At 44.7% G+C, this 115,343-nt stretch carries 106 protein-coding genes, 1 tRNA gene, 1 other RNA gene and 6 pseudogenes (1 of these 114 cut by a window edge); 99 read left to right on the plus strand and 15 right to left on the minus strand.

Annotated features, from left to right (window positions below):
* The first annotated feature begins 139 nt into the window (after positions 1-139).
* On the plus strand, positions 140-1,552 hold the full coding sequence (locus tag FND36_03820) for a relaxase (GenBank protein QDW73239.1): 1,413 nt from the start codon (positions 140-142) through the stop codon (positions 1,550-1,552).
* 250 nt (positions 1,553-1,802) lie between these two features.
* Complete coding sequence (locus FND36_03825) at positions 1,803-2,099, plus strand: hypothetical protein (protein ID QDW73240.1); 297 nt, start codon at positions 1,803-1,805, stop codon at positions 2,097-2,099.
* A gap of 80 nt (positions 2,100-2,179) precedes the next feature.
* Here the strand turns inward: FND36_03825 and FND36_03830 are convergent, their stop codons facing one another.
* The gene (locus tag FND36_03830) at positions 2,180-2,533 is read right to left on the minus strand and encodes a helix-turn-helix transcriptional regulator (protein QDW73241.1); all 354 of its coding nucleotides are present in this window, start codon (positions 2,531-2,533) and stop codon (positions 2,180-2,182) included.
* Positions 2,534-2,698: 165 nt separating this feature from the next.
* Here FND36_03830 and FND36_03835 point away from each other — a divergent pair, with 165 nt between their 5' ends.
* The 8 genes and pseudogenes from FND36_03835 to FND36_03870 all read left to right on the plus strand — a co-directional run bounded on the left by FND36_03835 (position 2,699) and on the right by FND36_03870 (position 8,072).
* Positions 2,699-2,896: a helix-turn-helix domain-containing protein gene (locus tag FND36_03835; GenBank protein ID QDW73242.1), complete on the plus strand. Its 198-nt coding sequence runs from the start codon at positions 2,699-2,701 to the stop codon at positions 2,894-2,896.
* A pseudogene (locus FND36_03840) lies at positions 2,886-2,999 on the plus strand (helix-turn-helix transcriptional regulator). Before FND36_03835 ends, FND36_03840 begins: the two are co-directional and overlap by 11 nt.
* Before the next feature lie 177 nt (positions 3,000-3,176).
* Complete coding sequence (locus tag FND36_03845; GenBank protein ID QDW73243.1) at positions 3,177-4,100, plus strand: YafY family transcriptional regulator; 924 nt, start codon at positions 3,177-3,179, stop codon at positions 4,098-4,100.
* A 63-nt stretch (positions 4,101-4,163) separates the two neighbouring features.
* The gene (locus FND36_03850) at positions 4,164-4,913 is read left to right on the plus strand and encodes a GNAT family N-acetyltransferase (GenBank protein ID QDW73244.1); all 750 of its coding nucleotides are present in this window, start codon (positions 4,164-4,166) and stop codon (positions 4,911-4,913) included.
* An 11-nt stretch (positions 4,914-4,924) separates the two neighbouring features.
* On the plus strand, positions 4,925-5,806 hold the full coding sequence (locus FND36_03855; GenBank protein QDW73245.1) for a radical SAM protein: 882 nt from the start codon (positions 4,925-4,927) through the stop codon (positions 5,804-5,806).
* Positions 5,807-5,857: 51 nt separating this feature from the next.
* Positions 5,858-6,277 carry a sigma-70 family RNA polymerase sigma factor gene (locus FND36_03860; protein QDW73246.1) on the plus strand — a complete coding sequence of 140 codons (420 nt, stop codon included), beginning with the start codon at positions 5,858-5,860 and terminating at the stop codon, positions 6,275-6,277.
* Positions 6,278-6,313: 36 nt separating this feature from the next.
* On the plus strand, positions 6,314-6,517 hold the full coding sequence (locus FND36_03865; GenBank protein ID QDW75530.1) for a helix-turn-helix domain-containing protein: 204 nt from the start codon (positions 6,314-6,316) through the stop codon (positions 6,515-6,517).
* Positions 6,518-6,860: 343 nt separating this feature from the next.
* A complete protein-coding gene (locus FND36_03870) occupies positions 6,861-8,072 on the plus strand; it encodes a helix-turn-helix domain-containing protein (protein QDW73247.1) in 1,212 nt (403 codons plus the stop codon).
* A gap of 482 nt (positions 8,073-8,554) precedes the next feature.
* On the opposite strand, the pseudogene FND36_03875 reads toward FND36_03870, so the two are convergent.
* A pseudogene (locus FND36_03875) lies at positions 8,555-8,744 on the minus strand (hypothetical protein).
* Between the two features lie 417 nt (positions 8,745-9,161).
* On the opposite strand from FND36_03875, the gene FND36_03880 reads away from it, so the two are divergent.
* The 6 genes and pseudogenes from FND36_03880 to FND36_03905 all read left to right on the plus strand — a co-directional run bounded on the left by FND36_03880 (position 9,162) and on the right by FND36_03905 (position 14,617).
* On the plus strand, positions 9,162-10,775 hold the full coding sequence (locus FND36_03880; GenBank protein ID QDW73248.1) for a DUF4368 domain-containing protein: 1,614 nt from the start codon (positions 9,162-9,164) through the stop codon (positions 10,773-10,775).
* A gap of 27 nt (positions 10,776-10,802) precedes the next feature.
* Positions 10,803-11,312, plus strand: a pseudogene (locus FND36_03885) (XRE family transcriptional regulator).
* A 180-nt stretch (positions 11,313-11,492) separates the two neighbouring features.
* A complete protein-coding gene (locus FND36_03890) occupies positions 11,493-12,410 on the plus strand; it encodes an ATP-binding cassette domain-containing protein (GenBank protein QDW73249.1) in 918 nt (305 codons plus the stop codon).
* Positions 12,403-13,152 (plus strand): ABC transporter permease, encoded by a 750-nt coding sequence (locus FND36_03895; GenBank protein QDW73250.1) that lies wholly within the window; start codon positions 12,403-12,405, stop codon positions 13,150-13,152. The genes FND36_03890 and FND36_03895 overlap by 8 nt, the downstream gene beginning before the upstream one ends.
* Positions 13,152-13,979 carry an undecaprenyl-diphosphate phosphatase gene (locus FND36_03900; protein ID QDW73251.1) on the plus strand — a complete coding sequence of 276 codons (828 nt, stop codon included), beginning with the start codon at positions 13,152-13,154 and terminating at the stop codon, positions 13,977-13,979. Before FND36_03895 ends, FND36_03900 begins: the two co-directional genes overlap by 1 nt.
* A gap of 167 nt (positions 13,980-14,146) precedes the next feature.
* On the plus strand, positions 14,147-14,617 hold the full coding sequence (locus FND36_03905) for an RNA polymerase subunit sigma-70 (GenBank protein QDW73252.1): 471 nt from the start codon (positions 14,147-14,149) through the stop codon (positions 14,615-14,617).
* Here FND36_03905 and FND36_03910 read toward each other — a convergent pair.
* Complete coding sequence (locus tag FND36_03910; GenBank protein QDW73253.1) at positions 14,504-14,791, minus strand: hypothetical protein; 288 nt, start codon at positions 14,789-14,791, stop codon at positions 14,504-14,506. The genes FND36_03905 and FND36_03910 overlap by 114 nt on opposite strands.
* Positions 14,792-15,093: 302 nt before the next feature.
* Here FND36_03910 and FND36_03915 point away from each other — a divergent pair, with 302 nt between their 5' ends.
* The 32 genes and pseudogenes from FND36_03915 to FND36_04070 all read left to right on the plus strand — a co-directional run bounded on the left by FND36_03915 (position 15,094) and on the right by FND36_04070 (position 47,055).
* Positions 15,094-15,324, plus strand: coding sequence for a DNA-binding protein (locus FND36_03915; protein QDW73254.1), 231 nt, complete (start codon positions 15,094-15,096; stop codon positions 15,322-15,324).
* Between the two features lie 75 nt (positions 15,325-15,399).
* The gene (locus tag FND36_03920) at positions 15,400-16,620 is read left to right on the plus strand and encodes a tyrosine-type recombinase/integrase (GenBank protein QDW73255.1); all 1,221 of its coding nucleotides are present in this window, start codon (positions 15,400-15,402) and stop codon (positions 16,618-16,620) included.
* A 145-nt stretch (positions 16,621-16,765) separates the two neighbouring features.
* Positions 16,766-17,977 carry a site-specific integrase gene (locus FND36_03925; GenBank protein QDW73256.1) on the plus strand — a complete coding sequence of 404 codons (1,212 nt, stop codon included), beginning with the start codon at positions 16,766-16,768 and terminating at the stop codon, positions 17,975-17,977.
* A gap of 549 nt (positions 17,978-18,526) precedes the next feature.
* Positions 18,527-19,324, plus strand: a complete 798-nt coding sequence (locus tag FND36_03930) for a hypothetical protein (protein ID QDW73257.1) — start codon at positions 18,527-18,529, stop codon at positions 19,322-19,324.
* 75 nt (positions 19,325-19,399) lie between these two features.
* Positions 19,400-20,104 carry a lantibiotic protection ABC transporter ATP-binding protein gene (locus FND36_03935; protein ID QDW73258.1) on the plus strand — a complete coding sequence of 235 codons (705 nt, stop codon included), beginning with the start codon at positions 19,400-19,402 and terminating at the stop codon, positions 20,102-20,104.
* Positions 20,101-20,868 (plus strand): lantibiotic immunity ABC transporter MutE/EpiE family permease subunit, encoded by a 768-nt coding sequence (locus tag FND36_03940; protein ID QDW73259.1) that lies wholly within the window; start codon positions 20,101-20,103, stop codon positions 20,866-20,868. The genes FND36_03935 and FND36_03940 overlap by 4 nt, the downstream gene beginning before the upstream one ends.
* Entirely contained in the window at positions 20,865-21,659 is a 795-nt protein-coding gene (locus FND36_03945) for a lantibiotic immunity ABC transporter MutG family permease subunit (protein ID QDW73260.1), read from the plus strand. Before FND36_03940 ends, FND36_03945 begins: the two co-directional genes overlap by 4 nt.
* Positions 21,652-22,311: a response regulator transcription factor gene (locus FND36_03950; protein ID QDW73261.1), complete on the plus strand. Its 660-nt coding sequence runs from the start codon at positions 21,652-21,654 to the stop codon at positions 22,309-22,311. The genes FND36_03945 and FND36_03950 overlap by 8 nt, the downstream gene beginning before the upstream one ends.
* Positions 22,302-23,705, plus strand: a complete 1,404-nt coding sequence (locus FND36_03955) for a HAMP domain-containing histidine kinase (protein ID QDW73262.1) — start codon at positions 22,302-22,304, stop codon at positions 23,703-23,705. Before FND36_03950 ends, FND36_03955 begins: the two co-directional genes overlap by 10 nt.
* A gap of 104 nt (positions 23,706-23,809) precedes the next feature.
* Complete coding sequence (locus FND36_03960) at positions 23,810-25,063, plus strand: WYL domain-containing protein (GenBank protein QDW75531.1); 1,254 nt, start codon at positions 23,810-23,812, stop codon at positions 25,061-25,063.
* On the plus strand, positions 25,050-25,961 hold the full coding sequence (locus tag FND36_03965; protein ID QDW73263.1) for a WYL domain-containing protein: 912 nt from the start codon (positions 25,050-25,052) through the stop codon (positions 25,959-25,961). The genes FND36_03960 and FND36_03965 overlap by 14 nt, the downstream gene beginning before the upstream one ends.
* Before the next feature lie 72 nt (positions 25,962-26,033).
* Complete coding sequence (locus tag FND36_03970) at positions 26,034-27,299, plus strand: RtcB family protein (protein ID QDW73264.1); 1,266 nt, start codon at positions 26,034-26,036, stop codon at positions 27,297-27,299.
* On the plus strand, positions 27,277-28,029 hold the full coding sequence (locus tag FND36_03975; protein ID QDW73265.1) for a nucleotidyltransferase domain-containing protein: 753 nt from the start codon (positions 27,277-27,279) through the stop codon (positions 28,027-28,029). Before FND36_03970 ends, FND36_03975 begins: the two co-directional genes overlap by 23 nt.
* Positions 28,030-28,151: 122 nt before the next feature.
* The gene (locus FND36_03980) at positions 28,152-29,666 is read left to right on the plus strand and encodes an SAM-dependent DNA methyltransferase (protein ID QDW73266.1); all 1,515 of its coding nucleotides are present in this window, start codon (positions 28,152-28,154) and stop codon (positions 29,664-29,666) included.
* 22 nt (positions 29,667-29,688) lie between these two features.
* Positions 29,689-30,219 (plus strand): annotated as a pseudogene (locus FND36_03985) (restriction endonuclease subunit S).
* A 589-nt stretch (positions 30,220-30,808) separates the two neighbouring features.
* On the plus strand, positions 30,809-31,270 hold the full coding sequence (locus FND36_03990) for a DUF3990 domain-containing protein (GenBank protein ID QDW73267.1): 462 nt from the start codon (positions 30,809-30,811) through the stop codon (positions 31,268-31,270).
* A 2-nt stretch (positions 31,271-31,272) separates the two neighbouring features.
* Positions 31,273-31,734: a hypothetical protein gene (locus FND36_03995; protein QDW73268.1), complete on the plus strand. Its 462-nt coding sequence runs from the start codon at positions 31,273-31,275 to the stop codon at positions 31,732-31,734.
* A 62-nt stretch (positions 31,735-31,796) separates the two neighbouring features.
* Complete coding sequence (locus FND36_04000; protein ID QDW73269.1) at positions 31,797-32,765, plus strand: tyrosine-type recombinase/integrase; 969 nt, start codon at positions 31,797-31,799, stop codon at positions 32,763-32,765.
* Positions 32,766-32,803: 38 nt separating this feature from the next.
* A complete protein-coding gene (locus tag FND36_04005; protein ID QDW73270.1) occupies positions 32,804-33,889 on the plus strand; it encodes a restriction endonuclease subunit S in 1,086 nt (361 codons plus the stop codon).
* Positions 33,890-33,912: 23 nt separating this feature from the next.
* Entirely contained in the window at positions 33,913-37,206 is a 3,294-nt protein-coding gene (locus tag FND36_04010) for a DUF4145 domain-containing protein (protein QDW73271.1), read from the plus strand.
* A gap of 31 nt (positions 37,207-37,237) precedes the next feature.
* A complete protein-coding gene (locus tag FND36_04015) occupies positions 37,238-38,254 on the plus strand; it encodes a hypothetical protein (protein ID QDW73272.1) in 1,017 nt (338 codons plus the stop codon).
* Between the two features lie 16 nt (positions 38,255-38,270).
* Positions 38,271-39,164, plus strand: a complete 894-nt coding sequence (locus tag FND36_04020; protein QDW73273.1) for a DUF91 domain-containing protein — start codon at positions 38,271-38,273, stop codon at positions 39,162-39,164.
* A gap of 92 nt (positions 39,165-39,256) precedes the next feature.
* The gene (locus FND36_04025) at positions 39,257-40,282 is read left to right on the plus strand and encodes a J domain-containing protein (GenBank protein QDW73274.1); all 1,026 of its coding nucleotides are present in this window, start codon (positions 39,257-39,259) and stop codon (positions 40,280-40,282) included.
* Positions 40,283-40,483: 201 nt separating this feature from the next.
* A complete protein-coding gene (locus tag FND36_04030) occupies positions 40,484-40,936 on the plus strand; it encodes a LytTR family transcriptional regulator (protein QDW73275.1) in 453 nt (150 codons plus the stop codon).
* A 5-nt stretch (positions 40,937-40,941) separates the two neighbouring features.
* Positions 40,942-41,661, plus strand: a complete 720-nt coding sequence (locus FND36_04035; protein QDW73276.1) for a hypothetical protein — start codon at positions 40,942-40,944, stop codon at positions 41,659-41,661.
* Positions 41,662-41,700: 39 nt separating this feature from the next.
* Positions 41,701-42,489: an HAD family phosphatase gene (locus tag FND36_04040; GenBank protein QDW73277.1), complete on the plus strand. Its 789-nt coding sequence runs from the start codon at positions 41,701-41,703 to the stop codon at positions 42,487-42,489.
* 20 nt (positions 42,490-42,509) lie between these two features.
* Entirely contained in the window at positions 42,510-43,127 is a 618-nt protein-coding gene (locus FND36_04045; GenBank protein QDW73278.1) for a hypothetical protein, read from the plus strand.
* Positions 43,128-43,254: 127 nt separating this feature from the next.
* The gene (locus FND36_04050) at positions 43,255-43,401 is read left to right on the plus strand and encodes a helix-turn-helix transcriptional regulator (protein QDW73279.1); all 147 of its coding nucleotides are present in this window, start codon (positions 43,255-43,257) and stop codon (positions 43,399-43,401) included.
* A 185-nt stretch (positions 43,402-43,586) separates the two neighbouring features.
* Complete coding sequence (locus FND36_04055; protein QDW73280.1) at positions 43,587-44,381, plus strand: MBL fold metallo-hydrolase; 795 nt, start codon at positions 43,587-43,589, stop codon at positions 44,379-44,381.
* A 622-nt stretch (positions 44,382-45,003) separates the two neighbouring features.
* A complete protein-coding gene (locus FND36_04060) occupies positions 45,004-45,246 on the plus strand; it encodes a DUF3781 domain-containing protein (protein QDW73281.1) in 243 nt (80 codons plus the stop codon).
* Positions 45,243-45,713, plus strand: a complete 471-nt coding sequence (locus FND36_04065) for an AraC family transcriptional regulator (protein QDW73282.1) — start codon at positions 45,243-45,245, stop codon at positions 45,711-45,713. Before FND36_04060 ends, FND36_04065 begins: the two co-directional genes overlap by 4 nt.
* A gap of 127 nt (positions 45,714-45,840) precedes the next feature.
* Positions 45,841-47,055 (plus strand): XRE family transcriptional regulator, encoded by a 1,215-nt coding sequence (locus FND36_04070; protein ID QDW73283.1) that lies wholly within the window; start codon positions 45,841-45,843, stop codon positions 47,053-47,055.
* Between the two features lie 815 nt (positions 47,056-47,870).
* On the opposite strand, the pseudogene FND36_04075 reads toward FND36_04070, so the two are convergent.
* Positions 47,871-48,047 (minus strand): annotated as a pseudogene (locus tag FND36_04075) (conjugal transfer protein).
* On the opposite strand from FND36_04075, the gene FND36_04080 reads away from it, so the two are divergent.
* The 3 genes from FND36_04080 to FND36_04090 all read left to right on the plus strand — a co-directional run bounded on the left by FND36_04080 (position 48,042) and on the right by FND36_04090 (position 50,358).
* The gene (locus tag FND36_04080) at positions 48,042-48,251 is read left to right on the plus strand and encodes a tRNA wybutosine-synthesizing protein 3-like protein (protein QDW73284.1); all 210 of its coding nucleotides are present in this window, start codon (positions 48,042-48,044) and stop codon (positions 48,249-48,251) included. The pseudogene FND36_04075 and the gene FND36_04080 sit on opposite strands and share 6 nt — an antisense overlap.
* 111 nt (positions 48,252-48,362) lie before the next feature.
* Positions 48,363-49,976, plus strand: coding sequence for a DUF4368 domain-containing protein (locus tag FND36_04085; protein QDW73285.1), 1,614 nt, complete (start codon positions 48,363-48,365; stop codon positions 49,974-49,976).
* Positions 49,977-50,019: 43 nt separating this feature from the next.
* On the plus strand, positions 50,020-50,358 hold the full coding sequence (locus FND36_04090; protein ID QDW73286.1) for a hypothetical protein: 339 nt from the start codon (positions 50,020-50,022) through the stop codon (positions 50,356-50,358).
* Positions 50,359-50,433: 75 nt separating this feature from the next.
* On the opposite strand, the gene FND36_04095 is transcribed toward FND36_04090, so the two are convergent.
* Positions 50,434-50,754, minus strand: a complete 321-nt coding sequence (locus FND36_04095) for a multidrug efflux SMR transporter (GenBank protein QDW73287.1) — start codon at positions 50,752-50,754, stop codon at positions 50,434-50,436.
* A gap of 283 nt (positions 50,755-51,037) precedes the next feature.
* Between FND36_04095 and murI the strand changes: the two genes are divergently transcribed.
* From murI to FND36_04170, 15 genes and pseudogenes are all read left to right on the plus strand, one after another.
* Positions 51,038-51,832 carry a glutamate racemase gene (gene murI / locus FND36_04100; GenBank protein QDW73288.1) on the plus strand — a complete coding sequence of 265 codons (795 nt, stop codon included), beginning with the start codon at positions 51,038-51,040 and terminating at the stop codon, positions 51,830-51,832.
* Positions 51,833-51,951: 119 nt separating this feature from the next.
* The gene (locus FND36_04105; GenBank protein ID QDW75532.1) at positions 51,952-52,755 is read left to right on the plus strand and encodes a MerR family transcriptional regulator; all 804 of its coding nucleotides are present in this window, start codon (positions 51,952-51,954) and stop codon (positions 52,753-52,755) included.
* A gap of 117 nt (positions 52,756-52,872) precedes the next feature.
* Positions 52,873-53,535 (plus strand): response regulator transcription factor, encoded by a 663-nt coding sequence (locus FND36_04110; protein QDW73289.1) that lies wholly within the window; start codon positions 52,873-52,875, stop codon positions 53,533-53,535.
* The gene (locus tag FND36_04115) at positions 53,523-54,458 is read left to right on the plus strand and encodes a HAMP domain-containing histidine kinase (GenBank protein ID QDW73290.1); all 936 of its coding nucleotides are present in this window, start codon (positions 53,523-53,525) and stop codon (positions 54,456-54,458) included. The genes FND36_04110 and FND36_04115 overlap by 13 nt, the downstream gene beginning before the upstream one ends.
* Positions 54,459-54,552: 94 nt before the next feature.
* Positions 54,553-55,248 (plus strand): ABC transporter ATP-binding protein, encoded by a 696-nt coding sequence (locus tag FND36_04120; protein ID QDW73291.1) that lies wholly within the window; start codon positions 54,553-54,555, stop codon positions 55,246-55,248.
* Positions 55,235-57,736, plus strand: coding sequence for an ABC transporter permease (locus tag FND36_04125; protein ID QDW73292.1), 2,502 nt, complete (start codon positions 55,235-55,237; stop codon positions 57,734-57,736). The genes FND36_04120 and FND36_04125 overlap by 14 nt, the downstream gene beginning before the upstream one ends.
* Before the next feature lie 75 nt (positions 57,737-57,811).
* On the plus strand, positions 57,812-58,366 hold the full coding sequence (locus FND36_04130; protein ID QDW73293.1) for an alpha/beta hydrolase: 555 nt from the start codon (positions 57,812-57,814) through the stop codon (positions 58,364-58,366).
* Between the two features lie 224 nt (positions 58,367-58,590).
* A pseudogene (locus tag FND36_04135) lies at positions 58,591-59,532 on the plus strand (Rpn family recombination-promoting nuclease/putative transposase).
* Positions 59,533-59,544: 12 nt separating this feature from the next.
* On the plus strand, positions 59,545-61,158 hold the full coding sequence (locus FND36_04140) for a D-aminoacylase (protein QDW73294.1): 1,614 nt from the start codon (positions 59,545-59,547) through the stop codon (positions 61,156-61,158).
* Complete coding sequence (locus tag FND36_04145; GenBank protein QDW73295.1) at positions 61,152-62,135, plus strand: bile acid:sodium symporter family protein; 984 nt, start codon at positions 61,152-61,154, stop codon at positions 62,133-62,135. Before FND36_04140 ends, FND36_04145 begins: the two co-directional genes overlap by 7 nt.
* Positions 62,132-62,899, plus strand: a complete 768-nt coding sequence (gene yaaA, locus FND36_04150; GenBank protein ID QDW73296.1) for a peroxide stress protein YaaA — start codon at positions 62,132-62,134, stop codon at positions 62,897-62,899. The genes FND36_04145 and yaaA overlap by 4 nt, the downstream gene beginning before the upstream one ends.
* Positions 62,883-63,743, plus strand: a complete 861-nt coding sequence (locus FND36_04155) for an HAD family phosphatase (GenBank protein ID QDW73297.1) — start codon at positions 62,883-62,885, stop codon at positions 63,741-63,743. The genes yaaA and FND36_04155 overlap by 17 nt, the downstream gene beginning before the upstream one ends.
* A gap of 8 nt (positions 63,744-63,751) precedes the next feature.
* A complete protein-coding gene (locus FND36_04160) occupies positions 63,752-65,296 on the plus strand; it encodes a PucR family transcriptional regulator (protein ID QDW73298.1) in 1,545 nt (514 codons plus the stop codon).
* A 157-nt stretch (positions 65,297-65,453) separates the two neighbouring features.
* A complete protein-coding gene (locus FND36_04165; GenBank protein QDW73299.1) occupies positions 65,454-66,554 on the plus strand; it encodes a DUF917 domain-containing protein in 1,101 nt (366 codons plus the stop codon).
* Positions 66,547-68,103, plus strand: coding sequence for a hydantoinase/oxoprolinase family protein (locus FND36_04170; protein QDW73300.1), 1,557 nt, complete (start codon positions 66,547-66,549; stop codon positions 68,101-68,103). The genes FND36_04165 and FND36_04170 overlap by 8 nt, the downstream gene beginning before the upstream one ends.
* Before the next feature lie 66 nt (positions 68,104-68,169).
* Here the strand turns inward: FND36_04170 and FND36_04175 are convergent, their stop codons facing one another.
* Positions 68,170-68,694 (minus strand): hypothetical protein, encoded by a 525-nt coding sequence (locus tag FND36_04175; GenBank protein ID QDW73301.1) that lies wholly within the window; start codon positions 68,692-68,694, stop codon positions 68,170-68,172.
* A gap of 196 nt (positions 68,695-68,890) precedes the next feature.
* Here FND36_04175 and FND36_04180 point away from each other — a divergent pair, with 196 nt between their 5' ends.
* Positions 68,891-70,498, plus strand: coding sequence for an IS1182 family transposase (locus tag FND36_04180; protein ID QDW73302.1), 1,608 nt, complete (start codon positions 68,891-68,893; stop codon positions 70,496-70,498).
* 150 nt (positions 70,499-70,648) lie between these two features.
* On the opposite strand, the gene FND36_04185 is transcribed toward FND36_04180, so the two are convergent.
* Both FND36_04185 and FND36_04190 read right to left on the minus strand, forming a co-directional pair.
* Complete coding sequence (locus tag FND36_04185) at positions 70,649-70,876, minus strand: helix-turn-helix transcriptional regulator (GenBank protein ID QDW73303.1); 228 nt, start codon at positions 70,874-70,876, stop codon at positions 70,649-70,651.
* Between the two features lie 254 nt (positions 70,877-71,130).
* Positions 71,131-71,203, minus strand: a tRNA-Ala gene (locus FND36_04190).
* A 165-nt stretch (positions 71,204-71,368) separates the two neighbouring features.
* Here FND36_04190 and FND36_04195 point away from each other — a divergent pair.
* The 8 genes from FND36_04195 to FND36_04230 all read left to right on the plus strand — a co-directional run bounded on the left by FND36_04195 (position 71,369) and on the right by FND36_04230 (position 80,965).
* Positions 71,369-72,049 carry a TIGR00266 family protein gene (locus tag FND36_04195; protein ID QDW73304.1) on the plus strand — a complete coding sequence of 227 codons (681 nt, stop codon included), beginning with the start codon at positions 71,369-71,371 and terminating at the stop codon, positions 72,047-72,049.
* Between the two features lie 305 nt (positions 72,050-72,354).
* Positions 72,355-73,359, plus strand: a complete 1,005-nt coding sequence (locus tag FND36_04200) for an ABC transporter ATP-binding protein (GenBank protein ID QDW73305.1) — start codon at positions 72,355-72,357, stop codon at positions 73,357-73,359.
* Positions 73,343-74,209, plus strand: coding sequence for an ABC transporter (locus FND36_04205; GenBank protein QDW73306.1), 867 nt, complete (start codon positions 73,343-73,345; stop codon positions 74,207-74,209). The genes FND36_04200 and FND36_04205 overlap by 17 nt, the downstream gene beginning before the upstream one ends.
* An 11-nt stretch (positions 74,210-74,220) precedes the next feature.
* Positions 74,221-75,696, plus strand: coding sequence for a hypothetical protein (locus FND36_04210; GenBank protein ID QDW73307.1), 1,476 nt, complete (start codon positions 74,221-74,223; stop codon positions 75,694-75,696).
* Positions 75,697-75,706: 10 nt separating this feature from the next.
* Positions 75,707-76,624: a DUF4340 domain-containing protein gene (locus FND36_04215; GenBank protein ID QDW73308.1), complete on the plus strand. Its 918-nt coding sequence runs from the start codon at positions 75,707-75,709 to the stop codon at positions 76,622-76,624.
* Between the two features lie 86 nt (positions 76,625-76,710).
* Positions 76,711-78,273 carry a ClC family H(+)/Cl(-) exchange transporter gene (locus FND36_04220; protein ID QDW73309.1) on the plus strand — a complete coding sequence of 521 codons (1,563 nt, stop codon included), beginning with the start codon at positions 76,711-76,713 and terminating at the stop codon, positions 78,271-78,273.
* 90 nt (positions 78,274-78,363) lie between these two features.
* Positions 78,364-79,413 carry a hypothetical protein gene (locus tag FND36_04225; GenBank protein ID QDW73310.1) on the plus strand — a complete coding sequence of 350 codons (1,050 nt, stop codon included), beginning with the start codon at positions 78,364-78,366 and terminating at the stop codon, positions 79,411-79,413.
* A 139-nt stretch (positions 79,414-79,552) separates the two neighbouring features.
* Positions 79,553-80,965 carry an amidophosphoribosyltransferase gene (locus FND36_04230; protein ID QDW73311.1) on the plus strand — a complete coding sequence of 471 codons (1,413 nt, stop codon included), beginning with the start codon at positions 79,553-79,555 and terminating at the stop codon, positions 80,963-80,965.
* A gap of 60 nt (positions 80,966-81,025) precedes the next feature.
* Here FND36_04230 and FND36_04235 read toward each other — a convergent pair whose 3' ends face one another.
* Positions 81,026-81,526 (minus strand): GNAT family N-acetyltransferase, encoded by a 501-nt coding sequence (locus FND36_04235; protein ID QDW73312.1) that lies wholly within the window; start codon positions 81,524-81,526, stop codon positions 81,026-81,028.
* 126 nt (positions 81,527-81,652) lie between these two features.
* On the opposite strand from FND36_04235, the gene FND36_04240 reads away from it, so the two are divergent.
* The 3 genes from FND36_04240 (at position 81,653) to htpG (ending at position 87,877) form a co-directional block, all read left to right on the plus strand.
* Positions 81,653-82,357 (plus strand): ABC transporter ATP-binding protein, encoded by a 705-nt coding sequence (locus tag FND36_04240; protein QDW73313.1) that lies wholly within the window; start codon positions 81,653-81,655, stop codon positions 82,355-82,357.
* A gap of 9 nt (positions 82,358-82,366) precedes the next feature.
* Entirely contained in the window at positions 82,367-85,687 is a 3,321-nt protein-coding gene (locus FND36_04245; protein QDW73314.1) for an FtsX-like permease family protein, read from the plus strand.
* Between the two features lie 135 nt (positions 85,688-85,822).
* Positions 85,823-87,877 carry a molecular chaperone HtpG gene (gene htpG, locus FND36_04250; protein QDW73315.1) on the plus strand — a complete coding sequence of 685 codons (2,055 nt, stop codon included), beginning with the start codon at positions 85,823-85,825 and terminating at the stop codon, positions 87,875-87,877.
* A gap of 56 nt (positions 87,878-87,933) precedes the next feature.
* Here htpG and FND36_04255 read toward each other — a convergent pair whose 3' ends face one another.
* Positions 87,934-88,401, minus strand: coding sequence for a hypothetical protein (locus FND36_04255; protein QDW73316.1), 468 nt, complete (start codon positions 88,399-88,401; stop codon positions 87,934-87,936).
* A gap of 136 nt (positions 88,402-88,537) precedes the next feature.
* Here FND36_04255 and FND36_04260 point away from each other — a divergent pair, with 136 nt between their 5' ends.
* The 7 genes from FND36_04260 to FND36_04290 all read left to right on the plus strand — a co-directional run bounded on the left by FND36_04260 (position 88,538) and on the right by FND36_04290 (position 94,984).
* Positions 88,538-89,353, plus strand: coding sequence for a hypothetical protein (locus FND36_04260; GenBank protein ID QDW73317.1), 816 nt, complete (start codon positions 88,538-88,540; stop codon positions 89,351-89,353).
* Complete coding sequence (locus FND36_04265; protein QDW73318.1) at positions 89,353-89,838, plus strand: DUF4358 domain-containing protein; 486 nt, start codon at positions 89,353-89,355, stop codon at positions 89,836-89,838. Before FND36_04260 ends, FND36_04265 begins: the two co-directional genes overlap by 1 nt.
* A 16-nt stretch (positions 89,839-89,854) precedes the next feature.
* Entirely contained in the window at positions 89,855-90,223 is a 369-nt protein-coding gene (locus FND36_04270; GenBank protein QDW73319.1) for a hypothetical protein, read from the plus strand.
* Positions 90,224-90,439: 216 nt separating this feature from the next.
* Positions 90,440-90,679, plus strand: coding sequence for a toxin-antitoxin system protein (locus FND36_04275; GenBank protein QDW73320.1), 240 nt, complete (start codon positions 90,440-90,442; stop codon positions 90,677-90,679).
* A 316-nt stretch (positions 90,680-90,995) separates the two neighbouring features.
* Positions 90,996-91,763: an ABC transporter ATP-binding protein gene (locus FND36_04280; GenBank protein ID QDW73321.1), complete on the plus strand. Its 768-nt coding sequence runs from the start codon at positions 90,996-90,998 to the stop codon at positions 91,761-91,763.
* 1 nt (position 91,764) lies between these two features.
* A complete protein-coding gene (locus tag FND36_04285) occupies positions 91,765-94,092 on the plus strand; it encodes an ABC transporter permease (GenBank protein QDW73322.1) in 2,328 nt (775 codons plus the stop codon).
* Positions 94,073-94,984 (plus strand): helix-turn-helix transcriptional regulator, encoded by a 912-nt coding sequence (locus FND36_04290; GenBank protein QDW73323.1) that lies wholly within the window; start codon positions 94,073-94,075, stop codon positions 94,982-94,984. Before FND36_04285 ends, FND36_04290 begins: the two co-directional genes overlap by 20 nt.
* Positions 94,985-95,068: 84 nt before the next feature.
* Here FND36_04290 and FND36_04295 read toward each other — a convergent pair whose 3' ends face one another.
* Positions 95,069-96,679 (minus strand): MobA/MobL family protein, encoded by a 1,611-nt coding sequence (locus tag FND36_04295; GenBank protein QDW73324.1) that lies wholly within the window; start codon positions 96,677-96,679, stop codon positions 95,069-95,071.
* 446 nt (positions 96,680-97,125) lie between these two features.
* Positions 97,126-97,359 carry a helix-turn-helix domain-containing protein gene (locus FND36_04300; GenBank protein ID QDW73325.1) on the minus strand — a complete coding sequence of 78 codons (234 nt, stop codon included), beginning with the start codon at positions 97,357-97,359 and terminating at the stop codon, positions 97,126-97,128.
* Between the two features lie 175 nt (positions 97,360-97,534).
* Here FND36_04300 and FND36_04305 point away from each other — a divergent pair, with 175 nt between their 5' ends.
* The 10 genes from FND36_04305 to FND36_04350 all read left to right on the plus strand — a co-directional run bounded on the left by FND36_04305 (position 97,535) and on the right by FND36_04350 (position 108,677).
* Complete coding sequence (locus FND36_04305; protein QDW73326.1) at positions 97,535-98,152, plus strand: helix-turn-helix transcriptional regulator; 618 nt, start codon at positions 97,535-97,537, stop codon at positions 98,150-98,152.
* 83 nt (positions 98,153-98,235) lie between these two features.
* Positions 98,236-99,534: a site-specific integrase gene (locus tag FND36_04310; protein ID QDW73327.1), complete on the plus strand. Its 1,299-nt coding sequence runs from the start codon at positions 98,236-98,238 to the stop codon at positions 99,532-99,534.
* Positions 99,535-99,663: 129 nt separating this feature from the next.
* Positions 99,664-100,767, plus strand: coding sequence for an MBOAT family protein (locus FND36_04315; protein QDW73328.1), 1,104 nt, complete (start codon positions 99,664-99,666; stop codon positions 100,765-100,767).
* Between the two features lie 15 nt (positions 100,768-100,782).
* Positions 100,783-102,015 (plus strand): hypothetical protein, encoded by a 1,233-nt coding sequence (locus tag FND36_04320; protein ID QDW73329.1) that lies wholly within the window; start codon positions 100,783-100,785, stop codon positions 102,013-102,015.
* A 3-nt stretch (positions 102,016-102,018) separates the two neighbouring features.
* Positions 102,019-102,765, plus strand: a complete 747-nt coding sequence (locus FND36_04325) for a pseudouridine synthase (GenBank protein ID QDW73330.1) — start codon at positions 102,019-102,021, stop codon at positions 102,763-102,765.
* Complete coding sequence (ligA, locus tag FND36_04330; GenBank protein ID QDW73331.1) at positions 102,713-104,668, plus strand: NAD-dependent DNA ligase LigA; 1,956 nt, start codon at positions 102,713-102,715, stop codon at positions 104,666-104,668. The genes FND36_04325 and ligA overlap by 53 nt, the downstream gene beginning before the upstream one ends.
* 32 nt (positions 104,669-104,700) lie before the next feature.
* Positions 104,701-106,134 (plus strand): ATP-dependent Clp protease ATP-binding subunit ClpX, encoded by a 1,434-nt coding sequence (gene clpX / locus FND36_04335; protein ID QDW73332.1) that lies wholly within the window; start codon positions 104,701-104,703, stop codon positions 106,132-106,134.
* Positions 106,135-106,190: 56 nt separating this feature from the next.
* Complete coding sequence (locus FND36_04340; GenBank protein QDW73333.1) at positions 106,191-107,894, plus strand: S8 family peptidase; 1,704 nt, start codon at positions 106,191-106,193, stop codon at positions 107,892-107,894.
* A gap of 37 nt (positions 107,895-107,931) precedes the next feature.
* The gene (locus FND36_04345; GenBank protein ID QDW73334.1) at positions 107,932-108,222 is read left to right on the plus strand and encodes a hypothetical protein; all 291 of its coding nucleotides are present in this window, start codon (positions 107,932-107,934) and stop codon (positions 108,220-108,222) included.
* Complete coding sequence (locus FND36_04350; GenBank protein QDW73335.1) at positions 108,222-108,677, plus strand: signal peptidase II; 456 nt, start codon at positions 108,222-108,224, stop codon at positions 108,675-108,677. The genes FND36_04345 and FND36_04350 overlap by 1 nt, the downstream gene beginning before the upstream one ends.
* A 134-nt stretch (positions 108,678-108,811) precedes the next feature.
* Here FND36_04350 and FND36_04355 read toward each other — a convergent pair whose 3' ends face one another.
* Positions 108,812-109,417 carry a helix-turn-helix domain-containing protein gene (locus tag FND36_04355; protein QDW73336.1) on the minus strand — a complete coding sequence of 202 codons (606 nt, stop codon included), beginning with the start codon at positions 109,415-109,417 and terminating at the stop codon, positions 108,812-108,814.
* 327 nt (positions 109,418-109,744) lie between these two features.
* Positions 109,745-110,971: an argininosuccinate synthase gene (locus tag FND36_04360; GenBank protein QDW73337.1), complete on the minus strand. Its 1,227-nt coding sequence runs from the start codon at positions 110,969-110,971 to the stop codon at positions 109,745-109,747.
* 275 nt (positions 110,972-111,246) lie between these two features.
* Here FND36_04360 and FND36_04365 point away from each other — a divergent pair, with 275 nt between their 5' ends.
* The 3 genes from FND36_04365 to ssrA all read left to right on the plus strand — a co-directional run bounded on the left by FND36_04365 (position 111,247) and on the right by ssrA (position 113,342).
* Complete coding sequence (locus FND36_04365) at positions 111,247-111,582, plus strand: PadR family transcriptional regulator (protein QDW73338.1); 336 nt, start codon at positions 111,247-111,249, stop codon at positions 111,580-111,582.
* Positions 111,575-112,918: an FtsW/RodA/SpoVE family cell cycle protein gene (locus tag FND36_04370; GenBank protein QDW73339.1), complete on the plus strand. Its 1,344-nt coding sequence runs from the start codon at positions 111,575-111,577 to the stop codon at positions 112,916-112,918. The genes FND36_04365 and FND36_04370 overlap by 8 nt, the downstream gene beginning before the upstream one ends.
* A 71-nt stretch (positions 112,919-112,989) precedes the next feature.
* Positions 112,990-113,342: a transfer-messenger RNA gene (ssrA, locus tag FND36_04375) on the plus strand.
* A gap of 515 nt (positions 113,343-113,857) precedes the next feature.
* Here the strand turns inward: ssrA and FND36_04380 are convergent.
* Positions 113,858-114,700 (minus strand): DUF4352 domain-containing protein, encoded by an 843-nt coding sequence (locus tag FND36_04380; protein ID QDW73340.1) that lies wholly within the window; start codon positions 114,698-114,700, stop codon positions 113,858-113,860.
* 488 nt (positions 114,701-115,188) lie between these two features.
* On the opposite strand from FND36_04380, the gene FND36_04385 reads away from it, so the two are divergent.
* Positions 115,189-115,343: the 5' portion of a response regulator transcription factor gene (locus tag FND36_04385; GenBank protein QDW73341.1), read on the plus strand. The gene runs 529 nt beyond the window's last position; 155 of the gene's 684 nt are visible here — the first part of the coding sequence; it begins with the start codon at positions 115,189-115,191; its stop codon lies off the right edge, out of view.

Raw genomic sequence — 115,343 nt, forward strand, 5'->3', positions numbered from 1 at the left:
GGTATATAATTCTGAAATGGTTCTCTGTGATTCTGGAAAATGCCAGACAGTGTCTGGCGAATTAAGCTGCGATTCGGCATCACCTTTGATCAGTCAAATCAATTCAACAGACGGTGTCTGTTAAAAAGGAGGGGAAATCATGGCAACCACCCGCATCATACCACTGCACACTGGCAAGGGCCGCACGGTCGGCAAGGCGATCAGCGACATCATCGACTATGTAAAAAATCCAGACAAGACCGACCACGGCAGGCTCATCACCAGCTACCAGTGCGACAGCCGCGTGGCCGACGCCCAGTTCCTGCTGGACAAGCAGACCTATATGGCCCGCACCGGCCGTGTGCGCGGCAAGGATGACGTGATCGCCTACCACCTGCGGCAGTCCTTTGTGCCGGGCGAGATCACGCCGGAAGAAGCCAACCGGCTGGGCGTGGAGCTGGCCCGGCGTTTTACCAAAGGCAAGCACGCTTTCATCGTCTGTACCCACATCGACAAGGCTCACGTCCACAACCATATTATATGGAACTCCACTACGCTGGAGTGCGACCGCAAGTTCCGCAACTTTTGGGGCAGCACCCGTGCCGTCCACCGTCTGAGCGACACCATCTGCATCGAGAACGGCTACTCCATCGTAGAGGCTCCCAAACGGCGCGGCCAGAGCTACAACAAGTGGCTGGGTGATGCGGCGAAACCCTCCCACAAGGAGCAGCTGCGCCAGGCCATCGACCGGGCACTGGCAAGGAAACCGGCCAGCCTGGAGGAACTGCTGCGCCTGCTGGAACAGGACGGCTTCACCGTTCACCGGCGCGGCAAAACCATCTCCATCAGCGCGGAGGGCTGGGGCAACAACGTCCGCTTCGACAGGCTGGGTGACGGCTACACGCTGGACGATCTGCTGGCGGTCCTCTCCGGCCAGAAAGAGCATACGCCCCGCAAGAAAACCGCTGTGCAGGCCGCCCCGCCCAAGGTCAATCTGCTGGTGGACATCCAGTCAAAACTCAAGGCCGGGAAAGGTGCCGGGTATGCCTGCTGGGCCAAGGTGTTCAACCTCAAACAGATGGCCCAGACTCTCAACTACCTGTCCGAACACGGGCTGTTGGACTACGCCGATCTGGCAACTAAAACAGCAGAGGCAACAATTCGCTACAATGCGCTATCCAGCGAGATCAAGGCTGCCGAGAAGCGCATGGCTGAGATCGCCGTGCTGCGCACCCACATCGTCAACTACGCCAAGACCCGCGAGACCTATGTGGCCTACCGCAAGGCTGGGTATTCCCGGAAATTTTACGCGGAGCATGAGGATGAGATTCGGCTGCACCAGGCGGCCAAGGAAGCCTTCAACGAGCTGAACGTAAAGAAGCTGCCCACCATCAAGGAGCTTCAGACCGAGTACGCCCAGCTGTTGGTAGACAAGAAAAAGGCTTATGGCGAATACCGGCAGGCCCGCGCCGCTATGCGGGAGCTGCTGACGGTCAAGAACAATGTGGATCGGGTCCTGGCAATGGAGCAGACCGAACCGCAACAGAAAGAAAAAGACCACGGCCAGCGGTGAGCTGGTCGCGGTCAAAAGCGTTCGTAAGAACGCGCAGCCACAGATTGAAAATCTGTGTTCAAAGGGGGCTTGGGGGACTTCCCTCAACAAGCGCGTGGGGCTATCTGGATAGCCACAGGCATTGCTTGCCACTTTTGTTCGCAAACAATATCCGTATCCTTTACACGATGATTTACTTTTATTATCATAGTCGTAATAAGTATATAAACTACTTACATATAAGCACCTAAAATATGAAAGGGCTGATAAAATGATGACCTTTGAAAAGGTTTTAGAAGTATTCAACGATTACCTAAATAAAGATAGTGTTTTGGAGGTGGTGAACACTAAGCGAGGATACACCGTTATGATTTGGGATGAAAAAGATGAGCAATGGTTTGGTGTGGAACATTGCAAAGCCCCCGAGCTTTTACGGGATGCCTTACTTGATGGCTATCGTGATTTTTTAGAGCAACAACTTACTCATAACCGCAGGAGTTTAACCGAAACAGAAATCTTAGATATTCAAAACCGATGTGAACAGCTTTATGATTTGTGTGGAGAATAAAAAAATAACCTAAAAAGTGCGATAGCCTGTGTAGGTGTCGCACTTTTTTCAGTTGGCTTGGCTTACGAAAACAGCGTTAATTATTCCGCAGTTTCTCTTGCCTTTTTCAAGCCTTGAGCCGTAGCTTCCATCACGATAAGCTCCTTTTCTTCCATATCATTCAACAGTACATCAACTTGTTTGCGGCGATTGTTGTCGCCATCTTCATTGCATGGAAAAAAGAACTGGTCTACAGAGATGTCAAGCAAGGTAGTAATGAGATAAAATTTGTTAAGCCTTGGGTGCTGCCCCCTGTTCTCTATATACATAATAGAGCGTGGCGTAAGGTCTACCAGTTGGGCAAGATATTCCTGTGTCCACCCTTTTGCTTCCCGAGCTTTTTTTATCGCTATACCTAACGGCTTAAAATCAAGTTTTCTTTCATCTTGGTACATTTTAATATCATCCTATATCATTGTACATTTCGGGTGATGATATTTGAACGAAGTATGATTTTATGTTTAGTAGTGTATAATTTCGTATTAGTGGAGAGAAACTTGCTATTATTCGTCATTCCGTATATAATAATTATATACTCTTTGCGAAAGGAAGTTGATATTATGAATTACATTTCTGTGAAAGCCGCTTCTGAAAAATGGGGCATATCGGAAAGACGGATACAAAAATTATGTGAGGAAAATCGCATTGACGGAACTGAAAAATTTGGTCGTGCATGGATGATACCAAAAGATGCAGAAAAACCCGTTGATGGACGTATGAAAACAAGGAACAAACAGGAGGAGAATCATGGAATTTAATGAAAAGCTACAACAGCTTAGGACTGGAAAGAACTTAACGCAGGAACAACTTGCGGAGCAATTATATGTATCAAGAACAGCCATTTCAAAATGGGAAAGCGGAGTTTCCCAAACAAAAGGATATTAGAAACAATCCATGAAATACCTGCTTGCTAAACTATTGATATTCAAATTAGGAAAAAACAAACCTATGAATAGAGGCTTATTGGATTTAGAAATACAATAAGCCTCTAAAATTACCGTAAATCTTGACATATAAATGTCATGTTTATATGATAACATGAGAAACAAGGGAGTGAGTGCCTATATGAAAGAGAGTAGATTATTTAGAATTATTTATCATTTAATGGAAAACGGAAAATCTACCGCTCCAGAGTTGGCAGAAAAATTAGAAGTATCAGTAAGAACAATTTATAGGGATATTGATATTATTAGTAGTGCGGGTGTGCCTATATATGTGACAACGGGAAGAAACGGTGGCATACAGATAGCAGATAGTTTTGTTTTAGATAGGTTGCTTTTATCTGATAAAGAAAAAGAAGATATAATAACGGCATTAAAAAGTGTATCTATTGTGGATAATCATAACAGTGATACATTGTCAAAACTATCAGCGATTTTTAATACAAAAAGTGAAAACTGGCTTGAGGTTGATTTTTCACGCTGGGGGAATAAATCGCAAGATAATGCTATGTTTCAAAAGGTAAAGGAAGCAATCATATCACGCAAAATGCTTTGTATTGTTTATGTGAATACTCGTGGAGAAGTGATTGAAAGAGTTATCTGTCCACTCAAAATGGTGTATAAAGCGAAAAGCTGGTATATAAAAGCCTTTTGTATGAATAAGTCCGATTTCCGTATCTTTAAATTGACACGTATTATACAAGCAAGGAATATGGAAAAAATTTTTAATCCTATGGATTTTCCACAGGAAGAAAAAAAGGAAATGAAAGCAAATTGTGAAAATGTTATACTGCGTTTTCCTCAAGAAATGGCTTATCGGATTTATGATGAATTTGAAGTTGATGAAATCAATCAAGACGATAATGGTGATTTTATAATTTCCGCTACAATGCCTATAGATGAATGGCTGATTGGTTATCTGCTTTCTTTTGGTTCAAAGGTTTGTATCATAGAACCAAAGTATTTAAAAAAAATTGTCTACAATGAAGCAAAAAAAATATGCGAACAAAATAAACCATGACATATGTTGTCAAGGTTATTGTGATATAATACAGATGAAAAAGTATTAAGGGGTGAACTATTTATGAATGAAACATTTATGAACTTAACGCTGGATAATCTGGACACAGAACATATATGTTGTGCAATTTCGGATAAAAAACATCAAGTTGGAGTATCAGTAAAAAAACAATGGCTTAAGGAACGAATTGAAGAAGGTCATGTTTTCCGTAAACTTGATAAAAAAGGAAAAGTATTTATTGAATATGCTCCGATAGAAACAGCATGGGTTCCTGTTTCTGGAGAAAACTATCTGTATATTTACTGCCTTTGGGTATCTGGCTCTTTTAAGGGAAAAGGATATGCAAAATCTTTACTTGAATATTGTATTCATGACGCAAAGGAAACTGGGAAATCAGGTGTATGCGTTCTCAGCTCAAAAAAGAAAAAGCCTTTTTTATCTGATAAGAAGTTTTTTCTGAAATATGGTTTTGAAGTGGCAGATACGGCTGGGAATGATTATGAGTTATTATCATTGTCTTTTGATGGGAATAAGCCTTGTTTTTCTGAAAACGCAAAAAAAATGACAATAGACCAAAAGGAGCTGACAATCTATTATGGATTACAGTGTCCATATATTCCTAAGTGCATTGAACAAGTACAGGAATACTGTAATAAAAATAATATACCATTAAATCTAATTGCTGTAGATACTTTAGAAAAAGCTAAAAATGTTCCTTGCATTTTCAATAATTGGGCGGTATTTTATAATGGTGATTTTGTGACTAATCATCTTTTGAATGAAACTTTTTTGAAAAAGAAATTTCAATTATAAAGGTATAGTTTATGCACTTAAAAAAGGTGAAAGGGATTTTATCTTCATCAAATGGAATGAACCTATATCGAGGTTGTACTCACGGCTGTATATATTGTGACTCAAGAAGCAAATGTTACCACATGGAACATGCTTTTGAAGATGTTGAAGTCAAAGAAAATGCTATTGTCCTTTTAGAAAATGCTTTAAAAAGGAAACGATTAAAATGTATGCTGAGTACGGGTTCTATGACAGACCCTTATATCCTTCTTGAAGATGAATTTAGTAGTGTCAGAAAAGCATTAGCGTTAGCATATAAGTACGGTTTTGGTTTTACTCTGATAACAAAATCTAATCGTGTATTAAAGGATTTAGATTTATTAAAGGCTATCAATGGCAAAACAAAATGTATAGTACAAATGACATTAACGACTTATGATGAGGATTTATGCAAAAAAATTGAACCAAATGTCAGCACAACAAAAGAAAGAGTTGAAGCTCTAAAAAAACTACATGATGCTGGTATTCCCACAGTTGTCTGGCTTTGCCCTATTCTTCCTTTTATCAATGATACGGAAGAAAATATTAAAGGGATTTTAAATTATTGTATTGAAGCAAAAGTTTATGGTGTTATCTGCTTTGGAATGGGACTAACGCTTCGTGAGGGAAATAGAGAATATTTTTATAGTCAGTTAGACAGATTATTTCCGTATTTGAAAGATAAATATGTACAAACTTATGGTATGCAGTATCAGATAAACAGTCCAAATAATGAACCATTGATGAAACTTTTTCATCAATTATGTGAAGATAACGGGATAGTACATGATAACAAAATTATCTTTGAATATTTAAGTAAATTTGAAGAAAAAAATAAAAATATTCAGTTGAGCTTATTTGATGAATTTCTTTAACAAATCCATTCGATAAAAATAGTAAATTATTTTCAGAGAGTTGGTAATACTATGACGTCATCCTCTTTCAAAAAGGTGGTTAGATTACAATTCAATGCTTTGATGATGAGAACAATAAAAGGTACATTGAAACAGAAACGGAAACAGCTAGCCAGATATTCAAAACATGAAATTTTGTTTTCTGAAATAAGCACATCACCATTGTATGAGCAAGGTACACTTGATACCTATTCTTGCAATATGACGGTATTTCGTGTACAGCATTTTATTTTCCGTGTTACTGATGAAAAAATCAGTACAGCCTTAAGTGGATTATCAGAAAGGCAGAGAGCGTTTATTCTTCTCTACTATTTCAGAGATATGAGCGATAGAGAAATATCCGAGTTGTATCATATATCCCGTTCTGCGGTAGGATATACACGAAATTGTGGTTTGAGAAAACTGGAAAAACTTATGAAAGAAAGGAGCTGAGCAACGTCAAAAGATTATGGTTATCCGTCTTTTGAACTGATTTGCAGAGCGTCCAATGGTGATAAAACGGCAATTCAAGAAATTCTAGATTTTTATGACGGTTATATATCAAAGCTCTGTCTGCGTCCGTTTTATCACGATAGTGGAAAGGTCAGCATGAGGGTAGACGAAGAATGGAAAGGAGATATTCACACCGCCATGCTAAAGGCAATCTTGAAGTTTGAAATCAAGATAAAATAGTTTTATAAAAGGCTACACCGCCGGAGTGATCCAGACGTGGTGGCGGTCGTAAGACATCAAGCCATGCCAGCTTTGCTGGCAAACGGCTGGTTCACTCTGACGGTGAGGCGAGCGTTAGCGAGCCATAAAGCCCCCGTTATCTAACAAGGGGGGCACAAGTAACTGGAAACTATATTCCGCAAGGCGTAAAAATCCTTTGTTTATGCGCTGTAACAGCATTTCCAAAGTGTGATTTAAAATGCGCCTGCTTTACCATATAAATGGAATACTGCATATCTGAGGACAGTTGATTTCATATTGACTGTCCTTTTTTCATGCAACGAAACGAAAGGACGAGTGATTTATGAATAATGATTTTATACAGGAACTGAAAGAAAAGCGTGAACGCTATGGCGTATCACAGTCAAGGCTGGCGGTTGCCTGCAGTATCAGCCGTGAATACTATAACCGCATTGAAAACGGCAAGACACAGCTCACAGAAGCCTTAAAAGAGGAACTAAAGAAACAGATAGAACGCTTCAATCCAGAAGAACCGCTGTTCCTGCTCATTGATTATTTCAGAGTGCGTTTCCCTACTACGGACGCATTGACAGTAATACAGAGTGTTATGCACCTTAAAGAGAAATATTTTCTCCATGAGGACTATGGGAAATACGGCTATGAGGAAAGTTATCTCTTGGGTGATATTCAGGTCATGGTTTCCCACAATGAAGTGTTGGGTGTTCTTATGGAAATGAAAGGAAAAGGCTGTCGTCAAATGGAAAGCTATCTGCTGGCGCAGGAGCGAAGCTGGTATGATTTTATGCTGGACTGTCTGACTGCCGGCGGTGTGGTGAAGCGTCTTGACCTTGCGGTCAATGACCGTGTGGGTATCTTAAATATACCAAAACTGATTGAAAAATGGGAACGTGGCGAAGCTGTTTCCCGTTTCCGTGGGGAGAAAGGCTACAAAGGCACACAGAAAAATGGTGATGATATTCCAGAGAGCACAGGAAATACCCTCTATATCGGGTCTACAAAAAGCGAACTGTATTTCTGTCTATATGAAAAAGACCATGAACAGTACCACAAGAACGGTACAGACATGGAAACGACAGAAATCAAGAACCGTTTCGAGATACGTCTGAAGAATGAACGAGCCTATCATGCCGTTGCGGATATGCTGACCTATTATGATGTGGAGCGCACCGCCTTTTCTATCATCAATCATTATGTCCGCTTTGTTGACCGTGAGAACGGCAAGCCTAAGAGCAAGTGGAAATTAAATGCTGACTGGGCGTGGTTCATTGGGGAGCATAGGGAAAAAATAAGGCTGACTACACAGCCAGAGCCGTTCACTCTGCAAAAGGCGTTGAATTGGCTACACAGACAAGTCGCTCCGACACTGAAAATGGTGGAAGAACTGGACAAACAGAATAATACCACCATACTCCGTGATATGCTGGATAATACGGTACTAAAGGAAAAACATAAACATTTGTTACTACTGGAAAAATCAAAGCCAGAGGACAGGATAGATACCGCCGTTTCATCAGAAAATGACGGTATTTTTTGATTTCACGCAACAAAACCGCTTCTTCCGTACAGATATGAGGTGAAAGAAGAAAATTAACGATTATGAGGTTAGCAGACGGATAGTTGCTGTACCGATAGGAAGTGAAAAGAAGAAAATTCATTAGAAATTGCCAGAAATATATCTCTCATTTGTATTGATGATAGAGAGAGGAAAATGTTTGAAAGTTGGCAGTAACCGCAGTCGCTGGGTAGCTGTTAAGTGAAGAAAGATTTTTTCGCTTTTACTTGGCAGAACACCACTTCTGCCCCTGTATGGTACGAAAAGAAAAAACTTCTGAAATCTGGAAGCAAAAGACACTTTCCATTCCCTATATGGAGCGGAAAGAGGAAATCCGGTCGAGGATTGCCTGTATCTTATCTGTCATTCGTACTAATAGCGGAAAAAGAAAAGATTGTTTTCAATTTTGGGTATCAATCTTCCCTCTGCATAGCGAGTGTTAAGCGTAAAGAGGTTTTCTTCTTTCAACTGTTCTTTGACAAGTGAATACAGCAGTCAGATACGTTAGACAGCCAGCGAGCCGTAACGGGCTGGTACGCCATGACCTTTTTCCGGCAAAGCGAGCGATACCATGCCAGCGTCCATAAAAGAGAGTTTGTCACTTCTCTTAGCCATGACCTGTGTTGTCTGATAATGATACTCCCGTACAGCCACAGCCTGAACGCTAGAAACGTCGCACGCAATGGGTACGGCTACATGAGAACCATGCAGAGGTGCAAGTCCTGTGGGCGTTGACAATCGCCGTCTGACTGCTTCAACAGTCCAAAACGAAAAGAGGTGATGTGTTATTGATAAAATGACAGAAAAAGAAGATACGGGAAATGCGACAGTCAAGAAGCGTCTGGCTTATGGAAAGACACGAATTATCATAAAAGAACATTTTTCAGAGCAAGGGAAAACGATTGACGAACTGTGGACAGATGTTCTTCTGGAAAAAGCAAAGCAGACAACAGCGTGAGAAAAAGGGGCAGAGATGAAAAATATATTGAATGAGGAAAAATGCCCGTGTTATACTTTATCTGCAAGCAGGTATTGTAAACATGGGTTGGTTATAGAGGAGGATAACTGACAATGAAACAACAGATTTACAATACTGCACTTTATCTTAGGCTGAGCCGTGATGATGAATTACAGGGGGAAAGCTCCAGTATCACGACACAGAGAAGTATGCTCCGCTCCTATGCCAGAGAACACCATTTGAACGTTATTGACGAGTACATAGATGACGGGTGGTCGGGAACAAACTTTGACAGACCGGATTTTCAGCGCATGATTGCAGATATTGAAGCCGGAAAAATCAACTGTGTAGTTACAAAAGACCTCTCCCGTCTTGGCAGAAATTACATTATGACGGGGCAGTACACGGAACTGTACTTCCCCAGCCATAATGTCCGCTACATAGCGGTTGACGACGGCGTGGACAGTGAAAAAGGCGAGAGCGAAATTGCACCGTTTAAGAACATCATCAATGAGTGGGTGGCACGAGATACCAGCCGTAAAGTAAAATCTGCCTTTAAGACAAAATTTGCAGAGGGCGCACACTATGGGGCATATGCTCCGATTGGCTACAAGAAGCACCCGGAAATCAAAGGGAAGATTATCCCAGATGATGAAACAAGGTGGATTGTGGAGAAGATATTTTCACTTGCCTATCAGGGCAACGGCGGGGCGAAAATCACAAAGACGCTGATTGAAGAAAAAGTACCCACTCCCTCTTGGATAAACTACCAGAGATACGGAACATTCGCACATATCTTCGCAAATGCGCCGGAGAGCAAGCGTTACACATGGACAATAGCACAGGTCAAGACGATACTGAAAAACGAAGTCTACATAGGAAACAGCGTGCATAACAAACAGTCTACTATCTCTTTCAAGAACAAGAAGAAAGTCCGCAAGCCGGAAAGTGAATGGTTCAGAGTGGAGAATACCCATGAAGCGATCATTGACAAGGACGTGTTCTACCGTGTGCAGGAGCTTATCAAGTCCAGACGCCGACAGAGAAAGAACAAGGAAACACAGATATTCGCCGGACTTGTCAAATGCGCTGACTGTGGCTGGTCTATGAGGTTTGGGACGAATACCGCCAACAAAACGCCTTACAGCTATTACGCTTGCAGTTTTTACGGGCAGTTTGGCAAAGGTTACTGTTCTATGCACTATATCCGCTATGACGTGCTGTATCAAGCGGTACTGGAAAGACTTCAATTCTGGGCGAGAGCCGTACAGCAGGACGAGGAAATGGTCTTGAAGAAGATACAGAAAGCTGGAAACGCACAGAGATTGCAGACAAAGAAAAAAGCAGAAACGGCACTGAAAAAGGCAGAGAGCCGACAAAAAGAAGTTGACCGCTTATTCCTTAAAATGTACGAGGACAGAGCCAGCGGAAAGATAACAGAGCGTAATTTCGTCATGTTATCCAGTAAATATCAGCAGGAACAGATAGAGCTGGAAGAACAGACAGCAAGCCTAAGTGAAGAAATACGAAAAATGGAACAAGAAATGATAGGCGCAGAGAAATGGGTGGAACTCATCAAAGAAAATGCAGTACCTAAGGAACTGACCGCTACACTGCTCAATACCATGATTGAGAAAATCCTAATCCATGCGCCGGAAATAGATGATAATGGCGAAAAGACACAAGAAATCGAGATATATTATCGCTTTATCGGAAAAATTGATTAAAAATCGGATTGATATTTTTAACTAAGGGAAACCGGCAAGGGTTACCCTAACATTGAGTCGCTCAAGTGTATTTCTAAATTCTTTTCTGTGACCATAGATGAACTGCTATCGGGCGAAGAACTGATTACACTTGCCGAAACTGAAAATCGTTCCAACTTGAAAAAAATTTACAGTTTCATTTATGGAATATTAGATATGATGGCGGTTACTTTTATACTTTTGCCGTTGTATGGTAACCTTGTTGACGGATATACTTATTCTGTCAATCTACTTTCATTTACAGACACTACCCCAATATATCTTGCAATCTATTGGATTGTTTTTATTGTTTTGATTGCACTTGGGATAGCGAAACTGATGTGTGTTTGTTTTGAAAAGGAATCATGGAGCAACATAATCACAAAATGCTCTCTCGTGCTGAGTACGCTTTTTATCTGCTTCTTCGCTGCGGCAAGACAACCCTATGTAACCGCCCTTATGTTTCTGCTATTTGTTGCTAAAATATTTGTCTGGATAAAGCAAACCCAAACAAAGTAAAATGCCATAAACCCTTTAAAATAGGCTCTGACACGATAAGTGTCGGAGCTTTTTTCGTGCTGACATCTATTGTGTCGGCATTGTGACGGTAGATTTCTTGGCTTCTATGCAATACTCGTGGATAATAAGATTGTGGTCAGCGAAAACAAGAACAGCAACCCACGGAAAGGAGAATCAAATATGGATTATATCATTGAAACAGAAAATCTTACGAAGCGATACGGAACAGCCACCGTTGTCGATAAGGTAAATCTTCATGTGCCAAAGGGCAAAATTTATGGTTTGCTCGGCAGAAACGGAGCAGGCAAAACCACAGCAATGAAAATGATGTTGCAGCTTGCTTTCCCAACGGAGGGAACGGTACGCTTGTTTGGCACAAACTATAAGGAAAATATCCATACCCTTTATAGCAAAGTAGGCTCTATTATCGAAACACCGGGATTTTACAGTAATTTAACAGGGTATGAGAATTTGCAAATTCTCGCTAAACTGCGAGGGGGAGTATCTAAAAGTGGAGTAGAAAAAGCTCTTGAAGTTGTGGGGCTGCATAAGGAGAAAAGAAAAGTCTTTTCCGATTATTCCCTCGGAATGAAGCAACGGCTTGGTATTGCCGCCGCCATTATGCACGAGCCGGAGCTTTTAATACTTGACGAACCGATTAACGGACTTGACCCCATTGGAATAGTTGAAATACGCTCATTTTTATCTGAACTTAGTCACAATCATGGCATTACCATTTTTATCTCAAGCCATGTTTTAAGCGAGATTGAACAGATAGCAGATATTATCGGCGTTATGCACGAGGGGCATTTAGTAGAGGAAGTGAATATATCCGAGCTTCACAAAAGGAATCGAAAATACATTCAATTTGATTTATCTGACAGTGAGATAGCCGGAAAGATTTTAGAAAACCACTACCACATGACGGATTTTACAGTGCAGGACGGTACGGTGAGAATTTATGACTTTAGCCAAAGTGTTGGAGAAATCAATCGAGAATTTGCACGAAATGGACTGCTCGTGACAAGGATAAATGATAGTGAGGAAAACTTAGAGGACTACTTTTCTAAACTGATTGGAGGTGGCGGTATTGCTTAATCTTATTTCTTGTGAATTATTAAAACTAAAGCGTTCAAAAATGGTGCTAATTAGTGTGGCAGGGGTATTATCTACCCCACTTTTGATGTTAATAGAAGCCTTGCAAACACATTTTGATAAGCCGGAGATTATCTTTACCTTGTCTGACATATACAGCGACAGTGTACTGTATATCATGCTGCTGGTAAACATTATGATATATGTGGCAATTGCAGCTTACTTGTTTAGCAGAGAGTACACAGAAAGCACCCTCAAAACCATATTGCCCATACCCATTTCAAGGACAAAACTATTAATTGGAAAATTTTGCACCCTGCTTCTTTGGATTGTTATGCTAACCCTTGTAACATGGGCAGGTATATTTATCGTTTGTGGGCTATATGACGCTGTCTTTACATTGGAGGGATATAGCTTACTAGTGGCAATAGTATGGCTCCCCAAGTTTTTGTTTGGCAGTATCCTGATGTTTTTAACAGTTTCTCCTTTTGTGTTTGTTGCTATGAAAACAAAAGGATTTGTCGCCCCGATGATTGGCTCTGCCGTGATTGTCATGGGAAGTGCCGCACTTTCAAATCAAGAATGGGGAGCGTTGTATCCGTGGACAGCCACCTATTTCTTGGTGCAGGGTAAACTTCAGAGTACCGGCTATCCTACACTGCTGTCTGTATCTATTATTATTCTTGTATCAGCAGTTGGTTTTCTTATGACCTTTCATCATTTTAAAAAGGAGGATTTGAAATAATGGTACTTGATTTTATAGAAATTTTAAAAGTTATTTTTCTTGGAATTGTTGAGGGTATTACTGAGTGGCTACCTATCAGCAGCACAGGACATATGATTCTTGTGGACGAATTTATCACACTTAATATGAGCGAAGCATTTAAAGAAATGTTTTTTGTTGTTATTCAACTTGGAGCTATACTCGCAGTGGTTGTAATGTTTTGGAACAAGATGTTTCCCTTTCAATTTAAGAACAAAGCACAGTCAATTGTTAAAAAGGATACTTTCTCGTTGTGGTTCAAGGTTGCGGTAGCTTGTGTACCGTCAGCTATTATGGGGATTCTATTTGATGATTATTTGGATGCTTACCTCCAAACCCCCATTGTGATTTCAATCATGTTAATCTTTTATGGTTTGTTATTCATTCTCATAGAAAATTGGAATAAAAAGCGTACTCCTACTACTATGGCACTTTCTGACATCAGCTATAAAACAGCAATCTTGATAGGGGCATTTCAAGTGTTATCACTTATACCCGGCACATCACGGTCGGGAGCAACGATTATAGGTGCTTTACTCATAGGAGTTTCACGAGTGGCAGCAGCAGAGTTTACTTTTTTCCTCGCAGTACCTACTATGCTTGGAGCAAGTGCTTTTAAGCTGTTAAAATTCGGGTTTGAATTTACAAGTGCAGAACTGCTCGCTCTTGTTCTCGGTATGGCTGTGGCATTTGCGGTATCTGTCTTAGTAATTAAATTCCTAATGAACTTTATCAAAAAACATGATTTTAAGGTGTTTGGTTGGTATCGAATTGTGCTTGGTATACTTGTTGTACTTATAAAATCTTAATAATGCGTTTTCTTTGTGCGCGAATAAAAATGCCAGTTGGTCCTTAAGATCAGCTGGCATTTTTGTTTCTGGGGATGGAAAACAACCCAGAGATTCTCGTTGTCGATCTCCTCCTGATTTTAGTTTGCATGGTGAATTTTGCAAATTGAATCTACAGGAGGTTAATAATGGGATTTAATTATGGATATGAGAAAAAGAAGTTTGATAGTAGATGGAAGCGTTTAGAAGTTGAGTATTGTGATGCAGGGATGAGCGAAGAACAGATTGCTGCCATGAAAGAATATGACTGGGCATGGTTTTGCAGTCAAAGGGTTTTTCAAAACCATACGCAACCAATACCTTGTGAACAATATGATGAAGTATGTGGTCAATCACAGCTGTTCCGAAAGTTTGCATCGTTATCTTATCAATGGGATGTTGATAAGATTGATCAAACGCGATATGGATGGTTGGCTTCGGTGGAAAACGAACAACTACTGTTGAGATTGAAGAAGCTGTCGAAGAAAGATTTGGAGCTATTGACATTACTTTTTGTGGATGGTTATCGTCAAATTGATGTAGCACGTCTTTGGCATTGTTCCAGAAGTGCTGTTGCACAAAGATTTAAAAAAATAAAAAAATTTTTGAATAACACTTAACAAATGAAGCGTATCAGTGCCTACCCATTGAGGGAAGAACATTCTCCCAATGTGGAGCTTGACAATTTCATAGACGGCATTTCCGGTACATAACCTATGTACGAGCGAATCAGGCACGCCGCGAAGATGGACAGCCCCAGGAGGTGATGAATAGGACTGTTCCGAGCGATCCACGTCAGCCTGATACCCGAAAGTGGCATTTCAGGGCGCGATGACTGCATAGGGGTTAAAGATACTTCCTCACGGCCTCCTAAAGACTTGGGGGGAACTCTGCGGCGCACGAGTAAAACGACGCTGTGGAGTTATGACAGCCGCGCCAGCGGAGACCGGAATGTCCCCATCGCCAGGGGTGCGTGGCAAATGTGGCGAGTAAATTTTTCAAAGTCAGATACCATGCGCTGGCAGCTTCGGTTGCCAGCGCATTCATGTGATTTTGAAAGCAACAACCACATCTTTGACAGAAAGGGGGACCACCTATGGAAAAATTGATTTCGCGGAAAGAGGCTGCCAAATTACTGGGGATTAGCATTGCCACTTTGGATGCAGCTCGAAACAGTGGGCTAATTTCCTATGTTCAGTATGTGCAAAATGGTTGCGTGTACTTTACAGATGCTGGCCTTCAGGAGTATATCGCAAAATGCACCCATCGTGCAAAGCCAGTGGAAAAAAGCGCTACATACCGCAAGCTGCGAAGTGTCCGAGCTTGAGCTGTTCCGTATCCTTGCTGGAACCTAATATGTCTGATAAAACAAAGGTACAGCGCTGGACATTATTCTTAGGAGGTGACGGAATTGGCAAAAAGAAAAAGGGCAATTCCTCAATATGGTACGGTCGTGCTTAACGGCATTGAATATTATAGAACCAGAGTCGAAGATTCGGATGGAAACAGAGTGGCGCTTTATGCAAAGACGCCCGAAAAGCTTTATGACAAGGAACTGGAGGCGTTAGAGCAGATTGACAGTACTACGTTTCGTCGAAGATCGCCTACGGTTGCTGAGTACTGTGAGAAGTGGCTGCTGATGCAGTCCGTCCATGTTCGGGCCACCACCTTGACAGATTATACCTCTAAGGTGCGGCGGCACATTATTGGAGGGCTGGGAGACAAGAGAATGGCTGATGTATCCCTGGATGACATCCAACTTGCCCTCGTACCTGTTTCCAAGAAGTCGGCTTCGGTTTATAAGTCTGTGGTGATTCTCTGCAAGTCCATTTTCCGGGCGGCCAAGGAGAGCCATGTGATTGACGAGGACCCGACCATATACCTGGATGCAAAGGGAGGAGTTCCCCAGGAAGAAAGACAGGCATTGACGGATGAACAGGTTGAGCGGCTTTTGGACACGATCCGGGATTTGCCGCCCTATGTATTTGTGATGATCGGTTTATATGCCGGTCTGCGCCGGGAAGAAATCCTGGCGCTGCAATGGGATTCTGTGTATCTGGATGCAGAGGCTCCGTACTTAACGGTACGGCGGGCATGGCACACAGAACATAACAGGCCGGTCATTCTTACCGAGCTAAAGACCAAAGCGGCACAAAGAAACATTCCTCTCCCGGTCTGTCTGGTTGAATGTCTGAAAGATGCAAAGAAAAAATCCACTTCGGATTATGTGATTGCCAATCGGGACGGTGATCCGCTATCCTATACACAGTTTAAGCGGCTGTGGCAGTATATTGTGACGCGGACTGCAAAGCCGAGAATGGCCAGAAAACTTGTGGACGGAAAGTATGTAAAATATATGCTTTACCCGAAACTTGGAGAAAAAGCCAGGAATAACGGCCATGTGGTATATAGCCTGGATTTTGAAGTGACACCGCATCAGCTGCGGCACACCTACATCACCAATCTGATTCATTCTTCGGTGGACCCCAAAACGGTACAATATTTGGCGGGCCATGAAAGCAGCAAAATCACGATGGACATTTACGCAAAGGTCAAATACAACAGGCCGGATGATCTTGTCAAAGCAATGGGCTGTGCCTTTGACTTATGGGACGCTGTGTAAGTTCCGAACAATTCAGAAAATGAAGTAAGAGCGAGACAAGGATGTCTCGCTCTTAGTTTTTCCTTGGCCGTATCTTTGATTCAATTTGAAATCTCTGATAAAAAGGAGGTGTAGATACATCACCACGCGAGAAAGGAAATTAATTATGGCAAAGAAGAAAAAAAACATACCTCAATATGGAACCGTCACACGAAAGGGTGTCCTGTATTACAGAACCCGGATTCTGGACGCAGACGGCAAGCAGGTGAGCTTGTATGGGACTACCTGCGAGGAACTGTACGATAAAGAGCAGGAGGCGAGACGCCAGGTAGCGGAGATCATCTTCCACCGGGAGCATCCTACTGTGGCCGAGTATTGTGAGAAGTGGCTGTTGATGCAATCCGCAAAAGTGTCGCCGGCTACACTGAAGGGCTACGCCTCCAATATGAAGAACTACATTATCAAGCCTTTGGGAGATATGTATATGGAGGAAGTAACAGCGGATGATATTCGTCTGGCGCTGATCCCATTGTCCAATAAGTCCGAGAGCCTGCACAATACGGTGAATATGCTCCTCAAGTGCATTTTTTACTCGGCAGAGCGGAGCCAGTTGCTGGAATACAATCCGTGTGAGGGGATTTCGGCAAAAGGAGGGAAACCGACCCAAAAGAAAGATTCGCTGACAGACCAGCAGGTGGAAGTGCTGCTGGAAACCGTCAAAGGACTTCCGCCGTATCTGTTTACCATGATCGGCTTATATGCCGGTCTGCGCCGAGAAGAAGCTCTCGCCTTGCAATGGGATTGTGTGTTCCTCGATGCACCCACTCCATATATCTCTGTGCGGCGCGCATGGCGATCAGAGCATAACAGACCGGTTATCTCTACAACGCTTAAGACGAAAGCAGCAAGAAGGGATATTCCCATTCCCAAATGCCTTGTGAATTGTCTGCGGGAAGCCAAGGCTGCCTCCAAATCGGAATATGTGATTGCCGATAGTGAGGGACAGCCCTTGTCATATTCGCAGTTCAAACGTGTCTGGCAGTACATCGTTGTTCGGTCTACCAAGGAGCGTACCTATTATAAGTATGTGAACGGACAGAGCATCAAGTACACTGTTCAGCCGAGTCTGGGAGGACATCAGAAAAACAATCCCAACATTGTGTATAGCCTGGACTTCGATGTGACACCGCACCTGCTGCGGCATACCTACATCACCAATCTTCTGTATGCAGGTGTTGACCCCAAGACGGTCCAGTACCTTGCCGGACATGAGAACAGCAAGACAACTATGGACATCTATGCAAGAGTAAAGTATAATAAACCAGAACAGCTATTCGATGTAGTAAATTCTGCATTTCATCAAGCTGTCCCCTCGTAAAAGTGGCCTGTTTTTTGGTTAAGGAATAGGACAACCGAGGGGCCGAGGCTCAAAAAAGCCCGGAATATCAAGGAAAATCATCGCTCAGACGATTGAAATACGGTCTCAAAGCAGCTCGTAGAGCTCCACAGTTCTCCAAACGTTAATCAGACGAAATTTTTATGGGGATGTTGTGCGGACTGGTTCATTCCAGCCGGGCAGCAGCCCCTTTCTTATACCAATCTTTACCAATCTCATTTTCAGACGATCTTTCTGATAGGTTCCATATTTGAAAACATAGATTTTAACCGTAGAAATTGAAGGTTCATTACGGTTATAGCAAGAAAATCTGCGGTCCAGCCGTGGAAATCAGAAAATGAATACGGTTCCAGTATTCGATAAGCAAGTCTAAACCGTATAAACTATCAAAATCATACGGTCTGAATATTCAATAAGCAAATCTAAACCGTACAGATCACTGAAATCATACGGTTCTACATTCATAAATTTATTCCCAACCGTACATGCAATAATATGAAAGTATGATTATAAAAGAGAAAGGGAAATCATATGGAAGGACTTAAAAAACTGTTGTTAAAGGAACAAAACAGGCTGGAAGAGATCCTCAAAAAGACCAAAGCGCAGCTAAAAGCTGCTCCACAAGGGAGTTTGCGTCTGTCCAGCAGCAAGAACTGGGTGCAGTATTATCATTGTATTCCTGGCGGGAAGAAAAACGGCGTTTATATTCCCAAAAGAAATGAGGAATTGGCCTATCAGCTTGCTCAGAAGGGTTATGACGAAAAAGTGCAAAAATTGGTCGAGAAAAGATTATCGCAGATTAAAAAGATCACGAAAGATTATACAGATGAAGAAATCGAAAGAATCTTTTTGGATGAGCATAAGGAAAGAAAAAAGCTGATCCGGCCGGTGGAGCCTACGTGGGAAAAGCAGTTGGAGAGATGGGCGTTAAGAGAGTATAAGAAAAAGGAATTTCAGGAAGGAACTCCTGTTATTTTGACGGAACGGGGTGAGCGTGTGCGATCAAAATCAGAAAAGATTTTGGCAGATTATTTCCATCGGAACGGAATCCCATACAAATATGAGTGTCCATTATTGTTGAAAGGCTTTGGTATTGTTCATCCAGATTTTACTTTCTTTTCCAGGAAGACAAGGCAGGAAATCTACTGGGAGCATGACGGCAGGATGGATGACCCAGTATATGCCAGGAATGCGGTCAGGAAGATTCATGCATATGAAGAAAACGATATCTATCCCGGAGAGCGTTTGATCCTGACATTTGAGACGGAAAAGATTGTTTTAGATACGAAGCTGATAGAGAAGTTGATCCGCAGATATCTGTCTGAGTGAAAATTACATATCCTTATAAATTCCTTAGAATCATCCTTTATGCTGATCTTGTAAAGCAGATAAGGAGGACTTTATATGGAACAAGATATTGTAGTGATCAAAAACTTATCGAAGGAATTTAAGGGGCAGAAAGTGTTAAGGGAAGTCTCTATGAAAATTCCGGAACATTGTGTATATGGGCTTCTGGGGCCAAATGGAGCAGGAAAATCCACCTTGCTTAAAAGCATCACAGGTCTTTTGAAACCTACATCCGGCGCCGTCTTTTTCCAAGGGCACAGGTGGACCAGGGAAGATTTGTCTCAAATTGGCGCGCTGATCGAAACGCCGCCGATCTATGAGAACCTGACGGCGTGGGAGAATCTAAAAGTGCGGGCCCTTCTCCTTGGAATTGACGACGAGAGGATCCAGGAGGTGCTTTCCCTGATCGACCTTGGGGATACAGGAAAGAAAAAGGCAGGAGCCTTTTCCCTTGGAATGAAACAGAGACTTGGCATCGGCCTTACTCTTTTAAATCACCCGAAGCTGCTGGTGCTGGATGAACCGATCAACGGCCTGGATCCTCTGGGCATACAGCAACTGCGGGAATTGATCCGAAGTTTTCCAAAGAAAGGGATCACGGTGATCCTGTCCAGCCATATTTTAAGCGAAATCCAGCAGACTGCGGACTATATCGGGATTATATCAGGCGGGCGTTTGGGATTTGAAGGAAAAGTGGATGAACAGGAGGACTTGGAGGCCTTGTTCATGGAAGTCACAGCAAAAGGGAGGAAAGACAGATGAAAACCTATTTTAGAGCAGAAATGTTAAAATACCGTCATACTTCTATGAAAGGGCTTGCCGTGGGTATGCCGCTGATCACAGTTTTTCTGGCAGCCTGGCTGACCCATCAGTTTTTCGCTGTAGACAGCTATAACTGGTGGTATATTGGGATGTATCCGGGATTTTTGGGGATTCTGTGCGGTCTGATCGGAGGAAAGGATAAAAGAAAGAAGAATCATACCATCTGGTCCCTGCCCTGTGCCATGGAGAAGATCTGGGATGGGAAAATCCTTGTTGGCGCTGTGATTTCTGGAGTTTCTGTGATCTGTGTCACAGTCTTTACCATTTTGGCCGGGGAACTGATGGAAAGTATCCTGCATATACAGTATCTGGCCAAGCCTTCTATTGGGGCGCAGATCCTGGCGGGTGTCCTGATGTGGCTGACGACTCTGTGGGAGATTCCCTTTTGTCTCTTTTTATCCCAGAAAATGAGCACATTTTTGATGCTGGTGATCCATGTGGGGCTTTATGCGGTTTTGGCGGCCGCGGTTTCTCTGACTTCCTGGTTTGCGTTAGTTCCAGGGGCGATCACCGCAAGACTGATGTGTCCGGTTCTGGGAGTGTTGCCCAATGGGCTGATCGCCCAGCCGGGATCGATGACTTATTCCGTCCAGATGACGGAAATGGGAAGCCTGTTTCTTGGAATTCCGGCGGCCCTGCTCTGGTTTGGGGTTCTGTGGTGGGGAAGCAGAAAGTGGTTCGGAAGGCAGGTGTCTTCCAAATGAAAGAAGTTTCTCGAAAGGAGGGCGGCTTTCCAATGGGGACCTTCATCCGCAGTATGAGGGCGGAGCTATTGAAGATGCGGCACACTTTTTTACTCCCCTTTTACGGAATGGTTCCCCTGGTGGGGAGTGTGATATTCTTGGCTTATTATAGGCTGGCAGAATGGAGTGAACCAAGCCGGATCAGCGGGTTTGCGGAGATGATCGGCATTGCGCTGCCCCTCCTGGTCAGTATTGTGTGTGCCGGGAATGTAGGATTGGAGGAAGGAAATCATTTTCAGGTTTTCTTGGGAAATTCTATGAAGAAGTGGAAGAACCTGGCAATAAAGTTTCTGGCCCTTTCTGGATTGGGGACTCTGGCAGTTGCCGGTGGAGTGGCATTGTTTGGACTTGGCAGCTATTTCCTGTTTGGAAAAGGAGAGATTCCAGCAGCTTTGTATCTGAAGCTGGCGGCGGTCTTGGCTCTGGGAAGTATTCCCTTATATTTGGAACATCTGTTTTTGAATCTTCAGTTTTCCAAAACGGTATCCCAGTGTGTGGGAGTAGGGCAGTTTCTATTATCTGCGCTGTTTTTGACCGGACTGGGAGAAGAAAGATGGATGTTTTTTCCATGTACATGGAGCGCCAGAGGGGGCATGTTGGTGTTAAACTGTGCATTTCGGCCAGAGGCGGGAAGAATTTACATAGAAGAAGCAAAAAGAGCGGGGATGATCTGCCTGTTGCTCTTGCTGCTGATCTGTGTGATAATCGGAATATGGTTTCATTATTATGAAGGAAGGCAGTGTAATGATTGAGATATTAGTGATCGATGATGACAGGGGAATCTTGGAGGTGATGCGAAAAGCGCTCTCAAGAGAAAATTATAGGGTGACCGCCTTAGACGATCCGCTTAAAGTAAACGAGAAAGATCTGGCAAGGTATCAGTTGATCCTTCTGGATGTGATGATGCCGGGCATAGATGGATTTGAATTATGCCGGAAGATCAGGGACCGGGTGGATTGTCCGATTCTTTTTCTGACCGCGAAGAATGAGGAAAAAGATGTGATGGAGGGACTGGGCATCGGGGGAGACGACTATATTACCAAGCCTTTTGGGATAGGAGAACTAAGAGCCAGAGTTGCCGCCCATATCCGGCGGGAAAATCGGGAGAAAAAGCACGCCATATCCATCGGTGAAGTACGCTTTCTCATGCAGGAGCGGAAAGTCTGCTGTCAGGAGCAGGAAATTGGATTTACAAAGGCTGAGTATGACATTTGCGAATATCTGGCTTTGAACCGGAATCAGGTGTTTTCCAAGGAACGCATCTTGGAGCATGTGTTTGGATTTGACGGAGAAAGCAGCAGTTCGGCGATCACAGAGCATATCAAAAATATCAGGGCAAAATTCCAGAAATTTGGGATCAATCCTATAGAGACAGTGTGGGGGATCGGATACCGATGGAAATAAAGAGAATCAAAAAAAGAAAACAAAAAACCTTGGCAGGGCTGTTCCTGAAATTTGCTGTTTTATTCTGTGTGACGACAATTCTGATCGCTGTGGGCTGTACCGCCGCGCTGATCGGCAGTGTATATACCGGAGCCGCGCTGCCGGCCAATTACGCGGAAACACAGTTGACGGAACATACGCGGGACATTAAAGGGGCGGGGGAATCGGTGGAAGAATGGATTCCCCAGGGCTGTACTTACGGCATCTACAGCCCCAGTGGAGAGTGGAAATCCGGAAGCTTTACGGAGGATGAGAGGGAAGAAGCCTGGAGGCAATATCAAGAAGAAAGTATCTACGCGCCATCGGGAGCTTATTACCGTTTTATCGAGCAGGAAAGCGGAGATGTCTGTATTGTCCAATATGGTCTGTATGTCAGATATGCCTGGGAACCGCTGAACGGCAGATTACCGTCTCCAGAGGCTATGTCTCTGGTACTGACTGCCGCTTTATTTATCCTGAACGCGGTTCTTCTTTCCAGGCATTTTGCCAAGAGACTGAACCAAAGACTGGGAGATCTTCGCAAGATTACCGATAAGATCGGGGATCATGATCTGGAATTTGAGACAAAACCATCCGATATCAAAGAGATCGATGGGGTCATGACGTCCCTCTCCCAAATGAAAGACGCTCTGAAAACCTCTTTGGAAACACAGTGGGAAATGGAACAGCAGAAACAGGAACAACTGACTGCACTGGCCCATGACATCAAAACGCCCCTTACGGTCATCCAGGGGAATGCGGAGCTTCTGGCAGAGGATCAGCTTTCACCGGAAAGTAAAGAGTGCGCGGATTATATTCTGGCCAATGTAAGAGACATTGAGCAATACTTGGAAGATATGAAACAGGTGCTGTATGGAAATGGGAAAGAGTATCGGGCGGAAAAGATTTCCTGCGCAGAACTGGGGGAGGAACTGCGCAGGGCGGCGGAGCAGATCGCCGCGGCAGATAAAATCCCGGTGCATTATGAGGCGGAAGAGTTACAGGGAGATCTTATCTGCTGTCCGGAATGTCTCTTAAGGGCCTGGAAGAATATCTTGAGCAACGCAGGGGAATACACAGATAAAAGCCGGGGGATCCGGGTACGGCTGGGACAGTGCGAGCGGGAAGGAAAAGAATATATGACCGTCGCTGTCCAGGACAATGGACCTGGATTTTCCCCAAAGGATCTGGAATACGCGGATCAGGAATTCTACAGCGGAGACGACAGCCGCCATAACAGGAAGCACCAGGGACTGGGACTTGCCATCGCGAAACGGTTTCTGGAAGAACAGGGCGGATTCCTGGAATTTGGCAATTATGAGAATGGGGCGGAAGTTGTTATGGGGATTATGTTAAACGTCATATCTATAAGTTGAGGATAATTAAAATTACGAAAATCAGTAGAGAGCTGTGATATACTATAACTAAAGCTCGAGATAAAGTGGCATATGGGAAGACGGCAGGCAAAGAGGTGATCAATATGGCCTACAGTGAGTTGGTAAAAAACTTTAATTCTATTCGCGATTACATGCGGGAGTTTTATGTCTATGGATTTAAGAGCAGAGAGGAATATACCAGGAAAAGCGCCCGTTCCTATGATAATGAACGCCGCCGTTTTGAAAGCTGGCTGGGTGACTATATGCAGTTCCGCAAGAGGACAGATGGAAAACGTGTTTTCATTTCTATAGATACTCGTGTATCAAGGCATAATCCTTTGTACAAAGCCTGGAAGACCAAGAGCTTTACAGATGGCGATATTACTCTTTATTTTATTATTTTTGATATTCTTTCTGATCCTGAGGTGAGGATGACAGTAAAGGAGCTGACTGAGCGTATAGATGGATACCTTTCTCAATTTCATGGTTCCAGAATGTTTGATGAGTCTACAGTAAGGAAAAAGCTAAAAGAATATGTTTCAGAAGGAATCATGATAGCAGAGAAAAAGGGAAAAACCATAGTCTATAGACGGGCACAGACGGGCTGTGAACTGAATCAAGATGTGCTCGACTTTTTTTCTGAAGTGGCGCCTTGTGGCGTTATAGGCTCATTTCTGCTTGATAAGATTCAGGAAAGAGAGTCTCATCTGTCATTTAAGCATCACTATATCACCGGGGCTCTGGACAGTGAAGTCCTTTGTGCTGTTTTTGAGGCCATGAGAGAAAAAAGAAGTATCATTCTTGAGAATGTGAATCACTATAAGGAGCGAATCACAGAAAACCGCGTGGTTCCTCTTCGAATTATGATCAGTGTGCAAAACGGCAGACAGTACCTGATGGCGTATTCTCATCGCTTTAAGCGGATAATGCCTTTCAGGACTGACAATATCATTTCCGTGAAGCCAGATGAGATCCGCGGACATTTTGATGAACTGCAGACAAAGCTGGATCAGATGCTTCCCCACATATGGGGCGTCAGCACACAAAGCCGGTCTGGGAAACCCATGGAACATGTCGAATTCACAGTACGATATGAAGACGGAGAGCGGCATATTCCAAAACGTTTAGAGCGGGAGAAACGAATCGGCACAGTTGAACACCTGGACGAACATACCAGCCGGTTTGCGGCAGATGTATATGATGCAAGCGAAATGATCCCTTGGATCCGTACGTTTATCTGCAGGATCGTCAGCCTCAGCATATCGAATAAGGAACTGGAAGACCAGTTTTGGGCGGACATCCGGTCGATGTATGTCCTTTACGGTTTGGAAAGCGGTGAAAGAAATGATTTTCAGTGAATTATACAGCACATACTATCATACAGTCGCGGCTGTGCTGGCAGAGGCCGTCAGCCATCCGCTAAGTAACGATGAGTTGAAAACGATCGTGGAATCTCAGGCCTTTGGAGAGAGCATTTTAAGCATTCCTTCAGCGCTCAAAGAAGAAAGGTGGAAGCTTCTAAAGCCAGACGGAACCACTCCTATCAAGAGGAAACCGGATATGCCGTTGACAACGCTTCAAAAAAGATGGCTGAAATCAATTGCCCAGGATTCCCGCCTCCGTCTGTTTGGAGAATTTGATCTAGATTTTCCAGACGTTGAACCGCTTTTTCTTCCTGAGGATATCTTGGTTTTTGACAGATATAATGACGGCGATGCTTATGAAGATGAGACTTACATAGCGAATTTTCGAATAATTCTCAACGCGGTCAGAAAGAAATATCCATTGTATATAGAAACAAAAAACCGGAGAGGGGAGGTCTTGGGCAGGACTATTTTTCCTGAAAGTCTGGAATATTCGGAGAAAGATGATAAATTCCGTCTGATCGGCGCTGGAGACCGTCGTGGAAACACGATCAATCTGGGAAGAATCGTGAACTGCAGACCTTCGGAAAAGATCTCTAAAAGCTGCGGCGGACAGCGGGGCACACGCAGACAACGCAGCGTTGTATTTGAGCTGAAGGATCGGAGGAATGCCCTGGAACGGGCGCTCCTGCATTTTGCTCACTTTCGGAAGCAGGCTGAGAAGATCGCGGACGACAGATATCAGATCACGGTATATTACGACAAGGAAGATGAAACAGAGATTGTGATCAGGGTGCTGTCGTTTGGACCGTTGATTCGGGTAACGGCGCCTCAGCATTTTATAGGATTGATAAAACAAAGATTGATGGATCAGAAAAGCTGCGGGCAGTAATGTTCGCAACTTTTTTTCCGTGATAGATCCCGCTGTGAAAAGTAGAATAGTATTGTGAAAGGAGATGAGACCATGTTTGAGATAAAAGGGAAAGTAAATACCGCTGTCTGCTATGCGAAGATTGTTGAGGAAGGCGCAGTTGAGCAGATCCGCAGAATGTGCGACTATGAGCTGACAGAAGGCAGCCAGATCAGGATCATGCCCGATGTACATGCCGGCAAAGGCTGCACAATCGGGACCACGATGACCGTGAAGGATAAAGTCTGCCCCAATATTGTGGGCGTTGATATTGGATGTGGAATGTATACGATAAAGTTGGCAGAACAGTTACTTGATTTCGAACGCATCGATGAGGCTTGTCATTTTATACCATCTGGTATGAATGTATGGGAGGGCAGGACAGAAAGATTTGATCTGTCTGGTCTGCGCTGCTATCGTTCTTTAAACGATACAAAGAGGCTGGAGCGTTCGCTTGGAACGCTGGGAGGCGGGAATCATTTTATTGAGGTGGATCAGGCTTCTGACGGATCTTATTATCTTGTGATCCATTCTGGCAGCCGGAATCTTGGAAAACAGGTGGCGGAAATATATCAGCAGCTTGCGATTGACCTTCATACTGGCAAAGAGAAGTATTTTCTCAGAAGAGAGGAGATTATCCGTACTTACAAGGCACAAGGAAGAAGTATGGAAATCCAGAATGCGCTGAAAGCTCTTGAAAAAGAATATACCGTAAAAAAGCCGGAAGTTCCCAGCGATCTCTGCTGGCTGTACGGTTCTCTTCTGGATGATTATCTCCATGACGTTGATATCTGCCAGCGTTTTGCCCGCAGAAACAGAGAAAGAATGGCAGAAATCATTTTGGAGAAAACAGGCATGAGTGCTGTGGAATCCTTCCATACGATCCATAATTACATTGATACGAAGGAAATGATCCTAAGAAAAGGGGCGATTGCGGCACACGCCGGTGAAAAAGTGCTGATTCCGATCAATATGCGCGATGGTTCTGTACTTGCCAGAGGAAAAGGGAATCCCGAGTGGAATTATTCTGCTCCCCATGGGGCGGGGAGGGTCATGTCCAGGACTATGGCAAAGCGTTCCCTGAACCTGGAGGATTATAAGGCGTCTATGGAAGGGATCTATACAACCTCTGTCAATGAAAATACCATCGATGAGGCGCCTATGGTTTATAAGTCTTTAGAGGATATTATCGATGTAATAAATGAGTCGGTTGATGTGACGGATATTATCAGACCGGTATACAATTTTAAGGCGGCGGAGGATGATTTGCCGTGGATGAAGAGAAAGGAGGGCAAACATGGAGAAACAGATCCGCGGTAAACTCCGGGAGATTGAAGAGACAGAAAATGTCAGGATCCTTCTTGCAGTGGAGTCGGGCAGCCGTGCCTGGGGCTTCGCTTCCCCTGACAGTGATTATGATGTCAGATTTATTTATGTTCGCCCGAAGAACGATTATCTTCGTCTGGAGACGATCAGAGATGTGATAGAACTGCCAATAGATGATGTTCTCGATATAAACGGCTGGGATCTGCAGAAGACGTTGAGGCTCTTGTATAAATCCAACCCAACGCTGTTTGAATGGTTTTCCTCCCCGATCGTATATGCACAGACGGAATTCGCGGATAAGTTCAGAAAAATTATGAATGAGTATTTTTCGACAAAGCGGGGGATCTATCACTACATCAATATGGCGGCCGGAAACTACCGGGAATATTTAAAGCGTGATATGGTAAAGGCAAAAAAATATTTTTATGTACTCAGGCCTGTCCTTGCCTGCCGCTGGATCATGGAGAAAGGTACGCCGCCTCCTATGCTATTTTCAGAACTAATGGACGCTGAATTGCCGAAGGAACTGGCGCGTGAAGTAGAAAAACTTCTTGATCTAAAAGTACATTCTCCTGAGATAAAGGAAATCCCACGGATAAACAAGATCAATGAATATCTGGACGTATCACTTTTCGAAATACAAGAAAAAGCGCAGACAATGGAAGAGGCAAAAACCATAGAGTGGACAGCGTTAAACGAATTATTTTTAGAAGAGATTTTATAAATCAATTTAGTCGCCTCGAAAAAATATGATTAAATTGATATTGAAACAGATAAAATACCATGCTATGGTGTATTTAAAGTGGAAATACACTGCCTATATATGGAATAGGGAGAAATAGAAATATGATCACAGGTGAATTGAAAAACAAAATTGACAGTTTGTGGGAAATTTTTTGGACAGGCGGGCTTACGAATCCTTTAGATGTTATTGAGCAGATGACATATTTGATGTTTATGAAGGATTTGGATGACATGGATAATCTTCGGGCAAGAGAAAGCGCAATGCTTGGTCTTCCCTATGAAAGTATCTTTGCCGAGGAAGTGACGATTGGAGAGCGTACAATTGCAGGGAATCAATTAAAATGGAGTGTTTTTCATGATTTCCCTGCTCAAAAAATGTATACGACAGTGCAGGAATGGGTGTTCCCATTTATCAAAGAGCTGCATGGAAATAAGGAAAGCGCTTATGCCAAATATATGGGGGACGCGATTTTTAAAATCCCCACACCATTGATCTTGGATAAGGTAGTCACTGCTATGGATGCAATCTATGATCAGATGGCACAGATGAAAGAAGCGGATACGCGAGGGGATGTTTATGAATATTTGTTGTCAAAGCTTGCGACAGCAGGTGTAAATGGACAGTTTCGGACCCCTAGACATATCATTCGTATGATGGTGGAATTGATGAAGCCAAAAGCAGATGATATGATCTGCGATCCAGCTTGCGGGACGTCCGGTTTCTTGGTTGCGGCGGGAGAATACCTGAAGGAAAACTGTAAAGAAGAAGTCTTTTTCGACCAGAAGAATAAGGAACATTATATGAATCATATGTTCCATGGTTATGATATGGATCGAACGATGCTCAGAATAGGAGCAATGAATATGATGACTCACGGCATTGAAAATCCATATATTGAATATCGGGACAGTCTTTCCGACCAGAATCCAGATCAGGAGAAATACAGCTTGATCCTGGCCAATCCTCCATTTAAGGGAAGCTTGGATTATGATACAGTGTCTCCAGATTTATTGAAGGTGTGTAAGACAAAGAAAACAGAGCTTTTATTTTTGGCTTTATTCATAAGAATGCTGAAAGTTGGAGGAAGATGTGCCTGCATTGTACCAGATGGTGTGTTGTTTGGGTCTTCTAAAGCCCACAAAGCAATCCGACAGGAATTGGTAGAGGGGAATTGTCTAGAAGCAGTCATCTCTATGCCTTCTGGCGTGTTTAAGCCATACGCCGGAGTCTCGACAGCAATTTTAGTTTTTACAAAGACGGGACATGGAGGTACAGATAAAGTCTGGTTTTATGATATGCAAGCAGACGGTTTCAGCCTGGATGATAAGCGGACTGCTGTGAAAGAAAATGATATCCCGGACATTATCCAGCGATATCGTAATCTGGAACAGGAGCTGGACAGGAAACGAACAGAGCAGTCTTTTTTTGTGGAAAAACGAGAGATTGCTGAGAATGACTATGATCTTTCGATCAATAAGTATAAAGAGATTGAGTATGTACCAGTGGAGTATCCGCCGACAGAGGAGATCTTGGAAGATTTGCGCAGTCTGGAAACAGAGATTGCAAAAAATCTAGAGGAATTGGAAGAGATGTTAAAGCGGGATAATAAAGTGTAAATTGATATTTGTGGGGATAGAGATGGAAAAAATGTTATTGAAAGACTGCTGTGAAATACTGGATTTTATGCGAGTGCCGATCACGGCAGCAGATAGACGAGAAGGGCCATATCCTTATTATGGAGCAAATGGGATACAAGATTATGTTGCGGATTATATCTTTGATGATGAACTTGTATTATTAGCAGAAGATGGGGGGAATTTTGGCTCTAAAACAAAACCGATTGCTTACCGAGTCTCCGGAAAGTGTTGGGTGAATAATCATGCTCATGTCTTAAAGCCTAAGGAAGGAGTGGATGTTGATTTTTTATGTTATTCCTTAATGTTTTACAACACAGATGGACTTGTTAATGGTGCAACAAGACAGAAGTTAACACAGGCGACAATGAGGAAGATGTTGATTCCAAATATTCCGCTTGAAAAGCAGGTGAAAATTGTAAATCAACTTAATAAAGTAGATGTAATAAAGCGTCTCTATCGGCAGCAACTTCAAAAATTAGACGACTTAATCAAAGCCCGATTTGTCGAGATGTTTGGGGATCCTGTGGACAACCCGTTCGGCTGGGAGAAACGGGCGCTCGGCAGAGTATGTGATGTTAGAGATGGCACACACGATTCGCCGGAGTATTATACGACAGGCTATCCCCTAGTGACTTCAAAAAATGTTACGAGTGGATATATTGATTTTTCAACATGTAATTTTATTTCTGAAGAAGCATACCATCAAATCAATGAAAGATCTAAGGTTGATTTTGGTGATATTATTATGCCTATGATTGGTACTGTAGGGAAACCTGTGATTGTGGATATAGAACAACCTACATTTGCAATAAAAAATGTGGCGTTGATAAAGTTCCCTGCACAAGTGCCCGTTTGTAATCTTTATATACGCTCATTGTTGGAATCGGATTATTTCGAAAGAGCAGTGATAAGCAAAGTACGTGGCGGGACACAGAAATTTATTGCGCTTGGTGATATTCGCAAATTAGAGATACCTATACCTAGTAATGATACACAGAATCAATTCGCCGCTTTCGTCACCCAAGTCGACAAATCGAAAGCTGTAATACAAAAAGCACTGGATAAAACCCAGCTTCTTTTTGATAGTCTGATGCAGGAATATTTTGGAGAGAGGTAAATATATGGGAAAAATGACAGTATTTCATGGTGGATATGAAGCGATTCCAAGGCCAGAAATCAGAATTGGGCGGAATACAAAAGATTTTGGCCCGGGGTTTTACTGTACAATTATTAAGGAGCAGGCACAGCGTTGGGCGCGGCGCTATGATACAAAGATTGTTTCTATTTATGATGTGCGCCTTGATATGGGATTAAAGATTAAAGATTTTCAGGAAATGTCAGAAGAGTGGCTGGATTTTATCATTGCCTGCCGAGGCGGAAAAGAGCATGATTATGATATTGTAATTGGAGCTATGGCGAATGATCAGATTTATAATTACATTTCTGATTATATTGAGGGAATAATTACGAGAGAGCAGTTTTGGTCATTAGCAAAATTTAAATATCCGACCCATCAGATTAATTTTTGCACAAATGCCGCTCTAAAATGTCTGGAATATCGAGGATATGAGGAGGTCAAATAATTATGAATCCAAACGGGAGAGAAGATCCGAAAGATAATGATTTGTTTTTTACCTGTAGCCTGATCGATTATATTGCCAGGCAGACTCATAATAAGAGATCAGATATCGTAGATGCATTAGGAAAAGAACGATTGAAGAAAATATATGATTTGGCAGACGTATACCATAGTGATAATATAGACCGGGTATGTCAGGATTTTATAGAGGAAGCGAATATCTCAGAAGGCCAGTTCGATAATGTGGGAGAGTGTACGTATTCAATTCCAACGTATTGGGATATTGGCAAAGTGTATAAAAGGTTAATAAAACAGGTGGCTAAGGAAAAGAAGATAGATATAATTGACGCAATGATAAAAGTTTACCACTCGATAGTGAGTGAAAAGATTGACGATTATAACAGCAGTTTTTACTATGAGAATCCGTCCTATATTTTCGAATGTTTTATGGAGAATAAAATTATTTAGAAAGTAATTATATGCAATTGCCAGAAGTTTGATATACTCCTAGTAAAAAAGGAGAAGATACGATGGAAGAAAAACTGGTCAGTATTTTAAACGAAATGGCAGAGTATCTCAGCATCGCCCAGATGAAAAAGCTACAGGAGGTATTGTTAAAAAATCTTGTAGAAAATGAGATTCAAAAAGAGAATATTACAAATGAAGAATATCTGAAAATCTTCCTGGAGGCGAAAAAGATTGAAGGCTGTTCCGAGCGTACACTAAAATATTATCAGACTACTATAGAACATTTGCTTTTACATACAGCAACACCAATACGAAGAATTACGACGGAAGAGTTGCGAAAATATCTTGTAGATTACCAAAAAATAAATCATTGCGGTAATGTTACGATTGATAATATTCGAAGAAATATATCCAGCTTTTTTTCATGGCTTGAGGAAGAGGATTTTATATTAAAAAGTCCCATGAGAAGAATCCATAAGATAAAGACAAAAACCGTCGTAAAGGAAATAATCTCTGATGAAAATATTGAAAAAATAAGAGACGGCTGCAAGGTTTTAAGAGACCGCGCTATGATCGACCTTCTTTATTCTACAGGTATTCGAGTAGGGGAATTGGTGAGCTTAAATATCGATAATGTAGATTTCGAACAACGGGAGTGCGTTGTGTTTGGGAAAGGGGATAAGGAAAGGCGAGTTTACTTTGATGCAAAAGCTAAAATACACTTAAAGGAATATATAGAAAGCCGTATGGATAATAATCCGGCGCTGTTTGTTACATTAGATGCGCCGCATGATCGCCTTAAGATCAGTGGGGTGGAAATTCGGCTAAGAGAACTTGGACGATCACTGAACTTGAATAAGATACATCCCCATAAATTTCGCAGAACGATGGCAACGAGGGCAATTGATAAAGGGATGCCAATTGAACAGGTACAGAAGATATTAGGACATTCTCAGATAGATACAACCATGCAGTATGCCATTGTGAATCAAAATAATGTGAAGACATCTCATCAAAAATATATTGCATAGGGAATATGCAGATTGATATTTGTGGGGATGAATAAATAATGGAATATGTTTTTCTAAAGGATGTCTGCTCGATTAATATGGGGCAGTCACCAAATTCAAGTACTTATAACGATGTTGGTGAGGGAATGCCTTTTTTTCAAGGAAATGCTGATTTTGGAGAGAAATATCCTGTGGCAAGAAAATGGTGTTCTAAACCGTTAAAGGTGGCTCAAAAAGAAGATATTCTTATTTCTGTCAGGGCACCAATTGGTGCGATGAATTATGCAGGAGAAGATTGTTGTATAGGACGTGGTCTAGCGGCATTAACACCCTGCAAAGAAAAGGTTCTACCAGAATACATATTTTGGCTACTAAAGGCAAAAAATGGAGAACTAAATAATAAGGGTACAGGCAGTACTTTCAAGGCGATAGGACGAAAAGAGCTAGAAGAAGTGCTGGTCCCTCATATTTGTATTGATGACCAGCGCAAATGTACAACAATTTTTGAAAAAATATGCGTTGTGAACCGGACAAAAAAATATCAACTTCAAAGATTAGACGACTTAATCAAAGCCCGATTTGTCGACATGTTTGGGGATTTTAAAGAGAATCCAGGGAAGTGGCCAGTTCGGAAATTTACTGAATTTGCTGAAATCGATGGAAATATGACTACCGATTATGAAAAATACGCAGACTACGTTCATATTGGTATTGATAGTATCGAGAAATGTACAGGAGAATTAAAGGGGTATCGGACAGTGCGAGAAGATGGTGTGATTAGCGGAAAGTATATTTTTACACCTCAACACATTATATACAGTAAAATTCGTCCTAATTTAAACAAAGTAGCGTTGCCATCTTTTGATGGGCTGTGTTCGGCAGATGCGTATCCCATACTACCTAATGCGAAAAATTGCAATCGTGTATTTCTTGCGGTTACCATGCGTTCTAACTACTTTTTGGATTACATTTTACAATTTAGTTCTCGTACAAATTTGCCGAAGGTTAATAGAAAAGAGATTGAGGGGTTTCGAATGCCCTTACCGCCATTAGCACTTCAAAACCAGTTTGCAGATTTCGTCGCCCGAGTCGACAAATCGAAACTTATGAATTTTTATACACAGTATAATTATATGGTGAAATAATACAAAGTAAGAGGTGATAGAAAATGACCAACTTTGATTTTTTAAAAAAAGAGCCGCAGTTTGACACATTTTCTAATGTGGCAGTTTCGGCGGAAAAAATTTTAAATATTGACGTTGAAGCCAGTGTCATTAACTGTCGCCGGGCTATGGAATTTGCGATCAAATGGATGTATTCCGTGGATAAATCGCTGGAAAGACCGTATCAGGACAAGCTGGTCAGCCTTATGAATACAGAAGACTTCCGAGATATCGTGGGGATTGATATCTGGCGGCGTTTGGATTTTATACGGAAAGTTGGAAACAGCGCGGCACATAATGGTAAGAAAATTTCTATGGATAAGGCGAAACTATGCCTGGAGAATCTCTATATCTTTCTGGACTTTGTCGCGTATTGCTATGGGGAACATTATGTGCCAGGGGAATTTCATAAGGAATATCTGGAGCAGCCGCAGAAGGCCTCTTTCATGACAATACCGCAGATATCGGAGATTGATCTGCAAGCTTTGATTAATGAGAATAAATCTTTGAAAGCAGAATTGACTGCAAGGCGGGAAGAACAACAGCAGACTTATGTAACAAAACCTTTAGATTTGACAGAATACGAAACCAGAAAAATCTATATAGATACTATGCTTACGGATGCGGGATGGATAGAAGGGGAGAATTGGATCAATGAAGTAGAGATTTCTGGTATGCCGAATAAGTCGGAAGTTGGGAAAGTGGACTATGTACTATATGACGATTCTCTGAAGCCGCTTGCGATCGTGGAGGCAAAACGAATCTGTGAAGATCCGGCAAAAGGACGCCAGCAGGCTAAATTATATGCGGATCTAATGGAACAGAAGTATGGGCGCAGACCAGTAATCTTCCTTACCAATGGATTTGAAACCAGGATTGATGACGGAAAATATCCAGAGAGAAAGACGGCTGCCATTTATTCAAAGAGGGATTTGGAAAAATGGTTTAATCTTCAGGCTATGCGAACAAGCCTGGAGCATATTTCTGTGAATAAAAATATTGCCGGAAGATACTATCAGGAAGGGGCTGTTAAGGCAGTATGCGACAGCTTTGGAAAGAAGAATCGGAGAAAAGCACTGTTGGTCATGGCCACGGGTTCTGGGAAAACCAGGACAGTTATTGCCCTCTGTGAAGTTTTGCTGCATTGCGGCTGGGTGAAAAATATTCTGTTTTTGGCAGATCGTAATTCCCTTGTGACACAGGCAAAGAGAAGTTTTGTGAATTTGCTGCCGGATTTATCTGTGACAAATCTTTGCGAAGAAAAGGATAATTATCAGGCCCACTGCGTATTTTCCACCTATCAAACGATGATCAACTGCATTGATTCTGTAGCAGATACGGAAGGGAAGCTATTTACCTGTGGACATTTTGATCTCGTGATCTGCGATGAGGCCCACCGGTCTATTTATAACAAATACAAGGATATTTTTACATATTTTGACGCACCCTTGGTTGGTCTTACAGCAACGCCTAAAGATGAAATTGATAAAAATACTTACAACGTGTTTGAATTGGAAAATGGAGTGCCTACCTATGGATATGATCTGGCGCAGGCCGTCAAAGACGGGTACCTGGTAGATTTTCTTTCCGTAGAGACAACTCTGAAGTTCGTGGAACAGGGGATCGTTTATGATGAGCTTTCAGAGGAAGATAAGGCGGAATATGAAGAAACCTTCCAGAATGAGGAAGGTGAACTTCCAGAGAAAATCAGTTCATCGGCGTTGAATTCTTGGATTTTTAACGAAGATACGATAAAGAAGGCTTTAAATACACTGATGGAGCAGGGGCTTAGGATTAATTATGGGGAGATGTTGGGAAAGACCATTATTTTTGCAAAAAATCACGATCATGCGGAAAAAATATTGGAGGTGTTTGGCAAAGAGTACCCGAATCTTCCCGGATATGCCAAGGTTATTGATAATTACATGACCTATGCCCAGAGTGCGATCGATGAGTTTTCAGATCCCCAAAAACTGCCCCAGATTGCGATTTCCGTAGACATGCTGGATACCGGAATTGATGTGCCGGAGGTTCTAAACCTGGTATTTTTTAAGAAAGTCATGAGTAAAGCGAAATTTTGGCAGATGATCGGAAGAGGAACCAGGCTTTGTCCGGGACTGCTGGATGGAGAGGATAAAACCAAGTTTTATATTTTTGATTTTTGTGGGAATTTTGAATTCTTTCGAATGAATAAAGGAAAAGCGACTGCAAACCAACTGGCTCTTCAGGGAGCGATTTTTAATTTGGAATTTCAGATGGCCTTTAAACTTCAGGACCTTCAATATCAAACGGACCGGCTGATTGCTTATCGCAATGCGCTGGTAGAAAAGTTGAGCGGTAAGGTAAGGCGCCTGAACCGAAAGAATTTTGCGGTGCGACAGCATTTGAAGTATGTAGAGTTGTATGCCAAAGAGGAAAACTACCAAACTTTGAATTATGAGGACACTTTACTTGTTCAGGAGGAACTGGCGCCCTTGATCCAGCCGGATGGGGACGAGGCAAGTGCGGTTCGTTTTGATGCGTTGCTCTATGGTTTGGAACTTGCTTATCTTGCGGGGAAAAAGTATGGGAAAGCAAGAAACGATCTATATAGGAAGGTAAAAGCGATTGCGAGTGTGGCAAACATTCCAGAGATTATGGTGCAGGGGGAGTTGATTGAGAAGATCCTTCATACAGATTATTTGGACAATGCAGGGATCGATGAGTTTGAGCATATACGAAAGAACCTGCGCGGTTTGATGAAATATATTCCGAAAACCGAGCATCGTTATGATACAAATTTTGAAGATGATATTCTGTCTATGGAATGGAAAGAATCAGAGTTGGATAATGACGAGTTAAAAAACTATAAAGCGAAAGCGGAATATTATGTAAGACAACATCAAGACCATATCGTTATCGCAAAATTGAAAAAGAATAAGCCTTTATCACAAAGCGATGTCGAAGCGCTGGAGGAGATTTTGTGGAGTGAATTAGGGACAAAAGAAGAGTACGAAGCAGAATATGGACAGAAGCCGCTGGGAGAATTTGTGCGCGAGATTGTGGGGTTAGATATGAATGCGGCAAAAGAAGCCTTTTCCGAATACTTGGAGAAGACGAATCTTGACAGCAGACAGATTTATTTCGTAAATCAAATTGTAGAGTATATTGTTCATAATGGAATCATGAAAGACTTATCTGTTCTGCAGGGGGCGCCCTTTACAGATCATGGAAGTATTGCGGAAATATTTACGGATATAAGTGTGTGGAACGGGATCCGAAAGGTGATCGATAGAATTAATGCGAATGCGGCGGCTTGACTAAATATTTAATAGCAAAGGATAAAGGATAATGAGAACAGAAGCGAACTTAGACCAATGGAAAGAATTATATCAGGCGGCAACAGAAATCAAAGAGCAGAAACCGTGGGAATTTCTCTGGGATCTGGATTTGATAGGGATACGAAATGGGGCAGAAGCGGATACGGTGTTCTTTAGTATCCTGGGTCGAGGCGGTGAGTGTTATGGGATTTCTGTCTATGAAGGATATGAAGGCCTGAATGATTTTCTGATGCTCTCGATGCAGGAGGCGCTGAATCTGACTCCTGAATATGCCATGTCACAGCAGAAGAATCTGACCTGCTATTGGGGAAATCGAGAGGAGCTGACAGAAAAGCAGAGAAAAGTCATTAAAGATCTGGGTTATAAATATCGCGGCAGGAACCAGTGGTTATACTTTCTGTCCTTCAAACCTGGATATAGACCCTGGCAGATGGATCGGGAAGAAGTGATTCGGATGACAGAACACCTGCGGGACCTGAAACTTGCCTTGGAATACTATAAACAAGCAGACGTTTCCGTTGACTTCGAGAATGGGAATATGTTCTGCTTTGAGTTTGGAGAAGGAAAGAAAACCTGGAATTTTGGAGAAAAACCGCTTCCTTTTACCATGTTTCGGTTTAAAAAATTGATCCTGACAGATGAAATTCTCTTGGAAGATCTGGCAGAGGCGGAAAAATGTGATGCAGTATTGGAAGCGGATGTGTGGGGAACAGGGGTCACTATTAAAGATAAAAAATATGAACGTCCTGCCAATCCACTGCTTTGTGTGATCGCAGAGGCAGAAAGCGGAATGATCATTACCTGCGAACTGCAGGAGCCGGATGATGATGCGGGGGTATCGATTGCGGATGAAATAATCGCGTTCATCTTTGAATATGGCGCGCCGAAAGAAATCCGTGTGTCTAATGTGATTTTAGAGGCAGGGCTGGAACACATTTGCGATGTGTGCGGGATTAAACTTCGAAGAGTGAAAAGGCTGAGAGCATTGGAAGAATTTCAAAAGGAAATGCAAAGGCAGATATTTTAGCAGAGAGGAAAAAACTATGTCGGAGATTAAATTATTTTCCGTCCGGGATGAAGTCCGTCAATTGAATTCATCAACGGCGGTTTTAGAGAAGGAATTACAAAATCTCATCGAACAAAACATGGAGATATTTTTTGGCGTCCGCTTTTTAAAAAGCGAATATGCAATTACGAATGGTCGGATGGACAGTATTGGTATTGACGAGAATAATTGCCCGGTCATTTTTGAGTATAAACGCAGCAGTAATGAAAATGTAATAAATCAGGGGCTGTTCTATCTGGATTGGCTTCTGGATCATAAGGCGGATTTCAAATTACTGGTGATTGAAAAGCTGGGAATGGAAGCCGCGGAACAGATTGACTGGTCTATCCCCTGTGTGATTTGTGTGGCGAATGATTTTACCAAGTATGATCTGCATGCAGTCAATCAGATGCAGAGAAATATCAAGCTGGTAAAATATCAAAAATATGACGGAGATTTGATGCTGTTTGAGCATTTAAACGCTCCGGTAGTAAAGAGTATTACAGAAACGGCGGATAGAGCAGAAAAGAAAAATTGTAATGAAAAAACACATTTGGAGAAACTGGAAACAGCGCAGGAATCGATTTGCGCTATCTATGAATCTATCTGCGATTATATAGAATCTCTGGGAGATGATATTGTACCGAATCAAGTAAAGTTATATTTGGCGTACAAAAAAGTGAAAAATTTTGTCTGTATTGAGATATACAGCAAGGAAATTCATTTGTTTTTAAAGCTAAACCCAGATACGGTAGGATTAGAACGAGGATTTACCAGGGATATGCGAAATATTGGTCATTATGGAACCGGAGATTTACAGATAACGATCAAATGCGCGGAAGATTTTGAAAAGGCGAAACCACTGATCGACCGGGCATACCGGGAGGCATAAACCCAGAGCAGACGTGATTGAAAAATATTCACCCCTCTCTTGACATCACAAAAAACGAGTGTTATATTACAAATAGAACAGGTGGTGATAATATGACACGGAAAAGAGATTATTACGATGTCCTGGGAGTCGGCAGGGATGCGGATCCGGGAGCAATTAAGAAAGCATATAGAAAATTAGCGAAGAAATACCATCCAGACACAAACGCGGGTGACAGTGAAGCGGAGAAAAAGTTTAAAGAAGTCACAGAAGCTTACAATGTGCTGAGTGATAAAGAAAAGAAAAAACTATATGATCAGTTCGGCCATGCGGCCTTTGATGGAAGTCAGGGACAGTGGAACGGTCAGGGACGATGGAGCGGTCAGAGCGGATATGCGGGCAGCCGCGGAAATGGCGGTTATCGGGAGTATCATTTTGAAGGCGGCAATATGGACGATCTGTTTAAAGATATTTTTGGCGATGCCTTTCATGATTCCCAATTCGATGGTTTTGGCGGCCAGGGATTCCATAGAGGATCTTTCTCCGGAGGCTTTGGAGGGAGAAGCTATCAGCAGAGGGGAGCAGATCTTCATGCGGATATCTCGGTCAGCTTTGATGAAGCCGCATTTGGGTGCGAGAAAGTAATCCATCTGGAAAACAGCGCTGATGGGAGTGTTCAGTCTTTACAGGTCAAGATCCCGGCAGGGATTGAGAGCGGCAAGACCGTCCGTTTGAGAGGGAAAGGTCAGCCAGGCGCGGGAGGCGGCCAGGCAGGAGATCTGCTGTTGAAAGTGACGGTGGGAGAGCGGCCCGGATTTCAGAGAAAGGGCATGGATCTGTATACTACGGTGCGGGTTCCATTTGCTACGGCGGCCCTTGGCGGGGAAGCCACAGTACAGACCATCTATGGAAACGTGCTGTGCAAGATCAAAGAAGGGACTCAGTCGGGAAGCAAGATCCGGCTGCGGGGAAAAGGAATCGTTTCCATGAAGGATCCGTCCGTACATGGGGATCAATATGTGACGGTGGAGGTTCAGGTACCCAGGAACCTGTCTCCAGAAGCAAGGCAGAAGCTCCAGGAATTTGAACAGCTCTGCGGAAGAGGAGGAAACTCCAGGGGAACTGCCAGCGCGGCATAAAGAATAGAGAAAACCGCTTCGGTATCAGGCATACCGAAGCGGTTTTCTTTGTTTTAGTCCGAATCTCTGTTTGTGTCAAGAGATACCATTGTATACTTAGGAGAGAAAATCTGCCACTTACCAGTCAATCCCTGCCACTTGGGTGAAAAGCGTTTACTTTTCGGTCAAGTTGTGGTTAGATAAGTCCAGGGAGAAGGAACGATGAAGATACGAGTAGAGATCCAGGATAATTTAACAGAAGAAGAGGTAGTCATCCGAGCCGGAAGTTTTAGCGAGACTGTTCAGCGAATCCAGAAGGCAGTAGCCGCTATAGAGGCAGGGGAGAAGAAACTGGCGCTTTTTAAAGGGGATACTGAGTATTATCTGGGGTTGGACGAGATTCTTTTCTTTGAAACAGAAGAAGGGAGTGTGTATGCTCACACCAGGAAAGAGACCTATCAGACCGGGAAGCGCCTTTATGAACTGGAAGAATCTCTTCCGGGATATTTTATGCGAGTGTCCAAATCCGCGATTTTGAATCTGCGGAAAATCTACGCAGTGACCAAAACACTGCCTTCATCCTGTATGGTAGAGTTCCAAGGTTCCCACAAACAAGTGTATGTGTCTAGATATTACTATAAGCCTTTAAGAGAAAGACTGGGAGAAAAGAGGTAGAGATCATGAAAAAAGAACGGATATTTTGGGGAGTATTTTTTATTTTAGCGGCAGTGTTTTTGATTGTGAGCGGACTAGGTATTTTTGAGGGAATCCATTTCTGGGATTTGATCCTGACTGTATTTTTCGCGGCATGGCTGATCAAGAGCATTGGACATAAAAGTATCACAGGAGTCTTGTTTTCCATTGCGTTTTTGTGTATCATCTATGCAGAACCTCTTGGGATCGAGGCGCTGGTGCCATGGCCGATCCTTGGCGCGGCGCTTTTGGGAAGTATAGGCTGCGGGATGTTGTTTCGGCCGGGGAAAAAGGATATGAGAGACTGGGATGGCCATCAGCCGGACAGCGGTTTCCATGATGGAAATGGGACCTGGACAACAGAGTCGGCAGAAGGACAATGGATGGAATTTATCACTTCTTTTTCCAGCAGTATCAAATATGTAAATTCCGATGATTTCCTTGGAGCAGATGTGAAATGCTCTTTTGGGGGAATAAAAATTTACCTTGATAATGCGCTGATCCAGAGAGGGAAGGCGGATATCAGACTGGATGCGGCATTTAGCAGCGTGAGTTTGTATGTGCCGAAGCACTGGAATGTGGTGAACAGAGTTGAGACAGTGTTCGCCGGAGTGAAAGAGAAAAACCAGGGCGGAAGTCCCGGCGGTCCAGTACTGAATCTAGAAGGGAAAGTGTGTTTCAGCATGGTGACAGTCGTCTATATTTAGGCGAAAGTCCGCGGGAGAATAGAACACAAAGGAGGAATTATGGCAGCGTTGTTTTTTGACATCGATGGAACTTTGATCAGTGAGCTTGACGGAAAGATTCCTGAGAGCGCGAAGGAAGCGATGCGAAGCGCCAGGGCAAATGGACATAAGCTATTTATCAATACAGGACGGACCTTTTGCAGTCTGCCTCCGGCCATCAAAGCCTTTGGTTTTGATGGCTTCTTGTGCGGCTGCGGGACTTATCTTGTTTATGAGGATCAGGTACTGTTGGAACATCCGATCCCCTTTGAGCGGGGAAAAGAGTTGATCGACGCTATGGAAAGCTGCAGCGTGGAAGGGTTTCTGGAAGGGACAGAAGATATTTATTTTTCCAGCCGGATTTATCGGTTTGAGCAGTTGGAAAGTTCCAGAAGATATATGGCGGGTTTGGGCCTTGGCAGGGAGAGCTGGATTGAAAAAAAAGATTTTCAGTACGATAAGATATTGGCATATATGGATGAGAAAAGTGAAAAGGAACGCTTTTTCCAAATGATCAGTGAAGATATGGAACCGATAGACAGAGGCGGGGGAATGTATGAATGTATTCAGAAAAAATTTTCTAAAGCCACAGCGATCCAGTTTATGAAGGATTATCTGGGACTGGATGAAGAATGCATCTATGTGGTGGGAGACAGTTCCAATGATCTGTCCATGTTTCGGTATGCCGCTCATGGGATTGCGATGGGGAAACACGATGCTGTCCTGGATCCTTATGTGGAGTATGTGACAGATACGGTGGAGAATGACGGAATTAAAAAAGCATTGGAATATTATCAGATGATTTTTTGACAGACAAGGTGTGATGATTTATGTGGAAGGAAATACCCTATTTTACCATAGAGGGGGCTTTTGGCGGGAATCAAGACTGGTTTACGAATATTGTGATGAATATGGGAGGCTGCGCCGCGGCGACGGCCTGCGACTGCTGCATATATTTTGCTAAATATCGAGATTTAGATCAGTTGTATCCTTTCGACAAGGATAATCTGTCGATTCGGGATTACCGGGAATTCAGCCAGATCATGAAGCCTTACATCCGCCCCAGAGTAGGAGGCGTGAAGAATCCGCAGTGGTTTATTGACGGATTTCAAAGGTATATCCGAGATGTCAATGACAGAAAAGGCTGTCAGATCCATGTGGATATGAGTGTGTTTGACGGAAGGAAGAGCGCCGCCGAAGCCAGAACCTTTATCATGGAACAGATCGATCAGGGGATGCCAGTCCCCTGTCTTCTTTTGCGGCATCAGGATGTGAAGCAGTTCAAGGATTATACTTGGCACTGGTTCCTGCTGGTAGGCTATGAGGACTTGGAAGAGGATCTTAAGATCAAGACGGCGACTTATGGGGAGGCGGAAATATTCTCTTTAAATGAAATGTGGGATACAGGATATGAGGAAAAAGGCGGACTGATCCGGCTTAAGTACTAAGTGGGGCCGGGGGATTTTTAAAAATCCCCCGGCCCAAATTGAAAATCCCCTGTCCCTTTTTGAATTCGCTATTTATGGGGAAGCCATATAAACGTATTTATGTTATCTTAACCATGGAGGTGGGCATATGGATCAGGGAAAAGTGGGGGAGTTTATTGCGCAGCTGCGAAAAGAAAAAGGACTTACACAGGCACAGCTTGGAGAACGGCTGGGAGTGACTAATAAGACAGTTTCACGCTGGGAAACCGGAGTTTCCCAAACAAAAGGATATTAAGAAACAACCTGTGTTTACCTGCTTGCAGAATACTGATGTATAAGAGAATGGCACTTGAAATATAGTGTCTTTTTCTATATCTAATAAATTTTCATTAGATAACTGAAAAAGAATGACTGTTCGTTTCTAGCGTGATATAATTTTTGTAAAAGAGAACGATAAATTAGAATTGTAAAGGAGATTTTATGAGAATAACTTCATTAGTTGAAAATACGACTAAGTCAGAACTTAAAACAAAACACGGACTTTCCTTATATATTGAAACGAAATCACATAAAATTCTATTTGATTTAGGTTCAGATAGCACATTATTTGAAAATGCTATGAAAAGAAATATAGATATTTCAAAAGTGGATACTGTTATTATTTCTCATGGGCATTTTGACCATGGAGGAGCATTGAAAAAATTTTTAGATATTAATTCTGTGGCAAATATCTATGTGCAAAAGGAAGCCTTTGAACCACATTACAGTAAAACCTTATTTCTTAAAATACCAGTTGGAATTGATAGTAAGCTTAAATCTAATAGGCAAATCAAACTATTGAATGGTAATTATAAAATTGATGAAGAATTATCGCTATTTACAGTAAGTAAAACAAATAAATTTTATTCTCCTGCCAATAATGCTCTTTATGATAAAAAGGGCAAAGATACTTTTGTACACGAACAAAACTTGATTATTTCAGAAAATAAAGTAGTAGTTATTATGGGGTGTGGGCATTCTGGTGTTGTAAATATCATGGAAGAAGCAGAGAAGTATCAACCACATTTTTGTATTGGTGGTTTTCATTTGTTCAACCCACTTACAAAGAAAACAGTATCAAAAGAATTGTTAAACAGTATTGCAATGGAATTACAAAAGTATAAAGATATTGAATTTTATACTTGTCATTGCACTGGTGAAAAGGCATATCATTATCTATCTCAACAAATGGATAATATGAATTATATGTCTTGCGGTGATGTTATTGAAATCTAAATATATATTTAATTTTATAAAAGATTATTCGATTTTTTAGAAATGTAATTACAACTCCCAGTTTGTGTGGAAGATACGCTCAAAATCTCGCAAACCGACGGAGTGATCCGTCCACGGTGGCGGTCGTAAGACATAGCGCCACGCCAGCAAAGCTGGCGAGGGGCTGGTTCACTTCGTCGGTTGGGCGAGCGTAGCGAGCCTTATAAGCCCCCGTTATCTAACAAGGGGGGCACAAAAAACAAGAAACACTATACACTAACAAGCGGAAAACGCTGTATTTATAAGGCAAAACCGCATTTTTACAGTAGTGATATAAATTGTACCTATATCACTATGAAAATTGAATAGTAAATATGAGAAAGACAGTTGATTTCAAAAAATAAGAAATTGATTGTCGTTTTCTTTTGCAGAAATTTAAGTGCATGCAATTATCAATTATGGTAGCTGTCGTAATTGCTGTCAGCTCAGTGTTTAACACTGATGGTGTGAAAGATTTACGGTTGTAGATGTTCAATAAGATTATTGGTGCTTAATTATTTTTTATTGTAGTGCTGATATGAGAATGTTATAATTGGGATATAAAACATACAAATAAATTTGCTGAAAAATGAGGTATCAAAATATGGAAAATGAATTACTGGAAAACTTAGGAAGACTTCACACAACTGAACTTGGCGTTATTAGAATTAAAAAGAACTTATCTTTGAATGTAGAAAATGTAATTGAATGGTGCAAAGAAAAAATTAGCCTTTCTAATGCGGAAATCACAAGAAAAGGAAAAAACTGGTATATAACGATTGATAATTGTATTATAACGGTAAATGCGTACAGTTATACCGTTATCACTGCTCACAAGGTAAAATGATAAATTTTTCTATAAAGGAATTAAACGCATTTGCAGTTATTGGGCAAGAAGTAGAACTGACTAATTATCAAAAAAAGAATATTCAGATTAGTACACAGTTTTGGAGAAAGTTTAACAGTAGTTTGAAAAAAGCGTATCTTTCACAATCGGGAAATTGGGTAAAATATGCTTTTATGGAAAGAAGAAATGGAAAACTTTATTATTTCTGTTCTATTCCCCAAAGAACCATTACCCCAGAGGGCTTTCTGTATAAAGAAATACCGTCTTATAAATATTTGGTTGTGGAGCATATTGGTGCTATGGATAAAATATATGAAACTTATGGCAAGATTTATCAAGAAATTATTCCTAGTACATCGTATATTCCTATAAAAGATATTATCCTACACTTTGAAAAATACGATTATCGTTTTCATTGGAATAGTGATAATTCAGTTATTGAAATTTGGATACCTATTCAAGATTAGAAACAATTTTATATCCATACACACAAAGCAGTTAGTCTTAGGATTGACTGCTTTTTCTATACAGATTTTTAATGACAGGCAATTATCAATTATGGTAGTTGCCTTTTTTGATTGGAGGAATTTAAAAATGAATGATAAAAACTTTATTGAAGAATTAAGACAAAAGCGTGAGGAATACGGAGTAACACAAACAAGGCTTGCTGTTGCCTGTGGTATCAGCCGTGAATATTACAACCGCATTGAAAAAGGGAAACAGCCATTGAATGACGAATTAAGAGAAGTCATAGAAAAACAGATTGAGCGTTTCAATCCGCAAGAACCACTATTCTTATTGATTGATTACTTTCGTGTCCGCTTTCCTACTACGGACGCATTGGCGATTATCCGTGATGTATTGCAACTGAAATCTGATTATATGCTTTATGAAGATTATGGAAAATACGGATATGAAAGCAAATATGTACTTGGCGACATCAATATCATGTGTTCCATGCAGGAGCATTTAGGTGTTTTATTGGAACTGAAAGGCAAAGGCTGTCGGCAAATGGAATGTTATCTGCTGGCACAGGAACGCTCATGGTATGACTTCATGCTGGATTGTATGACAGCTGGTGGTGTGATGAAACGGCTTGATTTGGCTATCAATGACCGAGCAGGAATATTGGATATTCCAAAGTTAAAGGAAAAATACAAGGCTGGCGAATGTGTTTCCTATTTTCGTATGCAGAAAGATTACAGCGGTACAGAAAAATGCGGTAGCGATTTACCAAAGAATACAGGAGAAACCTTATATCTCGGTTCAACAAGTAGCGAATTATATATGTGTGCTTATCAGAAAAATTATGAGCAGTATGTCAAGAATGGCACAGAAATTGAAGATACGGAGATTAAGAACCGTTTTGAAATACGCATGAAGAATGAACGAGCCTATTATGCGGTTGTAGATTTACTGACCTATCGGGACGCTGAACGCACCGCTTTTTCTATCATCAATCATTATGTCCGCTTTGTTGACAGAGAGGACGACAAGCCAAAAAGTCAATGGATAACAAATGATGATTGGGCATGGTTTGTAGGGGAAAACAGAGAGCCGATACGCTTAACCACAAAGCCAGAGCCTTACACTTTACAAAAAGCGTTGCATTGGCTACAAAGACAAGTTGCACCAACAATAAAAATGGTACAGGCATTAGACAGAGAAAATCATACAACGATACTGAAAGATATGATTGAGCAGGCAGAACTTAAAGACAAGCATAAACATTTATTACAATTAGAGAAATCAACCATAGAAGAACGTATAGATACCGCTGTTCCACAAGAGAATGACGGTATTTTTTAATGTAATTGAAAAATTTCAGATTTAGTCAGCAAAGAGCTGTTTTCATTCCCTATGTGAAGTGAAAGAAGAAAAATAAATTTTTTATCAAATCTGCAACAAAACGGCTACTTGCGTACAGATATGGTGCGAGAAAAGGAAATCTAAACTTTTTTTGAAAATAGGTCATTAAATCGGGTCTTGCTGTCCCTATATGATGTGAAAGGAGAAAAAAGTTTTGAAAAAATGACGGAAATTCGTGATTAGTGGACAGTGTTCTATGAAAAGAGGAAAAACATCATCATTTTGTATTCAAACAGGCATTAGCAGTTGAGTGTTGATGTGAAAAGATGAAAATACTTTGTTCTCAACTTAACAATTCATGGTTTCCGTTCCCTATATGGTGCAAAGAAAATATTTCATTCCATAGTTGGCAGTAACGGTGTTGTATGGGTAGTTAGGGTGTGAGAAGAAAAATAATCTTTTTCATCATCAACTTAGCAAAACGACAATTTCTGTCCCTATATGGTGTAAGAAAAGAAGTTAAAATTTTTCTATTTCAACTTAGCAAATGGACGTTTGCTATACAGATAGTAATGAAAAAGGAGAAAATCAACCGTTGATTGCCAAAATGAACCGTTCCATTTGTACTAATAATGGAAAAAGTTTTGGATTTTGGTTACGTTTCCCCTCTTTTCCGACGCGGTATATAGGAAAGACGATTTTCTTCTTTCAATCGTTCTTTTACAACTGAATAAAGCAATTCAATACGTTTGACAGACAGCGAGCCGTTGAAACAAATACGCCACGACCTTTCCCCTGCAAGAGCGAGCGAAAACCTATTGTGTTCCTGTAAAGGACTTGTCCTCTTTTATCGCCATGACCTGTGCTGTCAGATAATGATACTCCCGTACAGCCACAGCTTGAGCGTTCAGAACGTCGCACGCAATGGGTACGGCTACATAAGAACTATGCAGAGGTGGAACTCCTGTGGGCTATGACAAAAGCCGTTGAATTGCTTAGAAAGATTTTACAGAAAGGGGGTATGTGTTATTGATAATGCTGTAAAAACAATTCAAAAGAAAAATGGCAAGTGTGGCATTAGCAACAGAGGAAAGACAAAGATTGTAGTAAAAGAGCATTTTTCCGAAAAGGGCAAAACAATGGAAGAACTTCTAACTGATGTCATGCTGGAAAAAGCAAAGCAGACAATCGCATAAAATCGGTGCAGTTGTAAGAAATAGATTGAATGACAAAAAGTACCCGTGTTATACTTTACTTGCAAGCAGGTATTGTAAACACGGGTTAGTTATAAAGGAGGATAACTGACAATGAAACAACAGATTTACAATACTGCACTTTATCTTAGGTTAAGCCGAGATGATGAATTACAGGGCGAAAGTTCCAGCATTACTACACAAAGAAGTATGTTGCGTCTATATGCAAAAGAACATCATTTGAATGTCATTGATGAATATATTGATGACGGCTGGTCGGGAACAAATTTTGACAGACCGAGTTTTCAAAGAATGATTGAGGATATAGAGGCAGGAAAAATCAACTGTGTTGTAACGAAAGACCTTTCTCGTCTTGGCAGAAATTATATTATGACAGGACAATATACAGAATTGTATTTCCCTAGTCATAATGTCCGCTACATAGCGATTGATGACGGTGTAGACAGCGAAAAAGGCGAAAGTGAGATTGCACCATTTAAGAACATCATCAATGAATGGGTGGCAAGAGATACAAGCCGTAAAGTCAAATCAGCATTTAAGACAAAGTTTGCGGAGGGGGCTCATTACGGTGCTTATGCTCCGTTGGGATATAAGAAACACCCTGATATCAAAGGAAAACTGTTGATTGATGAGGAAACAAAATGGATTATTGAAAAAATCTTTTCCCTAGCCTATCAAGGTTATGGAAGTGCAAAAATCACAAAGCAGTTAAGAGTAGAAAAAGTTCCGACAGCGTCATGGCTGAATTTTACAAGGTATGGTACTTTTGCACATATCTTTGAGGGAAAACCCGAAAGTAAGCGTTATGAGTGGACGATTGCTCATGTCAAGGCGATATTGAAAAGTGAGGTTTATATCGGAAACAGTGTTCACAATATGCAGTCTACGGTATCGTTCAAGAGTAAAAAGAAAGTGCGTAAACCCGAAAGTGAATGGTTTCGAGTAGAAAACACTCACGAGCCGATTATTGACAAGGAAGTGTTCTATCGTGTGCAGGAGCAGATAAAATCAAGACGCAGACAGACAAAGGAAAAGGCAACGCCGATTTTTGCAGGGCTTGTCAAGTGTGCGGATTGTGGCTGGTCTATGAGATTGGGAACGAATAAGGCAAATAAAACGCCATACAGTTATTATGCTTGCAGTTACTACGGGCAGTTTGGCAAAGGTAATTGTTCTATGCACTACATTCGTTATGATGTGCTGTATCAAGCCGTATTGGAACGCTTGCAGTATTGGGCTAAGGCAGTACAGCAGGACGAAGAAAAGGTATTGAACAAGATACAGAAAGTCGGCAATGCAGAGCGAATACGGGAAAAGAAGAAAAAGGCAAGTACCTTGAAGAAAGCCGAGAACAGACAAAATGAGATTGACCGTTTATTTGCGAAAATGTATGAAGATAGAGCCTGTGAGAAGATAACAGAGCGAAATTTTGTGATGTTGTCCAGCAAGTACCAAAAAGAACAGATAGAACTGGAACAGCAGATAACAAGCCTAAGAGAAGAACTAAGTAAAATGGAACAGGATATGATAGGTGCTGAAAAGTGGATTGAGTTAATCAAGGAATATTCCGTACCAAAGGAACTGACAGCACCATTATTAAATGCCATGATAGAAAAAATCCTCATACATGAAGCAACAACGAATGAGGATAACGAAAGAATACAGGAAATTGAGATATATTACCGATTTATCGGAAAAGTTGAGTAATCAACAAGAGTAATATTTTTAACTAAGGGAAACCGGGAAATATATGCCAGATATTTCAATGTTATCCCCTTTGTGCGAGGAATTGGACGTCAGTATTCATGAACTGCTGAATGGAGATAGACTTTCTGATGAGCAGTTTCGCAAGACTGCAGATCATAATTTTTTGCTTTCGTTAAAAGAAACGAAAAAATTGAAGGTGAAAAAACACATGGTTGATCTTTTTATAGGAGGCGGATTGGGAGTATTGATCGGACAATTAAATGCGCCAGAGTCGGCGGAAAGGAACACGCTTATTTTGTTCGCCTTTATGTTTCTGGCAATTAGACAGCTTCTGCGGGGACGGTATGATGAAGAAATATGGAAACGGATTTCTGGGGAATAAAAAGATGCCGAAAAGGGACAGGGCTTTTTTAAGTGGGGCCGGGGGATTTTTAAAAATCCCCCGGCCCCACTTACGTTAATGCGGTGAAGTGGCCTTCAACCCGATGATCCCGATCAGCAGGAGCGCTACAAAGAACAGCCGGGTCATGGTAAAGGATTCTTTAAACAGGACAATTCCCACAACGACCGCGCCTAGCGCGCCGATACCGGTCCAGATGGCGTAGGATGTGCCAAGGGGCAGGGTTTTGGTGGCTTGCGCCAGAAATAAAAAGCTGAAGACCATGCCGATGATGGTCAGAACTGAAAATTTCAGAACGCTGAAACCTTCAGAAAGTTTCAGGCAGGTAGACCAGAAAACCTCTAAAAGTCCCGCAAAAAACAGAAATATCCATTCCATATATCTTTTCCTCTCTTTCCTTTTGCCGCCCACAAAAAAAGCGTCAAATCGGTATCTCCCAATGGCCTGCTGATACAGATCTAACGCATATTTACCCGGCGGCAAATTTTTACTATTATGATTTTATAACCAAGCTATAATCTAGCAAAGATTTTCTGGATTGTCAAGAAAAAAAGGATTCCTATTGATTTTTTGGGACAATCCCGGTATGATAAATCGCAGAGCGGCGGGGACCTTAAACGGCGGTTCCCTGCTGGCAGAAGGATGAAAGGAAGTTGGAAACGTGGATAGATCGGGAAAAAAGGGACTGCCGATCGGCTTTATGGACTCAGGGCTCGGCGGCTTGAGTGTCCTGCGGGAAGCTGTCAGGATCATGCCCTACGATGATTTTATCTATTATGGAGATTCAAAAAACGCGCCCTATGGAGTGAAGGATCAGGAGACCATCCGCAGGCTTACCTTCCATGTAGTGGAGATGCTTTTGGAGCGGGGGATCAAAGGACTGGCTATTGCCTGTAATACCGCGACCAGCGCCGCGGTGGCGAAGCTGAGGATATTGTACCCGAACCTTCCGATCGTGGGCATCGAACCAGCGGTAAAACCGGCGGTAGAGCAGAACCATGGAGGAAGGATCTTGGTAATGGCTACGCCTATGACCATCCGCCAGGAGAAATTCCATAGGCTGTTGGAACGGCATAGAAATGGGAAGGAGGTAATCCCGGTGCCCTGCGCGGGGTTGATGGAATTTGTAGAGCATGGTGAACTGGACGGAGATACGCTGGAAGCCTATTTTGAAGAACATTTGACTCCCTATCTGACCGAAGATACAGAAACGATCGTACTGGGCTGCACCCATTATCCATTTCTGAAAGGATATCTGAAAAAATTCCTGGGAGACCGGAAGATCGCGTTGATCGACGGAAGTCTGGGCACAGCCATGGAACTTCGCAGGCGGCTTCTGGAACAGGGGCTGATCTGTGAAGAGAAACGGGACCGGAAGATTATCATTGAAAATTCGCTGGAAGACCCGGATATGATCGATAGAAGCTGGCGGCTTTTAAACCTTCCGATTGATTGATCGGAAGAGAAAAAGAAAAAAGTCTTGACCCTCCCCTTAGGGCAGGCATTATACTGATCCCAGATCCGGATCAGAAAGCGGCGCGTTTGAAGAAACAAAGCGCCGCGGAAAGGAGTATTATGTTTACCATTGGGGAATTTTCCAGAATCTGCCAGGTAAGTATCAAGACGCTGCGCCACTATGACAAGGTGGGACTTTTGAAGCCGGCGAAAGTCGATGCGCTTACAGGATATCGGTATTACAGCCAGGGCCAGCTGGAAGTGATGCTTCTTATCCAGAGGCTGAAGCGGTACGGATTTCCATTGGAAGAAATCCGAGGGATGCTAAACGGCGCAGAGGAAAAAGAGCTCTTTTCAAAATTGCTGCGGCAAAAGGAGAAGTTATTACAACAGCGGCAGGAGACGGATCAGATCTTGAAAGAATTGACCGGACACCTGCGGGATTTTGAAAGGACAGGTGATATTATGGGATATCAGAAGAAGTATGAGATCCAGCTTGTAGAAGCGCCGGAACGGAATGTGATCGCATCCCGGCAGAAGATGGGTGTGGACGAATTTGGCCGGTACTATGAGAAACTATATAAACGGGTGCCGGAAGAAAAGGTGACGCCAAATGGTATGGTGGGAGCTGTTTACTATGATGAAGAATTTGACCGCGAATGCAGCGACATTGAACTGGTGTTAGGAATCCGGGAGAAGGAGAAAGCGGACCGGATCATCGAATCCGGGCTGTGCGCGAGGACGGTCCACAAAGGCGCCTATTCTACCTTGTCTGAGGCATACGCGGCGTTGGTGACCTGGATTAAGGAACAAGGGTATCAGTGCAATGGGGCGCCTTATGAATTTTATCTGAAAACCCAGTTTGACGGACTTTCACCGGAAGAGTGGGAGACAGAGATCTATTTTCCGATAGAGAGGGAATAATCCGAAACGTGTCAACGCAGTTTGGGAAAATCACAAGATCGTGATTTTCCCAAACTGTTTTTCATTTAGGAAAAAGATATGTTACACTGATGAAGAAATTCATAAAAGGGGAAAGCTATGCAAAAGATTTTAGTGATCGAAGATGACTGGGAATTGAACGATAGTATCTGTTATGTGCTGGGACAGGAAGGGCTCCAGACTCTTTCCGCCCATTCCTTAGAAGAAGGGAAAGAGCAATATAGAAAGGGAGGGACAGCCTTGATCCTTTTGGATGTGAATCTGCCGGATGGAGAAGGGTTTGAATTCTGCCGGCGGATCGCCGGTCAGACGCCGGTGTTGTTTCTGACAGCGAGAGATCTGGAAGAGGATGTCTTAAAAGGCTATGAACTGGGAGCGGAAGATTACGTGACAAAGCCATTTTCAATGAAGATCCTCCTAAAAAAGATCAATGTGATCCTGAAGCGGATACAGGAAAAGGAAGGACAGATTTTTGACGATGGATTCTTAAGAATCGATTTAGGAAAGGCGCTGGTTCAGGTCCGGGGGCTGGAATGTGGGGTGACTCCCACCGAATTTCGTATCTTACAGGAATTTCTTGCCCGCAAAGGACAGCTTCTGACCTATGAAGTCTTGTTGGAAAGATTGTGGGATGGGGGAAATCAGTTTGTAGATAAGCATGCCCTGGCAGTGAATATCAACCGTCTGCGCAGAAAGATCGAGGATGGGGAACACAGATATATTTCAAATGTATATGGGATGGGGTATCAATGGATTGGATAAGCATAGCCGCGGTTTTTCTTTTGGCCGCGGCAGGAATATTGTTATGGAAAAATTGGAAACTGAAACGAGACATCTATGATTTTGCCGGCCGGCTGGAGAAGAACCTGGATGCGGTCATGTCCGGCGGCAGACTTGATCCTGCGGAGGACATCGAGGACTCTCTTTTGGGAAAGATCAATGAAAAATTGATCCGCGCAGATCAAATCTGGAAACGAAAGGAGCAGGAGAGCAGCAGGAGCAGGGAAGCTGTCAAAGAGCTGATTTCCGATATTTCTCATCAGACGCGCACGCCGATCGCCAATCAGAAGATCTGCCTGGAAATCCTGAAAAGCCAGAACCTTCCGGAAGAGACCAGAAATTTCCTGGAGAAGCTGGAACACCAGGCGGAGAAGCTGGAATTCTTGTTTCAAAACCTGGTCAAATTATCCCGTTTGGAGGCAGGTGTGATCCAGATCCGCAAGAAGGAAGAAAACCTGACACAGACCCTGCGGACGGCAGTCCAGGAGGTGGTTCCCCAGGCAGCCGCAAAAGGGATTGCTCTGGGTGCCCGTGTGGAGGAGGATCTTCGAGTCTCTCATGACAGAAAATGGACGGAAGAAGCGGTCTATAATCTCTTGGAAAATGCTGTGAAATACACCAAAGCCGGAGGATCTATCCTGATCTATGCAGGAAAAGGGGAGTTTTTCACAGAGATTCATGTGGAGGATACAGGAAAGGGAATCAAAAAAGAGCGTCAGGCCCAGATTTTTAACAGATTTTATCGGGAACCAGAGGTGCATAGTGAGGAAGGAATCGGCATTGGGCTTTACCTGGTCCGCCAGATCGCGGAAGGGCAGGGCGGCTATGTGGAAGTACATTCAGAGCCGGAAAGAGGGTCGGATTTTTGTATCTGCCTGCCAAATGGCAAGAAGAAAGAAGGGTGATAGTCACAGTTTTGTGATCATGTTCAAATGAGACTGGTCTGTGATTTTTGCCTGTTAGGATAAGCATATCTTGAAAAAGATAAGGAGGCAGAATATGAACGATTGGATCGTGAAAACAGAACAGTTGAAGAAATACTACCGATTAGGAGATAATACGGTCAAAGCCCTGGATGGTGTGGATTTCCGGGTAAGAGAGCGGGAATTTGTGGCCTTGATCGGAAAATCCGGGAGCGGCAAGAGCACTCTCCTTCATATGATCGGAGGTCTGGACGTGCCTACCGCTGGGGAGGTTTATGTGGCGGGAAGGAAGCTGTCTGGCATGAAGAAAGAACAGCTTGCGGTCTTCCGCCGGAGAAAAGTGGGATTTGTGTTCCAGAGTTATAACCTGGTACCAGATCTAAATGTATATGAAAATGTGGTTCTTCCGGTGGAATTGGATGGAAGAAGAGTGGATCACAAGTTTGTTCGGGAAATCCTGGACTTCCTTCAATTGGAAGAAAAGAAAGAAGCTCTTCCAGGTACGCTTTCCGGCGGACAGCAGCAGCGGGTAGCCATCGCAAGAGCGATCGCGGCTAAGCCGGCGATCCTTCTGGCGGATGAGCCTACAGGCAATCTGGATACGGCTGCCAGCCATGATGTGATCGGGCTCTTAAAAGTGGCGGCGAGAGAATTCCAGCAGACTATCATCCTGATCACCCACGATATGGATATCGCCCAGATGGCAGATCGGATCGTGCATATCGAGGACGGCAAGATCGTAAAGGCAGGTGACGGTTATGCTGAGCAATAATAATCAAAAAGTGATCCGCCGGATGGCTGGCCGGTCATTGAAGAGCAATCGGGGCCGGACGGCCATCCTGCTGCTGGCCATCGTCTTGTCTGTATTTATGCTGTTCAGTGTATTTACGGTGGGCATCACATACTACAAGATGTTCCAGGTACAGAATATCCGTATGAGCGGCGCCAAGTTTGATGCCATCATGTACGGACTGACCGATGCCCAGCGGGAGAAGTGTGAGACAGACCCGGATATCGTGAAGACGGGGATCTGTGCGGTAGCAGGAGCTATTGAATCGACAGAATACGATGATACGGTAAGTGTGGGTCTGATGTGGGCGGATGAAATTTACTGGAGGGAGATGAAAGCGCCTGCCAGGAAATGGATGAAGGGGACATATCCGCGGGCGGAGCGGGAGATCTTGGTGACGGAAAAAGCGCTGGAAGCCTGCGGAACGCCGGATCTGACGATCGGAGATACACTGACCGCCCAATATATAGACGGAAGCGGCCAGAAAAAAACCGGAGAATTCAAGATTTCCGGAATTTGGGCCGGATACGGGGACCAGAAGGTGTTCTATGTATCGGAAGCGTTTTACCGGCAGTGCGGTTATCAGCTCTCCGATGCGGCTTCCGGCAGATATCACATTGATTTTAAGCAGAAATTTATGACGGAAAAGGCCCAGGAGGATTTTATCGAAAGCCTGGATTTGGGAAAACAGCAGCGTCTTTTCTATACCGTTGAGATGGGGGAATCGATCCCTCTCTTCCTGGGACTATGCGGCATTGCCCTGGTGACTTGTTTTTGCGCCTATCTTTTGATCTATAATATCTTATATTTGTCCGTATCAGGAAATGTCCGGTATTATGGACTTTTACAGACGATCGGCATGACCGGAAGCCAGATCCGCGGGCTTTTAAGACGGCAGATGCTGCTCCTTGGGAGCGGCGGGATCCTGGCCGGGTTGGCTCTTGGAAGCGGTGTTTCCTTCGTCTTGATCCCGTCTGTGGTACGGTTCTTAGGGGTACGGGAAGAGGCGGGAAAGATTCAGATTGCCTTTCACCCGGCGGTATTTGCGTTGACGATTCTTTTGGCGGCAATAACGATATGGATCGGGAGCCGCAAACCAGCCCGGATGGCAGAGGCTATTTCTCCGATTGAGGCTTTGGGTTACCGGCCATCCGGCGGAAGGAAAAGCAGCCGCAAGACGGCGAAAGGAAAGCTGTTATGGAGGATGGCGCTGGAACAGCTGAAAAAGGACAAGAAAAAATCTGTGGTGATCACCTTGTCTCTGGCGGCGGGCTTATCGGTATTCTTATGTCTGATCACTCTGATCCAAAGCCAGGGCCCCAGGACTTTTGTCAGTACCTATATGGATGTAGATATGACCATAGAAAATGACACAATGAAGAAAGAAGACCATAAGGAATGGCGGGATATTTTGGACGGCCAGTTCCTTGGGGCGATCAGGAGTAATTCCAAAGTACAGGAGATGCATCCGATAGTGGTGTCAGAGATCATGATCCCCTGGGAACCGGAGGTGGCGGACCGGTGGATGCGGGAGGTTTACGCCACGTGGATGTCTGTCCCTTATGAAGAAGACGTGGAAGAGTATAAAGCACATCCGGAGAATTTCGGTACTTTTCTGGTAGGGATCGATGAAACGGATTTTGACCAAATGCAGCAGGGATTGGAGAAAAAGATCGATAAGAAAGAATTTCTGGAAGGAAAGACCTGCGTACTATACCGGGATCAGCTGGATTTTACAGCAGAAGATTTCGCGAAAGAAAAGATTACCTGCGCGGAATACGGGAATGGGGAGAATACCAGATCCTTTGAGATCGCGGGACTTACGGATGAAGACTATTATACAGGTCCTATGCTTGGAATACCGCCGGCGGTCATTGTCAGCCAGAAGGCGGTAGAGCAATGGAATCTCTCGCCCTTTGTATCTAAAGTGAGCATCCAGTACCAGGAATCCTATGATGAGGCGGCGGAGCAGGCTATGGTGGGTCTTATGGATGGAAGCCCGGACGCCAGAGATTTTTCTTACGTTTCTAAGATCGAAGAGGCAAAGAACGTGAAAGAAGCACAAGGGAATATGATGGAAGTTGGAATCGGGATCGCGGCCATCCTGGCCCTGATCGGAATCTTAAACTATGTGAATACGGTGATCGGAAATATCCAAAGCCGTCAGGTGGAGCTGGCAGTTTTGGAGAGTATTGGAATGACGGACCGTCAAAGGAATCGGCTGCTTATGCTGGAAGGCGCCTTTTTCGCGGGACTTTCGATCTGTCTGACCGGGACTTTAGGACTTGCGGTGACCTATGGCGTGTACCAGTCTATGAATTATATGGGAGCGCCTTTTGCAGTGCCGATTCTTCCGGTGGCGGCAGTGGCCGTGCTGATCTTGATAATCTGCATGGCGGTTCCGGTGGCGGCCGGGAAATGGATGGAAAGGCGGGGAAGTGTGGTAGAGCGGATCAAAGGCGTGGAGTAGATTTGAATTTGAGGGCTTCCCAAAAACGACCAATAGAAGTAGAATGGAGGCGAGAAGAAAAGGAGGATAATGACTATGAAACTGGCGGTGATCTTTCCCGGAATCGGCTATCATGCGGATAAGCCGCTGCTGTACTACAGCAAGATGCTTGCGAAAAACCTGGGGTATGAGATACGGGAGGTGCCCTATGGAGATTTCCCAGAAGGAGTAAAAGGTTCCAAAGAGAAGATGGAAAAGGCATTTTTTAGCGCGGTAAAACAGGCGGAACAGATATTGGCGGATGTGGAATTTGCAAAATATGAGGAAATCCTTTTCATCTCGAAAAGCGTAGGGACGGCAGTGGCCTCCGCCTTTGCTTTGAAGCAGGGATTGAAAACACGGAACATCTACTATACGCCGGTGGAGGCTTCCTTCCAGTTTATGAAACAGGAAGGCCTGGTATTTCATGGAACAAACGATTCCTGGGCAGAGACGAAGATCGTGGAGGAAGGGTGCAGACAGGCAGGATTTCCGCTGGTGACCATTCCAGAAGCAGACCATTCCTTAGAGACAAAAGAAGTAGGGACAGATTTGGAAAACCTGAAACAGATCATGAAGAAAACAGAAGAGTATATATGCAGAAGAAATTGATATTTTATAAAAGATATGCTATTCTCAATAGACAAAGATGCCGGGCAGCCGTTCTGTCTGCCCGGTGAAGTCTGTATCATTGCAGACGTATTAGTTTCAATGTAAGTTCTTATCAAAAACCCCAATGACAAGACAATGTATAGGATGTGCAGGATAAAATTCTGTCTTTTACCAGACTGGCAAATGTGCTACCATAAGGGAAAGACCGGGATTCTTTCCTGCGCATGCGGGAAAGGAGCGGTCTGATGGAAAAGAAAACAGATGATTTTATTATGTTTCCCACTGTGGATGTGTGCTTCAAAGGATTGATGCATAATCCGAAAGTAAGAAAAGGGTTCATTGCGGCACTATTGGGAAGGAGCCCGAATGAAATTGAAGATACGACGCTGCTTCCAACCATCCTGCAGCCGGAATACACAGAAGATAAGCTGGGGATTCTGGATGTCCGCGTCCGACTGCGGGATGGTATACAGATTGACATGGAAATGCAGGTGGCGTATTTTGCCCACTGGGATGCCAGAAGTGTTTTTTATCTTAGTAAGATGTTTGTAGACCAGTTAAAAAAGGGAGAATCCTACGAAAAATTGAAAAAATGCATCCATGTCAGTATTCTGGACTTTATCTATTTTGAAGATGACACAGAGTGTTACCGTAAGGTTGGCTTTTGTGACCAAAGTACAGGACAGGTCTACACAGATCTAATGGAAATCCAGGTTCTGGAACTAAGGAAGATTCCAAAGGAAGTGAAAAGCTAGGATAAACTGCTTAATTGGATGCGGTTCTTAAGTGGGAAGAGCAGGGAGGAGTTTGAGGATATGGCGAAGACAAGTGAATATCTGGATGAGGCATATCAGGAACTGCAGAAGTTAAGCGCGGATGACCGGGCAAGGCTGGAATATGAGGCGAGGGAAAAGGCGATCCGGGATTACAACTCGCAGATAAGCAGTTCTTTGCAGCGGGGGATTGAGCAAGGAGTCAAACAAGGAATTGAGCGAGGAATCAAACAAGGGAAGCAGGAGATCCTGCTGGAATTGACCCGGAAGAAACTGGAAAAGGGGATGGGAGTGGAAGAGATCGCCTGTCTTCTGGAAGAGGATCAGAAAGTGATCCGGGAACTGGCGCAAAAGATACAGGAAGAGGGAACTGAAACAGGCGCTGACAGATAAGGAGGACGTAAGATGCTGGATTTAAAGATCGTGAACGGAACCATCATTGACGGGACAGGAGATCCGGCATATGAAGGAGATATAGGAGTGAAGGAGGGACGTATCGTTCTTCCGGCAGAAGGGGAAGCCAGGCAGGTGATCGATGCGTCTGGAAAATATGTGTGTCCGGGATTTGTGGACGCCCACTCTCACGGAGACGGTATTCTTGGAAGTGATTTTGGGGCGCTGTGCAAGGTGAGCCAGGGGATCACCACAGAAGTAGCAGGACAGTGTGGAGAGTCTATGGCGCCGGTGCGTCCTGGACGCGTGGAGGAAGCAAAAGCCGTAATTGCGGGAGACGTGGTTTCCTATCCAAGAGAATTTGAAACCTTTACCGGTTATGGGCCATATTTCCGCTGGATAGAACATATCCCGCTGGCGCAAAACATAAGGCTGCTGGCAGGACACAGTACCCTGCGGGCGGGGGTGATGGGATATCAGAACCGGAAAGCAGGGCCAAAAGAGATAGAGGAAATGAAGCGCCTGCTTAGAGACGGCATGGAACAAGGGGTTCTTGGCATGAGCAGCGGTCTGATCTATCCGCCAGGGTGCTACGCCGATACAGAAGAACTGATTGAGTTGTGCAAAGTGGTGGCAGAATATGGAGGAATCTATACCAGCCATATCAGAAATGAGTCCGACAATGTGACAGAGGCGGTCCGGGAAGCTCTTGAGATTGGACGAAAGGCAGGGGTCCCGGTCTTCCTTTCTCATCATAAGGTCTGCGGAGTACAAAACTGGGGAAAGAGCAGGGAGACATTGAGACTGCTGGAAGAGGCCAGAGCAGCGGGACAGCAGGTGACGCTGGATCAGTATCCTTATTTGGCTTCCATGACCAATATGAGCGCGGTGATCCCTCCGGATTATTTTGAAGAAGGCGCGGCGGCCCTGGCAGAAAGGCTGAGAGATAAAGCAGACAAGTCAGATCTTCGCCAACGGATCGGATGGGAGATTGAGAACCGCCAGGATTTTGAGAATCAGTACAGGAATTGCGGCGGATGGGATCAGATCATGATCTCATCGCTTCCAATGACAGCGGAGTATGAAGGAATGACGGTAAAGGAAGCGGCGGCAGTCATGGGAAAGACCGGGACGGAGACTTATCTGGAATTATTCGCGAAGAATGGCGGCGCCGGGAATTTTATTTATTTTTCTATGTGCGAGGAAGATCTTTGCCGTATTTTTTCGAATCCGAATGTGTGCGTGGGTACAGACGGGCTTTGCAGGGGGATGGAGGAAAAAGGACATCCCAGAGCCTGGAGTTCCTTTCCCCGTGCGATTGCCTATTTCCAAAAAGAGAAGCAGCTGCTGACCCTGGAAGAAATGATCCACAGACTGACTCTGCTTCCGGCAGAACGGATCTTTCTGGAACAGCGGGGAGCGGTGAAAGACGGCTGGGCGGCAGATCTTTTGATTTTGGACTATGAAAAACTGGAAGACCGGGCGGACTATGTTCATTCCAACGTGCCGGCCGGCGGGATTGACTGTGTGATCGTAAACGGGCAGACGGTATACCGGGAAGGAAAGCTGACAGGACAGATGCCGGGAAGACTGCTTCGGAGAACGGGAAAGGCGGGAAAATGTTAGACCGAATGAATCGAATGAATACCTTTATTGAAAAGCATATGGCCTTTGTGACTCCCCTATGTCTGCTCTTTGGCGTTTTGTTTCCGGAGATCGCTGGCAGAGGGGTGCCTTTTGTTCCTGTCATGTTTGCGATCATGACATTTATCGGCGCATTGAAGTCCAGTTTCCAGGATATTGGAGAAGTGTTCAAAAGACCGCTGCCCCTTCTGGTATCGATCCTGATCCTGCATGTGGTGATGCCGGCGGCAGCCTTTGGCCTGGGGCACTTGTTGTTCCCGGATAATGCGAATCTGATCACGGGAATGGTGCTGGAGTTTGCGGTGCCGACTGCTGTGGTAGGGGTCATGTGGGTGTCGATCTACCGGGGGAACAACTCTATGGCCTTGTCATTAGTGATCATTGATACTGTGTTGGCGCCTTTTGTGATCCCGGCTACGCTCCATCTGTTGATCGGCGCCCGTGTGGAGATGGATACCGCAGGAATGATGCGGGAGCTGGTATTTATGATCGCCCTTCCGGCAGTGGCCGCAATGTGCCTGAACCAGGCAAGCCATGGGCAAGTAAAGAAGACGTGGCCTTCCAGGCTTGCGTTTTTCTCCAAGCTGTGTATTATCTTCGTAGTCAGCTCGAATTCCTCAAAGGTAGCGCCTTATGTCAGACATCTGAATCTGGAACGTGCGGCTGTGGCGCTTTGTATCCTCTGTCTTGCCTCCAGCGGCTATATTCTAGGCTGGTCCGCGGCCCGGCTGCTGGGACTTGGCAGGGAAAACGCGGTAGCCGTGATGTATGGATCAGGTATGCGCAATATCAGCGCGGGAGCGGTGATCGCGGCGGCTTATTTTCCGGGAGAAGTTATGTTCCCGGTTATGATCGGCACCTTATTTCAGCAGGTGCTGGCCGCGGCATTCGGGTCATGGATTTCCCGGAAGGAAGGGGAAAAGGAGCAGCATTTAAGGGAAAGGCGGCAGGAAGGATGAAGATCATTATTTCACCAGCGAAAAAGATGAAGACAGATACCGATACAATAGAGTACCAGACAACACCGGTGTTCCTGGAAGAAACAAAAGAGCTGCTGGAGTGGCTTCGGAAGCTGTCTTTTGAGGAAGCAAAGAAGCTGTGGAACTGTAACGAGAAGATCGCATCCCAGAATTATGAAAGAATTCAGAAGATGGATCTGGAAGCCCAGCTTACGCCGGCTATCCTCTCTTATGAAGGGATCCAGTACCAGTATATGGCTCCCGCGGTATTTGAGGAAAAGGCCATGGAATATATCCAGGAGCATCTTAGGATCTTATCTGGTTTCTATGGTGTGGTAAGACCTCTCGATGGGATAAGGCCTTATCGTCTGGAAATGCAGGCTAAGGCAAAAGTAAACGGGACAAAGGATCTCTATGGATTTTGGAAGGATAAGATCTATCGGCAGGTGGCAGGAAAGGGTGAGACCATCCTGAATCTGGCGTCAAAAGAATATTCCAAATGCGTGGAAGATTATCTGGGGCCAGAGGACCGGTGCCTGACCTGTGTGTTTGGAGAATGGTCCGACGGAAAGGTCCGGCAGAAAGGAATCCTGGCGAAAATGGCCAGAGGAGAGATGGTCCGGTACATGGCGGAGGAAAGCATTGAAGATGTGCGGATGATCCAGGGATTTGACCGTCTGGGATACCGTTTCCGTCCATCCTTATCCTCAGAAGATACCTATGTATTCCTGAAGGAGGAAAGTCAGAATGACAGAAGCAAATAAGATCAAGTGTATTGCTTTGGACCTGGACGGGACCACTTTGAACAGCCGGGGACAATTGAGCGCAAGGACGAAACAGGCGATCGAACGGGCGCTGGAAAAACAGGCCCATGTGATCGTTGCCAGCGGAAGGCCGCTTGAGTCTCTGCCGGAGGAAGTCACGGAGCTTCCGGGAATCCGGTACGCGGTCACTTCCAATGGAGCCTTGGTCTGGGATCTGCAGTCAAAAGAAATACTGAGGGAATATAAATTGACACCGGAGTCGGTGGAAGCTATCCTGGAGCTGACGGCTGCTATGGACGTGGCCTACGAAACTTTTATCCGGGGGAAGGCTTACGCTCAGGCTTCGTATGTGGAAGATCCGGTCCGGTATGGAGCGGCGCCGGGAGCGGTGCCCTATATCCAGCGTACCAGAGAACCGGTGGAAGATATGGGAAGCTTCATCCGGCAGCATAAAGAAGAACTGGACAGCATTGATATCGTGATCCGGGATGGAAAAGAAGAACTTTGGAAAACAATAGAAACTCAGGTGAGAGAAGTATATGTAACATCGTCTGTACCGCAGCTTTTGGAGATTGCCTACAAGGAGGCGGGGAAGGCTCCGGCAGTGGGGTTCCTCCTGGAACATCTGGGGCTTAAACAGGAAGAATTGGCAGCTTTTGGAGATGGAGACAATGATAAAGAGCTGCTCCGTCTGGCGGGCACCGGCGTGGCGGTAGGAAATGCTGTTTTAGGCTGTAAGGCGATGGCAGATCGGATCGCGGGATCCAACGATGAAGATGGGGTTGCTGTGGAACTGGAACGGATGTTCAAAGATGGAAGGATTGAAAGCGGGACAGAAAGGTAGAGAAAGAAATGAGTGTAACAGTTGCGGATCTTTTGGAACTGCCTTCCATGAGGGGCGCCAGGGTCTTAGGCGGACATAAAGGACTTGGCAGGATCGTATCTTCGATCTCCATTCTGGAATCCGTTAATCCGGCGTATCTGACCGATGGCATGTTTCCGGATGGAGAGTTTTTTGGAAGTGAGATTGTGATCACGGGATTTTTGAACATCCTGGACGATGTAGAACTTCAATGCGCAAATATACGCCGGCTTGCGGAAGGCGGAGAAGTGGGATTGATCCTGTTCTATGTGGGCGTCTATATGAAAAGCGTTGACCAGAGACTGATCGATCTGGCAGACGAATATGATTTTGTGCTGATCACAATGCCGGAAGGAGAGAAACTGCTCCGTTACAGCGAAGTGATCATGGATGTGACGGAATGTATCTATCGGGACCGTATGCGCAGAGAATCTATTGTTTCGGATATTCTTGGCCGTATTTCCGACTTGCCTGCCCATCAAAGGTCTATCAATACCGTGCTGAAAATGTTAAGTGACCGACTTTCCGCAACCGTGCTTTTAAAAGATGCTTCCGGGCAGATCCTGAATCTGATCGCCTGGCCAAGGAACCGGGAGGAACAGGTCAAACAGAAGCTGGGGCAGACACATGGAGAAATAAAACTGCCGGAGGGAGAAACGGCTTATTTCAGAGACATCCGCACAGAAACGGGAAGAAATATGGAACTGGCCATTATCAAAGAAGGAGGGCCTCTGCATGAAGAACTCCTTTATCAGGCGGCAGATATTGTGCGGATCAGTTTGAATATCTGGAACCGGGGACATGGGGAGATCGCGGTGCGTGAACTGGTGCGGGCGATCCTCCAGGATGAGCCGATCAAAATGCGTCGGCTGGCGGATATTTTCCATATCGATGTTTCTTCGATCCATGAGATGTGGGTCCTGCACGGCGGCTTTTCTGGGAAACAGCATCAATTTGAAGAGATCTTAGGCTCTTATCCAGGGCTGACCGTCTGCGACCAATATGAAGATTGTTTTCTATTTTTCCTAAGCACGCCGGATTCGCCCAAACAGGCAGAGATGTTCCTGGGGGAACTTCTGGAAGCGGTGCGGGAAGATGAGGCGACGATCGTGCGCTACAGCCATCTTCAGGATACGGGGAACGTAAGGGAAGCATTTCTTGCCCACCAGAAATACCTGGAGGACGCAAGAAAAATATTTCCGGAAAAAAGGATCTTCTGTCACGGAGAGATGGAGTTTGCCAGAGAATGCCGTTGTCTTATTGAACAAGGGGAGGATTCCTTGAAAAAATGTACGGACATTCTTGCCCCTTTTCGGGAAAAGCAGGAGGGCGCAGACCTGGAAGCTACTTTGCGGGTCTATTTCCTGGATGGAGACATGAGCGTATCTAAGACGGCTGAACTCCTTTATATTCATAAGAATACGGTGAAATACAGGTTAAGGAGGATCAGCGGCCTTTTGGGATGCCGCCTGGACCAAATGCCGGAATGTATGTATCTCTATCAGGCGGCCGCAGTCAGCAGGCTGGTCTGTTAAGAAGTTTGATATTAGAAAATGCAGGGTTAAACATCTTTGGCTTTGTCCAAAAGGACAAAAACCAAAGGTGTTTTTTTGCGCTGTCCGACAGTTCATAGGAGGGAGAGAAAGAGATATACTTTTTGTCAAAAGCAAAAAGAGAAAGGAGCGCAAAACAGTGAGGAAGATTGGATTACAGGAAATAGAGGATATCGCTCTGGGAGCGGCCCTCCTGGGCGCTGGCGGCGGCGGGGATCCTTATATCGGGAAATTGGTAGCGATCGGCGCGGTAAAAGAGTGCGGGCCGGTAGACTTGCTTGACCCGGAAGAAGTCCCGGATGATGCCCTGGTGATTCCTATCGCGATGATGGGCGCGCCTACAGTACTGGGGGAAAAAGGTATTGGAGGACGGGAGTATAAGACATTGTATGAAATGGTCAGCCGGTTTTATGGAAAAGAAATCTATGCGTTTATGCCGATCGAAGCAGGCGGAGTCAACAGTATGCTTCCGATCGCGGCCAGCGCGAGGCTGGGCCTGCCTATGGTGGACGCGGATGGAATGGGAAGAGCTTTTCCAGAACTGCAGATGGTGACATTTACCATAGGAGGGATCAGCGCTTCGCCCATGGCTTTAACGGATGAAAAAGGGAATTCTGTGATCTTTCAGACGGTGACCAATCATTGGACAGAGGAGCTGGCAAGGGCAGTGACTATGAGCTGCGGCGGAGCAGTATCGGTGTCTATGTACCCGCTGACGGGCGCTCAGCTAAAAGCATATGGGGTAAAACACATCGTGACCAGAAGCCAGAGACTGGGGGAGGCGATCCGAAAGGTGAAGGATTGCGCGGATAAAACGCCCGAAGAATATTTCCTGGAATTCTCCGAAGGTTTCCGGCTGTTCAAGGGAAAGATCGCGGATGTGAGAAGAGAGACGAGAGGCGCGTTTAATTTTGGTAAAGTGGTGCTGGAAGGAATCGGTGAAGATAAGGGAAGGACAGCAGAGGTAGAATTCCAGAATGAAAACCTTACAGCGGCAGTAGACGGGAACATCCTTGCCACTGTTCCGGATCTGATCTCTCTGGTAGATACAGAGACCTTTGTTCCGGTTACAACGGATGGATTGAAATATGGAAAACGTGTCCTGGCAGTAGGGCTGAAGTGTTTCGATCTTTGGCGGTCGGAAAAGGGCCTGGAATTGGTAGGGCCAAGATATTTTGGATGTGATACGGACTATATTCCAGTGGAAGAACGGTGGAAAGGAGGCAGGGATCGTGTATAAATTAGGCATTGATGTAGGCGGGACAAATACGGACGCGGTCATTATTGATGAAGAGAATCAGGTGATCGCAGATATCAAATACCCGACCTCTGAAGATATTTATGACGGAATCATGGGAGCGCTGCGGATGGTTCTGACGGAGTCTGGGATTGACCGGACACAGGTGAGTCAGGCTATGCTGGGAACGACCCAGTGCACAAATGCGATCGTAGAACGGAAGCACTTGTCGCCCATTGGGATCCTGCGGATCGGGGCGCCGGCAACGCTCAGTCTTCCGCCAATGGTGGACTGGGATGAGGAACTTCAAAAAATGGTAAAAGGCAGTAGGATCATCGGCGGGGGTTATGAGTATGACGGTAAGGAACTGGCGGCTTTCGACAGGGAAGCGGCAAAGGAGTTTTTCCTGGAAATGAAGGGGAAAGGAGTAAAGTCCATTGCTATTTCCGGAGTGTTTTCCACTGTGCGTGAAGAACAGGAAAAAGAGGCGGCCCAGCTTTGCAGGGAGGTCATGGGGGATGATACACATATCTCTATTTCCAGTGAGATTGGCTCGATGGGATTGATCGAACGAGAAAACGCCACTATTTTAAACGCGGCTCTCTATCAAGTAGCAGAGCGCTTTACTGAAGGGTTTGCCAGAAGTCTCAGAGAAGAAGGCATCGAAAACGCGGATGTATATCTGTCTCAGAATGACGGAACATTGATGACGGTAGAGCACGCCAGGAGGTATCCGATTCTGACGATCGCCTGCGGGCCTACCAATTCTATTCGGGGCGCCGGGTATTTAAGCGGGATGCAGGATGGAATCGTTGTAGACGTAGGAGGCACGACAACCGATATTGGTTATGTACAGAACGGGTTCCCAAGAGAATCCGGGGTGGCTGTTACGATCGGAGGTGTGCGGACGAATTTCCGGATGCCGGATGTAATCTCGATCGGCCTGGGCGGCGGTTCTATTGTCAGGATCAAAGAGGATGGATCGGTGACAGTGGGGCCTGACAGCGTAGGCTACAAGATTACAGAGGAGGCGCGGGTATTTGGAGGAAATACGCTGACCGCTACAGATATTGCCGCGCGGCTGGGAATGACGGATGTAGGAGATGTATCTAAAGTGGCGGATATCAGTATAGAAACAGCCCGGAAGGCAATGGACGTGATCTCATCTTTAGTAGAAGATGGGGTGGATTCTATGAAGGTATCCAATGATGATGTGGAAGTAGTCCTGGTAGGCGGCGGATCGATCATTCTTCCAGAGCAGATCAAGGGAGCTTCCAAAGTCATAAAGCCGGCGCATTTTGGCTGTGCCAATGCCATTGGGTCAGCGATTTCAAAAGTGAGCGGCACCTATGAAGCGCTGATCGATTATGATAAGGTTCCAAGAGAAGAAGCTTTGGAGACAGCCAAAAAAGAAGCGGCGAAGATTGCGGAAAAGGCGGGCGCGATGCCGGAGACGATAGAAATTATAGAAGTGGAAGATGTCCCCCTGGCATACTATGCGGGAAATACGAACCGGGTGAAAGTCAAAGCGGCCGGAGAGCTGCGGGGCTAAATTTTTCATACATAAAGGACAGAGGCAGAGAAATCCAGGTTTCCGCTGCCTCTGTTTTGTAATTTTTTAATCATCTATTCCAAAGGTGTATTCCAGCTTATCTTCAGCGGTATCTAACTGGTCTTCCAAGGTTTCTAAAGAGTGTTCCTGAGAGCGGTATTCCTCCAGGGAGAGAGTTCCCTGTCTGTACTGTGCCTCGATGGTATCGTCAAAGAGATCCAGTCGGTTTTCCACACTTTTTAATTCATCTTTTAATGTAAAGAATTGATCTTGGTTTTCCTGATCAGATCCGGAAGCCTGCGCGCTGTCTGCTTTTGTGACCACATCGTTTACCGCGCTTTCTAAGGTTTCCAAAGTGTCATCGGAAGTCTGGGCGGAAGTCTGATCAGAAGTCTGGCCGGAAGAAGAGGCAGAGTCATCAGAAGAGGCGCTCTGACTGTTATTCTTCTCCAGGTTGGTGATTTCTTGTTCCAGCTGCTCTACCTTGGATTCCAGTTCCTGGGTCTCTGAATCATCATCGATTCCGCATCCTGCCAGGGTAAAAGAGAATACCAAAACAGTTAATAATCCTAATAATCTTAATTTCTTCATATTTTTTCCTCCATTCACTTTATATGGTAAGTATTTGTTGATTATGAAACTATCATACAAGAAGAAAATTAAAAGAAAATTAAAACGGGAGCGTTGCAAAATAGATGAGTAATCATCTATGGAGCAACGCTCCTTTTTCATATCCAAAAACAGAAAACGGACCCCGAAGAGTCCATAATCCATGGTATAATTAGATATGCCTACTAACCAAAAATACCATAAAAATTATACCGAATTCGGCGAACCTTATCAACTGGTTTTGCCATTAAATTTGGAAGGTTTGGTTCCTGATGATGATTCTGTCCGACTGCTGAGCCACGAATTGGAGGGATTGGATTACAGCTTGCTGTATCAGGCTTACTCTGCCAAAGGCAGAAATCCGGCAGTGGATCCTAAGACCATGTTCAAGATCCTGACCTATGCGTATTCCCAGAACATTTATTCATCCAGAAAAATTGAAACCGCATGCAGACGAGATATCAACTTTATGTGGCTGCTCGCCGGGCAGAAAGCACCTGACCACAGCACGATCGCACGTTTCCGTACCGGATTCCTGGCGGATGCCTGTGAAGATCTCTTCTATCAAATGGTAAAGAGACTGAAAAATGCGGGCGAGCTGTCGAAGGAAACCGTTTTTATTGATGGGACAAAGCTGGAGGCATGCGCAAACAAATATACCTTTGTCTGGAAAAAATCCGTAGGGAAATGGGAAACAAAAATGTTCCAGAAAGTACAGGAAGCCGTAGCTCTTCTGAACCAGGAGTATCTACAGAGTTTTTCTGTAACGGAAGGAACAAGAACACAGGATCTTCAGAAGATCTGTCGGTTTCTGGAACAGAGCTGTAAAGAACAGCATACCGTTTTTGTCCATGGAAGAGGGAAACAGAAAAGCCGGAACCAGAAATATCTGGAACTGTTCCAACGTTTTCTGGAACGGCAGACCATCTACGACTGGCATACAGCCAGCTTCCGGGGACGGAATAATTATTGTAAGACGGATCCGGACGCCACATTCATGCATATGAAGGATGACCATATGCGGAATGCCCAGTTGAAGCCGGGATATAACGTACAGATCGCAGTGGACAGCGAATATATTGTCGCGACAGATATTTTTCAGGATCGGAATGATGTATGGACGCTGGTCCCTTTTTTAAAGAGAATGGAAGAAAAACTGGGATTCCGTTATCCAAGCGTGACGGCAGATTCAGGATATGAAAGTGAAGAAGGATACAGCTATCTGAGAGACCAGAAACAAAAGCCCTATATCAAACCGCAAACGTATGAGAAATGGAAAAAGAGGAGTTTTAAAAAGGATATCAGTAAACGTGAGAACATGGGTTATGATGAAAGGACAGATACCTATACGTGTCATGCCGGGAAGAAACTGCGGCCGATTTTCCTGAAAAAGCAGACAAGTAAAAGTGGCTATGAATCCGAAGTCACCGTCTACGAATGCGAAGATTGTACGGACTGTCCTTATAAAGAGAAATGTACAAAAGCAAAAGGGAACAAACGGCTGTATGTATCCAAAAGCTTTTTGGAGAAACGACAGGAATCCTATGAAAACATCCTGAGCGAAACCGGGCTCCTATACCGGATGAACCGTTCGATCCAGGTGGAGGGAGCATTTGGAGCCCTGAAAAACGACTATGAATTTCAAAGATTTTTACTCCGTGGAAAAACCAAAGTAAAACTGGAGATTCTTTTATTGAGTATGGGCTATAATCTCAACAAACTTCACGCTAAAATACAAAATGACCGAACCGGAAACCATCTGTTTCCAGTGAAGAAATCTGCTTAATCAAACAGAAACTAAGCAGCTTTATTAAAGTATGCTCAAAAACGGAAGTAATCCACAGAACAAAGTGGAATCACTTCCGTTTTCCTTTAAATGGAGCGAGGGTATCGCTCCATCACCTAATTTGATGATTTTGCGACACCCCCGCCTGATTTAATCTGTTTTTTCTGGCGGAATGAATTCAAGGAGATCTCCGATCTCACAGTCTAATACCGTGCAAAGCCGGCTCAGGACATCTATATCTAACCGGGTGATCTGATTTTTGCAATAATTGTTGATTTGGGTTCGCTGCATCTGAGCTCTGTGGCTCAGCATATTCTTGCTCAAACCGGACGTTTTGAGAAATTCATCCAGTTTGATGCGGATCGTTCCATATTCCATTTGCTGTCCTCCTGTTATGCGCATTAGATTAGTATGTACAGTATAGCTTTGATGGAAGAGTCTTATAAGGTGTAGGAAGTCTTGTTAGATTTCTCACACATGCTATATCGTAACATAAATGACTGTAAAATCAAAGGAGATAGGAAAATAATGCGGCACCATATTTTGGATGCAATACTGCCGGTATGTATCCGAACAAAAAAAGCGGAACTGCTGGATATGATTCCAGAGTTCCGAATAAAAAGCTTTGGGAATGGAGCATACGGGACTTGAACCCGTGGCCTCCACACTGCCAGTGTGGCGCGCTCCCAACTGCGCTAATGCCCCATGCAGAAAATATTGTATCATATTTAGCCTTAAAATAAAAGTATTAATTTATATTTTGAAAATTATCTTAAGAATGGTATAATTTTGAAAAATTTCCGTAAAGAAACTTGAATATAGTTCTATATCAAGGTAGTATGAAAACATCAAAATGAGGAGGTGTTTTATATGAGATATGAAATCAAAGGAGAGACTCTGCCGGTAGTGCTTTGTTACCTGGAAGATGGAGAAAAGATGATCAACGAAGGCGGAAGCATGTCCTGGATGTCCCCGAATATGAAGATGGAGACAAGCACCAATGGAGGAGTAGGGAAGGCGTTCGGCAGAATGTTTGCCGGGGAAAAAATTTTCCAGAATATATATACATCTGAGGGTGGAAACGGAATGATCGCCTTTGCGTCCAGTTTCCCGGGATCGATCCGGGCTTTTCAGATCGGGCCAGGACAGGAGATGATCTTCCAAAAGAGCGCGTTCCTGGCGGGAGAGGCGGGAATAACGCTGTCAGTCTTCTTTAATAAGAAGTTTGGCGCCGGCCTTTTTGGCGGAGAAGGATTTATCATGCAGAAGGTCTCTGGACAGGGAACGGTTTTTGCGGAATTTGACGGCCATGTGATCGAATATGAACTTCAGCCGGGCCAGCAGATCGTGGTAGACACAGGCCATCTGGCCGCAATGACAAGTACCTGCAGCATGGAGATCAGAAGCGTGCCGGGTGTAAAGAATATGCTTTTTGGCGGAGAGGGTATCTTCAATACGGTAATCACAGGGCCTGGAAGAGTTTGGCTCCAGACTATGCCGATCAGCAATGTGGCAGGAGTCCTGCGGCCATATCTGCCATCGGGAGCATAGACAGAAGTTTTGCTTGTGACAAGTTACACCCGGACTGTCCCCACATGCGCACTCGTCGCGCATACGCGCTTCAGTTTCGCCCTGCGGGCTAAGACTGCTTATGTGGGGGCAGTTCCAGGGTACCCCCTGTTCCAGAATCAAGAGGACAGTTACGTACATGCAAGCATGACGTTTACTGTCCTCTTGATTCTGGGCCGGGTGTGACTTGTAACTTGCGTTCACAGAATCACCACAAAAAAACCACATACTTTTCAAAAACTTCTCTTATACTGATACCATCTCTATGAGTGACAGGAGGAAGAGAAGTGATAGAAGTAAAGAATCTCACGAAACGCTACGGCTCTCATCTTGCCGTAGATGATCTAAGCTTTACTGTGGAAAAAGGTCAGATTTATGGATTTCTCGGCCCCAATGGAGCCGGGAAATCTACGACCATGAATATCATGACCGGATATCTGGGAGCTACGAAAGGTACAGTCCTGATCAATGGGCATGATATTCTAAAGGAACCGCAGGAAGCACGAAAATGCATCGGCTATCTGCCGGAGCAGCCGCCGCTCTATATGGAAATGACCGTATCAGAGTATCTCAAATTTGCGGCTGAGTTAAAGAAAATCCCCAGATCAGAAAGAGAAACGCAGATTGATAAAGTTGTCCGTATGGCGAGGCTTCGGGACGTGATGGACCGGATGATCCAGAACCTGTCCAAAGGATTCCGTCAGAGAGTAGGGCTCGCTCAGGCTATTCTTGGGTTCCCGGAGATCATCATCCTGGATGAGCCTACGGTTGGATTGGATCCCAAACAGATCATTGAAATCCGGGAACTGATCCGGAAACTGGCAAAAGAGCATACGGTGATCTTAAGCTCTCATATCCTGGCGGAAGTACGCGAGGTCTGCGACCATATCCTGATTATTTCAAATGGGAAATTGGCGGCCTGCGACACCCCGGAGAATCTGGAGAATCTGATGAGTGGAAGCGGCCGTGTGGAGATTGAGGCAAAAGGAACTGTAAATGAGGTGAAAAAGATTGTTGGGAAGATCCGGCAGGTGAAGCAGGCGGACTATCAGGAAAAGGATTCTGGAGTAACAGAAGCGCAGATCTATACGGACGGGAAGGAAGATATAAGGGAAGTGATTTTCATGGCTTTCTCGGAAGCAAAGCTGCCCCTTCTCACATTAAAAGAAAGTAAGTCTTCCCTGGAAGAAATCTTCCTGGAATTGACGCAGGGAAACAGCCGGGCTGTCAAGCGGATCCGGGAACTGGAGAGGAAAAAAGAGGAGGAGACAGAAAATGAAAGCAATTTATAAAAGAGAATTACAGTCCTACTTCCATACGATGATCGGCTGCGTGTTCATCGCGTTTATGGTGGCGTTTACCGGAGTCTATTTTATGGCGTACAACCTGAATTATGGATATCCTTACTTTTCTTATGTGATATCAGCGGTCCTCTTCGTTTTTATGATAGCGATCCCGGTCCTGACTATGAAAAGTTTCGCGGAGGACAGAAAGAGCAAGGCGGATCAGCTTCTTCTGACAGCGCCTGTCAGTCTGGTTAAGATCGTTTTGGGGAAATATCTTGCGATGGTCACGATCTTGGCCGTCCCCTGCGTGATCTTTTTGATTTTCCCCCTGATCATCGCGGCCCAGGGAACCGCTTATATCCTGGTAGATTACCTGGCGATCCTGTTGTTTTTCCTGCTGGGATGTGTGTATATCGCCATTGGCATGTTTGTTTCTTCTTTGACAGAGAGCCAGATCATCGCGGCTATTGGAACGTTTGGCGCTTTAATGCTGATCTATCTGTGGAGCGGGATACTGGATTTCCTGCCTTCCTCAGCGGGGGCCAATATGGCGGGGTTTTTGGTACTGCTGACCCTGGCTGTTCTCGCGGTCTGGCAGATGACGAAGAATTGGCTGATCGCCGCGGTACTGGAGATCGGGGCGGCGGCGGGCTGTATCGGGGTGTATGCGGTAAAGCCCGATCTTTTGGAGAACGGCCTGGCTTCGATTCTGGAGAAATTCGTGTTGACAGACGTTTTTACCGATATTTCCTCCAACAACATTTTTGACACAACGAGCATCATCTTGTATCTGTCTCTGATCACAGTGTTCGTCTTCCTGACGGTCCAGATGATCCAGAAGAGACGGTGGAGTTAGGAGGGAAGACCATGTTAGAGAAGATCAAAGGGATGTTCCAGAATACAACGTTCAGGAACGGAAGCTACAGCGTGGGGATGACGGCTCTCGTCATTGCGGTCGTAGTGGTGGTCAATCTGATCGCCGGACAGCTTCCAGAAAGTGTGAGAAGTATTGATATCAGCGACAACCGGATCTATGAGATCTCTGATACCAGCAGAGAAATACTGAAAAAGCTGGATCAGAAAGTAACGTTTCAGGTATTTGCGGAACGGAATAATACAGACGACCGGATTAAAACTTTTTTGAATAAATACACCTCTTTGTCGGATCAGATCGAGGTGGAATGGATCGATCCTGTCCTGCACCCATCTGAATTGACGGAAAATAATGTGTCCGAGGATACGATCCTGATTTCCTGTGAAGACACGGAAAAGAGTACAGCAGTTACCTTCGATGAGATTCTGGTGCCGGACGAGTACGCCTATTATTACGGAGACAGCTCTTCCGCTACAGAATTTGACGGGGAAGGGCAGTTTACCAGCGCGGTCAACTATGTGACCAGCGACGCGCAGAAGAAGATTTATTATACCACGGGGCATGGAGAAAATACATTTTCTTCATCCGTGTCAGAGCTGCTTGAAAAAAATAATATGACTTCAGAAGAGCTGAATCTGCTGATGACAGGCGAGATTCCAGAAGACTGTGATCTGCTGTTTTTATATTCTCCGGCGACAGATATTACAGAGGAGGAGCAGACAGCGATCCTGGATTATATGTCCCAGGGCGGAAAGGTTTATGTGATGCTGGGAGAAACAGAGGATGCCACTCCCAATCTGGACAGTATCTTAGAAGAATATGGGATTTCCAGAACAGAAGGATATATTGCGGATATGCAGCGAAATTACCAGGGCAATTACTACTATATCTTTCCGGAGATCACAGGGGGCGAGGAGATTACAGAAGGTCTGACTTCCGATATGGTGCTTCTGGTGAATGCCCACGGGTTCCAGATCGGCGATCCGGCAAGAGATACGATCACAGTGCAGGGATTTATGGATACATCATCGGATGCTTACGCGGTGACAGAAGAAACTCAGGAACAAGGGGAATTTACACTTGGAGCGGTAGCGACAGAGAGCGTCACGACAGAATCCGACAGTGAAGATTCAGAAGAGGAGAGTGAGGAAAATACAGAAGAGGCAAAGGAAGAAGATTCTGAGGAGGAAGGCGCGGAATCCCGGCTGACCGTAGTGACGGCAGACAGCCTGATTGATTCCCAGGTGACGGATTCTTTTACCACGCTGGACAATCTGGACCTTTTCATCAATACGATATCTGCTAATTTTGATGACGTGGAAAATGTTGCTATCGAAGCAAAAAGTCTGTCTGTTACCTATAATACCATGCAGCACGCAGGGGTGATCAGCCTTTTGATCATCTTTGGAATCCCGGCAGTCATCCTTATTTCCGGATTCATATGCTGGTGGAGGAGAAGAAAAGCATAGGAGGTGGAGCATGAAGTCAAAAAAAGGAATGTTGATCCTTGGAATTGTCCTCGTGGTATTACTGGGAATCTATGGAGGACTCAGATACTGGGGGAACAAAAGCCAAGAAGCGGAAGCGCAAAAAGAAGAGGCGGAGACAGTCCACGTGGTCCAGACCGGGGATCTGTCCGGATTTTCCTATACAGATGGAACAGATACCATGAGTTTCGCGAAAGAAGAGGACACCTGGTACTACGAGGCGGACCGGGAGATCCCTATGGTCCAGGATACGGTGCGGACAATGGCGGACGCCCTTCAGGACGTGACGGCGGTAAGGGAACTGCAGGAGCCGGACGCTCTTGAGGACTATGGGCTAGATGCGCCTTCCTATACGATCGAATACACAGAAGAGGATGGGGAGACAGGAACACTCTACATCGGCGATATGACAGGGGAAAATTATTATGCCATGCCGGAAGGGAGTGAGAATGTCTATACGATTGACAGTACCCTGGTCTCCGCTCTATTATTTGACCTGGCGGATCTGGCGCAGACAGACAGCGTCCCGTCTATCAGCAGCGGAAACCTGGTAAGCGTTGCCGTCACAGAGAATGGACAGAGCCAGACCTTTGAAGAAGAGGATGACCTGGCGGAACTGGCGGGAGGATTTGGAGTGCTTTCGCTGACGGAATGCGCGGATTACCATGTGACAGACGAGACACTTTCAAAGTATGGATTGGAAGAAGAAAACCGGATGACGGTACAAGCGGTATATACAGACACGGATACAGAAGAAGAGGAGACATTTACCGTCTATGTTGGAGACGAAGATGAAGACGGAGAGAATCGGTATCTGATGGTAGACGGGTCTAAGATGGTATATAAGGTCAGTACAGATGTGATCGGGAATATGACGACTGTCAGCGAAGGAGATGAAGCGGAAGAATAAAGAAAACTTGGATAACGGGCGTCCTTCCTGTATAATAGAACGAGAAAACATCTGATCGGCACGGTGTTTTATGGGAGGGACAGAACGTGAAGAAGAATATTTCGGGAATACTTGGGCGGGCGGAACGCTTCCCAGTCATTTTGATCGGAGAAGGCCTTCTGGTAGGCGGAATCGGCGGTTTTGTGGTGGTCTTATACCGAATGGCTCTGGATTACGCCGGAAAATGGCTGGATCAGATTCTGGCGTTCGTTAGGGAAGATCCTCTCAAGATCGCGGGATGGTTTGTAATTCTTGCTTTTCTGGCTTGGATCACAGCCAGACTGGTAGCTTGGGAACCGTTGATATCAGGAAGCGGGATTCCGCAGCTTGAAGGAGAGATGGCCGGAAAGCTGGATCAGAAGTGGTATCGGGTTCTGCCCGCCAAGTTTCTGGGAGGATTCTTATGTATTTTGGGAGGACTCGCCCTGGGAAGGGAGGGTCCTTCGATACAGCTTGGGGCAATGGCGGGAAAGGGAGTTTCAAAAGGATTTGACCGGGGAAAGACGGAAGAGAAGTTTCTGCTGACTTGTGGAGCCAGCGCGGGTCTTTCCGCGGCCTTTCACGCGCCGCTGGCCGGAGTTATGTTTTCGCTGGAAGAGGTCCACAAGAATTTTTCGGTATCTGCCCTGCTGTCTGTGATGACCGCCTCACTGACGGCGGATTTTTTGGCGACCGCGGTCCTGGGGACGGATTCGGTCTTTCAGTTTTCCATCGTTCAGGAACTTCCGGTGTCCGCTTATGGGATGATCGTGGGACTTGGAGTGATCCTGGGCGCGCTTGGGGCATTCTATAACTGGTTTACTTTAAAGATCCAGTCCCTATATGATAAAGCTGATTTTCTGAATGTTGCGGGAAAGATTTTGATTCCGTTTTTGTGCGCGGGTGTCCTGGGATTTACTGTGCCGGAGCTTCTGGGAAGCGGGCATGACCTGATCGAAAATCTGACCAGCACGAATATGCTTTTAGAGACGGCGATTTTCCTTTTGGCAGGAAGATTTGTGTTTTCCGCGGTGAGTTTTGGCTCCGGAGCGCCGGGCGGGATTTTCTTCCCTTTATTAGTATTGGGCGGATATATTGGCGGGATCTTTGCTATGGCAGGCGTAAGATTATGGGGATTGGATCCGCTGTTTATCAATAATTTTGTGCTTCTTTCAATGGCGGGATATTTTGCCGCCGTGGTGAGAGCTCCCTTGACGGGGATCATTCTGATCTTTGAAATGACAGGGACGCTGACCCAGATGCTGTCTCTGTCGGTAGTCTCTATTGTGGCTTATATTACCGCCACACTCCTGAAGTCAAAGCCGATCTATGAAAGTCTTCTGGAGCGGCTTCTTCTGCGCGGGGGGCAAAAGCCGGATAAGGAGAATGGGGAAAAGATGCTGATGCATTTTGCTGTCTGCCGGGGATCCAGGATTGAAGACCTGACGATCGGAGAGATCCCCTGGCCCGACAACTGCCTTTTGGTGGCGGTAGAACGAGGGACAGAAGAGATCATTCCGAAAGGGAAGACCCGCCTTTTGGCCGGTGATGTGGTGGTGACCATGACCGATGAAAGAGACGGCGCTCTGATCCATGACCGGATGGAAGAACTGTGCCGGGAGATGTTTTAATAAAGAAAGGAATCTGAAAGCTGTTGCGCTGTTCTGTGGATTGTAATAAGATAGAAGCAGGATATCTGCGAGGGATGAGGAGGGAAGCGCATGTTTGGAAAGAGATGTACTCTGTGCGGCGGGAAGCTGGACAGCAACAACATTTGTATGGAATGTGGCCTGGATAATAACAAGTCTGAGCAAAATTATCAGATCAACCGGAGCGGCTGCGATGACCTTCCGCTGACCCATGTCCATAGGGAGACCGAGAAAGAGCAAAGACGGCGGTATCCGGAACCTCAGACAGAGGGGGCAGGAAGAAGGCAGAAGCATTCACAATATCAAGGTCAGACCTTCCAGAGACGAAGTTATCATTCCCAGGAGGATCTGATCAGGAAGCGAAAAAAGAAATATCTGTGGTGGGTCGTCATCCTGGTGATTGTTGTTGTGGTCAGCGGAGCTGTAAAGGCGTTATCGGATATTGAAAGCGAAAGCGGTCTTACAGATATGAGCTGGGATCCATACGAGTACGTGACGAGCCAGCTGTCTGACGAAGGCGAGAGCGTAGAGTACGATCTGCCCAGCGGAAGATACATGGTAGGCGTCCACATTCCTTCTGGGACGTACGCGGCGGAACCAAAGGACGAATTTGACGCGATCCAGGTGTGGGATGAAAAAAATAATATTTCCTTATATGAGTATGAAGGAAAAGAGGGAGAGGAAAGCTATCTGGACGACCTGCGGCTTTATCCGGGAGCTATTATTGAGATCAGTACAGAATCGCCGATGAAGCTTACCTCTGATAATGCGCAGAGCACAGATATGGCAGGAATGGGAAATCCGCTGACAGAACCTGTGGAAGTGATAGACGGGCAGACGCTTGAGGCTGGTGTGGATTTTGAGGCCGGCACGTATGATATCACGGTCCTCACTGGAGAAGGCAGCGTGGAGATCGCGATAAAAGATGAGGCCGGAGAAGTGTATGCGGAAAAATATCTGGGCATGGGGTCGGAATATAGTGATGGTATGGAATATAAGAATTTTATCTTTCCGGAAGGAAGCACGGTCTTTTGTGAAGGGGAAGATATGGCGATCAGGCTTACGCCAAGCGAGAAGATCATATCCGAGGATTATTTCCAAGACTGTATAGCCTTTTATTGATAAAAAGAGATAATTCCTATTAGACAGAAGCCGGGCTTATGTGTTACAATGGCGGGGCGGGAAACGCAGCACGAAAATAAAAGGGAAGGCGGGGGAGAAAAACTCTCTGCCTGAGATAGAACAGAAAGGAAGAAATCACATGGGAGGACTTTTTGGCGTAGCTTCTAAGGAAGATTGTGTATTGGAGCTTTTTTATGGAGTGGACTATCATTCTCACTTAGGAACCAGAAGAGGCGGAATGGCGACCCACGGCGCGGAAGGGTTTAACAGGGCGATCCACAATATAGAGAATTCACCGTTCCGTACCAAGTTTGACCGGGATGTAAGCGAGATGAAGGGGAATCTGGGAATCGGCTGTATTTCAGATTTTGAGCCTCAGCCGCTTTTGATCCAGTCTCATTTGGGAAGTTTTGCGATCACTACTGTTGGAAAGATCAACAATCAGGCGGAACTTCTGGAACAGGTATATAAGGATGGACATTCTCATTTTCAGGAGATGAGCAGCGGGCAGATCAACGCTACAGAGCTGGTGGCTTCTTTGATCTGCAAGAAGGCTTCGATCGTGGAAGGAATCCAGTATGTGCAGGAGATCATAGACGGATCCATGACCTTACTCCTTATGACGAAGGATGGGCTTTACGCCGCCAGGGATCGTTACGGAAGGACCCCATTAGTGATCGGCCGCAAAGATGGAGCTTACTGTGTTTCATTTGAAAGCTTTGCCTATATCAACCTGGGCTATCAGGATTATAAAGAGCTGGGACCTGCTGAAATCGCTTTCATAACGCCGGAGGGCGTGGAAACGTTGTCAGCTCCGAGAGAAGAGATGAAGATCTGTTCTTTCCTTTGGGTGTATTATGGCTACCCTACATCGTCCTATGAAGGAGTCAACGTAGAGGAGATGCGTTATAAATGCGGAAGTATGCTGGCAAAGAGAGACGGGGACTCTGTCCATCCGGATATTGTAGCCGGCGTGCCGGATTCTGGTGTGGCACACGCCATCGGGTATTCAAATGAGGCAGGAATCCCATATGCCAGACCCTTTATCAAATATACGCCTACTTGGCCAAGATCGTTTATGCCGACCAACCAGAGCCAGAGGAATCTGATCGCTCGGATGAAGCTGATCCCGGTAAAAGCATTGATCGAGAATAAGAAACTGCTGTTGATCGATGATTCTATCGTAAGGGGGACCCAGCTTAGGGAGACAACGGAATTCTTATATCAGAGCGGCGCCAAGGAGGTCCATGTGCGTCCGGCATGTCCGCCGCTGCTCTATGGCTGTAAATATCTGAATTTCTCCCGGTCGAAATCAGAACTTGATCTGATCACGAGAAGAATGATCCGGGAACGGGAAGGGGACGAGTGCTCCCAGGAGGTGCTGGAAGAATACGCAGATCCCTGCAGCTGCAGATATGCGCAGATGATCGAGGATATCCGAAAGCAGCAGAACTTCACAACGCTGCGTTATCACAGATTGGACGATTTGATCGCGTCTATTGGTCTGGAGCCGTGCAAACTGTGTACGTATTGTTTTGACGGAAAAGAATAGAGAAATAGGAAGAGGCTGTCCCGTGAGAACACAAACTCGCGTGACAGCCTTTTTTGGAGGTTATATCTGATAGGTCATGATGTAATCATCCATTACAAATCCATGTCCAATGTCTGCTTCCTGCTGGTCGGTGATCACAAATCCTAAGTGGTCGTAGACGGCCAGGCTGTTATCGTTATGTTTGTTGCAGGTAAGCCAGATCTTCTTTAGATTCCGTTCTTTGCACAGGCCGATCAGAAAATGAAAGGCTTTTGTGGCCAGATGACGGCCCCGGAAATCCTTGTGGATATAAAGTTTGCTTAAGAAAAGGGAGTCCGCTTCCGGGTGGACGCCAGTGTAACCGGCCAGTTTCCCGCCGATGAGAAGTTGATAATACTCGTATCCATCCTGCTCTACCTGGTTTTTGAGAGCCGGGAAGGACTGGAATTTATCCACCATATATTCTACCTGCTCCAGCCCGATGATGGGAACAAAATGCTGATGCCAGATTTCCCGCGCCAGAGCGGCGATAGCCCGCAGGTCCGTGTCATTTTCTGCCTTGCGGATGTTCAAGTTATCCATGTCGATCACTCCAATTCTTTAGAATAGTTTCACAAAATAATCATTTTTATTCTTTCATTATAAGTGATATAATGAAAAAAAACAATTTTGAAAATATTTTACCGGATAAGGCTTTGGAGGCAGAGCATGGATGGATTTGTAACACTGAAGGACGTAAAGAAGATATATCAGATGGGCGAGGTTCAGATCATGGCCGCGGCAGGGATTGATTTCCAGATTCAGAAAGGCGAGTTCGCGGTAGTGGTAGGGCCAAGCGGCGCTGGAAAGACTACGGTGCTCAATATCCTGGGCGGAATGGATACGGCCACTTCCGGACAGGTGCTGGTGGATGGGGAAGATATAGCCGCCTATTCTCAAAGAAGGCTGACGGCTTACCGGCGGGACGATATCGGGTTCGTCTTTCAGTTTTACAATCTGATTCCCAATCTTACCGCATTAGAAAATGTTGAGCTGGCGCTTCAGATCTGTAAAGACCCGATGGATGCCAGGACCGTTATGGAAGAAGTCGGACTTGGAGAACGAGTGGACAACTTTCCAGCACAGCTCTCCGGCGGAGAGCAGCAAAGAGTATCGATCGCCCGCGCGCTGGCGAAAAATCCCAAGCTGCTCCTGTGCGATGAGCCTACAGGAGCTCTGGATTATAATACGGGGAAATCTATCCTGAAGCTTTTGCAGGATACGTGCAGAAATAAAGGGATGACGGTGATTCTGATCACCCACAATTCGGCCATTGCGCCAATGGCGGACCGGGTGATCAAAATTAAAAACGGAATGGTTTCCCGTATCATTGAGAATAAAGACCCTGTTCCGGTGGAGACAATAGAGTGGTAGGAGAAAGCAATGGGCACAAAGGCGACGAGGAAAGATTTTTATAGAGAGATACGAAAAAGCCCAGGGCGTTTTCTGTCCATTTTGTTTATCGTGGCTCTTGGCGTGGCCTTTTTTTCTGGAATCCGTTCCTCTGAGCCGGATATGAGGGTCACCGGAGATGCTTATTATGATGAAACGAACTTGATGGATATCCAGGTGATGAGCAGTTATGGTATTACTAAAGAGGATATCCAGGCTTTGAAAGAAGTGGAAGGTGTTCTGGATGTGGAAGGCGCCTACAGCGGGGATTTCTTAAGTACGCTGGATGACGAGCAGACGGTGCTCCATGTCATGTCCCTGCCTAAGAAGATGAATGAAGTGGCGGTCAGCGAGGGGCGTATGCCGGAAGCCGCCGATGAATGTCTGGTAGATAATGCTCTGGGATATGAGATCGGAGATAAGATCACATTAGAATCCGGCACAGAGGATCCGGTAGGAGATACACTGGCCGCGGATACATATACGGTGGTGGGCAAAGGGAGCACTCCGCGCTATATTTCCTTCCAGCGGGGCAGTACCACCATCGGGACAGGAAGCCTGGACGGTTTTCTTGTGGTGCCGGAATCGGCTTTTGTGACGGACGTTTACACAGAAGCCTGTATCCAGGTGGAAGGCGCTAAAAAACTGATGGCGTACAGCGAGGATTATGATCAGCTTATAGAAGAAGTCATAGGACGAGTGGAGGATATTACCGGAGAACGGGGAGAGATCCGCAGACAAGAGCTGATCGATGAAGCGGACGAAGAATTAGACGATGCCAGGGAAGAGCTGGAGAAGGGAAGGCAAGAAGCCCAGGATGAGCTGGATGCGGCCTGGACGGCTATTGAGGATGGAGAGAAACAACTGACTGACGCCAAAGCTCAGATCCAGGAAGGAAAAGACCAGATCGCATCCGCCAAGGAGACGCTGGATTCCAAGCAGAAGGAATTAGACAGCGGCCTGGCGGAATACCAGGATGGAAAGAAGAAGCTGGATCAGGGGCAGGAGGCTTATGAGCAGAGGCTGGCGGAATTTGAGGAACAAAAGGCGGCGGCCGCTGAAAAGATCCAGTCCGGACGGGAGGAAATGGAAAAACTCCAGTCCCAGATCAAGGCGGATCAAGGAACTTATGAAGAGCTGCAGAAACAGATCCAGGCACTGAAAGAACAGATCCAAGAAGCGGAAGAGCAGGGCGGCGATCCGACAGAATTGGAAAAACAACTGGAGCAGGCGGAAACAAACGCAGGTCTTTTGGAACAAAAGATCGCGGGCGAGCAAAAGGCTTACCAGGAAGGCACGGCCCAGCTTGACGCCTATCAGAAGCAGATCGACGATGGGCAGGCGCAATTAGATCAGACGAAAGCCCAGTTGGATGCCAGCAGGGAAGCGCTGAGCGAGGCATATGCCCAGATCAAGAGCGGACAAGACCAGATCGATGCGGGATGGGAAGAACTAAACAGCCAGGAACAGCAGCTTCTCACCGGAGAACAGGAGATCCAGGAGAATGAGAAACAGTTAGAGGAAGCGAAGGAAGAATACCAGCAAGGAAAAAAGGACGCGGAACAAGAGATCGCCGACGGAGAACAAGAGATCCAGGAGGCAGAACAAGAGATTCAGGATCTGGAAGCCCCCAAGTGGTATGTGTATGACAGGAGCAATCTGCCGGAGTATGACGGATATGGAGAGAACGCGGATCGGATGCGGGCTATCGGTCAGGTGTTCCCCGTGATCTTCTTCCTGGTAGCGGCGCTGATCAGTCTGACAAGCATGACCCGGATGGTAGAAGAACAGAGGATCGAGATCGGCACTATGAAGGCGCTGGGATATGATCGGTTCACCATTGCCTCTAAATATCTGGGGTATGCGCTGCTGGCAACGGCGGGAGGAAGCGTGATCGGCGTTCTGATCGGGGAAAAGATCCTGCCGTACATTATTATCTACGCTTACGGGATCATGTATCAGAATCTGCCGGAGATCCTGGTACCTTACCAGTGGAGCTACGCTGCAATGGCTTCCGCGGCGGCGGTGGCATGCACGATGGCGGCCACGCTTCTGGCCTGCTATAAAGAACTGGGAGCCCAGCCGGCAGTGCTGATGCGTCCGCCCACGCCTAAGAAGGGACAGCGGGTTTTGCTGGAACGGGTGAAGATCATATGGAACCATCTGAACTTTAACTGGAAGTCCACGGTCCGCAACCTGGTGCGGTATAAGAAGCGGCTTTTCATGACGGTATTTGGAATCGGCGGCTGTATGGCTTTAATGCTGGTCGGATTCGGGCTGAGAGATTCTATTTTTGAGATTGCTGATCTGCAATATGGGGAACTGCAATTTTATGACGGAAGCATTTATCCGGAAGATGGGCTGACAGAGGAAGAAAGTCAGCGGCTGAAAGATTTCCTGGAACAGGATGAAGACATCGAGCGGTTTATGGATGTAAATATGATGAATATGACTCTGGAGAACGGGCAGGAGTCCCATGACGCCTATCTGTGCGTGCTCAGCGATCCGGACAGAATCAATGAGTTCCTGTGCTTCCGGGACCGGAAGAGCCATGAGACATATGAGCTGACTGACGATGGAGTTATCATCAGTGAGAAGACGGCGAATCTTTTGGGAGTCGAAAAAGGAGATACCGTGGTGATCCGTGGTGAAGAGAAGGGAAATAAAGAGGTAAAGATCGCCCAGGTCTGCGAGAACTATATGGGCCATTATCTCTATCTTACCGCGGGCTATTATGAAAAGATATATGGAGATGAACCGGAGTATAACGCAATTTTCTTCCAAGTTCCAGAATCTTACTCTATAGAGGAGCTGGAAGATGCAGGCCAGGAAATCTTGGAACAGGATGAAGTCTTGAGCGTCAGCTATACCCATGATATCCGTTCTCAGCTGGATGATATGCTGGCCAGTTTGAACCTGGTGATCGTGGTATTGATCATTTCAGCCGGAATGCTGGCGTTTGTGGTGCTCTATAACTTGAATAATATCAGCATCACAGAGCGGCAGAGAGAACTGGCCACCCTGAAAGTACTGGGGTTCTACAATCCGGAAGTGGCAATGTATGTATACCGGGAGAATATCATCCTGACATTCCTGGGCGCTGCTTTCGGCGTGATCCTGGGACGGATCCTTCATTTGTTTATCATTCAGACCGTAGAAGTGGATTCGGCTATGTTTGGAAGAAACGTTCATTTTACCAGCTATCTCTACAGCCTTTTGTTTACTCTGCTTTTCACGGCGCTGGTGAACCTGGTCATGTATTTTAAACTGAAGAGGATCAATATGGTCGAATCATTGAAAAGTATTGAGTAAAGGAATGATTTTTGTTAGCACTCTTTTTGAAAGAGTGCTAATTTTTTGTTGACTTTTATTTTTAGGAGTATTATCATAACAATTAGGGTATCCGAAAGGATTATATTTAGAAAAAATAAATTAGGAGTGATAGAAATGGCAGTGAAAAAAGGTAATTTGTCCATTAGCAGTGAAAATATTTTCCCCATTATAAAGAAATGGGTATATTCAGATCATGATATATTTGTCCGTGAAATGATATCCAATGGCTGTGACGCCATCACAAAACTGAAGAAGCTGGATGTGATGGGAGAATATCAGCTTCCTGACGATTATAAGCCGGCGATCCAGGTAGTGGTAAATCCAGAAGAGAAGACCCTGAAATTCATTGATAACGGAATCGGAATGACGGCAGACGAGGTAGAGGAATATATTACGCAGATCGCGTTTTCCGGCGCCACGGAATTCTTGGAGAAGTATAAGGATAAGACAACCGAAGACGATATGATCGGCCACTTTGGATTGGGATTCTATTCTGCCTTTATGGTGGCAGATGAGGTGCATATTGATACCCTTTCCTATAAGGACGGATCGAAAGCTGTCCACTGGGTAAGCACCGGAGGCACAGAATATGAGATGGAAGATGGGGATAAAGAAAGCGTTGGAAGTGAGATCACACTGTATTTGAACGAAGACAGCCTGGAATTTGCCAACGAGTATCGGATGCGCGAGGTGATCGAGAAATACTGTTCCTTTATGCCGGTGGAGATCTTCCTTTCCAAGGCCAACGCGGAACCGGAATACGAGACTATCGATGAGGCGGATCTGAAAGAGGATGATGTGGTCATTGAACATATCCACGAAGACGCTAAGATGGAAGAAAAGGAGAATAAAAACGGCGAGAAAGAGATGGTAGAGACGGAGCCTGCCAAGGAGAAGGTGAAGATCCAGAAACGGCCGGTCTCCTTAAGCGATATCCATCCGCTGTGGACCAAACATCCAAATGAATGTTCCGATGAAGATTATCTGGAATTCTACCGGAAAGTTTTCCTGGATTATAAAGAGCCTTTATTCTGGATCCACCTGAATATGGATTATCCTTTCAACCTGAAAGGAATCCTGTATTTCCCAAGGATCAACACCGAGTATGATTCTATTGAGGGGACGATCAAACTGTACAATAATCAGGTGTTCATCGCCGATAATATCAAAGAGGTGATCCCGGAATTCCTGATGGTATTAAAAGGCGTCATCGACTGCCCGGACCTTCCGCTGAATGTATCCAGAAGCGCGCTGCAAAATGATGGGTTCGTGAACAAGATCGCGGATTATATTTCTAAGAAAGTAGCGGACAAACTTTCCGGCATGTGCAGGACGAAGCGGGAAGACTACGAGAAATACTGGGATGATATCAGCCCATTTATCAAATTTGGCTGCCTGAAGGACGAGAAATTCTGTGATAAGATGAAGGATTCTGTCCTGTTCAAGAATCTGGATCACAAATATCTGACTTTGAAAGACTGCATCGCAGAAAACGGCGGCGAGGTGGTGGAGCCAAATGATAAGCAAGAAGAAAATGACAGCGAAGATGAAAATAAGGTAGAAGAGATCAAGACGACCATCTATTATGTGACAGATGAGATCCAGCAGAGCCAGTACATCAACCTGTTTAAGAGTCAGGGAAAGGATGCGGTGATCCTGGGGCACAATATTGATTCCCCATTTATCACCCAGTTAGAGCAGAGGAATCCCACGATCCGGTTCCAGAGGATCGACGCGGACGTGAATGAAGATATCCGGGAAGAAGTGGCGGAAGACGAGAAAGAAGAATTTAAGAAGACGTCTGACAGTCTGATCGAAATTTTCCGCAAAGAGCTGGAGAATGATAAATTAGACGTGAAGATCGAGAAGCTCAAAGACGACAGCGTAGCGGCCATGATGACCTTGTCAGAGCAGAACCGCCGAATGCAGGAAATGATGAAGATGTACGGAATGTCAGGCGTGGACATGGGCGGAGAGACTACATTGATCTTAAATGCGAACCATCCGCTGGTACAGTATGTGGTAGACCACAAAGACGGCGAAAACACCAATTTGATCTGCCATCAGCTCTATGATCTTGCGCTGCTGGCCCATAAGCCGCTGAATCCGGATGAGATGACGGCGTTTGTAAAGAGAAGCAATGAGATCATGCTGCTTTTGACGAAATAGTATTAATTGGGGACGTAGTATTTTGCAAAAATACTACGTCCCCGTTCACATTTTGTTCATATTTTCCAACTCTTCAGAAACTCTTCCACGTATTCATCCCATTGGCGCTCTAAAGATTTGTCCAGCGAGAAAGAATGGAGCGAGATTCCTGTCACGCATTGCAGCGCGCTTCCATCGTACTGGAAATTCAGGTATAATCCCTGGATTTCTTCCGGGCGGAAGGATGTGATCTGATATTGGGAAAGGAAAGCGGGGAAACACTCCGGCGCCAGTGATAATACGATCTTAAATTCCAAAGGCGTCCGCTTTCCGCGGATCAGTTCCAGACAGTAGCCGCGTACGTCTTTCCAATGGGAGTAGCTGTACGCGGGCGGTTCGTCAAAGAATTCCCTGCGGAGAAAACCATCTATGGCAAATCTATTAAAGGTAGTGATCTCGCCCTCGATGAATGAGAAGGAATCGAAGGTTTCTTTGAGAAGAAGATGATTCATAGTGTCCTTTGCGGAAAGCTGAAATACGTTCATTCTGGTAAAACTCCTTTGTGCTTTGTAAGACAGTATAGCATAGTTTTGGATATGGTGGAGAAAAAGTGCGAATGGAACGGGGGAATTTTAATAGTTGCGTAATAAAAAATTAATAAAAATGTAACATGATATATATATGCTAAGACAGAATGTCGTATTTTATCGTATTTTGGAGTATTGTATCATGGAACGAATAACGAAGATCATTCAAAAGCATAAATGGGTTGTTCTTCTTGTGTGTGCAACCTTAGTCATTGTGATTGTTATGCTGGTAAGAGCATTGTGGGATCCGGCCAGGGATGAAGTGCGGGAAGGAACCGTTTATCTGGAGAAATTGGAAAATAAGGATCTTGCTGCTGTAGAGGCGGAAGTGAAAGAAGTAAAGAGGAAGGCGCAGGATGAGGCGATTGAAGCCGGCGAACTTTCCATTTGGGCGCAATTTAGTGATTATGTTATATTTGGGGATTCCAGAACGGTAGGATTTTCTTCTTATGAGTTTTTGGACAAGCAGAGAGTGTTGGCAGAGAGAGGTCTGACTATTGCGGATATTTCTGCTTATGAAGACCAGATGGTGGCTCTGAATCCATCCTGTCTTTTTTTATGTACAGGCTTGAATGATGTGGCGAGTGGATATTGGAAAACGCCAGAGGAATATGTGGCCGCATACGAGGAGACTGTGCAGGAACTTATGAAAATGCTGCCGGATACGGAAATTTATATCAATTCTATTTTTCCAGCCCAGGCCCCGGCCTTTGAGAAAAACGAAAATGAGCGAGAGATTCCTGAGTATAATGAGGCCGTGAAACAGTGGTGTGAGGAAAAGGGATACCATTACATAGATAACACAAGTGTATATGAAAAACACAACGATTTATATGAAGAAGATGGTATCCATTTTAAAAAAGAGTTTTATCAGTATTGGGCGGCGAATATGCTGGCAGAGGTAGAGTAATGAGAGATTATTTGATGAAGGGGATCGGGTTTGTTAAATATATCCTGCTGATTTTATTGGCTGTTTTTATTGTGGGCTTGATGCGGGGAGACAAGATCAGCAATGCTAAAATAGAGGATGTGGCGGAAAAGGTTACGAAAGCTGTGGATATGACGGACCTTTCAGCCGCGGATAACAGGACAGTGCGGCGGCTTTATGGAATCAATGTAAATGATTATGAGGGAGTCAGCCTGTATGTATCAGATTCTAATATGAAGGTAGAAGAAGTATTGATTGTAAAACTAAGGGATGTATCGCAAGCGGATGGAGTAGAAACAGCAGTGCGGGAAAGGGTGGATACCCAGCTCCAAAGTTTTGAAGGATATGGGCCGGAACAGTGTAAGCTTTTAAACGATCATGTGCTGGATACGGAAGGCAATTATATCCTGTTCATAGTGAATCAAAAGGCGCAGGCGGCGGATCAGGCATTTCAAAAGAGTCTATAAAAGGAAGTAAGATACCATGATTTTTAGCAGTGTTTTCTTTATTTTTATATTTCTTCCTCTGACGCTGGTCATTTACTTCTTGGTTCCCAAAGCGGGGAAAAATATCGTACTTTTGATCAGCAGTCTTATTTTTTATGCATGGGGAGAACCAATCTATATTGTGCTGATGATGTTCAGCATTGTTTATAATTACATCAGCGGAGTCGAGATTGACTATCACAGAGATAAAGGCAACAGGCGGAAGATGCGATTTGTATTTTGGATGGCTGTGGCAGTGAATCTTGGTGTTTTGATGTTCTTCAAGTATTATGGATTCCTGATGGAAAATTTGAATTCTCACTTGAGGTATTTTAAGGGATTTAATAACTGTTATATCTTGTTATAAAAATCTCGTCAAACCCTTGAAAATACTAAAGTTTTTGTGGGTGTCCTCTCCGTCACATCTTGTATCGTGTTATATCGTTTTACCCTTGGTTATGAACTCTGATAAGGGAAAAAACAAGGGAAAGAAAATCTGGTAACAACTTATAACAAATTATGAAAATGGTAGTTGGAACTAGATGGAATGCTTATAATACATTTTCAAGAAAGGACTGATAAGATGAGATTGATATATGCAGACTATAACCCTCTTACAAATAGTATTGATGTAACTACATTTGAGAATTACATATTGCGAATTGATTGTAATAAGGCAGAGGATGGATTAAGAACTACTCTTTGCTCACAAAATTCACTTAATGCTTTGGCGATAGATGAGCCATTGGAATATGCTCGCCTTGCTTTGGACGGTGAAATGCAGGCATGGGTGGATGCGATTGATAGTTTGGCAGTCTGGTGATTTCTATAAATGTTTTTTGATAAAATGTTGGCAGAATATCTAGGCTTGGTGTGATAAAATAAAAGAAATTAACTTACTAGAGAATTATCGAGTAGGAGATATTTGGCAATTTAATAGCTTTGCCTACTATGTGCGTGACAAGGCTATTCTTGGAGAGGAGATTTATTCAGGGATTATAAGTTGAAAAACTTGATTTTAAGCGGATGCTACGGAAAGTAGCGTCCGTTTTTTGATTTGTAAACAGGTGTTGGTGGTGCTACTTTTTCATTTTGTGTAAGATGCGAGTGTAAATCAAAATACTGATGGAGGCATTGTTATGAGTAACAAAAAAGAAATCATTATCAAGGCAACTAAACTTAAAAAGAGTTTTATCACAGGTGACACAGAGCAGACAATTTTTGAAAATCTAGACCTTAATATATATAGGGGTGACTTTACTGTGATTATGGGTAGTTCAGGTGCAGGCAAGTCCACACTGATGTACTCCCTTTCGGGAATGGACAGGCCCAGCTCGGGCGAGGTTGTTTGGAACGACAAAACAATTACATCTTTAAGTGATGATAGGCTGGCAATTTTCAGACGAAAGAACTGTGGTTTTGTTTTTCAGCAAATCTATCTTCTTGATAAGATGAGCCTTATGGATAATGTACTTACGGCGAGTGCATTGTCAGGAGCAAGCAAAAAGGACTCAGTGAAATATGCCAAAGAGCTTTTCGAGCTTGTTAATATTCCTGAGATAACACGCAAAAAGTTCCCATCTCAGGTGTCGGGCGGTGAGGCTCAGCGAGCAGGCATTGTAAGGGCAGTTATAAATAAACCCGAGATTCTCTTTGCCGATGAGCCCACAGGTGCACTGAACTCAAATAACTCAACTGCGGTTCTTGATGTTTTTACAAAGCTTCATAATGATGGTCAGAGCATTATATTGGTAACTCATGACAAGAAAACAGCCTTAAGAGGCAACCGTGTGTTATATGTTAAGGACGGCATGATCTACGGTGAGTGTGACCTTGGGGTTTACACAAATGAAAGTAAAGACCGTGAAGCAAAGCTAAACAACTTTTTAACAGAGATGGGATGGTAATATGAAAAAAATAGCAAATCAGATTTTATACAACTTAAAAAAAGAAAAAACCTCCTTTATATCATTCGGCGTTATCATTCTGATAACTGCTCTAATATTAAATTGTGCAGCGGTTTTGCTGTGTCAGGTAGATAGGGCTTATGATACAAAGTTTGAAAAGTTAAGCACCGCAATGCTCAACGCAATTGTTCCTGAGGTCCAGAACAGCAGTGAACTTGAAAAAGCAATTGATGAAATCGAAAAGGTAGAGAAAATCGAAAGCTATACTGCTATTATGACAGAAGCTACTGTCAAGGATTTCAATGGTGCGGATTTTTCAATGAACACAGTGTTTTATAACATTGACGACAAGCGTACTCTTAACAATTATGAACTTGTGAGTGAAAGCAAAAATAATGTTGACGATCCAATCTATATCCCACTTTATGTATCCAACTTTGGTGGATTTGCTTTGAATGACGAAATCGTTTATGCAATTGACGGCAAGTCCCATAGTTTCACTGTGGCAGGTGTGATTGAAGAAATGCAGTACGGCAACTATGGTTCGGGTTTGCTGTGTGCCTATTTACCAAAAGAAGAGTTTGCAGAGCTTGCGGATTCTTATAGTGACAAGGCTGTGGTTGAATATTCAATGAGCGTAAAGAGCGATGCAAGCCTTGATGAAGTGAAAGATGATGTCAGCAAAGCAATTGAGAACAAAGGTGTTATGGCTTTATCAATTCTTGACAGCGAAAGCGTAAAGGGTACACGGACAATGGTTACGGATCTGCTTGTACTTATTTTAACCGCTTTTGCACTAATCATCCTTGCAGTTAGCGTATTCCTCAGTAACTTCAAAGTTAAAAATGCTATTGAGTCCGAAATTACAAATATGAGCGTGCTTAAAGCTCTGGGTTATACAAGTGCTCAGATTGTAGCGAGTATCACACTGCCTTATGCTATTGTTTCGCTATTGTTTGCAATTCTCGGCATTGGTCTGTCTTACACTTTACTTCCTGTGCTTTGCTCAGTGCTTACTGTTCAGTCAGGTTTTTCGTTTGCTGTTAGCTTTGATTTGCTGAGCTTTGTATGTGTGGCTTGTATTCTTTGCGGTGTTGTTTCGTTCTTCACATATATATCCGCACGAAAAATCAAGAAAACTCAGCCTATTGACGGCTTAAGAGGTAATACAAGTTCAAAGCACACAAAGAAAAATTATTTTCCGCTTGAAGAAACCAGAGGCAATACAAAATTCCTGCTTGTCTTAAAGCAGATGATAGCTTCTACAAAACAGAATATAATGCTCTTTCTGGTGTCTTTTGTGCTGACGGTTCTCATAGCATTTTCAGGCACACTGTTCTACAATGTAGTAGTTGAGCCGGATAATTTTATGTCTGCTTTGTCAGACGAAGTAGCAGATGTGATTATTTATCCTAAAAGCGACAGCATGAGTGAGCTTGAGTCAAAACTTGGTAACGATAATCGTGTGCAAAATTCATTGAAATATATGTCTGCAATTGTTAAAATTGAAGAGAAAACAGTGACTGCTTTTGCCTGCGAGGACTTCTCAAAGGTGAGAAATGATGTATGTTATATGGGTGAAAATCCGAAAGATGCAGATGAAATCGCTTTGGGCAGTGCTTTTGAAGAAAATTTTAAAATCGGTGATACAGTCAGCGTGACGGTGGACGGTATCACAAAAAGCTTTCAGGTTACAGGCTTTGTGCAAAGCGTAAATTTACAGGGCGAGCTTTGTGAACTGAGCATAGAAGGATACAACAGTCTCTTTAACCAAAATCAGACTCCATACCTCTATGTGTATCTTGAAAATGCTGAAAATGCCGAAAAGATTACAAAGGAATATAAATCCGATTACTCTGCATTGGTAGCAGACACAGTGAATTCTTACAAGCTTCAAACTGAAGCACAGGATATGTATATGGGTATCACTGTGGTGCTTGTAGTATCAATTTGTGCGGTAACAATTCTCGTTGTGTTATTTATTTTATATATTGTTATCAAGTCTCTGCTTGTAAAAAGAAGACAGGAGTTAGGTATTTACAAAGCAATGGGCTACACAAGTTCACAGCTTATTTTACAGACAACAGGTTCATTTATGCCTGTGTCGATGGTGGCAATTGTGCTTTCAAGCTTTTTGGCAATTTATTATATGCCGGCTATCTATCAATTTATTTTTGAGACTTTGGGTGTCATGAAAAATAACATTGAGATTTCATTTGGCTTTTTAATGCTATTTGCAGTAGCTCAGATTTTAGTAAACATTATGATAAGTATTATTTTGTGTATGCCGATAAGAAAGATTTCAGCATATGTACTCATTAAGGAATAAGGGAGAGACAAAAATGGATTTTGGTGATAAATTAAAGCAGTACAGATTAAAAGAGGGACTTTCTCAGGAACAGCTTGCTGAGAAAATAGGAGTAAGCCGTCAAGCTATAACAAAATGGGAGACCAAGCGAGGTCTCCCTGATGTTGAAAATATGATTATCCTCGCAGAGCTTTTCAAGCTCACTCTCGATGAGCTTGTGCTTGAAGAGGTCAAAAAACAGGAAGAAAAGCCGGTGGTTTTCGAAAGCGAAACAGTTTATGACATCGACACCGGCAAGCATTTTGATATAAACTTGGGCGGTGCAAGGAAAATTACTATCAAAACAGGTGTGGATGAAAAAATCCACATTGTGCTTTCTTCCGAAATACTTGCTGAAATTGGCTCTCTTTTCAAGGTGAAACTTGACGAAAAGCGTAATAAGTTGGATGTTGAACTTGTAAATAAAAAGGGCGTCAGCCGTTTTGAAGCACAGGAAAGCGTGGATATTACTCTTTTACTCCCTGAAAAGTTTACCGAGCATACAGAGGTTTCAGCAAGCGTTAAGGAACTTCTTATTGAGGATTTACGCCTCAGCCGACTTGAGTACGACGGCGACGCAGAAAAGGTTTTTATCCGGGACACAGAGGGAAGTCTGGAGTTTACCGCAAAGACTGACTACGAAATTTTTATTTCAGGTAACTGCACAAAACTTGATATAAACCAGTTCAAAGCGAAAGCGATTGTTCACCTTGAAAATGCAGATAACTACAAACTCTCAAATAACGGCAGAAAATGCAAGCTCATCACCCGCAAAAACGGAGAAATTGTTGAGCTTGAAGAAAACGAAACTGCCGAAAATACAATCAACATATCAGGCATATTCTCCGAGCTGATTGTTGAGGTTGAGAGATAAATTTCAGCTTTACGCATACTATGTACTTCAAATAGCCGCATCCATTATGTGTATGGATACGGCTATTTTTGTGGCATGGGGCGATTATCTCGCCCCTTTATCTCTGCTTCGGTGAGGTTGGTTGGCATTCTGTCTGTCAGCCTTTTCCTGATACCGCTGTAACTTTTCGTGCATTGATTCGGCTTTGGGAGTGGCTTTCTCTCCATAGACTTCCTCCCGCTTGGCACATTCTTTCTCATATGCGTCGTTGGCACGCTGTGCGGTATAGAATGCTGTGTAGAAATCCTGCACCGTTGCAAATCCATGCTGTCTGACGATACCGGATAGTCCGGCTTTGAAGGTTCGGATTTCCTCGGTTTTGGTGGCAATCCTGTTTTCAAGCTCCTTTTTCTTGGTAAGTCTTGCAAGTCCCTTTAAATCAGCCAATTCAATCTCCAGTTTTGTCCGTTCACGCTCTGCTTCAAAGATAAGGTTATTGTGTTTATCAAGAGTAACCTTAATCTTTTGAAGTCTTGAGAAAGTGGCAGCTTCCGGTGGCATAACCGGTCTTGGAGGTATTTGTGGCTTGGGTGGTTCTTGAACCTCTGCCTTTGGAGCAGTTGCAGTAATAGTGTTTTCTGGTGCTTTGGGTTCTGTTATTACTTCCTTAGCCGGAGTTGTAATAACCTCTGCGGTGTCCTCTGCTTTAATAACAGACATGCTTCCGTATTCTTTTTCAAGAGCTTCATGGAACAGCTTGTTTTTTAGTTCCCTTGCGGCGGTCAGTACCTTGGAAATCAGAAGTGCAAGTTTCGCTGTGGCTATTGTGATAATGCCTGTCAGTTTCTCAGGACACTTGCCGAATACATCAATGGATAACCGGATACGCTCCGTAATCCATTTCTGCTTTATCTGCCGTATCTCATCCTCCGGCACTTGGCTGACTAAGGCTCGGTCTACTTCGTGATTCCACTGCATACGCACCTCATTATCTTCTTTTATCTGTTCCGCTTTGGGATTATTCTTACCGATTTTCTTGGTAGCAAGATACAATCCGTTTCTATCGAATACATGGAGCTTGTCTTTATCATCTTCTATCAGAAGATTGATAAGGTCGGTATAGAAGCGTTTTGCCTCGTCCAGATAATGCTCCTGCTTGAACAGCTTGTTCTTGGCGGTAAATAAGGTTCGCTCATAAACTTCGCCCTTCTTGACAATCTTACAGCCTTTGCGGACATTCCCGCTATCATCCAGTATCTCTTTCTTGGTGCGTACATGCTTACCTTGTTCGTTGTAGAACATATTGCGTGTGGCAATCTTTTCTATGGGTTCCGGTAACAGTTCCCTTTCGGAAAAGATGAGATGGATATGATAGTTGGTCTTGCGTTTGTTATGGTGCAGGGCTGATACACATTCCACACCATATTTTTCCTTAAAGCGGTTGGTAAACATCTGTAACAGCTTGTCGGGGTTATATAGGTCGGGGAAGGATTCCGGCAGGGCTATAATCAGTTCCCTTGCCTCGATACATTTCCCTTCCGTACCGCTTTTTTGAAATTCCTGCTGATTAAATCTGGCAAGCTCCGTCCAGTAGTGTCGGTCTGTGGTTTCATAAACCGCATACAGATTTTCCTGCTTGGCGTGATTGGATATATAAGTAATCCTGCCACGGACATTGTGGAGCTTGCTCATCTGAATAAATGAATTTCTTTCGATAGTGCTTCCTCCTCTCGTAAATGTTACTTAGGGAAAGAGGTGGAAGGATTATATAAGTGAGTGGACACTTAGTGTGTCCAAAGGATGTTGCACATCCTCGTACGAACACAATGCCGTGTCCGGCATTATCTCAAATGCGACAGCATTTGTATAAGTCACGCAGGCGTGACTTTGCTCCCTGCAAGGGCGAAATACCCAGAGTACAAATCGGAGATTTGTGCGAAGGGTGTATTTCGCTCTCAAACGCCGAGGGCTTGCAAAAGAATTGCACTAAAAGGTCTGTACCACTCACTTCAATATGAAATTGTCCTGTAAAATTCCTGCTCCTTTCCCGTAAGTTTTGGTTGATACCAGAGGAAGCACATGATATAATCTATTTGCGTGTAGGTATATCATGGCTTCGGTCTGATACATACCAAAGGGTGGTTTCGTAGGAAGCCACCCTTTTAAGTTACAGCAGTTTTTCTGCTAACTGCTCTGACAGTATTCTTATCCCTTAAGTCCCTGCCCTCGTTGGCTTCCATGAACTGCTCCAGTATATCAGTCTTTATCAGAACCTTTCGTCCTACCTGAAGTACCGGGAGCTTCTTCCACTTTACCAAATCTCGGAGCGTATTTCTTCCGATACCGGTATAGTCGGCTGCTTCCTCAATGGATAAGGCAATTTTCATTTCTGTCATTAAATCACCTCCTTGCAAATTGCATTATGCAATTTCCGAACTAAGCCTACTATAAACCTTTTATATCTTCTTGTCAAGCGTTACGAAATTCTAAAAATAATTATTAACTTGCATATTGCAATTACAAAAGATGTGTGTTATAGTAGTACCATACCGAAAAAGGAGGCGTATTAAGATGAAAGATAAAGAATTACGCAAGCTAATCGGTAGCAGGGCAAAACAGCGAAGATTGGAATTAGGATTGAAACAGCCTTATGTAGCTGAAAAGATGGGAGTGACAGCTTCCACCATTCAGAGATATGAAGCCGGAACAATCGACAATACCAAGAAGCTGGTGCTGGATGGACTTTCAGAAGCACTTCATGTATCTGTGGAATGGCTCAAAGGCGAAACAGAGGAATACGAAACAGACATTACGGATAAAAGGGAATTACAGATTCGTGATGCAATGAGCAGTATTTTAAACCGTTTACCCTTTGACCTTAATAATGAGGAAGCTGACTTCTCGAAAGACCTACTGCTACTGATATTACAGGAGTATGAGTTGTTTATGGATTCGTTCCAGTTTGCCTGCAAGAACTTCAAGGGCAACACGGAGAATGCAGACATAGCAGCCACCATAGGTTTTGAATCGAATAAGGAATACAACGAAATCATGTTTCTTAGGGAGATTACCCACACAGTCAATGCCTTTAATGACATGGCAGATGTGATAAGGCTCTATTCCAAGAAACCGGAAACAGCCACACAGAGGCTTGCAAATCTTTTATCGGAAGATTCCGAATCGGTATAGTTAGACAACCGGAGTTATGATATACTTACACGCAAGAAGCATTTCATCAGTTCCGATTGTCGATATCGAAAGGAGAAACGATTATGGCAAAAGGTTCTGTAAGGAAAAAAGGCAAGAAATGGTATTACCGCTATTATGTGGAGGATGCCAGTGGTAACTTGGTTCAGAAGGAATGCGTAGGAACAGAAAGTAAGTCGGAAACGGAAAAACTGCTCCGTAAGGCTATGGAAGAATACGAAAGTAAGAAAATCGTAGCCAAAACGGAGAACATCGCACTGGGAGAGCTTCTGGATGTGTGGGTGGATGAGGAATTAAAAGTCAGTTCCCTTAGTAATAACACTGTAACCCTTTATCTCGGGGTGGTGAAGATTATTAAGAGACACCCTTTAAGCAAAAGAAAGCTTCGGACAGTCACAAGTGAACACATGCAGGAATTTATGGATTATTTAAGCTTCGGTGGAACGGCTCCCGATGGTACGGAAGCAAAACCATTAAGCATAGACCGTATCCATTCATTTTCAGCAGTGTTACAGAGGGCTTTCCGGTATGCGGTGTTTCCAAAGCAGTATATCAGTTTCAACCCTATGCAGTATGTAGTAATCAGAAGACCGACGCAGGAAGTGGATTTGTTCGCTACCGAAGATGAAGATTTTTCGCAGGAAAAGACCATTACCCACCAGCAGTACAATGAAATCATAGCTTATCTTATCAAAAAGAAAAGCTCCTCACTGCTGGCAGTGCAGATAGCATATTATGCAGGTCTGCGAATTGGGGAAGTGACTGGATTATCCTGGGATGACATCAACCTTGAAGAACAGTATCTGACGGTGCGTAGGAGCTTAAGCCGGAACAATGCAAGGCATAAGCTGGAGTTAGGACCTACCAAGCGTAAAAAGGTCAGAATCGTGGATTTTGGCGATACTCTTGCTGAAATCTTACGAAAGGCGAAAAAGGAACAGCACAAGCAACGCTTTCAGTACGGACAGCTTTATCAGAGGAATTACTACAAGGAAGTCAGAGAAAAGAACAGAGTTTACTACGAACTGTATTCATTGGACGGAACGCAGGAAGTGCCGGAGGACTACACAGAGATTTCGCTGGTGTGTGTCAGACAGGACGGAATGTACTTAGGAAGGGAAGCGCTGGACTGGATGTGCAGGTCAATCAGAAAGCACCTGAAAGGATTTGAAAACTTCCACTTCCACTCATTAAGACACACTTACACAAGCAATCTGTTAGCAAACGGAGCACCACCGAAGGATGTGCAGGAACTCTTGGGACACTCGGCAGTAAGTACCACAATGAATATTTACGCCCATGCTACAAGGGAAGCCAAGAAGAATTCAGCAAGGCTTCTTGATAAGGTAGTAGGGAACGATTAAAACGAAAACAACACTTTTTCCCTTATAGATTCCTCACAAGGGAAAAAATAAGGGAAAAGTGCAAATTACATAGATGCTGATGGGCGGGAAAGCCCGTAAATACTGGAAAGTTGAGAAAATACACGAGCAATTTTGAATTTTATTCTTCCGGTAGATATTCCTTATAAGGAGCTGTCACTTCCTGTCGGAATTTCTTTCTATACATTCCAGACATTATCCTATATCATAGATGTGTATAAAGATAATGTGGCCGTACAGAAGAACCTGATCAATTTTGGAACATATATTACGATGTTTCCGCAGCTGATCGCAGGCCCGATCGTGCGCTATTCGGATATTGAAGGGCAGCTGGAAGAGAGAAAAGTGACGCTCGCCAAATTTGGAAACGGAGCGGCGTGGTTTCTGCGCGGCTTGGGGAAGAAAGTGCTTTTGGCGAATAATGTGGGAATGGCCTATGATGCGATCGCGGCCCTGCCTCAGGGCGAGATGTCGATGCTGTCAGCCTGGGTGGGATGCGCCGCCTATACGTTCCAGATTTATTTTGATTTCAGCGGCTATTCTGATATGGCGATCGGGCTTGGGAAAATGTTCGGGTTTGAATTTATGAAAAACTTTGACTACCCATATATTTCCAAAAGTGTGACTGAGTTTTGGAGAAGATGGCATATTTCTCTTGGCACATGGTTCCGAGAATATGTATACATTCCTTTAGGAGGAAATCGGGTGGGGACCAAGAAGGCGATCCGCAATATTTTTATCGTATGGTTTCTGACTGGTTTCTGGCATGGGGCGGCCTGGAACTTTATTTTCTGGGGCGTATATTACGGAGTGCTGCTGCTTTTGGAGAAATATGTATTAAAAGAAGTTTTAGAGCGTGTGCCAGGAATCATCAAACACATCTATACTATGCTTTTCGTGATGGTGGGCTGGGTATTATTTTTCTCTCCTGGAATGGGAGAAGCGCTTTCTTATATCGGAGTGATGTTTGGAATTGGCGCTGATGGATTTGCGGATGCGGCAGGAATTTACTACCTGTATAATTATCTGATCTTATTTGTGATTTCTATTATTTGTTCAGCGCCTTATGCTTATAAAAAATTTCAACAGATTGTGTTTGGCGGCGCAAAAGGCCGGACGGCCGTGGCAATGGGAGCGTATATGGCGATTTTCCTTCTGTCGCTGGCTTATCTGGTAAACGCGACGTATAATCCATTCTTATATTTTAGATTTTAAGAGGACTGACGCAATATGACGCAGAGAGACGAGAAAAGAAGGCAGAGAGAAAAAAGAGGAAGAAAAATCCAGAGCAGATTTTATCGGAGACTAGCTAGAGTATTCGGTGTGCTGCTGCTGATTTTTGTTCTGTTAAATATAGTAAAGAGAGATCAGGAATTCTCTGATGAAGAAAACCGAGTGCTTGCAAGCAGGCCAAAGCTTACTTGGGAGTCGATCAAAAGCGGAGATTTCATGACGGATTTTGAGACCTATGTATCGGATCAGTTTTTTGCTAGGAATCAATGGATTTCGTTAAAACTCTACGAGGATCGATTCCTTGGAAAGAAAGAATCCAACGGGGTGTATCTTGGAAAGAATGGATATCTGATCGAGAAACCAAGTGAGCCGGACTGGAAAAATGTAGAGAGAAATATGGCGGCAATATCAGATTTCGCGGGACGCCACGAGGAGATTCCCACATATATGTGTTTGGCGCCAAATGCGTACTATATCTTGGCGGATCATCTGCCAGCCAAGGCGCCGGTCCGGGATCAGGCGGATGATCTGAAAAAGATAAGGGAGATGGAAGGAAGTTCAATAAAAGACATTGATGTGACTGGCGCGTTACAAAAACACGCAAAAGAGGACATTTATTATAAGACCGACCATCACTGGACCAGTCTTGGGGCCAGATATGCCTTTGAGGAAGTGGCAGGAGCAATGAAATTGGAAAATATAGAAACGGATTATGCAGTCCATACAGTGGCTAGTGATTTCCAAGGGACTCTTGCATCGAAAAGCGGCTATCATGGCTCCAAAGACTTGGTTCAGGTATATCAGCCGAAGAATCAGACGGTAGATTATGTCGTTTCTTATGTAGAAGAGGGGGAGAAATCCACATCTATTTATAACAGCAAGTGTCTGAAGGAAAAAGATAAATATACGGTCTTTTTTGGAGGAAATCACGCGCGGATTGATATCAGTACGACTCAGCCGGAGCGAAAGAATCTTTTGATTTTTAAAGATTCTTACGCAAATTGTTTTGTACAGTTTTTGCTTCCGTATTATCAAAATATTATTATGGTAGATCCGCGATATTATTATGAAAATGTAGATAGTCTCGTGGAAAGTTACGGGATTACCGACATTTTGTTTTTGTATAATGTCAATACCTTTGTCACAGATAATTCGCTTGCGGATGTTCTGGCAGAGGAAGAAACTGCGGAAGAAGCTGCTGCAGAAGAAAATATTACCAACGGAGTATGAACGATGGTACGATTGAATAAATACTTAAGTGAAGCCGGCGTATGCTCCCGGCGGGAAGCGGACCGCCTGATCCAGGCGGGGCGTGTGACGGTGGACGGACAAAAGGCCGTTCCAGGGATGCAGGTGACAGAGGGCCAGGAAGTCAGGATCGGGAAAAAGCTGGTGGCCGGCAGGGAGGATAAAGTCGTGCTGGCTTTCTATAAGCCGGCGGGGATCGTGTGTACGGAAGACCGCAGAGAGAGGAAAAGCACGGCAAGGTTCCTGGATTATCCGGTCAGAGTCACTTACGCCGGACGGCTGGACAAGGATTCCGAAGGCCTTCTGATCATGACCAACGACGGGGATCTGATCAACCGTATGATGCGGGCCCGGTATTTCCATGAAAAAGAGTATCAGGTGACGGTAGATCGGCCGATAACGGAAGAATTCCTGGAAGGCATGAGAAAGGGAGTCCATATCAAGGACAAAGAGAAGGGATTGGATGCCATGACCAGGCCCTGCCCGGTGGAAAAGATTGGGAAATATACCTTCCGCATCATACTCACGCAGGGACTTAACCGGCAGATCCGCCGGATGTGCCAGGTATTTGGATATCAGGTAAAGAAATTGGTAAGAGTAAGGATCATGAATATTAAATTAGGCAGTCTGAAGCCGGGGCAATTCCGGCCGCTGACTGAGGAAGAGGCCAGAGAATTATATGAACAGACAGAAACAAAAACGGATGCAGGAGTTGGTAGAACTTCTGAATAAAGCGGGGAAAGCCTACTATCAGGATGCCCAGGAGATCATGAGCAACTATGAGTATGACAGCCTGTACGACGAGCTTGTGGAGCTGGAAAAGGAGCTTGGAATCACGCTGTCAGACAGCCCCACAGTGAATGTAGGCTATGAGGTTTTGAGCGAACTGCCCAAGGAGCGGCACGAAGAGCCTATGCTTTCTCTGGATAAAACCAAGGAGGCGGAGGGCTTAAAAGACTTCCTGGGAGATCAGAAAGGATTGCTGTCCTGGAAGATGGACGGCCTGACCATCGTTCTGACTTATCAGGGCGGAGAACTGGTAAAGGCGGTCACCAGAGGAAATGGGGAAGTTGGCGAGGTGATCACCAACAATGCCAGAGTGTTCCGCAATATCCCGCTGAAGATCAGCTATCAGGGGGAGCTGATCCTTAGGGGAGAGGCTGTGATCGGCTACAAGGATTTTGAGCGGATCAACGAGGAGATCACAGACGTTCAGGCGAAATACAAGAACCCAAGGAATCTGTGCAGCGGGTCTGTCCGCCAGCTCAACAATGAGATCACAGCAAAAAGAAATGTGCGGTTTTTTGCCTTTGCGCTGGTACGGGCGGCGGGAGTAGATTTCCATAACTCCAGGGCTTCCCAGATGGAATGGCTGGAGCAAGAAGGGTTCGAGACGGTGGAATACCATGAAGTTACCAGAGAGACGGTGGAGGCGGAAGTTATTAAATTTTCCGAAAAAATCGCGAAGAATGATTTCCCCTCAGACGGACTCGTGTTAATATATGATGATATAGAGTATGGCCAGTCTCTGGGACGCACAGCCAAGTTCCCAAGAGATTCCATTGCGTTTAAATGGGCGGATGAAACCTGCAGGACCAAGCTTCTGGAGATCGAGTGGAGCCCTTCCAGGACAGGGCTTATCAATCCGGTGGCCATATTTGAACCCGTGGAGCTGGAAGGCACCACCGTGAGCCGGGCCAGCGTCCATAACATCAGCATCATGGAAGAGTTGGAGCTGGGCGTAGGAGATGAGATCGAGGTATATAAGGCCAATATGATCATCCCGCAGATCGCCCGGAACCTGACCAGAAGCGGAGTCAGGGACATTCCGGAAGTCTGTCCGGTCTGCCAGGGCAGGACAAAGATCCGGCAGGAGGGAAACGCAAAGACCCTCTACTGTACCAACCCGGACTGCCAGGCGAAACATGTGAAGGCGTTTACCCTCTTTGTCAGCAGAGACGCAATGAACATCGAAGGCCTCTCGGAATCCACGCTGGAGAAATTTATTTCCCGCGGATTTATCCGGGAATACGCAGACATCTTCCACCTGGACCGGCATCAGGAAGAGATAAAGACCATGGACGGTTTTGGAGAGAAATCTTACAATAACCTGGCGGCCAGCATTGAAAAAGCAAGGAGTACGACGCTGCCTAGAGTGATCTACGGTCTGGGGATCGCCAATATCGGACTTGCCAACGCCAAGATGATCTGCAAGTATTTTGATCACGACCTTGCGCGGATGCTGGCGGCAGACGCGGAAGAGCTGAGCGGGATCTCCGGGATCGGAGGCGTGATCGCGGGAGCTTTTGTAGAATATTTTGCCGATCCGGTCCATGTAGAGCGGCTGGAACGTCTCATGAAAGAACTGACCATCGAAGAAGAGGAAGGAACAGGAGCGGCCCAGACGCTGGAGGGAAAGACCTTTGTGATCACCGGAAGCGTGGAACATTTCGCTAACCGGGGAGAGGTAAAGGCGCTGATCGAAAGCCTTGGAGGAAAGGTGACGGGTTCTGTTACGTCTAAGACAGATTACCTGATCAATAATGACGTGACTTCCACATCATCGAAGAATAAAAAGGCCAGAGAGCTTGGGATTCCTATTATCTCGGAGGATGAATTCCTGAAGATGACGTAAGGAGAAAGGCCTTTAGAAAGAAGGGATTGAACATGTCTGAGAAAGAAAACAGAAATGAACAGGAAATAGAGAAAGCAGAAAACGTACAGGGTGTCGTAGAAGAGCAGGACAAGGACGACAATGAATATGAGAAGGTCTGCTTTATCTGCCGGCGGCCGGAGAGCGTGGCCGGGAAGATGATCGACCTTCCGAACAATATCTGTGTGTGCCGGGACTGTATGCAGAAGAGCTTTGACGCCATGACCAGCGGGCAGGTAGATTACTCCCAGCTTATGAATAATCTGCCCCCTGGAGTACAGTTTATGAACTTATCGGATCTGGAACAGTCGGTGCCGAAACAGCAGAAGGTCAAGAAGAAAAAAGAGGGAGAAGAAAGAGTTCCCCTGGTAGACCTGAAAAATCTGCCGGCGCCCCACAAGATCAAGGCTCAGTTAGACGAGTATGTGGTGGGGCAGGAATATGCCAAGAAAGCCATGTCTGTAGCAGTTTACAACCACTACAAGCGGGTGGCCACAGACACGATGGACGACATCGAGATCGAGAAGTCTAATATGCTGATGATCGGTCCTACAGGATCTGGCAAGACCTATCTGGTCAAGACCCTGGCCAAGCTTCTGGATGTGCCCCTGGCGATCACGGACGCCACTTCGCTTACGGAAGCAGGCTACATAGGAGACGATATTGAGAGCGTAGTTTCCAAGCTTTTAGCGGCGGCGGATAATGACGTTGAGAAGGCGGAGCAGGGGATCATTTTCATTGACGAGATCGATAAGATCGCCAAAAAGAGAAATTCAAACCAGCGGGATGTCAGCGGAGAATCTGTCCAGCAGGGAATGCTGAAACTCCTGGAGGGAAGCGACGTAGAGGTGCCGGTGGGCGCCAACAGTAAAAACGCGATGGTGCCGCTGACCACCGTGAATACAAGAAATATTCTGTTCATCTGCGGCGGCGCGTTCCCGGATCTGGAAGGCATCATCAAGGAACGGCTGACCAAACAGTCCTCCATAGGATTTGGCGCTGACCTGAAGGACAAATATGATAAGGATAAAACGATCCTGGAGAAAGTGACTGTAGAAGATCTCCGGAATTTTGGAATGATCCCGGAATTCCTGGGGCGGCTTCCTATTATCTTCACCTTGCAGGGAATGAATGAAGACATGCTGGTGAAGATTTTAAAAGAACCAAAGAACGCGATCTTGAAGCAGTACCAGAAACTCCTGGCGTTAGACGAAGTGAAGCTGGATTTTGAAGAAGAAGCGCTGGAGGCGATCGCTAAGAAGGCAATGAAAAAGGATACTGGGGCCAGAGCTTTGAGGGCTATCATTGAGGAATTTATGCTGGATATCATGTATGAGATCCCCAAAGACGATAATATCGGCCAGGTGACGATCACCAAGGATTACGTTGAGGGAACAGGAGGCCCGATCATCACGCTGCGGGGACAGCAGGTGGCCAGACTTCCGTAAGGAATATCTGAAATATTACACCTCATATACTTACAAAAAGTATATGGGGTGTTTTTATGGAGCTGGAAGGCTGCAGAGAGAAGATTATTTCCCAGGACTATTGGGACTTTATCATACCAGGCTATCGAAGAGACCAAGAAATCCTAAGTTCGCCGGAAAGGTTCTGTGTCCAGGAGGCGGGATTAGGCTACCGGATCGTGTCTGTAGACAGTCGGACGACGGGAGACCTGACTTTTGAGAATTATGGATACCCTTCTATTCCCCAGTGTTATGGACTTTTGGATATGGACGCATTAAATGAGACTGGGATCAGTACCGTACAGAATTATCCCGCGCTGAATCTGGATGGCAGAGGAATCATGATTGGATTGGTAGATACGGGCATCGATTATACAAACGAGATTTTTAAAGACCTGGATGGCCGCACCAGGATCGTAGGAATCTGGGATCAGACGATCCAGACAGGGAGGCCGCCGGAGGGTTTTTTCTACGGGACTGAATATACACAAAGACAGATCAATGAGGCGCTGCGCTCTGAGGAACCGGAGGAAGTGGTGCCCAGTCGGGATGAAAACAGCCACGGTACGTTTCTGGCCAGCATCGCGGCGGGAAGTCCGGTGAACGAGGAGCGGTTTTCCGGGGCGGCTCCGGCCGCGGCCATCGGCGTGGTAAAGCTGAAAGAGGCCAAAGACTATCTGAAAGAATTCTACGCGATCAAGCCGGAGGCTGTCTGCTATCAGGAAAATGATATCATGCAGGGGCTTAATTATCTGAACCGTTTGGCCGAGGAAAAGGGACTGCCTCTGGTGCTTTGTATCGCGCTGGGCACAACTTTTGGCGGACACAATGGAGGTTCCCTGCTTTCCAGGATCCTCAGGGAATACGCCAATACCATTGATCGCTGTGTGGTGATCGGGGGAGGAAATGAAGCGGCCTATCGGCATCACTATTTTGGAAGGCTGGATTCTGCCGGAAGCGTCCGGGAAGCGGAGATCCGGGTGGAAGACGGGGTGGAAGGATTTGCGGCAGAGGTGTGGACCACACTGCCCAATATCGTAACTGCGTACTTAGTGTCGCCTTCCGGGGAGAAGAGCCCTGTCATCTCTCTCAGGCAGGGAAGTATGTACCGTCTGAATTTCCCTTTTGACGGGACACAGGTAGATGTGGAGTACCGGCTTCTCATTGAAAATGAGGACTCTCAGCTGATCTTCTTCCGGTTTCAGAACCCGGCGGGAGGGATATGGAAGATTGGAGTAGAGGCGATCCAGATCTCAGAAGGGGAGTTCCATATCTGGCTGCCGCTCCAGGATTTTTTAAGCGGCGAAGTGTATTTCCTGGAAGCGGACCCGAATACGACGCTGACAGAACCGGGCAGTACGGAGGAAGCGATCACAGTGGCGTTCTATAACGGGGAGGATAAGGGTGTTGATATTCATTCTGGGAGAGGGTATACTAGAGGTGGATTGATAAAGCCTGATTTTGCGGTGCCGGGAGTAGATATCACAGGATTGGGGCCAAAGGGAAGATTTGTAAAGAGAACTGGTTCCAGCGCGGCGGTGGGCATCACGGCAGGAGCCTCGGCGCTGATTATGCAGTGGCTGGGAGAACAGCCCATGACCATGGGGATCACCACCAGCGCAGTAGCAGGGATCATCATTCTTGGGACAGAACAGGATAATTTCTTGGAATATCCGAACCGGGAATGGGGATATGGAAGGATGAACGTCTATCAGTCCTTGGACCGCTTGAGAAGGCTGTAGAGAAATACAGTACATAAATCAAAAGGAGAGATGGACAATGGCAGATTTTTTTGATGAACTTGGGAAAACGATCTCAGATGTGGCGGAAGATTTCGGAAAAAAAGCGGAGGACACGATAGAGATCCAGAAGATCAAAGGGCAGATCCGCTCCTTGAAGCGGGCCAATGAACGGGATCTTCTGGACATTGGGCGGATGGTTTATGACAAATTCCAAAGAGGCGAGATCACAGATCTGGACTGGGTTTCTCTGTGTGAATCCATTGAGAGCCGGACAGAAGAGATCGAGCGTCAGGAAGAAGAGATCGTCAGGATCAAAGGAGTCTTCTGATGATCCCCGCGATGGCAGGTCTTTTCCTTGTGCTGGTCTGCGTAGATATGGGCGTGAAACAGTACATCGAAGACTTTTTTGAACCGAAAGAAGAGCGAGAGACGATGAGCAGCCATGTGATGCTGCGCAAAGTATATAACCGGGGATTTATACTGGATACCTTAGACCAGTATCCAAAACTTGTGCAAAGAAGCTCTCTCATCCTGGGAATCGTGCTGCTGGTCTATGATCTGCGGCTGTTCCTGACAAAAGGGAGAAGGTTGGAGAAACTGGGGCTTACGCTGTTGAGCGCCGGAGCGTTCAGCAATATCTACGATCGGGTGATCCGGGGAAAAGTGATAGACTATATTGGCTTTAAGAGTAGATGGAAATCCCTGTCCAGGATCACAGCAAACCTGGCGGATTTCTATGTGCTGATCGGAAACGTTCTGGCGGTACTGGGACGGAGAAAGTAAAATTGGGTCTGCTGAGATAAAAGGACACACAGCAGAGGCCGGTTATTCCCGGCCTCTGCTGTGCGTCCCTGATCTCCAACATTTCAATGGGATTTTGTTGAGAGAAAAGTACAGGCGATTAGAGGGGGCGGAATTTATCTTATGACAAGATGTTTGCACATCCCTGTTTTTCCGCACTTGGGGCAGGTTAATCTGCGTTTTGTAAAAGTGTGATAGCTCTTTATATATTCGTCCATGCTGGGAACAAAAAGTTCCTTACAGTAAGGACATTCAAAATAACCAGCTTTAATATCAAGCATCGCGGTCGCGGCTATACCAGCTATTCCCACTGCAACAGAGAACATAATCAATATAATCCGTACAATCGTAGGCAAATCGATAAAGGCTGCTATTATAATTAGGGCGTATACAGCAATAACAGTAATTGCGCCGGTAATAATGGACAATGCCATTCTTTTTTTATTTTCTTCATTTTCTTTCATCAGATTCATCATGTTTCCCTCCGCTTTCTTTTGATAATCAGTTGAGGAAACCTTTTCACCCGAAAGCAAATCGTTGACAGTAATATCTAATGCCGCACACAATGGCAGCATGAGAGAAACTTCAGGAAGTCCTTTTCCGCACTCCCATTTGGAAATTGTTTTGTCGCTGATGGAAAGTGCATCGGCGAGCTGCCTTTGGGTAAGGTTCCTTGATTTCCTTGATTCGGCTATAAATTTGCCGATTCGGATTTGGTCCATTCGTTTCTTCCCTCCTTCCTGCCTTTATTGTAGGTAACGGGCAGCTTAATAAACACACACGGAGCGTAGAATTCCTTATATCTGCAGGATATCTACGGAGCGTAGACCTTAATTTTCTACATGCTCCGCCCTAAAAGTATTATACCACTGAGAGGCCAATTGGAGTTTCTGGAAAGACCATCTCTAAAAATATAAGGCTCCGGGATCAAGCCATATTGGCGATGATCTCGGAGCCTTATATTTTTGTGGATGTAAGCTGCAGGGAACGGAACATTGAAACAGTCATTCCCGGCCTTTTGTGTGGTCTTTGTCTCAACAACCCCGATCTTACTTCTGATTCTTCTCTACTTCCAGCATTTTCATTGCCCGGACTTTCAGCGGCAGTCCGAAGAGGTTGATGAATCCGTCCGCATCGTGATGGTCATACAGATCTCCGGTGGTAAAGCTTGCCAGAGACTCGCTGTAGAGAGAGTATGGGGAAGTGGTTCCGGCTTTGATGATATTTCCCTTATAGAGTTTGAATTTTACTTCGCCGGTCACGTATTCCTGGGTGCTTTCGATGAACGCCTGGATCGCCTCACGCAGGGGAGTAAACCATTTGCCTTCGTATACAACCTGAGACAGCTTATTTCCCATCTCTTCTTTCACTTCGTAAGTAGCCCGGTCTAAAACCAGCTCTTCTAACTGCTGGTGGGCTTCATAGAGGATGGTTCCGCCGGGAGTCTCATAGACGCCGCGGGATTTCATACCTACAACACGGTTTTCTACGATGTCACAGATTCCGATGCCATGCTTTCCGCCCAGTTCGTTTAATTTGCGGATGATATCGGAAACTTTCATTTCCTCTCCGTTGATGCTCTTTGGAACACCTTTTTCAAAAGTCATGGTCACATACTCCGGATCGTCCGGGGCATTCTCCGGCGTTACCCCAAGGACAAGGAGATCGTCATAGTTTGGCTCGTTGGCCGGATCCTCCAGTTCCAGTCCCTCGTGGCTGATGTGCCATAGGTTCCGGTCACGGCTGTAGCTGTGGCTGGCGTCGAAAGGAAGATCGATGCCGTGCTTATGGCAGTATTCAATCTCATCTTCTCGGGACTGCATGGTCCAGATATCTGTCATCCGCCAAGGAGCAATGATCTTCAGATCTGGAGCCAATGCCCGGATGCCAAGTTCAAAACGGATCTGGTCGTTTCCTTTTCCAGTCGCGCCGTGACAGATGGCGGAAGCGCCCTCCTTACGCGCGATCTCTACCAGCTTCTTAGCGATCGCCGGCCTTGCCATGGCTGTTCCCAGCAAATATTTATTTTCATAAATGGCGTGTGCCTGCACGCAGGGAACTATATAGTTGTCGCAGAAATCATCTACGATATCTTCAATATATAATTTGGAAGCGCCGGATAATTTGGCACGTTCATCCAGTCCTTCCAGCTCTTCGCCCTGTCCGCAGTTGACGCAGCAGCAGATGACTTCATAACCAAAATTCTCTTTTAACCATGGGATGACAGCAGTGGTGTCCAGTCCGCCGGAATAAGCTAATACAACTTTCTCTTTCATAGTGAATCCTCCTGAATCTATGTATTTTTCTAGTGTGTTCCTGTTTTCTCGCCGTAACAAATACTATACACTAAAGTTTATAAATATGCAAGAAAAAAATGAAATAAATTTAATAATATGCAAAATATGCAATAGAAATGTATAAAATATAGAATTATATAAAAATCTGCGGAAAGAAACGGTTGACATATATCGGTAATCGATATAATATATAGATAAACAATATATCGACAATCTATATATAAAAAACAAGCATTTCAAAAAGGAGGATGAAAATGGCGGTTGATAAAAGTTTGATCTCAGGAAGTACGTCTATGCTGATCCTAAAACTTCTTGAAGAAAAAGATATGTATGGATATGAAATGATCGAGACGCTCCGGGATAAATCCCGGAATGTATTTGAGCTGAAGGCCGGGACTTTGTACCCCCTGCTCCATGGGATGGAATCCAAAGGATATGTAGAATCTTATGAGCAGGATGTCCTGGGGAAAACCAGGAAATATTACCGGCTGACCAAGGAGGGAAAGCGTTATCTAAAAACGAAGAAAGAGGAATGGGAAGAGTATTCCAAGGCAGTCGCGGGTGTTCTTGGAGGTGTATGTTATGGATAGGAAGGAATATCTGGATACCCTGGCTGAGCAGATACGGTCAAAGCCGGCGGCCGCGGCTGTGCGGCGGGAGATCGAGGATCACATTGAAGAACAAAAGGAAGCTTTCCTAGCCCAGGGAATGTCAGGATCAGAGGCGGAGGAGGCGGCCGTCCAGGAGATGGGAGATCCAGTGGAGACAGGCGTGGCCATGGATCTGATACACCGGCCCCAGATGCCTTGGGGAAGCATTGCCCTGATCGCTTTTTTGAGCGTGGCGGGAATGGCGTTTCGTTTTCTCCTTGCGGCAAAACTGCCGGATGTAATCTTTATGACTGGGGATGTGACCACTCAGGGGATCTACCTGTGCCTGGGACTGGCCCTGATGATCGGGATCTGCCTGGCGGATTACAGCAGGATCGGAAGGAGAGCCAGAACATGGACCCTCGTACTGGCGCTGGCCCTCTTGGCGGGAAACACATTTACAGGCGTAGTGGTCAATGGGATGAGCGGATACCTGTACTTTATGGGGTATGTGGTCAGTATAAGTCTGATCTGGCCGCTGTTTGCCCCATTGTATGGCGGAATCGTGTATCATTACCAGAAGAAAGGATATCTGGGATTGGGGATGTGCCTGCTTTGGACACTCCCTGGAGTGATAGCGGCTGCAAGCTGTTCCGGCCCAGGGGCGGCGCTGCTGCTGCTGATCATTGACCTGGTGATTCTTGGTATCGCGGTGTGGAAGAAATGGTTCCCTGCGGCAAGAAAAAAAGTGCTGTTCGGATTAGGGTGCGCGGTGATCCTGCTGCCGGCCCTGAGCGCGGGGATCACGCTGCTGTTTGGAAACGAGTATCAGAAAGTAAGGCTTGCCGCACTGTTCGGCAGGGTTGACCAGGGAGGAAACTGGGCGCGCCAGACCCTCCAAGATATCCTTGGCAGCAGTAAGCTTATTGGGGCAAGCCAGCAGATGTTGGATCAGGAAGAAGCATTTTCGGCAGCAGACTTTGTGCTTACCTATATTACAGGATATTATGGGATCCTGGCGGCGCTGGTACTGATCGGGCTGATCCTGTATCTGGTGTTCCGTCTGTTCCGGGTATCTCTGCAGCAGAAGAACCGGCTGGGAATGTTGATGGGCGCGGGAAGCGCCGTGGTCATGACAGCGCAGGTGCTGATCTATGTGCTGTGCAATATGGGGATCATTCTTCCAGGAACGATCTACTGTCCCTTCCTTACCGGCGGCGGAACGGTGATGCTGGTCACCTATGTGATCTTTGGAATACTGCTGTCAGTCTACCGGTATCAGGATATCCCCTTGGAGGAAGGGGAAAGAGCGCGGCGGCTCTCCCTTGACAAATAAGAACCCATTGCATATAATGAAATGGCTATCAAAAGAAAGACAGTCTGCGAACCAGAGAGAGCGTAAAACAAGGGCTTGTACTGGTTTCGACGGGGGTCTGGAAGTTGGGGAAGCCATCCGTAGCGGGACACTACGTTAAAAGTTCCACTTAAATATAAACGCAGACGATAGACAGTTAGCGTACGCTGCCTAATTTTGGCAGTAGTCGGCCTTAGGTCATCCGCTGCTTAAGTCACCGGCTTCAAAAAAGGCGGAGCACTTCACCTCCAAAGCTTTGAGGAGATGGAAGAACTTATGAAGCTACTGAAGTCAGAAGCCTGTCATTAGGCGTCTGGCCAAGGGAATGTCAAAATAATGACTGTGATGGGAGATGCCCTGGTGGATGGGCTTTCGGACGCGGGTTCGATTCCCGCCAGGTCCACTTGACCGCGAAGTGACGAACCCCGCATATGCCATGGGATATGCGGGAGGCGCTTTGACTGAGGTGAACAGAAATAAGGACAGCTTACGCTGTCCTTATTTTACTATGGGGCATGGCTCTGTTGAGTTTATGAAATATTAACCACCTGTTATGCTGGGGGCGCGGCGCTGCCGGGACGGTTGACATTCTAGGAGCATTTGCTATAATATACTTAACAAGACAGCCGATACGATAGAGCAAACCTATCCGTTTCCGGCAAAGTTATCAGTAACTAGAAATAGCACCTCAAAAGCTTGGCCAGAGCTGGGGTGCTATTTTCTATGGGTATAATTCAGAATTGCTACAATTAAGAGACCAACGGTCAGTATAATCATGAACTCTTCATATGTACTCATATCAACCACCCCTTCCGCAAGACTCGGAAACGGCGGTATGCACCCTATCGGCTGTCCGGGTAAATATATTGTTGCTGTATGCCCCGGTGGCCTGGTATTGACGCACCGGGCGGTTTTTATTTGTTATTCGGCGCTTACATCGATAGTGAAATCTGTAAATTCAATTTCATAATTATCGCTATATACATCTGGGATAATTACCTGTAAATCTTTTGTTTGATCTATTGCGGGAAATACTACGATCCCAGAAGTAGAAGCGCCAGCCGCAACCTCATAACTCAGTTGAGGGTAATTGCCCATATAAGAAGATTCGCCAGTTGTATCCTGTTCGATTTGCTGGCCATCCTGAATTAATCGGATACTATATGATCCATATGATATAGTATTTTCGCTGTTATTAGATATAGTTAAATATATACGGGTTTCTGAATCGGCATATTCAATTTTATCAATGGTTGCGGTAAGTCCATTTTGTTCAGAAGAAATATTCGGTGAAATTTCTTTTGTAGCTGGAGCAAAGGCTTCCATGTAGGTCGTTTTCTCAATGCTGATAGCTTCGAGCAGGGCCCAAGTGGAATCTGTTCCTATGACAGTTTCGCCATCATACGCACCATTGATTTTGGCATCGACTATTACATATTCATCGGAAGAAAAAGGTTCCGGGGCAATATCTTTCGAAACTTCAACAAGAACACTATCATTATAATTTGTGTCCAGGTATACCTGTAGGCCATATGTGTCTTCATCCTCATCTACAGGGGATACCATTCCGCAAAATTTTACATATTTCCCCTTATAGGCATCAGGGTCTGAAGCAACAGCTTTAATATTGTCCACATATTCAGGTTCTTCTTCACTTGGAGAACTGGAATCTCCCCCTCCGCACGCCGAAAGTCCGATTGCCAATAGGCAGATCAACAAAAACGCTACAATTCTTTTTTTCATAGTTTTTCCCTCCTCATTCATACCTTACATTGATCTATATAATCGCTGCAGCGGTTATACCACTTCCCCAATGCCTCTGCTATATTCAAAAGAATGTCAATATCCACTTTTTACTATCTACTTGAATATAGAATAAATCATAGTCAGAGTAACGTTTGTTTTCCTAGAAGCTTTATAACAGTCCTATTTCTATCGCACTACATCTTGTGATTTGAATATACTGCGTTTGTGGACAATATTCAACAAAATATTCTGCAAATGCATAAAAAAAGCCAGAACCGTGAAGCTCTGGCAGAGAAAAGGAAAATAAATCTATTTGAAAAGGATCTCTCCTTGTTTGATTATCAGTATACGAGAAAAAGATGAAGGAAGTGTGTCCTCTGGGTTAAGGGTTTCTAAAATCCATTAAGAAAACCTGAAGAAATCATTACAGTATGCTATAATGGAAGAAATATTTCACAGAAACGTCATATTTGCCTGCTATGATGAGAAAAATGGAGGTAAACAATATGGATAAGATAAAGATACTGGTAGTGGACGATGAAAGCAGGATGCGCAAACTTGTCCGGGACTTCCTGGAGCGGGAAGGATACGCGGTCCGGGAGGCGGAAAATGGACTGGAAGCAATGGAGATCTTCTATGAGGAGAAAGACATTGCGCTTGT

The sequence above is a fragment of the Lachnospiraceae bacterium KGMB03038 genome (genome assembly GCA_007361935.1).
GTDB lineage: Bacteria > Bacillota > Clostridia > Lachnospirales > Lachnospiraceae > Massilistercora.

Bases quoted from the DNA above. Each gene is read 5' to 3' on its own strand.
- FND36_04225 (QDW73310.1), top strand. From the start codon at position 78,364: ATGTTTGGAAAGAGATGTACTCTGTGCGGCGGGAAGCTGGACAGCAAC.
- FND36_04115 (QDW73290.1), top strand. From the start codon at position 53,523: ATGGATTGGATAAGCATAGCCGCGGTTTTTCTTTTGGCCGCGGCAGGA.
- FND36_04070 (QDW73283.1), top strand. From the start codon at position 45,841: ATGAATGATAAAAACTTTATTGAAGAATTAAGACAAAAGCGTGAGGAA.
- FND36_04370 (QDW73339.1), top strand. From the start codon at position 111,575: ATGGATAGGAAGGAATATCTGGATACCCTGGCTGAGCAGATACGGTCA.
- FND36_04025 (QDW73274.1), top strand. From the start codon at position 39,257: ATGACACGGAAAAGAGATTATTACGATGTCCTGGGAGTCGGCAGGGAT.
- FND36_03935 (QDW73258.1), top strand. From the start codon at position 19,400: ATGGAACAAGATATTGTAGTGATCAAAAACTTATCGAAGGAATTTAAG.
- FND36_04270 (QDW73319.1), top strand. From the start codon at position 89,855: ATGATTTTTAGCAGTGTTTTCTTTATTTTTATATTTCTTCCTCTGACG.
- FND36_03995 (QDW73268.1), top strand. From the start codon at position 31,273: ATGAATCCAAACGGGAGAGAAGATCCGAAAGATAATGATTTGTTTTTT.
- yaaA (QDW73296.1), top strand. From the start codon at position 62,132: ATGAAGATCATTATTTCACCAGCGAAAAAGATGAAGACAGATACCGAT.
- FND36_03855 (QDW73245.1), top strand. From the start codon at position 4,925: ATGCACTTAAAAAAGGTGAAAGGGATTTTATCTTCATCAAATGGAATG.
- FND36_04040 (QDW73277.1), top strand. From the start codon at position 41,701: ATGGCAGCGTTGTTTTTTGACATCGATGGAACTTTGATCAGTGAGCTT.
- FND36_04355 (QDW73336.1), bottom strand. From the start codon at position 109,417: ATGGACCAAATCCGAATCGGCAAATTTATAGCCGAATCAAGGAAATCA.
- FND36_04120 (QDW73291.1), top strand. From the start codon at position 54,553: ATGAACGATTGGATCGTGAAAACAGAACAGTTGAAGAAATACTACCGA.
- FND36_04205 (QDW73306.1), top strand. From the start codon at position 73,343: ATGAAAGCAATTTATAAAAGAGAATTACAGTCCTACTTCCATACGATG.
- FND36_04055 (QDW73280.1), top strand. From the start codon at position 43,587: ATGAGAATAACTTCATTAGTTGAAAATACGACTAAGTCAGAACTTAAA.
- FND36_03970 (QDW73264.1), top strand. From the start codon at position 26,034: ATGTTTGAGATAAAAGGGAAAGTAAATACCGCTGTCTGCTATGCGAAG.
- FND36_04050 (QDW73279.1), top strand. From the start codon at position 43,255: ATGGATCAGGGAAAAGTGGGGGAGTTTATTGCGCAGCTGCGAAAAGAA.
- FND36_04310 (QDW73327.1), top strand. From the start codon at position 98,236: ATGGCAAAAGGTTCTGTAAGGAAAAAAGGCAAGAAATGGTATTACCGC.
- FND36_04085 (QDW73285.1), top strand. From the start codon at position 48,363: ATGAAACAACAGATTTACAATACTGCACTTTATCTTAGGTTAAGCCGA.
- FND36_03905 (QDW73252.1), top strand. From the start codon at position 14,147: ATGGGATTTAATTATGGATATGAGAAAAAGAAGTTTGATAGTAGATGG.
- FND36_03835 (QDW73242.1), top strand. From the start codon at position 2,699: ATGAATTACATTTCTGTGAAAGCCGCTTCTGAAAAATGGGGCATATCG.
- FND36_04325 (QDW73330.1), top strand. From the start codon at position 102,019: ATGGTACGATTGAATAAATACTTAAGTGAAGCCGGCGTATGCTCCCGG.
- FND36_03965 (QDW73263.1), top strand. From the start codon at position 25,050: ATGATTTTCAGTGAATTATACAGCACATACTATCATACAGTCGCGGCT.
- FND36_04095 (QDW73287.1), bottom strand. From the start codon at position 50,754: ATGGAATGGATATTTCTGTTTTTTGCGGGACTTTTAGAGGTTTTCTGG.
- FND36_04195 (QDW73304.1), top strand. From the start codon at position 71,369: ATGAGATATGAAATCAAAGGAGAGACTCTGCCGGTAGTGCTTTGTTAC.
- FND36_04275 (QDW73320.1), top strand. From the start codon at position 90,440: ATGAGATTGATATATGCAGACTATAACCCTCTTACAAATAGTATTGAT.
- FND36_03825 (QDW73240.1), top strand. From the start codon at position 1,803: ATGATGACCTTTGAAAAGGTTTTAGAAGTATTCAACGATTACCTAAAT.
- FND36_04280 (QDW73321.1), top strand. From the start codon at position 90,996: ATGAGTAACAAAAAAGAAATCATTATCAAGGCAACTAAACTTAAAAAG.
- FND36_03975 (QDW73265.1), top strand. From the start codon at position 27,277: ATGGAGAAACAGATCCGCGGTAAACTCCGGGAGATTGAAGAGACAGAA.
- FND36_03950 (QDW73261.1), top strand. From the start codon at position 21,652: ATGATTGAGATATTAGTGATCGATGATGACAGGGGAATCTTGGAGGTG.
- FND36_04260 (QDW73317.1), top strand. From the start codon at position 88,538: ATGCTAAGACAGAATGTCGTATTTTATCGTATTTTGGAGTATTGTATC.
- FND36_04015 (QDW73272.1), top strand. From the start codon at position 37,238: ATGAGAACAGAAGCGAACTTAGACCAATGGAAAGAATTATATCAGGCG.
- FND36_04185 (QDW73303.1), bottom strand. From the start codon at position 70,876: ATGGAATATGGAACGATCCGCATCAAACTGGATGAATTTCTCAAAACG.
- FND36_04255 (QDW73316.1), bottom strand. From the start codon at position 88,401: ATGAACGTATTTCAGCTTTCCGCAAAGGACACTATGAATCATCTTCTT.
- FND36_04180 (QDW73302.1), top strand. From the start codon at position 68,891: ATGCCTACTAACCAAAAATACCATAAAAATTATACCGAATTCGGCGAA.
- FND36_04145 (QDW73295.1), top strand. From the start codon at position 61,152: ATGTTAGACCGAATGAATCGAATGAATACCTTTATTGAAAAGCATATG.
- FND36_04125 (QDW73292.1), top strand. From the start codon at position 55,235: ATGCTGAGCAATAATAATCAAAAAGTGATCCGCCGGATGGCTGGCCGG.
- FND36_04340 (QDW73333.1), top strand. From the start codon at position 106,191: ATGGAGCTGGAAGGCTGCAGAGAGAAGATTATTTCCCAGGACTATTGG.
- FND36_04235 (QDW73312.1), bottom strand. From the start codon at position 81,526: ATGGATAACTTGAACATCCGCAAGGCAGAAAATGACACGGACCTGCGG.
- FND36_04000 (QDW73269.1), top strand. From the start codon at position 31,797: ATGGAAGAAAAACTGGTCAGTATTTTAAACGAAATGGCAGAGTATCTC.
- htpG (QDW73315.1), top strand. From the start codon at position 85,823: ATGGCAGTGAAAAAAGGTAATTTGTCCATTAGCAGTGAAAATATTTTC.
- FND36_03880 (QDW73248.1), top strand. From the start codon at position 9,162: ATGAAACAACAGATTTACAATACTGCACTTTATCTTAGGCTGAGCCGT.
- FND36_03915 (QDW73254.1), top strand. From the start codon at position 15,094: ATGGAAAAATTGATTTCGCGGAAAGAGGCTGCCAAATTACTGGGGATT.
- FND36_04215 (QDW73308.1), top strand. From the start codon at position 75,707: ATGAAGTCAAAAAAAGGAATGTTGATCCTTGGAATTGTCCTCGTGGTA.
- FND36_04160 (QDW73298.1), top strand. From the start codon at position 63,752: ATGAGTGTAACAGTTGCGGATCTTTTGGAACTGCCTTCCATGAGGGGC.
- FND36_03870 (QDW73247.1), top strand. From the start codon at position 6,861: ATGAATAATGATTTTATACAGGAACTGAAAGAAAAGCGTGAACGCTAT.
- FND36_03955 (QDW73262.1), top strand. From the start codon at position 22,302: ATGGAAATAAAGAGAATCAAAAAAAGAAAACAAAAAACCTTGGCAGGG.
- FND36_04245 (QDW73314.1), top strand. From the start codon at position 82,367: ATGGGCACAAAGGCGACGAGGAAAGATTTTTATAGAGAGATACGAAAA.
- FND36_03980 (QDW73266.1), top strand. From the start codon at position 28,152: ATGATCACAGGTGAATTGAAAAACAAAATTGACAGTTTGTGGGAAATT.
- FND36_04060 (QDW73281.1), top strand. From the start codon at position 45,004: ATGGAAAATGAATTACTGGAAAACTTAGGAAGACTTCACACAACTGAA.
- FND36_04110 (QDW73289.1), top strand. From the start codon at position 52,873: ATGCAAAAGATTTTAGTGATCGAAGATGACTGGGAATTGAACGATAGT.
- FND36_04360 (QDW73337.1), bottom strand. From the start codon at position 110,971: ATGAAAGAGAAAGTTGTATTAGCTTATTCCGGCGGACTGGACACCACT.
- FND36_03940 (QDW73259.1), top strand. From the start codon at position 20,101: ATGAAAACCTATTTTAGAGCAGAAATGTTAAAATACCGTCATACTTCT.
- FND36_04105 (QDW75532.1), top strand. From the start codon at position 51,952: ATGTTTACCATTGGGGAATTTTCCAGAATCTGCCAGGTAAGTATCAAG.
- FND36_04290 (QDW73323.1), top strand. From the start codon at position 94,073: ATGTACTCATTAAGGAATAAGGGAGAGACAAAAATGGATTTTGGTGAT.
- FND36_04045 (QDW73278.1), top strand. From the start codon at position 42,510: ATGTGGAAGGAAATACCCTATTTTACCATAGAGGGGGCTTTTGGCGGG.
- FND36_03860 (QDW73246.1), top strand. From the start codon at position 5,858: ATGACGTCATCCTCTTTCAAAAAGGTGGTTAGATTACAATTCAATGCT.
- FND36_03820 (QDW73239.1), top strand. From the start codon at position 140: ATGGCAACCACCCGCATCATACCACTGCACACTGGCAAGGGCCGCACG.
- FND36_03925 (QDW73256.1), top strand. From the start codon at position 16,766: ATGGCAAAGAAGAAAAAAAACATACCTCAATATGGAACCGTCACACGA.
- FND36_04020 (QDW73273.1), top strand. From the start codon at position 38,271: ATGTCGGAGATTAAATTATTTTCCGTCCGGGATGAAGTCCGTCAATTG.
- ligA (QDW73331.1), top strand. From the start codon at position 102,713: ATGAACAGACAGAAACAAAAACGGATGCAGGAGTTGGTAGAACTTCTG.
- FND36_04320 (QDW73329.1), top strand. From the start codon at position 100,783: ATGACGCAGAGAGACGAGAAAAGAAGGCAGAGAGAAAAAAGAGGAAGA.
- FND36_03830 (QDW73241.1), bottom strand. From the start codon at position 2,533: ATGTACCAAGATGAAAGAAAACTTGATTTTAAGCCGTTAGGTATAGCG.
- FND36_03930 (QDW73257.1), top strand. From the start codon at position 18,527: ATGGAAGGACTTAAAAAACTGTTGTTAAAGGAACAAAACAGGCTGGAA.
- FND36_04005 (QDW73270.1), top strand. From the start codon at position 32,804: ATGGAATATGTTTTTCTAAAGGATGTCTGCTCGATTAATATGGGGCAG.
- FND36_04155 (QDW73297.1), top strand. From the start codon at position 62,883: ATGACAGAAGCAAATAAGATCAAGTGTATTGCTTTGGACCTGGACGGG.
- FND36_04030 (QDW73275.1), top strand. From the start codon at position 40,484: ATGAAGATACGAGTAGAGATCCAGGATAATTTAACAGAAGAAGAGGTA.
- FND36_04130 (QDW73293.1), top strand. From the start codon at position 57,812: ATGAAACTGGCGGTGATCTTTCCCGGAATCGGCTATCATGCGGATAAG.
- FND36_04090 (QDW73286.1), top strand. From the start codon at position 50,020: ATGCCAGATATTTCAATGTTATCCCCTTTGTGCGAGGAATTGGACGTC.
- FND36_04010 (QDW73271.1), top strand. From the start codon at position 33,913: ATGACCAACTTTGATTTTTTAAAAAAAGAGCCGCAGTTTGACACATTT.
- FND36_04305 (QDW73326.1), top strand. From the start codon at position 97,535: ATGAAAGATAAAGAATTACGCAAGCTAATCGGTAGCAGGGCAAAACAG.
- FND36_04365 (QDW73338.1), top strand. From the start codon at position 111,247: ATGGCGGTTGATAAAAGTTTGATCTCAGGAAGTACGTCTATGCTGATC.
- FND36_04380 (QDW73340.1), bottom strand. From the start codon at position 114,700: ATGAATGAGGAGGGAAAAACTATGAAAAAAAGAATTGTAGCGTTTTTG.
- FND36_04175 (QDW73301.1), bottom strand. From the start codon at position 68,694: ATGAAGAAATTAAGATTATTAGGATTATTAACTGTTTTGGTATTCTCT.
- FND36_03890 (QDW73249.1), top strand. From the start codon at position 11,493: ATGGATTATATCATTGAAACAGAAAATCTTACGAAGCGATACGGAACA.
- FND36_04240 (QDW73313.1), top strand. From the start codon at position 81,653: ATGGATGGATTTGTAACACTGAAGGACGTAAAGAAGATATATCAGATG.
- FND36_04350 (QDW73335.1), top strand. From the start codon at position 108,222: ATGATCCCCGCGATGGCAGGTCTTTTCCTTGTGCTGGTCTGCGTAGAT.
- FND36_04035 (QDW73276.1), top strand. From the start codon at position 40,942: ATGAAAAAAGAACGGATATTTTGGGGAGTATTTTTTATTTTAGCGGCA.
- FND36_04210 (QDW73307.1), top strand. From the start codon at position 74,221: ATGTTAGAGAAGATCAAAGGGATGTTCCAGAATACAACGTTCAGGAAC.
- FND36_04345 (QDW73334.1), top strand. From the start codon at position 107,932: ATGGCAGATTTTTTTGATGAACTTGGGAAAACGATCTCAGATGTGGCG.
- FND36_04265 (QDW73318.1), top strand. From the start codon at position 89,353: ATGAGAGATTATTTGATGAAGGGGATCGGGTTTGTTAAATATATCCTG.
- FND36_03845 (QDW73243.1), top strand. From the start codon at position 3,177: ATGAGAAACAAGGGAGTGAGTGCCTATATGAAAGAGAGTAGATTATTT.
- FND36_03960 (QDW75531.1), top strand. From the start codon at position 23,810: ATGGCCTACAGTGAGTTGGTAAAAAACTTTAATTCTATTCGCGATTAC.
- FND36_04285 (QDW73322.1), top strand. From the start codon at position 91,765: ATGAAAAAAATAGCAAATCAGATTTTATACAACTTAAAAAAAGAAAAA.
- FND36_04140 (QDW73294.1), top strand. From the start codon at position 59,545: ATGCTGGATTTAAAGATCGTGAACGGAACCATCATTGACGGGACAGGA.
- FND36_03850 (QDW73244.1), top strand. From the start codon at position 4,164: ATGAATGAAACATTTATGAACTTAACGCTGGATAATCTGGACACAGAA.
- FND36_04230 (QDW73311.1), top strand. From the start codon at position 79,553: ATGGGAGGACTTTTTGGCGTAGCTTCTAAGGAAGATTGTGTATTGGAG.
- FND36_03945 (QDW73260.1), top strand. From the start codon at position 20,865: ATGAAAGAAGTTTCTCGAAAGGAGGGCGGCTTTCCAATGGGGACCTTC.
- FND36_04065 (QDW73282.1), top strand. From the start codon at position 45,243: ATGATAAATTTTTCTATAAAGGAATTAAACGCATTTGCAGTTATTGGG.
- clpX (QDW73332.1), top strand. From the start codon at position 104,701: ATGTCTGAGAAAGAAAACAGAAATGAACAGGAAATAGAGAAAGCAGAA.
- FND36_03990 (QDW73267.1), top strand. From the start codon at position 30,809: ATGGGAAAAATGACAGTATTTCATGGTGGATATGAAGCGATTCCAAGG.
- FND36_04300 (QDW73325.1), bottom strand. From the start codon at position 97,359: ATGACAGAAATGAAAATTGCCTTATCCATTGAGGAAGCAGCCGACTAT.
- FND36_03900 (QDW73251.1), top strand. From the start codon at position 13,152: ATGGTACTTGATTTTATAGAAATTTTAAAAGTTATTTTTCTTGGAATT.